This window comes from Flavobacterium sp. DW-iso2 (assembly GCF_058725285.1).
Genome location: NZ_JBZXDY010000003.1, coordinates 115,344 through 230,686 on the forward strand (window position 1 = coordinate 115,344; position 115,343 = coordinate 230,686).

Genomic DNA, 115,343 nt, shown 5'->3' on the forward strand with positions numbered 1-115,343 from the left:
GGATAGATTTCGATCGCCTTCGCCAATTCAAAAGTGTCAGTCCCGAGTGTTGAGGTATTGTTTTTGGAAATGATGTTTTTGTTTGGGTCAAACAGCACGCCAGTTACTGAAAATGGGACAGATACGATAAATTCCTGTCCATTGGTGGTGTTATCTAAAAGCGCGTCAAACGTTTGTCCATTTGAACCCATAAGTTGTACAGGAACTAGCATCTCAAAATAGCTGACCGAAGGGTCAGACTGTGTTTGATTGATTGTAATTTTTGCCTGTCCAGCACCCCAATTTTGAGCCATGACGGTGTAGGTAGGATAGCCCTGATTGTAAACCCAATCATTAAAGAATTCGGTAAAACTTAGGCCAGAGACTGCTTCGAGATGGGCTTGGAACTGAGGTGTTATTGCATATCCATATGCCAATGCAGGGTCATTCAAATAATTTTTTAAGGCTTGGAAGAAATTGGTGTCACCCATTTTTAAACGAATCATATTGGTAACCATAGCGCCTTTATTGTAGGTCAATCGGCTGCTGAAAATACGGTTTACATCAGTAGACTGAGCGTCAGTTAAATATAAGTTCCCGTTCGCTTGTGAAGTCACACTGTTGATTTTTGAGGATTTCCAAGAGGTGAAACTGGGATTGCCGTCAAATTTTTCTACTACCATTCCAGACATATACTCGGTAATCCCTTCATTAAGCCAGATGTCTTTCCAAGTACCACAAGTGATTTTATCACCAAACCATTGGTGTGCCATTTCGTGCGCAATTAAGCTTCTTCCAAAACCTACCATGAAAGAAACCGTTGTATGTTCCATTCCTCCACCCCAACCAAATTGGGCATGGCCGTATTTTTCATTTCTAAAAGGGTATGGTCCTACCAAAGTTTCGTACAGATTCAGTATCTGCGGTGTTTCTGCTAATTGCGTTTGTAATGTAGTATTATAATTTTCGGGATAAATATAATTTATAATGGGGTAGTACGGACTAGCTGCAGTGTTTAATCCTGCTTGCTGGTTATAGACCGTATAATCGGTTACTGCCATGCAAATAAGATAAGCTGGAATAGGGTAGCCATGGTGAAAGTGGGTCGTTTTATTGGCGCCATTAATTACCGGAGAGGCAGGTTCAATACCATTTGAAACACTTATGTATTGAGAAGGGGCGGTGATATAAACGTCAATACTGTTTACCTTGTCATTCAAATCTTGCTTGCAGGGCCACCAGTCTCTTGCGCCAAAAGGTTCCGAAAGAGTGTAAAGCGTCTTGCTACCATTGCCGCGGGTCTGTATTGTAAAGGCATTAAATCCATTTACGGGTGGTGCTCCTGAGTACATTATTTCAAGTGTATTTGATGTTCCTGTAGTTTGTGTGCTTGGTAGTGTAATTATTAATTCGTTATTTGTATTACGGATAGAGCTAAGAGAAACACCATTTTTTTTTACGGAGCTTACTAGTAATTCATTGGCTAAATCGAAGGTTATTGTATTTATATTTGCCAAAGCAGTATACGTTGTTGTTACTTTTCCGGTTATAAAATAGACCGCTGGATCTACGGTAAATTCTAATTTATGATAGGTGATATCGTAATTTAAAGTGTTTGGGTTTACAGCCAAGTTCATCAAAGCAGAGGCCGATTTCATTTCAGCATGAGCGATGTTTTTGGTTTCCATTTCTGAACTTTGAGCCAAAATTCCAGAGACATAAGACAATAAAAGCAGAACGTAGAAGTTTTTCATAGTATAAGTATAGTATTACGAAATTAATGAATTTTTGCTCAATAAAAACAATGAGATTAATTATTCTTGGACTTTGATTTACGATTTGTGTTGTCGTTAGTTATTGTTTTAATTTTACTTGCTTTAATAATTTTTCAGTAATTTTAAAACTTGTAATAAGTTGAAAAGGTCGATTGATGCTAAGATAGATTTCTCAATACTACAGTTTTCAAAGTATTTTTATTTCCCGTGACTATTATAAGCGGGCAAATGTTCCATTTAGTGACGGTACTTTTGGAGGAAGTTAAAATCTTGGACTATACAATCAGTAGGATTCACCTTTATCGAATGAGCGAACGGATGACTATCGCAGAAGTTTTGCCAACCGCATCTGCTTGATTTTTTTTACAGCAGAATTGGGAGTGGATGTTCAATTGTCAAAACAGTACAAACGAGCTAAAAGAAAATAAATGGATAAATTCATCACTTTGTTTTTTTTGAACCATTAAAGAATTTATGAAAACTGAGAATAATGTTTCTATGTGTTTAAGAAAACGAAATTGATTCAAACTTGACTTTATAAAGTATCAATAGATTTAAAAAAAAACTTAGATGACTTATATGTTTAAAAAATCTATATCTCAATAAAATAATAATTATGCAAAAAATAAAAACTGCCTTACTGTCCTACGGAATGTCCGGAAAAGTATTCCATGCACCATTTTTGGAATTTCACTCGGGATTTGAGCTGCTTGGCTCTTGGGAGCGAAGTAAAAAGTTGATTCAAAAGGATTACCCCAACGTAAAGAGTTATGCTACTTTGGAGGACGTTTTGGCATCTGATACTCAGTTAATCATCGTGAATACACCAGTGGAAACCCATTTCGAATATGCTAAAAAAGCACTTTTGGCGGGCAAACACGTGGTAGTTGAAAAAGCCTTTACCACTACAGCGGCCGAAGCGAAGGAATTGGATGTCTTAGCTACGGAAAAAGGAGTGAAATTGGCCGTTTTTCAAAATAGGAGATGGGACAGCGATTTAAGAACCGTAAAACAAGTTCTTTTGGATGGCTTGTTGGGCGACATCATCGAAGCCGAATTCCATTTTGATCGTTACAATCTGCTTTTGAGTCCGAAGCAACACAAAGAAACGGCTAATTCTGGCGCAGGAATTCTAAAAGATCTGGGGCCACACTTAGTAGATCAAGCCGTTTATTTGTTTGGATTTCCGCAAGCTGTTTATGCTGATATCCGCAAGACACGCGATGATTCTTTGGTTGATGATTGGTTTGATATTTTATTATATTATCCTGAATTCAGAGTACGTTTAAAAGCTAGTTTTTTTGTCCGAGAAGCTAATCCGGCTTATACCATTCACGGGAAAAAAGGTTCTTTCCTGAAACCGCGAGGCGATGTGCAAGAAGACGATTTGAAATTAGGAAAAAAACCAAATCTAGATACTTGGGGAACGGAACCTTTAGAAAAAGAAGGGCTCTTGCATACCGAAATTGACGGTAAAATGGTACGACGAAAAATCCCAACACTTCAAGGGAATTATTATGTTTTTTTTGATGAGGTATATCAGTCGATTACAAACGACAAAGAAGAACCCGTTAGTGGACAAGATGGACTGAGGGTCATGAAAATTATTGAAGCGGCGATTCAAAGCAGTGCTGAGAAAAAAGTGATTAATTTATAGTTTTAGTAGACTAAGTATTAAAGTCTTAATTAAAAAGTTGCATTTGTAGCTTGAATCTAGCTGGTTTAAAAGCCAGCTTTTTTCTGTTCTCCAGAAAAAGCCCCCCCCCCTTCTCTTTTTTTTACAGCTAATAATTGTCTATGGTAAAAAGAATTTATTTATTAGGAACTAAGTATTAAACGGAGTTTTGATGAAAAAATAATAAATAAATTAACATTTTAATGCATTATTTTATTAAAAATTAACAATGGTATTAAATTTTAATTACATTTATAACGTGAAAAAAAGAATATAACTATTCTCTCGGTTTCTAAATACCACTTTTAGAACCACTTTCAAATTAGTCCTTTTTGGTTTTAAACCAAATTTTCCAAAAAACACTTTTCTTTTATCGCCGATGCCCAAGCCTGTTTTGGATTTTCTTTGTGCTCGGAAATAAAGCCAATTCTATTTAAAATTAAAAGTTCCCAAATCGCTTGGCGGACCAATTGTAGTTATATGAAAAACAAAGGGATTTATGAAAAAAGCTTGGCTTACACTTTTCGTTATTTTACAAATGGGATTTACTTTCGCACAAAATAAAACGGGAATTTCGGGGATAGTATTGGATGCCAAAACTCAGCTACCTTTAGCCTATGTGGTCGTTTCGATTCAAAATACAAATGCAATGCAGCTTACCGCGGCCGACGGAAAGTTCGTTTTTGATGATTTAATTGTGGGAGATCAATTGGCACTTTTCCACAGCCAAGGCTACAAAGATGGGCTGTTTCCGGTAACAATCCATGCTGGGCAACTACTGGATTTAGGTACAATTCTGCTGGAGGAAGATGAAATTTCAGACCAGCAAAGGAGCTTAATCCGACTTTTCGAAAATGATTTAACCGATGACAATAGTGGTTCAGAGAGCACCTCGGGATTGCTGCAGTCTTCCAAAGATGCTTTTCAGCAAGCCGCCGCTTTCAATTGGGGGCAGGCACGTTTTCGGATTCGGGGATTGGACAGTGAAAATGCGACCACCATGATCAATGGCGTTTCCATGAATAAGTCGTATGACGGCAGGCCACAGTGGGGCGATTGGGGAGGACTCAATGATGCAACGCGAAATCAGGAATTCACCGTCGGCACCGCTCCGTCCGATTATACTTTTGGAGGGATTTTAGGAACTCAGGAAATCAATACTCGCGCTTCCATTTACAGAACAGGAACCAGAATCACCGTTTCAGGTACTAATACGAATTACAGGGGACGCATGATGGGAACCTTTGCTTCAGGAATGAGTAATAGCGGTTGGGCCTTCGTGGTTTCGGCAGGAAAACGTTATGCAGAGGAAGGCTATTTTGAAGGAACCACCTACGATGGAAATTCTCTTTTCTTGAGTGTCGAGAAGAAATTAAGCGACAGGCACTCCCTGAATTTCACCGGATTTTACACCCCGAACAGCCGAGGGAAGAATTCGCCAAATACCGCTGAAGTAACGGATTTAACCAGCGGAACCTACAATTCCTATTGGGGTTACCAAAATGGAAAGAAGAGAAATGCCAGGGTAAAAACTATCGAAGAACCCATCTTGATACTCAATCACTATTTTAAGATCAATGACCAGAGCAATCTTAACTCTAGCGTAATGGTTCAGTTTGGAAAAATAGCTAATAGCAATCTCGATTATCAAAATGCCAATAGCCCAGATCCTACTTATTTTAGAAAATTGCCTAGTTATTACAGTTCGCTGTATGGCAAAGACGAGGGAGAATATTCAGGTGCTTTTACACCTGATAATGAAAATGCCGAGAAGAGCCGAATCCAGTTTTTGGCAAACCCTCAAATTGATTGGAATGCGCTGTATCAGGCCAACCAAAACCCAATAATAGACTCTAATGGAAATACCATGGGCTATGAAGCAGGAAAAAGTCATTATGTTTTATATGAAGACCGCACGGATGATCAAACGGTAGTCGCTTCTTCTAATTTCAACACGCAACTAAATGAAAACTTGATTTTTAATGCAGGGGGGTCATTCCGGAAATTAGAATCGCATAATTACCAGCATCTTCTAGATCTGTTGGGCGGTGCCTTTTTTGAGGATATTGATGGCTTTTATAGCGGTAATCAAGCACAATCTGATTTGAATAACCCAAACAGGCAGGTCGTTGTAGGAGATGCTTATGGATATAATTATAAGTATGCGGCGACTATTTTTGATGCTTTTAGCCAATTTAAATTTTCTTATAACAATATCGATTTCTATTTGGCACAATCTTTCTCTTCTTCGAATTATCAGCGGGAAGGTTTGTATAAAAATGGGATTTATGAAACGATTTCCTTTGGTAAAAGCGAAAAAGTATCCTTTGAGAATTTTGGATTTAAAGGCGGTGCCGTATTTAAAATTTCAGGGAAGCAATCACTGAATTTCAACGGAGCCCATTTGTCTAAAGCACCCACAATCCGAAATACATTTCCTAACGCCCGCTTGAATAATTCCGTTGTGGACGGATTGCAAAGTGAAATCATAAACAGCCTCGATGCGACCTATGTTTTCCGTTCGCCAAAGCTGAAGACGCGATTGACCGCGTATTATTCGACAATAAAAAACGCGGCTAAAACTTCCTTCTTTTATGCGGAAGGTATTTTTGACAATGGCGCTGGGTATACGAACACGAATGCTTTTGTAAGTCAAACGTTAACCCATCTGGATCGAAAGAATATAGGTGGAGAATTTAGTTTTGAATACCAACTCACGAGTACTATAAAAGGAAGTTTTTCCGCAGGATACGGTCAGTTTACCTATGACAGTAATCCTAATGTGAGTATTAATAATGATGCAATGGCTACCGTAGAAAACACAAAGCCTTCATTTGATTTTGGAACGGCGCTTTTAAAAAATTATAGACAAGCTGGAATGCCGCAACAAGCATATGGTTTGGGGATTGAATACCGCGATCCCAAATACTGGTGGATAGGAACTAATATTAATTATTTGGCAGATAGCTATATTGATGTTTCGCCAATAGCAAGGACGGATGGTTTTTATACCAATCCCACCAGCGGTTTTCCTTTTCCAGAAGCGACAGAAGATAGAGCGAGGGAATTATTGAAGCAAGAAAAATTCGAGCCTATTTTGTTACTCAATTTTACAGGAGGGAAGTCGTGGCGCATCAAAGGAAAAAACTTGGGGCTTTTTGCGAGTGTCAATAATGTACTAGACACAAACTATAAAACGGGCGGTTATGAGCAAGCTAGGAATGCTAATTTTAGACAATTAAACCAAGATTTTTCCAGTGGAACTCCGTCTTTTGGCAATAAATATTTTTACGGTTACGGAAGAACGTATTTCGTTAATCTCTATTTCAATTTTTAAATTAAAAAAATCGCCTTATGAAATCTACTTTCTATAGTTTCCTTTTTTTGACGGTACTTGTCACTGTTTTTTCAGGTTGTGCAAACGATGCAGTGGAAATACCAAAACTGAGCTGTACCCAACCAGATTTGTCCACAAATAAAACGGTGGCTGAAGTTCACACTAATGCAGGTGCCATCGTTACGCAATATACCTATGATGACATCATTGAAGCCTACGTGGTTTCTAGTGATGAAAATGGTAATTTTTTCAAAGCCATTTCGTTGCAGACTTTAGCAACTACGACGTCTCCATCCGTAGGGTTTAGCGTTCCTGTCGATGCAAGCAATACCTATGTTGATTTTAGAGTGGGAAATAAAGTCTATATAAAATTAAAAAATCAGTACACCGATATTAATTATGGAAGCCTTCGAATCGGTGGGATTTATGTTAATAGTTATAATGAAGGTGCAGTGGGGCGACTGTCACAAAACGACTATAAAAACGTATTGCATGCTTCTTGTACTACCGTGGGAGAAGATCTATTGGTTCGACCCCTTGTGATTCCAGATTTAGTTTCTGGTGCTAATTTAAACACTTTGGTAGAGCTGTCAGAGGTTCAGTTCACCGAGGCAGCGCTTGGACGTCACTATTTTGAAGAGACAAATAATGTAGGTGGTGCAACCAATTGGAGTTTAATCGATAAATTTGGGAATCAAGTTCTTTTTAGGACAAGCAGTTATGCTGATTTTGCCCAAAAAATGGTTCCCAGCGGAAATGGAAAGGTGAGAGGAGTGCTAACTAAATTCGGTTCCGATTATCAATTGCTGGCTCGTTCCGAAAAAGATGTGACGATGACTGCGCCAAGAACCGCTCCTTTTTTCTCCCAAGATTTTCAAACAGTAGTGGATAAAACTAATTTGAGTCTTCCCGGTTGGGCAAATATCGTTCAGAGTGGCACTATCTTCTGGAAAGGCACTATGTATTCTGGCAATGGGTATGCCGAGTTTAATACCACAGGAGCCAAAGTGGTGTCTAATATCGCATGGTTGATTTCACCCAAAATTGATATGGACACACATACTAATGAAATACTGACTTTTAGAACTGCGCAACATCATCTTGATGTGGATTCTCCTTTGAATTCACTGCAAGTACTTGTGTCGACTAATTTTGACGGCGTGAATGTTACTAAGGCAACTTGGACTCCACTCAAGGTGATTATGCCCACTCAAGTCACGCCTTGGTATCAGTTTGTGGGTTCCGGCGGAGTGGATTTGTCGTCTTATTCAGGGAAAATTAATATCGCTTTCAAGTACACGGGTTCCGGAAAAAATCTGACTTTAGACGGAGCTTTTCAGGTAGATGATGTGCAGGTTTTTGGGAAGTAAGGGGTTTTGAAAAATAAGAATCCTTTTGTTATGCGATAGTTTTTTGCCGGAAATTTGTAAGTTTTAATGTAAAAAGAGGAAACAGTTATAATGATAAATTACGTTTTAGGAGTTGCAATACATAAATGAAAAAATAATTCCCATATCGGGAACTTTTTATTAACTTTCTCTAAATTTAAAACACTTAACAATAATTGCTAAAAAAACACTGCGGGAATTTTGGGAAGCTCATGCTGATTGTGAGCAGCAATTAAAATCGTGGTTTAAGGAATCAAGTAGGACGGAATGGAAAAATCCTAATGAAATAAAACAGGAATATCCAAGTGCAAGTATTATTATTTAAGCACTTCGTATTTTATAATTGCTCCGTTAACATTTTTAATTTTATTTGTAATAAGTGGCTTATATAATATCATTATAGCATGTTATAAAGTCTTTTAATTTCACATCGCTTGGACATGTAATTTTATATATTTGCAACTCTATAAATCAAATCAAATTATGAAATCTATTTTATTATCACTTGTTTCTTTATTATTTGTCTCTTGCTTATCGGAAACAGAAAAACCAACAACTGCGGTTGATTATACAGCTCAAAATGAAAAAGAAATTGTGGATTACATTGCCAAAAACAAATTAACTGCCACAAGAACCGATTCAGGTTTGTATTATGTGATTAATGAAGCGGGAACGGGTTCTAAACCAATAGCTTCTTCTAATGTTACCGTAGCGTACAAAGGATATTTTACAAATGGATCTGTATTTGATAAAAGTAGTGACGCTGGTATATCGTTTGGTTTACAACAAGTTATCAAAGGATGGACTGAAGGAATTCCCCATTTTAAAGTAGGAGGTAGCGGTATTCTTTTAATACCGGCTCGCTTAGGGTATGGTAGTCGTGATAGCAATGGTATTCCAGGTGGTTCCGTACTTGTTTTTGATGTTAAGTTAATTGCTGTAAAGTAAATTAAACGTTTCTATTTACAGTAACGCCTAATTAAAAAAGGCTGTCTAAAATTTTAGACAGCCTTCTCTATTTTTATAAAGTAATTATTATTTGATTTCAATAATACTAATGGCATAACCACCAGCGGGTACTGATAACTGAGACAATTTTGACTTGCTAGTTACATTCATTTTTCGAATAGCATATGCCTGCGGATTCGTTTTGTAATCGGCATCTTTTGCGTCAGCGTAAATAGTTGCGTTGTATTTTTTTCCTTTTTCTAAAAAGTCAAATGCAATGTTTGAAGTACGTGCAATATCTCCATTTACATTCCCTACAAACCAGTTGTTAGTTCCTTTAGCTTTACGAGCGACAGTAATGTATTGTCCTGGCTCTGCTTCAAGGTATTTGCTTTCTGTCCAATCGATAGCCACATCTTTGATAAATTGAAAGGCATCCAAAAAGCGATTGTAATTCTCTGGTAAATCGGCTGCCATTTGTAAAGGACTGTACATGGTAACATACAAAGCCAATTGGTTTGCAATCGTACTATTAACATGCGAATGATTGTCAGGGTTCAATTTGCTCAAATCCATTTCGAAAATCCCTGGCGTGTAATCCATTGGCCCACCTATTAAACGAGTAAATGGCAGTACCGTTACGTGGTTGGGTTTAGAACCGCCAAAAGATTGGTACTCCGTTCCTCTAGCTGATTCGTTTCCTATTAAATTTGGATACGTTCTACAAATTCCTGTTGGGCGAACTGCTTCGTGCGCATTAACCATAATTTTATATTCGGCTGCTTTTTCGATAGCATATTGGTAATGGTTTACGGACCATTGGTCATAATGGTTTTCTCCTTTGGGTAAAATATCGCCTACATAGCCACTTTTTACAGCGTCATATCCGTTGTCTTTCATAAACTGATACGCCTTGTCCATATGGCGCTCGTAGTTGCGTATTGATCCCGAAGTTTCATGATGCATGATCATTTTTATCCCTTTTTCTTTGGCGTAAGCGTGAATTCCTTTCACATCAAAATCTGGATAAGGGGTCACAAAGTCAAAAACATAATCTTTGGCATGACCAAACCAGTCTTCCCATCCTTGATTCCAACCTTCAACTAAAACGCCATCAAAACCATTTGCAGCGGCAAAATCAATGTAATTTTTTACTTTGGTAGTCGTTGCTCCGTGCGTTCCGTTAGGTTTTGCTTTTGAGTAATCAGTAATCCCTAATTGTATGGATGGAAAATCATTGGTAAACGACCAAGAACTTTTACCAGTAATCATTTCCCACCAAACACCGATATATTTAACGGGTTTGATCCAAGAAGTATCTTCAATTTTGCAAGGGTCATTTAGATTCAAAGTCATTTTTGAAGCTAAAATTTTACGAGCGTCATCGCTAACAATTATAGTACGCCATGGAGAATGGTTTGGCGCTTGCATGTTTCCTTTATCGCCATTTGCGCTAGGAGTCAACCAAGATTCAAAAATCATGTTTTTGTCATCTAGATTCAGGTGCATACACGAATAATTAATTAATGCTGCTTCGTGTAAGTTGATGTAGATTCCGTCATTTGTTTTCATCATCAAAGAAGTTTGTACTCCTGTTGGCGAAAATGAAGTTTGCGAGACGTTTTCTGTTTTTGCTTTTTCGGTTAAGCCTCTAATTTCAGATAATTTTGAGGTAGTATAATCATATTCTTGGGTGTCATAATCTCCTGGAATCCAAAAAGCAGTATGATCGCCTGCCATGGCAAACTGTGTTTTTTCTTCTTTAATTATAAAATAAGTAAGGTTTTTTTGAGAAGGAAATTCGTAACGAAATCCAAGACCATCATCAAACAAACGGAAACGAATTACAATTTGGCGATCGGTACTTTTTTGGTTTAAGGTAACTGCTAGTTCATTATAATGATTTCGAATTTGATCTTCTTCTCCCCAAACCGGTTTCCAAGTTTCATCAAAAGTGGTAGTTTTTGTATCTGCAACCATGAAGTCATTTAACAATGATTTGTCATCGTTTTTTAGCTCTAAACCTAATTTACTGGTTTTTATAACTTCTTTATTTTTGTATTTTAATGCGTATGTAGGAGTTCCGTCATTTTGTAACGAAAAATCCATTGTAAAGGCTTCATTCGGAGATTTTAATTGTTGCGCTTGGACACCACTAATTAAGGCAAGCCAGATTAAGGAAGTGAAAATTAAGTGTTTCATTTTTTAGAATAAATTAAGGATTACTATTTTTTGGGTCGTACTATATTTTTTGTTATTCATAAGGAACGATGATATAGTAAATATATGCCCTTTATGCCTTGAATGTTTTTGTGATTTTTAAAAAGTAGATTGTATGTTGTTTTTTGAAGTGTAAGTTACTGAAAATTAATAAGTTAATTCTATTTTTCAATTAAAAAAAGTAGAGTGTTCTTAATCTAAAAAAAAGTCAAATTGATTGTTCTTACGAGTGAATGTACTTATAAAGGGTACTAGTCATAGCTTCGTTTTTGTTCCTATTTGCATGACATTAGCCTCAAATTCTTCACGGGGGCCCGCTGCTTTGTTTTTGATTTGGGAGCGATAATTGTAAATTGTAGATACAGAATAGCGAAGGAAAACCGCTATTTTAGCACTGTCCTTAATACCCAAACGGATAAGCGCGACTATTCTTAATTCGGTGTTCAAAAGGTCGCCGTCTTTCAGTTGGGTTAATTCAGAGTCAACAAGCAACGCTTCAAATTCATTGATAAAGTCAGGAAAGAGCAGTAAAAAGGTTTTGTCAAAATTCGAGTAAAACTCTTTTAGTTCAGTTTCGATAAACTGTTTTGACTTGATGGCGCTGATGAGGTTGTTCATTTTGCCTGCGGTTGCCATCATATTCAATTTCCGGCGATAGGCTTCTAATTTTCCAATATAATCCGAGCATTGGTCCATGTATTTGCCTATGTAGATTTCTTTTACAAGATTGGCTTCCGTTAGCGTACTGTTCGTTTCCTTTAGTCGTAAATTAATGGCATGTAAGGCAACATTTAGTTCTGACAATTGAGTATTTGCCACATTCAAATCTTTTTGGGCAATCTTTAATTTTTTCATTTGCTTGAAAAGCAGAAGTAGCACAATCAATAAAATCACAGTCAATAAGCTGACACTTACCAGAAATAACCAGAGTTGTTGTTGGTTCTTTTGATTCTGATGTTCATACGCTTCGCTAATAATGGGCATCATTTTAGAGATCTCGTACGTTCTTAAACGGGCGTTACAAAAGAGCGCGTCTTCTAGTGAGCGTTGTATGTATTTGTAGGCTCGATCGATATCGCCTTCCTCGTATAGTAAAAAGGCCAGATTTCGAAGCGAAATATTTTCCTTTTTGGCCAACTTCAAATCAGAGATAGCGGAAATAGCCAACCATTTTTTCTCTGCTTCTCTGTCTTTTTTTTGATGGTAAGCATGAGAAATGATGTAGGCAAAAATAGCCCGATCAGGATCAGAAAGAGAAATAGTGGGAAAAACGGCAAGAAGCTGATGCAATGATTCGTCTTCTTGCCCATCTTTAATTAATTGCTCAGTTTGAATAATTAGGTGTTGTCGAGACTGTTTTGGGAAATGCTGCAGCGAGGAATCACGGTATTTTTGTGTTAATGTAGCGTATTTTTCTTTTTCATACACAGAGGTCGCATAATCGTACATATAGCCATAAAGCACCCGATTAACAACAAAATATGCTCCTTTCAATTCCGGCGAATGATTCCCAGGATTTTTTGCGAGAATGTCGGTAGCCTCTTTGTACATTCCTAAAGTGCCCATTATCGAGGCGAGATTAAGTGCGGCTTGATCACTTCTTTTTGGATCCTTCAGGCGAGTCGCGATTTGCACGCTTTTTCGAGCAAAAACCAAAGCAGAATCGGATTTATATACTCGGTATTCTTCGTATAATTGATCGTAAACTTCCTGTTTTTGAAGATCACTCAAAGCAGGTTTTAGAAGCAGTTTTAGGGAATCAATGGCATGCTCTTTTTGGTTCGAATACAACTGATGATTCTCGATTGTTTGATCCAATTCCCGCAGTAAAGAAGTTGAATTCTCTTGAGCCAAAAGCAATGTTGGAAAAAGGAAAACAAAGAAGAATGGCAAAAATCGATTCATTAAAAGGGAATTAAGGTCGGGTAAAAATAGCCAAAAATTCAAAGGAATTGGCGATTCCTGTTGGTAAATAAATAGAGGTATTCTTTTAAGAGCAGTTCACTTCGAATAGTACAAAAATTTAGATTTAATAGTTATAAGGATAGGGTTTTTGTTTGGTTTTTGTATTTTGCAGCCCAAATCTTTATTAAAACTACATGAAAACCTACTTTATGGCACTGCTTATGGCAGTTTTACCTTGCTGTATGCCAGCACAAGCACAAGAAAATTCCGTGAGATTGAAGCAAATTAACGTTGTTAAAACAAATTTTAGAAATTTAAAAGATGGCGAAACCGTAAACAAAACAATCACATTCAAAGAAGGAAAAATTCATTCGATTAAAACGTCTGATATCATCCAAGTTTATTTTTATAATCCAAACGGATTACTTGATATGACTGTAAAAGAGCGCGAAGGTAGCAACTGGAAAGAGGTGATAAATTACACGTATGACAAAGCGAATAATCTAATAAAATTTAGTAAAAAATACGATGAAAATGGCGAGAACGTTACTAAAACAGTTACTTTTAAATATGACGGTGCACGAGTAAGAGCCATCACTAAAAAAAGCACTACCCATCAAAATTTTATTGAAGATAATGAATACATCGTTCAAGAAGGTATAATAGTAAGACGTTCCTCTCGCGACCGAAACGAGCAAATTATCAGTAAAAAAGAGTATGGGTATTACAAAGATAATTTGTCAAGAGATAAAGGACTTGTAGGTGATAAAACAATAATTTATTATACCTATGATGATAAAAACTCGGTTAAATTACTAATGGCCAAAAGTACCTTTGGTGAAAATTATAAAGTAATTCTTCCGTTAATTTCTTTCTATGAGGATGAATTTGATTTTCAAGCAATATCTAGTAATAATGAGCTTGATTCTAAAGCCACATCAACAAATTATGTAGGCAAATCAGCTACGTTTAAATACAACAGCAGTAATTATCCCATTTCGCAAGACCTTGTGGAAGAAAACGGAATTGTAAAAACAAAAACGACTTACTTATACGAGTAATTATACTATGTTGAGGTTGCCCCTATTACTAAAAAGGCTAATGTTTCTTTATAATTATTTAAAAAGCATTTGGAATTACAGTTAATAGTGCACAAATCATTAAATTTGTAGCTTATACAAAGATATGTTAGAAAAAGAAGTATTAAATTTCGAAAAAACAGCCATTGTTGGGATTGTGACTCAAAATCAAAGTGAAGAGAAGCTTAGAGAATATCTTGACGAATTAGAGTTTCTAACCTTTACGGCAGGTGGGCAAGTGGTCAAACGTTTTTCACAAAAAATGGAACGACCAAATCCTAAAACATTTGTAGGAACGGGAAAAATAGAAGAAATTCATCAGTATGTAAAAGAGAACGAAATTTCAACATTGATCTTTGATGATGAATTGACTCCCTCCCAACAAAAAAATATTTCTAAAGTAATCGTGGAATGCAAAATTCTTGACAGGACTCACCTTATCCTGGATATATTTGCGCAAAGAGCAGAGACTTCCTATGCTAGAACCCAAGTAGAATTGGCACAATGCCAATATCTTTTACCTCGACTTTCTGGAATGTGGACTCACTTAGAACGCCAAAAAGGGGGAATTGGAATGCGCGGACCTGGAGAAACAGAAATTGAAACAGACAGACGTATTGTACGTGATAGAATTGCTTTATTGAAAGATAAAATCAAAGCGATTGACAAACAAATGGGCACACAGCGCGGTAATCGTGGAGCTATGGTTCGTGTCGCTTTAGTGGGTTACACCAATGTTGGAAAATCAACTTTGATGAATGCGATTGGAAAAAGTGATGTTTTTGTCGAAAACAAGCTTTTCGCCACTTTGGATACCACGGTTCGAAAAGTAGTGATTAAAAACTTGCCTTTCTTGCTCTCTGATACGGTAGGTTTCATTCGAAAATTACCTACACAACTAGTAGATTCTTTTAAAAGTACCTTAGACGAGGTTCGTGAGGCGGATTTACTGTTGCACGTAGTTGATATTTCACATCCTGAATTTGAAGACCATATTGCTTCAGTGAACCAAACGTTAATGGACATCAAAGCAAGTGACAAACCAGTAATTATGGTTTTTAATAAGATTGATGCCTACACCCATTTGACGATTGATGACGATGATTTGATGACGGAGAAAACGCCGAGACATAATACACTGGAAGAGTGGAAATCCACATGGATGAGTCGAGTAGGAGAGGAAAATGCCTTGTTCATTTCGGCAACAAACAAAGAAAATTTTGAAGAATTAAGAGAACGTCTTTATGAAACGGTAAGACAGATTCACATTACCCGTTTTCCTTACAATAAGTTTTTATATCCTGATTATAAGGACGCTGTTGAGAAAGAGGACAAAGACGAGGAAGAAATCGAATAATTTATCCATATAAAGTACACAGCCGTCAGTTCGAGCGCAGTCGAGAACAGAGTTAGTCGAGCAACAGAAACCCTTTTGATATTTTCAAGAGGGATTTTTTTTGGGCATGTCCCACCTTTCACTAGCGTTACAGCTGGGTCGGGCATTACGTTCTCAATCTCCCGAAAAACCGGGAGGATTTCCACTGCATTCCCTCATGCGAGATTTACGGGATATAATTGCTATTGCGATTCTTAGACTATTTGTAAGAAAAATTTAATATATTTGAAATACCAAGTACAAGCCAATAGCGACAACCTACTCATTTGTGGGTGTATACACGCTATTTTGTAGCGAGTATATACAAGTTACCACACATTTAAAAAAACAATTGGCTAAATGAAAAACATCATTTTTATATTTCTAGCACTCGTGACTTTTTTCAACGTTCAATGTCAAGAAAAGACCGAAGTTATGCTATTGGGAACTTACCATTTTGGAAATACCTCTGACAAACTTAAGGTAATAGACAACATTTTAAGAGAAGAAAAACAGAAAGAATTGAAAGTTTTAATTGGTAAATTAAAAAAATTCAAACCGGAAAAAATATATGTTGAGAACGAACCAAACCAGCAACATTTTTGGGATAGTATATACAAATCACATCAAGAAAATAAAGAAATTGTCATTAAAAGTGAATTGTACCAAATTGGAATTAAACTTGCATCCCTTTTAAAATTAAAATCTGGCGTAACTTGCGTAGATTGGCATATAAAACCAGCTAACACCTTCGCCGAAAAACAGTATGAAATACTTTTTGATTCGATGTTAAAGTATGATGATTCTATAGTTGCTAATGTATCGTCCGAACAGAAAATATCTGAATTTGAAAAGCAAACAATGGTAGAGATTCGAGAACTTTACGAAAAGACACCGGAAATGAAAATTATTAATGTCTACAAGATTTATAATTCTGAGAAGCATTTAGAACGAATGTTTTATGGAAACATAACATCATATATGGAGGTTGACGAATACCATACGAACATATTTTGGAGTCAGAATGATATGATTAGAAACGTAAATATTTATCAAAATATAATTCAAGATATATTAAAAGATAATCCAAAAAAAGTAATCATTCTTTATGGTGCTGGACACATAAAAGCATTGCGTAATTATTTGGAGGTTCATCCAAAAATTAAAATAGTAAATACGATAAAATATTTGGATTGAATTAAACAGCGGAATAAAAACGTGTGGTAACAATGTATATAAAAAATAGGCGAAACAGTAGTGAAAACAAGCCTTTTGACTAGTGTCAAACTTTCTGGTGCTTGTCTGTGACTAGTGCCTACTTAAATTGAAATACAAATCGTAGCGCTTTTAACGCGGATAATTAAAATGGGAATCAGAGATTATGTAAACAGTAGTTATAGGAACTATAAAAAAGACAATACTGTTTTTTCTAGTGTAAATGCTTAACCTTTGTGGTAATCTTTTTATATAAGCCGCGTTGTAAACGCTTTATTTAGTTCACATTTGTAAGTAGGTACTCGTCACAGACGAGCACCAGAGGAGGGAATCGATATGTGAAAATCAGAAGATTAAAAGTTGAATACATCACTACACGAAAATACAAACCTTACATAATAATTCAAAAAGGGAATGCAATCAAAACTTAACGTCACTGAATTCAAAGAAAAATTAAAAAACTCAATAAAAATTGGACATCCTCAACTTAAAATAAATACTCCATTTAACTTGTTTTTCTTCGATTCCTCAAAATCCTTTTACGGACGTTACGACGATTCAACATTTTATCTAACTTCAAATTTGAGATTTTCTCATAGTTATTACGTTATAAAAGGAAATTATAGTTTTATGAATAAAAAACTTCAAATTAGATATGAAATTTTTCCAAAGTTTAAATATCAAAAATATTTTTTGTTATTTTGGTTAGTTTGTGGAATTGGCATGATAACTTATATTAATCTTACATTCGGAAACAAAAATGATGTAATGATACCAACTATTTTTATATTACTAATGTTAATCTTTGGAAGCTTACATTACAAGCTTAGTAAAAGAATTATAGAAAAGAAATTCAGACAGGCATTTGAAATTTATGACTAAAAAACAACATTTCTCTGGTGCTCGTCTGTGACGAGTGCCTACTTAAATTTAAAGACAAATCGCAGCTTTTTTAACGCGGATAATTAAAACGGGAATCAGAGAGACGCTCTTTAAAACATGATATGAAAAGCATCAATACAATAATCTTCCTATGTTTAGTTCAAATAATTTTTGGACAGAATCGAAACATAATAAATAATCAAGCCATTCCATTTAGTCTAATACAAAAAAAGGATACGATTGATTTTATAGTAATTGACACAAAATTAGACAGAGTAAAACCTATTTTTTTATTTTGTCAAGGTTCTTTACCATTGCCATTATTTGTAAAAACAGCAAAAGAAAAAATATGGATGATTGGTGGTGGAATTACAAATTTTGATCTAGATGAAATCAAGAAAAACTATCATTTAATTGTAATTTCAATGCCAAAAACACCTGTAATTATCGATGAAAAAAATCTAAATGAATCGTATTGCTATATTCCAAACGCTGAAAAACCAGATGAATTTGATGCGGATTATGTCAAGTCTGATTATTTAGAAAATTATGGAAATAGAGCGAAAGCAGTCTTAAAATTCTTGCGAAAACAAAAATGGGTAGACAATTCCAAATTAATAGTTGCAGGGCATTCACAAGGTTCAAAAGTGGCCACTTTAATCGCTTTAAACAATAAAAAAGTAACTAATTTAGGTTTGTTTGGCGCCAATCCATTTGGTAGAATTGACCAAAATATCCGAAATTACAGAAAAAGTGCAGAAAGTAAACAAATGACTTGGGAGGAAGCGGATGAGCGTATTGAAAATACATATAAAATGTTGAAAGATTCTTACGATGAAAAAATATTAAAGGAGAATCCAGATTTATTAGCTTGGAAATCATTTTCAAGGCCATTGATAAATGATTGGTTGAAAATCAAAATCCCAACCTATTTAGCTTATGGAACGAATGATATTGCTTCGGATTTGTGTGATTTAGTACCTTTATTTTACATTCAAAATTCAAAAACAAATCTGACTTATAAACGATATTTAAATTTAGAACATAATTTTTTTGAAGTAAAAGAAAATGGAAGAGCAGATTATGAAAAAGAACATTGGCAAGAAGTAATGAACGAATTTATTAAATGGACTGTAAAATAACGACCTCTTCTTACACTTGTTTTTTATTAGAACTTCCATGCAGTGAACAACAAATCATAGCGTTTACAACGTTTACAACCACAAAAAAATCCCTTTTGAAACCATTTTCAAAACGGATTTCCTCTGTAAAAAATGGAACTTCGATTAAAACCCGTAATTAACCCCTAGTCCAAAAACTTCTCGTACTTGAACGGCTTGTATGGAATTGTCATCATAAATGGCCTGTACCGCTACATTTGCGGACAAGTAGTTGTTGATTTTTAGAAACAAATTCATTTGGTAGTCGACATCAACATTTTGTGGATTGTCTAAATAGTTGGAATATAAATTCAACCGATTCTCGATAGACACGTTAGCCATGATATTGAACTTGTAATAAGCAGTAATACTGGCTCCAAATTCAATTCGAGAGTTGTCTCCTTGTAAAACACCAAATGATGGGCCAAATTCTGTATAGTGATTGTGTACCAAGATCAGTTTTGAGGTAGCGGGAGAAAAATTCACACTCAGGTTATTACTTTTTTTCCAAAGCATACCGGGACCCAATTGAAAATAAGCGGGAGAGAAAAAATGAGAAATATTCACATCATTTTTATCGTAACCCGTGTCCATTTGCGTTTTAAAATTGAAAAACATGGAATAGTACCATTGTCCGTTGGCTTTCTTTCCATATAGTGAATTCAATTCCACTCGGTCATCGGTTTTAGCTATTTTTTCATCTCCTTTAATTTTGGTTAAACCGTAGGCCAGAATCAGTTTGTTATCCCAAACGACATCTTCTTTTTTGTAATTGAAGTCATAATTCAGTCCAAAATTTCCCGCGATATTCGAAGTTCCGCCACCCAGCCATTGCTTGTTGTAAGCAGATTGATTGAAAAGCAGTGAGATGTTTCCTTTTTTGGTCCAATACTTTATGGTATCTGTGGCTGTTTCTTGGGCGGTTACAGAAAGTATGGTGAAAACAAATACGAAAGAAATAGCTATTTTTTTCATGACTTTATATTTTTAATGCTACAATAAAAGTATAAAAAAATCACAATAAATTAACCTTTCTTTGAAGCTTTGTACAATGGCACAGCTGAGCATGCTTCGCCATACATAATACTTCGGGCAAAAGGTTGTAAATAATGTGCTGCGAGTACATAAGCCCGCATTGGAACCGGTTTTCTAGAGCATCCTTTTATAATAACCGGTTTGTTTTCATAAACCGAATAGTCAATTTTAGGTAATAATTCTTCGTAAAGGGAAGCGTCTAAATCTTCAATCGTTCCGTTGATTATTTTTTTTGCAAATGACGATAATTGTATAGCAACCAAAATAGATGCCCAAGCCGGGACAATCGCATCGGTGCTGCAATGAATCGCCACATATTGATCTTGATATTGGGACCAATCATGATTTTTCAATTCCGCTCTAAAGTCTTTTTCTCGCAGTAAAAAGCCTTCCAAAAGCCATTGCGAAATATCGATTTGCGCCCGAATTCCGCTTGGATAATAATCTTCGAGATCGAAAACTTCCAAAAGACTATTGGCTACTTTATTTATGATTTCATCTTCCATACTTTTATTTTATAAATAGCCTTCAGCCTGCAGTGTAAACAGTTGGGCGTATAATTGATTATTCTCCATTAATTCCTGATGCGTTCCTGACTCTAAGATCTTACCTTCTTGTAGGACAACAATGCGATCGGCCTGTCTCACGGTGCTAAATCGATGAGAGATGATGACACTAGTTTTGTCCTTAATTAATCCTATAAACCGTTCAAAAACTTCGCTTTCGGCTTTGGCATCTAGCGCCGATGTGGGCTCGTCTAGAATCATAACTTCAGCGTTTTTCATGTAAGCCCTTGCCAATGCAATTTTTTGCCACTGTCCGCCGGAAAGTTCTTGGCCTTTAGCAAATCGTTTCCCCAGTTGTTGCTCGTAACCATACTTTAATTCAGCAACAACTTCATCGGCTAGACTTAATTCAGCCGCTTTCAAAATGCGTTCATTATTGTTAATCTCATCAATTTTTCCGATAGCAATATTTTCTTTTACGGAAAATTCATATCTGAAAAAATCCTGGAAAAGGACTCCAAAATACTCCTGATAATTGGCCTTATTATATTGGTTGATATTGATGCCGTCTAGCAAAATTTCACCTGATGTAGGCTCGTAAAATCGAAGCAGTAATTTAGTAAGTGTCGTTTTTCCTGCACCATTTTGCCCAACAAATGCTATTTTTTCTCCCGCTTTAATGGTAAAACTTACATCGTTTAATATTTGATTATCACTTTCAGGATAAGCAAAGTAAACATTTTTGAATTCAAATCCGATTTTGATTTTTTCTGGCATCAGAACCTCGTTTTTGCTTTTATATTCTGTCGAAATGTCGATAAAATCAAAATAATCTTTGAGGTACAAAGCACTCTCTGATATTCGTGTAAATTTCGAAAAAAAATCGCGCAGACTACTCATTAATCGATTGAAACTCCCGGATAAAAAAGTTAATTCCCCCAATGAAATTCCGCCCGAAAGAACCCTGTAAATTATAAAAACATAAGCGGCATAATAACTGATCGATCCTAAAACATTAAATAAGAACCCATAACTGGAACGTTTTACAACAAGCGATTTATTTAATTTGAAATAGCGCGTTGCAAGGGTTTCAAATCTTTCCACCAGAAAACTAGTTAAACCAAAAAGCTTAATTTCCTTTGCCGTTTTGTCATTAGCACCAATAAATCTAAGGTAATCCAATTCTCTTCTTTCGGAAGTCCAGCTTCGGGCCAGCGAATATTGTTGTTGACTGAAACGGACTTCATTTATAAAAGAGGGAAAAATACTTAAAACTAATAAGATAATTAAATAAGGCTCAAAATAAACCAGTCCCACCACCAGTGAAAATATAGAAATAGTAGTTTGAGCCTGACCTAACACATTCGACATTAAATCGACACGGCCTGCCGTTTGCGTTCTTGCTCGGTCAAGCTTGTCGTAAAATTCAGAATTTTCAAGTAAACTTATATCAATTTCATTGGTCTTTTTAATGATTTTAATCGAACTATTGATATTGTACTGATCTCCAAGAATTCCATCCGTAAGTGAGATTGCACGACCTACCAAATCCGATAATACTACCAGAATGAATTCAATTACTACTGATTGCCAAAGTTCAGAATAATCCTTTTCTCCATGCGTTGTAATTTGGATGATAGCATCAAAAATAAGTTTTCCAACCCATAAAATCGCAACCGGTAACAAAGCCGCAACGATTCTGCACAAAGCAGATGTCAAGAATAACGATTTGTTAGTTCGCCAAATTTCTTTGAAAAACCGGGGAATTAAGAAAAGCGAATCAAGAGACGATTTTAATCCAATTTTTTGATCGTTTAACGATTTGGGTTGACTGCGTGCCATTTTAAAGCATTCCTAATTCTAATTTTGCTTCTTCGCTCATTAAATCTTTACTCCATGGTGGGTCAAAAGTAATTTCTACTTCAGCATCTTTTACGTGCTCAATTGATTTTACTTTTTCTTCTACTTCTCTAGGTAAACTTTCTGCAACAGGGCAGTTAGGCGAGGTTAGCGTCATCAGGATTTTTACTTCATAATCCGTGTTTACCATTACATCATAAATTAATCCTAATTCATAAATATCTACTGGAATTTCTGGATCGTAAATTGTTTTTAATTTTTTTACGATCGCTTCTCCTAATTCATTCGTGTCTATATCTTGTTCCATTTTTTTTCTATTTAATATTTTTTTGAACCATATAAGGAATATAAGGTCATTTAAGTTATTCGTTTAATCTTCTAAATATCTATATCTTTCATTGACATAGGTTTTTTGTCCCTCTTTAAAAACATGAGTCACATTAAAATTTAGTAATAACCCAATCGGGACTTGCAATAGTTTCATATAGGTTAAAATTTGAGCTTCGTGAATGGGTAGCACTTTTTCTACTGCTTTCAGTTCTACCACTAAACTTTTTTCAACCAATAAGTCACATCTTAAACCTGTTTCAAGTTCTAACCCTTTATAATTAACAGGTATTGTAAGTTCAGTTTGGAATTCAAAACCTCTAATTGTCAATTCTTTTTTCAAACAAGTATGATAAACACTTTCTAAAAGACCAGGGCCAAGATACTTATGTACTTCAATAGCACAACCATTAACCTGATAAATTAAATCTTTTAGATATGTTTTGGTCATAAATTTTCTGTTTTTAATCTGACTTATATGACCTTAAATGTCTTATATGGTTAAAAGAATTGATTTGTAAATTAGTTTTGTGAGTTGAATGCCAAAGCATACATTTTTATATTCTTAATCATTGACACTAAACCGTTAGCACGTGTAGGGGATAAATGTTCTTTCAGTCCTATTTCGTCAATAAAATCCATATCAGATTCGAGAATGTCTGCGGCAGTTTGATTTGAAAAAGTACGGATCAAAATGGCGATAATTCCTTTTGTCAAAATCGCATCGCTGTCTGCAGTGAAAACCACCTTGTCATCGTTTTGCTCTCCCTGCAACCACACTTTCGACTGGCATCCTTTTATCAAATTATTTTCGGTTTTGAATTCTTCTTTTATTAACGGAAGTTTTTTTCCTAATTCGATGATGTATTCGTATCGCTCCATCCAATCATCAAACATGGAAAATTCGTCTACTATCTCGTCTTGTATTTCTTTAATTTTCATCGTTTTGTTTTGCAATTGAATTTATTTTATCTACGAATTTTTTAATCTCTTTTGGCGGAAAACCATGATCAAAACTCGTTGTTTCATAGGTTTTGTCTTTAAACGTAATTTTAAAATTAGCAATTGGCGCACCGTCATAAAAACGTTTCTCTGTAGGTGCTTTCAGTTTTGGCAAGCTGCCCAATTCCATTTTATTGAAATAGTCTACTAATTCTTCCCAGTCCTTGGCTGCTATTTTTGTAGGAACGACTTTCTCTTGTCCGCTTCTATCTTTAGAAATGATGACCATTTGATTTTGAACTGTTATTTTTTGATAAAACCCTCTTGTATTTGCGGTGTATTCAATAACAGCAGATTCTAGATCTTGTTTGCTTTGGCCTTCACAGCTTTTTCCAAGAAAAATAGTCAGTAATAATAAAGATAGTATTCTCATTGTTTAAAAAGTTAAGATAACATTAGTGTTGCTTTTTTTACCGCTTCAACCATAACATCGATTTCTTCTTTCGTATTGTAAAAAGAGAATGAAGCTCGTATGGTGCCCGGAATATTGAAATAAGTCATAATCGGTTGCGCGCAATGATGCCCAGTTCTAACCGCTATTCCTAATTTGTCAATTATGGTGCCAATATCGTATGGATGAATGCCGTCAATATTAAACGAAATTACGGAAGTTTTTTCTTTTGAGGTACCAAAAATTTTCAAACCTTCAATTTCTAATAGACGTTTAGTTCCGTATTCCAACAATTCCAGTTCTTGTTTTTGAATGTTTTCAAAACCAACGGCATTCATATAATCGATAGCAGTTCCTAAAACGATTCCACCAGCAATATTTGGCGTTCCTGCTTCAAATTTATGAGGTAGTTCAGCGTAAGTCGTTTTTTCGAAAGATACTTCTTTGATCATTTCGCCACCACCTTGATAAGGAGGTAGTTTATTTAGCCAAGCTTCTTTACCGTACAATATCCCTATTCCGGTTGGTCCGCATATTTTATGTCCTGAAAAAACATAAAAATCACAATCTAGTTCTTGAACGTCTGGCTTTAAATGCGGTACCGCTTGCGCACCATCAATTAATATGGCAGCACCAACAGCATGTGCTTTATCAATCATATACTTGATTGGGTTGATCGTCCCCAGTGCATTTGATATATGATTAGTTGTAACAATCTTTGTTTTTTCGGATAGTAATTTATCGTATTCGGCCATGATCAATTCCCCTTTTTCATTCATAGGAATGACTTTTAGGACGGCACCTGTTTTCTCACACAACATTTGCCAAGGCACAATATTACTGTGGTGTTCTAATGCCGAAACTAACACTTCGTCACCCGGTTTTAAAATAGCGGCAAATCCGTTTGCAACTAAATTGATTCCAAAAGTAGTTCCAGAAGTAAATAGCACTTCATGGGAAAATTTGGCGTTGATGTGATTTTGAATTTTACCACGTGAAATTTCATAAGCATCAGTAGCCAATTGGCTCAAAGTATGTACGCCGCGATGAATATTGGCATTAATTTCCTGATAGTATTTTGAAATGGCATCAATCACAATTTGTGGTTTCTGCGATGTGGCTCCGTTGTCGAGATAAACTAAAGGTTTTCCGTTCACTTTTTGCGAAAGTATCGGAAAATCGGCTCTTATTTTTTGAATGTCTAGCATAATTATTTAGAAAAGTTCTAAATACAAAAGTACTAAAATCCAATTTGTTTTCGCTGCTAATTCACTGTTTTTTATGTTTGTTTCTTATGCTTTCATAGAAATATCCTATTGAATTAATGACGGGAAATTTTACTAAATTGCAGTAAAATAGGATCAAATGAAAAAATTCTTTAAACTTGTTGGTTTTGTCTCTTTTATTGGGATTCTTTATTATGGATTTATAACCTATCCCAAATTGGATTTGATTTCTGGCTTTTCAGCCAAAAGCATTGCTTCGGGACATTTTATAGACCAGCGTTCCATGGAAATGATTGAAAAGGGAGACAACGATATAAAGATGATTGATTTGGCTACAAACACAATTGATGAAAACGGACAATTTGCGACGGCATCTGTTTATGGATTGAAAGAACGAAAAGCAATTTACCGCGAAGGTTTGGGAGTTACTTTGGTAGATGCTGATTTTGATATCAACAAGCCGTATGATATTCCAAAACGAAATAAAACAACAAACAATCTAACTTTTCCTTACGGAGATATAGAGCAAAAGGATACGGTTTTTAGCAATGTGGATTATGCTAAATTGAATGCGGCTGTAGCCAATGCGTTCGACGAAAAAGGGATAGTGAATAAAAGAACCCGATCTTTATTAGTAATTTATAAAGACAAAATAATAGCAGAGAAATACGATACGGGTTTCAATAAAGACAGTAAAATTCTCGGCTGGTCGATGACTAAAAGTATAACGGCAACACTGTTTGGAATCCTTCAAAAACAAGGGAAGTACGATATTAATAAACCAGCTCCAATTGTAGAATGGAAAAATGATAATCGTAAAATAATTACGACGAACGATTTACTTCACATGAATTCTGGATTAGAATGGGAGGAGAATTACAGTACGATTTGTGACGCCACAACGATGTTATTTCAATCAGAAAATATGGGGAGGATACAATTAGAAAAACCATCTGCCTTCACACCCAATACCCATTGGAACTATTCCTCCGGAACAACTAATTTACTGTCTTATATTTTAAGAAACCAGTTCAAGACGCATCAGGAATATTTAGATTTTTGGTATTCGGCTTTGATTGATAAAATAGGAATGAAATCGATGGTTGTAGAAACGGATATGGCGGGTAATTATGTGGGTTCTTCGTATGGATGGGCAACAACGCGCGATTGGTCAAAATTTGGTTTGTTGTATTTGAACAAGGGAAATTGGAATGGGGAACAGATTCTGGACGAAAGTTGGGTAAAATATGTGGCAACTCCGACCGCTACTTCAAACGGTGGGTATGGAGCGCAATTTTGGTTAAATGCCGGCGGGAAATTCCCTGATGTACCGCGCGATATGTTTTATTGTAGCGGTTTTCAAGGGCAGATGGTAGCGATTATTCCATCTATGGATTTGGTTATCGTACGCATGGGCTTAAAAGAAGATCCAGAGTTTGATTTTAACGGGTTTTTGAAAGGAGTCATTGGGAGTTTGAAGAAGTAAAGGTTTTAATCGTGAAAGTCATGAGGTTTCGTTTGAAAGGAATGTACTATTTCTGAGCTTTACCAAAAAGTAGGTACAGCAAATACGCGAGCTTCGCTAAGAGGTTTGGTAAAGCTTTGCTATCCTTTTAGTAAAAGTTTTTGTCGGAAATGTTATTTTTACTATTTGAAAGATTTTTTTTAATAATTAATGTTAAATTTTAATATATTTGCTTAAAAAATAACTCTAATTATGAAAAAAAATTATTTCGTAGCAGTTTTGCTAATTGCTTTTTTGTCTTTTACGTCATGTTCTAGTGATGATTCTTCTTCCAATGGTACAGCAGAGGTTTCTAGTGAAAGTTACTGGCCATTGGCTGTAAACAATCAATGGGTGTATAATGAAAACGGTTCTCTAGCAGCACCCGTTAAAATCACTGGTACGGAAAAATTTGATGGAGTGGTTTATTATAAGACTTCGGAGAAAAATGAATATAATTTGCAATCCTGGGTAGCAAAAAAAGACCGCACTTATTATCTTAAAATTGGTGCTTTAGATATTACTGAAAGTGGCATTAATATTAAAATGAATAGTTATGAGTTGCCAGTTTTCAAGGACAATTTAGCTATTAATGAGCAATGGAGTGGAACTACTGCTGTAAAAGTAACTTATATAGTAAGTGGTCAAAGTGTTTCAGCAAATATGGAAATAAAATATGTGGGCACTATTTTAGATAAGAATGCAAGCCTTACAATTAATGATAAGGTGTATACAAATATTATTAAATCGAGATATAGACAAGATGTTATTATTCAAGGGCAAAGTACAGTTACAGAGACTCTTTATTGGTATGCCAAAGGTATCGGCCCGATAAAAGTTGTCCACACTGCTGATGGTCAAGTAACAGAACAAATTATAATTGATTACGTCATTAATTAAAAATTGTTTTTGTAGCTCCGTTAATAGCGGCATCTTTTTATAGTCTTGTTTTTTAGAGACTATATAAAACATAGCAAATGAATGGATTAGTTTCTGAGCATGAGATATATTATAAAGAATAAAGGGCGCAAAGTTTTACTAAACTTTGCGCCCTTTGCATATTCCTTATTTACCTTTGCGGTTAAAAACTATAAATCAAATCCAATTTTAACACCTAATTTGTTGGCGATAATTTTAGTAATTCTTTGTTTTAATTCCGGTATTTTGATGCTTTCGATAACGGCATTCGAGAACGCATACATCAATAAAGCTTTGGCTTCTTTTTGTGGAATTCCACGTTGTTGCATGTAGAACATAGCGGTTTCATCTAATTGTCCGATGGTACAACCGTGTGAACATTTTACATCATCAGCAAAAATCTCTAATTGTGGTTTAGCGTTTATAGTCGCTTTATCACTCAATAGGATGTTGTTGCTTTTTTGGAATGCGTTGGTTTTCTGCGCTTCTTTTTCTACGAAAATTTTACCATTGAAAACACCGGTGGAACGGTCAGAAAAGATTCCTTTGTAATCTTGGTGGCTTTCACAATTAGGAGTGGCATGTTGTACCAAAGTATAATGGTCTACGTGCTGTTTTTCTCCAATAATCGTAATTCCGTTTAAGTAACTTACGATTCTTTCTCCAAAATGGTAGAAGTTCAAGTTGTTTCTAGTTAGGTTTCCTCCAAAAGAAAAAGTATTAACTGCTACACTACTTTCTTGTTTTTGAGACACATAAGTGTTGTCAATCAAGTTAGCGGTTAGCTTGTCATTTTGAATTTTGTAGAAGTCCACTATGGCACGTTTTTGAGCAAAAATCTCAGTAACTGAATTGGTTAATACTGGGTTTTCAGTCAAACTTTGGTGACGCTCAATAATTTGAACATGTGAATTTTCACCTACAATCACTAAGTTTCTTGGTTGCACCATTAGCGCAGACTCATTTCCTGTTGAGAAATACATGATCTCAATAGGTTTGTCTGCGACTTTGCTTTTGGGAATGTTGATATAAGCTCCTTCAGTGGCAAAAGCCGTATTCAATGAAGTTAAACTTTCCTCTTTGTTGGCAATTTGATTATAGTAATTGTCAATAATCATCTTGTATTTTGGTTTATTCAATGCCGAAGACATTAAGCAAACATCGATTCCTTCGTGAGTTGTAGACGATAAGTACGAACTGAAAATACCATCAATAAATACTACTTTGTAAGTGTCTACCTCATGTAAAAAATATTTTTTTACATCAGAATATTGAATACTGTTTTCTTTTTTAGGGAAAACGGTAAAGTCGTTTTTTAAGAGAGCGTTTAGCGAAGTATATTTCCAAGCTTCATCTTTCTTAGTTGGGAACCCTTTATTTTCAAAGTTTTTTATAGCCGAAGTTCGTACATCATGAAGTTCAGAGTGAACATCAAGGCGCTCTTCAAAAGCCATAAAAGACGAGATTAATTTTTCTTTCAAATCCATTTTGTTTAGTTATGAGTTGTGAGTTATGAGTTATAAGTTTTGAAAACTGCTAACTGAAAACTGTTAACTAATTTATGCTTCTTGTTCTTGTTTAATCCAGTCGTATCCTTTTTCTTCTAGTTCTAAAGCCAAAGAAGCGTCTCCAGATTTTACAATTTTACCGTTAAGTAAAACATGGACAAAATCAGGAACGATATAGTCTAATAAACGTTGGTAATGCGTGATTACTACGATTGCGTTTTTGTCGCTTTTTAATTTATTAACTCCGTTAGCTACGATACGCAAGGCATCGATATCTAATCCAGAATCAGTTTCGTCAAGGATAGCTAATTTCGGCTCTAACATTGCCATTTGGAAAATCTCATTACGTTTTTTCTCTCCACCTGAAAATCCTTCGTTAAGAGAACGAGAAAGAAATTTACGGTCAATTTCTAATAATTCTGATTTTTCACGAATCACTTTTAGCATTTCGTTAGCAGGCATTTCTTCCTGTCCGTTTGCTTTACGAGTTTCGTTGATTGCTGTTCTGATGAAGTTCGTTACCGATACTCCAGGGATTTCAACAGGGTATTGAAAAGAAAGGAATACTCCTTTATGCGCTCTTTCTTCTGGAGCTAATTCACTTAGATCTTCTCCGTCTAAAGAAATTGCACCTTCGGTTACTTCGTAGTTTTCATTTCCTGCAATGATGGACGCAAGCGTACTTTTTCCGGCACCGTTTGGTCCCATTATCGCATGAATTTCTCCTGCTTTTACTTCAAGATTAATTCCTTTTAATATTTCTTTATCTCCAATGGAGGCGTGTAAATTTTTTATGCTTAACATTAGTTTTTTATTTTAAACCATTAAGGTATTAAGATTCATTTAGTTCTCTTTTTTCAACAGGAAAATTATCCTACAGATCCTTCTAGAGATATTTCCAATAATTTCTGTGCTTCCACGGCAAACTCCATTGGTAGCTTGTTCAGTACATCTTTACTGAAACCATTCACGATTAAAGCAATTGCCTTTTCAGTTGGAATTCCACGTTGGTTACAATAGAAAACTTGGTCTTCACCAATTTTACTAGTTGTTGCCTCATGTTCAATTTTTGCTGATGGATTTTTGCTTTCGATATAAGGGAAAGTATGCGCTCCACAGTTGTTACCCATTAATAACGAATCACATTGTGAAAAGTTTCTTGCGTTATCCGCATTTGGCGAAATACGTACTAAACCTCTATAACTGTTTTGTGATTGACCTGCTGAAATACCTTTAGAAATAATAGTCGATTTAGTATTTTTTCCTAAATGGATCATTTTTGTTCCAGTATCTGCTTGTTGAAAGTTGTTAGTAACAGCAATCGAGTAAAACTCTCCTACTGAATTGTCTCCTTTTAATATAACAGATGGATATTTCCAAGTTACGGCAGAACCAGTTTCTACCTGTGTCCAAGAGATTTTTGCATTTTTCTCGCAGATTCCTCTTTTAGTCACAAAATTGTAAACCCCACCTTTACCTTCTTTGTTTCCAGGATACCAGTTTTGTACCGTAGAATATTTAATTTCAGCATCGTCCATAGCAATTAATTCTACTACGGCAGCGTGCAATTGATTTTCATCGCGACTCGGTGCAGTACAACCTTCAAGGTAACTTACATAACTTCCTTCATCGGCAATTAGTAATGTTCTTTCAAATTGTCCTGTTCCGGCTTGATTTATTCTAAAGTAAGTCGAAAGTTCCATTGGGCAACGAACCCCTTTTGGAATATAACAGAAGGAACCGTCAGAGAAAACAGCTGAATTCAATGCGGCATAAAAATTATCTTTTTGTGGAACAACAGTTCCTAAATGTTTACGAACTAATTCTGGATGCTCTTTAATGGCTTCAGAAATACTCATAAATATGATTCCTTTTTCTCCTAATGTTTTCTTGAATGTTGTAGCAACTGAAACGGAATCAACTACGATATCCATGGCTACATTATTCATCATCTTTTGCTCATCGACAGAAATACCTAACTTTTTGTACATTTCTAAAAGTTCCGGATCTACATCGTCTAATGTTTTGTTAGGATCTACCGCTTTTGGCGCAGAATAATAGGAAATAGCCTGAAAGTCCGGTTTTGTATAATGAACATTAGCCCACTCTGGCTCGACCATTTCTTGCCAAGCACGAAAAGCGTCAATGCGCCAGTCTGTCATCCATTGTGGTTCTTCTTTTCTAAGCGAAATAGCGCGAACGATATCTTCGTTTAAGCCAATAGGAAATGTATCCGATTCTAATTCGGTGTAAAATCCGTACTCATATTCTTTAGTTTCGAGTTCGATTTTTAAATCGTCTTCTGTGTATTTTGACATTTTTTTTCTAATTAGAACCATTTAGGAATTAAGTTTCATTTGGGCGTTGTAAGCGCTTCATTTTCTTAATTTCTATATAGTGTGAAATTTATGTTTTTAATCGATGTGTAATTAAAGAGAGAAACTCTCTCCACATCCACATGTTCTATTTGCATTGGGATTGTTGAAAATGAATCCTTTTCCGTTTATTCCGCCTGAGAACTCTAATATTGTTCCGGCTAAATAAAGGAAAGATTTTTTCTCCACTGCAATTGTTATTTCGTTGTCTATGAATATTTTATCGTCTTCGCTTTTGGCTTTGTCAAATTTTAAATCATAAGACAAACCGGAGCATCCGCCACTTTTGACACCTACTCTAACGTAGTCTGTAGCAGCGTCAAAACCGTCCTCTTTCATCAAATCGATGATTTTCTTTTTGGCAGTATCTGAAACCTGTATCATTATTATATTGATTTTGTCTAAATTAACGACAAATATACTATATAAAAACCTTTTTCCATAACTGATAACATTTTTATAACTAATGACAAAATAGAAAAAGACTATGCAATTGCCTTTAATGCAGATCAATTTTCATAAATTGCAATCTCTTTATGAAAAATACGAAGATTCAAAGAGAGGTTCCTTTTTAGTTAAGGGTTGGGACTATCTAAGCGGAATCTTTTAATTTTTCAATTTTTTAATCTTTTAATTCAAAAAAATGAAACTATATTCTATAGAAACCGGCAATTTTAAATTAGATGGTGGTGCGATGTTTGGGGTTGTACCCAAAACCATTTGGAGCCGCACCAATCCAGCCGATGCTAATAATTTAATCGATATCGCAGCAAGATGCCTGCTTATTGAAGATGGAAACCGATTAATTTTAATCGACACCGGAATGGGGGACAAGCAATCGGAGAAGTTTTTTGGGTACTATTCGCTTTGGGGAACACACTCTATGGATAAATCATTGGCAAAATATGGTTTTAGCCGTGATGATATTACCGATGTTTTTATGACGCATTTGCATTTTGACCATTGTGGTGGAAGTGTGCAATGGAACAAGGAAAAAACAGGCTACGAACCCGCTTTTAAAAACGCTAAGTTTTGGTCTAACGAAAATCATTGGGAATGGGCCACAAAACCTAACCCGAGAGAAAAGGCTTCTTTCTTGTCGGAAAATATTTTACCAATGCAAGAAAGTGGGCAGTTGAATTTTATCAAAAGACCCGAAGGTGATTTTCTAGAGCAATCAGAACTAGGGTTTGGAATTTTCTTTGCCGATGGTCACACCGAGAAGCAAATGATTCCGCACATTCAATACAAAGACAAAACAATTGTTTTTTGTGCTGATTTATTGGCGACAGCCGGACACATTCCAGTTGCTTATGTAATGGGATACGATACCAGACCGTTGTTAACGATGCCGGAGAAAACAAAGTTCCTGAATGCCGCTGCTGACAATGATTATTATTTGTTCCTAGAACACGATGCACATAATGAGATTATTACCGTACAACATACCGAAAAAGGAGTGCGATTGAAGGAGATTTTTAAAGCGGACGAAATCTTAACATAGTGTTAATCGTTTTTATTATGTAACAAAATAAATTATTTTAGACCAATATTTCAAATTCAAATAAATAATTAGATAGATGAATAGTATTAAACCGATTTGCCTTTCTGCCTTTGCCGTGTTGGTTTTGGCTGGATGTGGAGCTCAAAAACAAGTTTCAAGTTTTAGTTCTTTAACGGCAATTACTGCCCCTTTAAATGTTAAAAAGAACGCCGCTTTAAAAGAAAATGAATTAAAACGTTGGAGTCATTTAGACATCGTAAATGATACGATTCCTGGAATGAGTGTTGACAGAGCATATGCAGAACTTCTGAAAGATAAAAAGGGAGTAAAAGTAATTGTAGGGATTGTAGATTCAGGTGTGGATATTGAACACGAAGATCTAAAATCAGTAATTTGGACCAACTCAAAAGAAATTGCGGGTAATGGTATCGATGATGACAATAACGGTTATGTTGATGATATTCATGGTTGGAATTTTCTTGGAGACATCACTAAAGAAAATTTAGAATACGAAAGAATCATCAAAGACAAAAACTTGGTAGATGAAGTAACGTATCAGGAAGCGAAGAAAATCAATGACGAAAAAATAGCCAAAGCGCAAGCAGGAAAAACTCGTTTAGAGGGGTTGTTAACTACTACAGCGAGTGCAGATGCAGTTATAGAAAAGGTTTTAGCAAAGCGTGTGTATACTATTGATGAAGTAAACGCAATTGATTCAAAAGACACCTCAATATTAGAAAGTAAAGTGACAATGCAAAGAATGCTTTCTTATGGAATGAGTATAGTTGACCTAGAAAAAGCGATTCAAGGAGATATTGATGAAATGTCTGCCCTTCTTAATGGAGATAATCTAAAACAAAATTACAGAGACGTTGTTGGTGATAACCCAAACGATTTATCGGACACAAAATACGGAAATAATAACGTAATGGGGCCAGACAAGGAAAAAATCCTTCACGGAACTCACGTTGCAGGAATCGTCGCTCAGGTTAGAAATAACACTATTGGGGGTGACGGAATTGCAAATAATGTTGAAATCTTGACAGTTCGTGCTGTGCCAGACGGAGACGAATACGATAAAGATATCGCACTTGGAATTCGTTATGCAGTTGATAACGGAGCGAAAGTAATCAACGGAAGTTTCGGAAAAAGTTTTTCTCCTCACAAACAATGGGTGTATGATGCTATTAAATACGCGGAGAAAAAAGACGTATTGATTGTACACGCTGCCGGAAACGATGCAAAAGACATTGATAGTTACGATAATTTCCCTAATGATTCTGATAATAAAAAAACAGAATTTTCGGATAATATGATTACCATCGGTGCTTTGAATTTTGAGTATGGTGATAAAGTTGTGGCGCGTTTCTCTAACATTGGGAAAGTGAATGTTGATGTTTTTGCACCAGGTGTGAAAATTTACGCGACAACGCCAAACGACACTTACAAATACTTACAAGGAACATCAATGGCATCGCCAAACGTTGCTGGGGTTGCTGCTATAATTCGTTCTTATTATCCAAGCTTAACGGCATCGCAAGTAAAACACATTTTGATGGATTCAGGTGTAGCGATTACTGAAGAGGTTGTTGTAGGAGGAAATCCAAAAGACAACCGTTCTTTTACTACTTTGTCAAAATCAGGAAAAATAGTAAATGCATACAACGCCGTGTTAATGGCGGATAAAATGTCAAAAAAATAATATAGAATAGTTACAAATCCAATGGAAGGACAATTGTCCTTCCATTTTTTATTTAAATACCATGAAAAAACTACTTTTAATTTCTTTTATTACTTTCAATTTAGGAGCCGTCTCTGCGCAAAGCACGGCTTATTGGCAACAACATGTTGACTACAAGATGGATGTTGTGATGGATGTGAAAAACTATCAATACAAAGGGAAGCAAGAATTAGTGTATACTAATAATTCGCCAGACACTTTGAGAAAAGTGTATTATCATTTATTCAATAATGCTTTTCAACCAGGAAGCGAAATGGATGCACGACTACATAGTATCAAAGATCCTGATGGGAGAATGGTAAACAAAGTAAAAGTAGATGGAAAAGAGGTTAAAGTAAGTCGCATCGAAGGGTTAAAGCCAGATGAAATTGGGTATTTAAAAATTTCTAATTTTAAGCAAGATGGTGTTACCGCTGAAACAAAAACAGTAAGTACAATTCTTGAAGTTACTTTGGCTAAGCCAATTCTACCGAATAGTAAAACTACTTTTACCTTAGATTTTGATGGACAAGTTCCTGTACAAATTCGTCGTTCTGGTAGAAATAATTCAGAAGGAGTTGAGTTATCAATGGCACAATGGTATCCAAAAATGGCCGAATTTGATTTTGAAGGTTGGCATGCTGATCCTTATATCGCTAGAGAATTTCACGGTGTTTGGGGAGATTTTGATGTTAATATTACAATTGACAAAGACTATACTTTGGGAGGTTCAGGGTATTTACAAAACCAAAACGAAATTGGACACGGATACGAAGACGCGGGTGTTAACGTAAACTATCCTAAGAAACTAAAAATGTTGACTTGGCATTTTGTAGCGCCTATGGTTCATGATTTTACTTGGGCTGCGGACAAAAACTACATTCACGATGTGGTAAAAGGCCCCAATGATGTTGCTTTACATTTTCTTTACAAAAACTATCCAAAGACCATTGAAAACTGGAAGAAAGTAGAGCCGATGATGGTTGATGTAATGGATTTTTACAATAAAAATATCGGAAATTATCCATATAAACAATATTCATTTATTCAAGGTGGCGATGGCGGAATGGAATATGCCATGTGTACTTTGATGCTAGGAAATGGAACTCTGGAAGGGATTTATGGAACAGCAACACATGAATTAGGACACTCTTGGTTTCAACACATTTTAGCTTCAAATGAATCAAAACACCCATGGATGGATGAAGGATTTACAACTTATGTTGAAGACTGGGCGGTAAATGAATTGGGCAATAAAAAAGTGGAAAACCCTTTTGAAGGAAATTACAAGGCTTATTATAGTTTAGTGAATTCAGGGAAAGAGCAACCACAAACGACTCATGGAGATCGTTATGATGAAAACAGACCCTATAGTATTTCTTCTTATGTAAAAGGAAGTATCTTTTTGTCACAATTAAATTATGTGATTGGAAAAGATAAATTAGCAGAAACCATCAAAAGGTATTTTCATGATTTTAAATTCAAACATCCTACACCTAATGATATCAAAAGAACTGCTGAACGTGTTTCAGGCGCTAATTTAGATTGGTATTTACTAGACTGGACACAAACGTTGAACACGATTGATTATGGTATCAAAGCGGTAACGGATAACGGCGACAAAACTACAGTTAGTTTAGAAAGAATTGGTAGAATGCCAATGCCAATCGACTTATTAGTAGAGTATACTGATGGAACTACTGAAAGTTTTTATGTTCCTTTACGTTTGATGAGTTTCGAAAAAGAAAATCCAAATCCTGCAGTAAAAAGAACGGTATTGAACGACTGGACTTGGGCAGCATCTAATTATGATTTTACTATTGATAAAGCAAAAAGTACGGTAAAGAAAATCACTATCGATCCGAGTGGATTAATGGCTGATGTGAAACAAGAAAATAACGTTTTCAAACAATAAATAGTAGTACTAAATTTAAGTAGTGGTTCATGAATATTAACTATAACGAATCTAATAAATCCATCGAGATTAAGGACGGACTTAAAAACTATGTCTTCTTACTGAACTTTCTGATGGTTTTAAACCTACTGAATGCGATTCTAAATTTATCAGATATAAAAGCAAGCTTTGGTTTCATGAAAATAATATGGTTGGTATTAGGAGTTGTTTCAATTGTGATACTTTATAATTCTATTTTTAAAAAATCAACAAGAGAAAAAATACCTATCGATCAAATAAAAGGATTGAATCAGCGAATTTTTTTAGGAAGAAAAAAATATTTTATAGAATTAAAGAACGGGAAAAGCCGTGATTTATTAGAAGTAAAATCAGAATCAGAATTTACCAAATTGCGTACGATGTTTACAAAAAATGGAATTCTACAATAAAAGCAAAAGGTCGCAAAATATATTTTTTGCGACTTTTTTTGTGTTTAGGAAAAAGAGAGTATTGTGTTCGACGAAAGGAAACACTAAATTTGTAACAAACGATTTTATAAATACGATATGAATCCAACTATAACAATTATTGGCGCAGGAATTTCAGGGCTTACAGCAGGATTACATTTGCATCGCCAGGGTTTTTCTGTAAAAATCATAGAGGCTAGTGATAGGGCAGGTGGGAGAATAAAGACAGATAGTATCGATGGATTTAGGCTTGATCGCGGTTTTCAGGTTTTGCTTACTTCCTATCCAGAAGCGAAAATGCTATTGGATTACGAGGCATTACAACTTAAAACTTTTTTACCAGGAGCAAATGTACTTTATGACGGTGGTCAATTTGAAATTGCTGATCCGTTTAGAAGACCTTCCGCTTTGCTAGCTACCGCGTTCGCACCGGTTGGATCCTTGAAAGACAAACTCAACACTTTTTTATTAAAGCAAAAATTAGTGAGTAAATCAATCGAAGGAATCTTTATGCAAGAGCAAAAGTCAAGCTTAGAGCAATTGAAAAATTACGGATTCAGTTCTAAAATGATTAACCGTTTTTTCAAACCGTTTTTCTCGGGTATTTTTCTCGAAAACAATCTAACAACGCCTAACAGGATGTTTGATTTCGTGATGAAAATGTTTTCTGAGGGTGACGCCGCCGTTCCCGCATTAGGTATGGAAGAAATTCCAAAGCAATTGGCAAATCAATTGCCTGCCGATTCTTTTTTGTACAATACGAAAGTCGTTGACATTCGCGAAAATACGATTGTCACCAGCTCGGGTGCTGAAATAAAATCGGATATTATTATAGTTGCGACCGAGGCGAATGATCTGATTTCGAAATTAAAAAAAAATGTTGAGACCCAACATCATTCTGTTACTAATGTGTACTTTCAAGCTACTATTGCACCTTCAAACAAAGCAGTTGTCATTCTAAATGCCTCTAAAAATAAAAAAGTGGTAAACAACTTGACGGTAATGACAAACGTCAGCAAAGCTTATGCACCCGCAGGGAAAGTTTTAATTTCGGTGTCTTGCAATGGTATTTTAGATTTGGACGAACAGGAATTAGCTGAAAAAATCAAAGAGGAACTAGAGCCTTGGTTTGGAAAACAAGTAGAAGATTGGTCACACTTGAAGACTTATAAAGTTAAATACGCATTACCAAATCTCAAAGTTCTTAAAGATGATTTGACAATTGATGATATGAAAATCAAAGACAATCTATATTGTTGTGGCGACCATTTGTTGAATGGCTCTATAAACGCAGCTATGAAATCGGGGCGCTTGGTAGCCGACTTGATAATTTCAGAGCACCAAAAAAATTAAATGCTCTAGCAGTAGGACAGTATTTAAAGCGCAAGAATTTCTTTTTTATTATAAGCTTATACTCGTTGCAAACAAGTAGCAGTTTGAGTTTTTCCAATTTCACAATTCGTATTATTTTCAAAGTAAAACCCCCCGAAGACAAAAGTATTCGAGGGGTTTTATTTTCAATTTCTGGATTTAACTATTCAAAATAATTCGCAATAAAAGTAACTAGGTTCTCATCACTCATTTTATTGGATGTACTGTCAGTTGATACAGTATTTTTATACTGAGGAGTTTCAGCTAGAAACTTAGTAAATTGTTCTTGAATCTGGCCAGTTCCTGTTAGATGAATTTCATCAACATTTGGCATCTTGCTGGCAATCTCCTTGAAAAACTTTTGCGTTAAGCCAATTTCTTGATTGTTAGCTGTTTTTTCACTTGAATTGTGCCCTGCATCTTCAGTCTCTACATGTCCCAAAACTACGAAATCCCCATTGTCAACATTTTCTCTTCCTACAATGGTTGCATGATTAGTATCCATCCATACACCAAACTGCTTTTTATTTTTTTCTGACATAATATTTTTCTTTAAAGATAGCCTTAATAGGCAGCTAATGTTATTTTTTGGGTTAAGATTATGATTTAGGATTAAAAGCAAATTTTAAAAATATGGGGCACAATAAAATCGAAGAGCAACTGAATTTTAAATGAATTCACAGAAAAACAATTGGTTGAAAAGAGATTAGTGCATAATTCCGCAACACATGACTTTACCATTATTAAAGCAAAAAGTACAATTAAGAAAATTACCATCGATCCGAGCGAATTCATGGCTGACGTAAAAGCGGCTAATAATACGTATGAAGGGAAGTAAATAATTTATAAACCCAAAAAAAGTCTAGTTCTTAAAACTAGACTTTTTTTAGGTTCTTATGTTTTCGGACTATTTTAAATGCTCCAGCATATCCACTGTCATGGATTCCAAGTCAAATTTATGTTTCCAATTCCAGTCCTTTCTGGCAAAATCATCATCAATACTCGCGGGCCAGCTATCAGCAATTTTTTGACGGAAGTCTGGTTCATAAGTAATCGTAAATTCAGGAATGTGTTTTTTGATCTCCGCTGCGATTTCTGTTGGTGTGAAGCTCATTGCAGCTAAGTTATACGAAGAACGAATTTTAATCTGTTCTGCCGGCGCTTGCATAATCTGGATTGTTGCAGCAATAGCATCATCCATATACATCATGGGCATTTTAGTTTCTGAAGATAAAAAGCACTCGTATTTTTTATCGGCCAATGCTTTGTGAAAAATATCTACGGCATAATCCGTCGTTCCACCTCCAGGAGGAGAAGAATAGCTTATTAATCCTGGGTAACGGATGCTTCTTACATCCACACCAAAGATATTATGGTAGTATTCACACCATCTTTCACCAGACTGCTTGCTGATTCCGTAAACCGTTGAGGGTTCCATGATGGTATATTGGGGCGTATTTTCTTTTGGCGTTGTTGGGCCAAAAACAGCAATGCTCGATGGCCAGAATATTTTTTTTATCTTTTTGGCTTTAGCCAAATTCAAAACGTGGAATAAAGAATTCATATTTAAATCCCAGGCAAAAGCAGGGTTTTTCTCAGCTGTTGCTGATAGTAATGCCGCCATCAAATAGATTTCATCGATTTTATGAACTTCCACAAGATGCTCAATCTGATTGAAATCTAAAGCATTGATTACTTCAAATGGCCCTGAATTAACAACATCGTTATTTAGTTTTCGAATATCGGAAGCGATTACATTATCAGTTCCATATATTTTTCTCAGAGAATGGGTTAATTCGGTACCGATTTGTCCACAAGCGCCTATAATTAATATTTTCGTACTCATTTTATCGAATTTTAAGCAGCTAAGATAACGTTTTCGTATTTATCTAAAACACTTCAAAAGGAGTTTGCTAATTGTACAAGCAAAAACTTAAAATCGTTATTTTTTGTCTGCTTTTTTGGCATTAATGATGTTAAAAATACAGTATTTTGAACTGATTTGTAATTCACATTTTGAAATCTGTATTTATAAATTTACTTTGTAACTTTGTGCTTTAATGAAAACACAATGAAATTCAAATTATCATACTTACTTTTCTTTTTTATTATCTTTTCTTCCTGTAAGGATGACAACAAAAAAAGGATCGCAGAAAACGAAAAAGACGCCAAAAAAAAGGAAGTTATTTTTTCGAATATAAATAAAGGCTGGGTTTTTTATGACTCACCTATAAATACTACTGCCGAAGAAAGTGTGGCTACGTGGAATGAGCTGCGTCTGTTTTTAGCTGAACTGGCGCAAAAACCGAAAAAGACAATTGGCGCTTTTCAACAAAAAGCCACTGCCATTTCTAAAAAAGCAATGGCATTGAATGAAAATCTGCCAATTCAATTTGATAAACCACAAATTAAAAGCAGAATATCAACCTTAATTACTAAAGTGAGACTACTGGATTTGTACATTCATTTGGATGCTATTCCAGATAAAAAGGTGATTCATTTGATTGCTGAAATCAACAACGAGTTAGCTTCGTTACAGCGACAAATGGATAAAATTGTTGAAAAAAGTAAAATTCCCGTTGAAGAAGGGGAGTCTGAATTAAAGAAAATGATGGATGCCTCCAGAGCAATTCCAAATAGTAGTCCGACAATGATTGATCCAAATACCCCTAAAGTTGAGTAAAACTGCCCTATATAACATCTATGATAGTTCTCCTAAAGTTCAACAAATTGTTGCCCGTTTGCAGGAAAATAATCAACCAAAATTGCATCTTGATGGCTTGCTGGGATCAGCTGCCTCTTTTATCATACGAGCGTTATTTAAAAAAGCAGATGCTCCGTTCCTGATTGTTTTAAACAATAAAGAGGAAGCGGCCTATTATTTGAATGATCTCGAACAAATGATTGGTGAGCAAGATGTACTGTTTTATCCGGGCTCTTATCGCCGTCCATATCAAATAGAAGATACGGATAATGCTAATGTTTTGCTTCGTGCCGAAGTACTGAACCGAATTAATTCCCGCAAGAAACCGGCTGTTATTGTTAGCTATCCCGAAGCACTATTTGAAAAAGTAGTAACTCGTAGAGATTTGGAAAAAAACACCTTAAAAGTGTCCGTAGGAGATAAGATTTCAATTGATTTTATCAATGAGGTTTTATTCGAATATGAATTTAAAAGAGTCGATTTTATTACAGAACCGGGAGAGTTTTCTGTTCGTGGAGGTATCGTCGATGTGTTTTCTTTTTCGAATGATAATCCGTACCGAGTCGAGTTTTTTGGTGACGAAGTCGAGAGCATCCGTAGTTTTGATGTGGCGACGCAATTGTCAATAGAAAAACAAAAGAAAATTACGATAATCCCAAATGTAGAGAACAAGGTTTTTCAGGAAAACAGAGAAAGCTTCTTGGATTATATTTCAGAGAAAACAGTGCTGTTTATTCAAAACACCGAAGACCTTTTTTCACAATTAGACAAGCAATTTGCAAGAGCAGAAGAAGCTTTTGAAAAATTGTCAAAAGACATCAAACATGCCGCACCGGAGCAATTGTTTTTAAACCAAAAGACTTTTATAAAAAGAGCCTTAGACTTTTCGATCGTGGAATTGAGTCCTAAACCGATTTTTAAAATCGCCAATAAATTCGAATTTCACATTCAGCCACAACCGTCATTCAATAAGCAATTTGATTTGTTGTTGAACAACCTGAGTGAAAACCAGTTTAACGGTTACAAGAATTATTTGTTTTGTTCGAATGAAGGACAAGCAAAACGATTTCATGATATTTTTGCAAGTTTAGACGAATCTAACGCCGAGAATATCCGAAAACAATACAATACGATTGTTTTGCCTTTGTACCAAGGTTTTATTGACGAGGAAAACCAAATTACCTGCTATACGGACCACCAGATTTTTGAACGCTATCATAAATTCAACATTAAGAGCAGCTATTCGAAAAAACAAAACATCACCTTAAAAGAATTGACAACGCTGTCCGTTGGAGATTATGTAACACATATCGATCACGGAATAGGACGTTTTGGAGGTTTACAAAAAATACAAGTCGAGAACAAAACACAGGAAGCTATAAAACTGGTTTATGCTGATAATGATATTGTGTATGTGAGTATTCATTCGCTGCACAAAATCTCAAAATATACGGGTAAAGACGGGACACCGCCCAAAATTTATAAGTTGGGATCGAATGCTTGGAAAGTTCTAAAACAAAAAACCAAGGCAAGAGTCAAACACATCGCATTTAATTTGATTCAGCTGTATGCCAAAAGACGATTGGACAAAGGATTCCAGTTTGCGCCAGACAGTTATTTGCAAAACGAATTAGAAAGTTCCTTTATTTATGAGGATACTCCGGATCAAACCAAATCTACTCAGGAAGTAAAAGCCGATATGGAAAGTGATCGCCCTATGGATCGATTGGTCTGCGGTGATGTAGGTTTTGGTAAAACTGAGGTGGCAATTCGCGCCGCTTTCAAGGCCGTAGACAACAGCAAGCAGGTCGCTATTCTGGTTCCAACGACTATTTTAGCGTATCAGCACTATAGAACTTTTACGGAACGATTAAAAGACATGCCAGTTACCATTGGGTATTTAAACCGATTTAGAACTGCTAAACAAAAAGCAGAAACTTTAAAAGATTTAGCGGAAGGAAAACTAGATATCGTTATAGGAACGCATCAATTAGTGAATAAAAATGTAGTTTTTAAAGATTTAGGATTGCTGATTGTTGATGAAGAACAAAAGTTTGGGGTAAACGTAAAAGACAAATTAAAAACTATTGCGGCTAACGTAGATACACTCACATTGACCGCCACGCCAATACCGAGAACGTTGCAGTTCTCCTTGATGGCGGCACGTGATTTATCAGTAATTACGACTCCGCCACCCAATCGATATCCTATTGAAACTAATGTTGTTGGTTTTAGCGAAGAGATGATTCGGGATGCGATTTCGTATGAAATTCAACGCAATGGACAAGTATTTTTTATCAATAATCGAATTGAAAATATAAAAGAAGTCGCCGGAATGATTCAGCGCTTAGTGCCCAATGCGAGAGTAGGAATTGGTCATGGGCAAATGGAAGGGAAAAAACTGGAAGAATTGATGTTGGCTTTCATGAACGGAGAATTTGATGTTTTGGTAGCCACAACAATTATCGAAAGTGGATTAGACGTTCCTAATGCCAATACAATTTTCATCAATAACGCCAATAATTTTGGTTTGTCTGATTTGCATCAGATGCGTGGACGTGTAGGGCGAAGCAATAAAAAAGCATTTTGTTATTTTATTTGTCCGCCGTATTCAGCCATGACAGATGACGCTAGAAAGAGAATTCAGGCCTTGGAACAATTCAGTGATCTGGGAAGCGGTTTTAATATCGCAATGAAAGATTTGGAGATTCGTGGTGCTGGAGATTTACTAGGAGGTGAACAATCTGGTTTTATAAACGAAATAGGTTTTGATACCTATCAGAAAATCATGAATGAAGCCATCGAGGAATTAAAGGAAAATGAGTTCAAGGATTTGTATCCTACAGAGAATAATTTAGAAACGAAGGAGTACGTAAAAGACCTGCAAATCGATACCGATTTTGAGTTGTTGTTCTCCGATGAATACATCAATAACATTAGCGAGCGGTTGAGTTTATATAGTGAATTAGCGGCTGTAAAAAACGAAGAGGAATTACAAATTTTCCAAACTAAATTGATTGACCGTTTTGGTCCAATGCCGCCACGAGCAATAGCTTTAATGAATAGCATTCGTATCAAGTGGATTGCGACTCAAGTAGGAATTGAGAAACTAGTGATGAAACAAGGCAAGATGATTTGTTATTTTGTATCAGATCAACAATCTGATTATTATCAATCACAACGTTTTAAGAATGTTATAAAGTTTGTTCAAAAGCACACTGACCTTTGTAAAATGAAAGAGAAACAAACGCCAAATGGCTTGCGCCTGCTAATCACTTTCGATAATGCAAAATCAACAAGAAAAGCTTTGGAGTTGATGGAGATGTTGGGAGGGAAAGAAGCATAAAAAAAGCTTCCTTCTTTTGAAAGAGGGAAGCTCAGCTATATAAATCGTATTTTTTTATTTTAATTCTTCAAATCCTTAATCACTTTAAAAGCAACATCTACTTGTTCTTCGCTAACTAAAATCGTGAACTCATTAGAAGTCGATATAACTTCATTAATGATGATTCCTTCCCAAGCTAAACGCTGAAAGATGAAATAATAAATACCGGGAACGACAATGTTCTCTTTTGGTAATTTAACGGTTATGGATGCCAGGTTATCTAGTTTTTGTATCAGTTTTTCATTGGTAAAATGTTTGTCAACCAAATAATTCACACTGTTGCTCACAACAAGATTGATTTCATTTACTCCTCTGGATGAGGTGTAAAACACATCGGGAAAAGCATTGATGTCTGATATTAAATCAGCTTGTTTGTTTAAAACTGTTTCAGAAACAGCGAATGTATAATCAGTCAAAGCGGAACGTACAGTTATTTCACCTATGTTTTTTATTACCTTATTGATTTTATGATTCAATCTAAAATCCAATTCTTCCGTTAGTCTCTTTAGCGACATTACAACTGCGCCTTGTTTTACTTCTTTGCCAAACTCACTTTCTAATTCTGACATTATATTTCTCGATAATGAAGTCAGATTAATAATTCCGAGAGATAATGCGTTTAAAAGAAAAGGCTTTGTTTTGATGTAATTTTCGACAATTGAAGAAACGGTTTTCATAATTTTAAATATTTTTCATTTTATGTGTTAAAACACGGTGCAAATATAAATAAAAAACATTTTGTTATAAATACAACATCAATAAAATTTACTTAAAAATGATAAAATGCATCGATAAGGTGTTCAATAACACAAGATTTGCCTTCTTTGTGTATCGCAATGATGTCAAAACGGACATCAATATCCAGATCTTTTTCAATAACATAGGCATCAACTGCTTTTACAAGAAGTTGAATTTTTTTGGGTTTCACAAAATCTTGGGGCAAACCAAATTCTAGAGAAGAGCGGGTTTTTACTTCAATAATAGCGAGGATGTTGTTTTTTTTGGCAATGATATCAATTTCTGCCTTTTGAAAAGTCCAATTGGTAGTTAAAATAGTATAGCCGTCTTTCCTAAGAAACTCGACTGCCATTTCTTCTCCCAACTTCCCTAATTCATTGTGTTCAGCCATTTCTTTAGTTTACAGTATTCAGTGTTCAGTTTCCAGACTTCTGCAATCATTTTAGCATTTCGTGATTAAGCTTCAGAAAATAGATATAGTTTATCCACAATCTACTTCCGTACAATATCCGCCTCCTTCGGAGGCGGCCGGCGGGAGGATCATTCTACTCAAATTGTAAAATACTCTTTTCGGCACTAACTTCAAGATGAACAATGCTTCCCAAAACCAAAGCTCTATTGTCGCGGATATGTCCCGCTGGGAAATTATAGACCACCGGAATGCGGTATTGTTTAGTGATATCTTCAATGATTTCAATGGCGTTTTTTCCCCAGGGAATGTCGTTGTCTTTCATTTTAGACATGGAGCCTACGATAATACCTTTTATACTTTCCAGACAACCATTGCGTTTTAAATTCATCATCATGCGATCGATATGATAAAGGTATTCATCTAAATCTTCAATAAATAAGATTTTGTCTTTACAGTCAATAGCGGAATTAGAACCTAATAAACTATAGAGAATTGATAAATTTCCACCTACGATTTCACCTGAAGCGGTTCCGAAGCGATTCATAGGGTCGGGAGTAATCTCGTAGCGGATAGGATTGCCAAATAATGCCAGTTTCAAACTTTCAACGGCCTCGGTAGTTGCTCTCGGATAAGTAATGGGCATAATTCCATGAATGGTTTTATATCCCATTGTATTTAAATGATTGTGTAAAACGGTAATGTCGCTAAAACCAACAATCCATTTTGGGCTTTGTTTAAATTTGGTGAAGTCCAACATATCGATAATTCGGACTGTGCCATAACCGCCTTTTACACACCAAATCGCTTTGATATTTGGGTTATCTAATTGTTTCTGAAAATCGGATGCTCTTTGTGCATCAGTACCTGCTAATTGATTATTGTCTAATCCAATGGTGTTTCCAATAACAACTTCTAGTCCCCAGCTGTGTAATAAATCGATGGCAGGTTGTAGGTTATCGTCAATATTTTTTCTGGCTGTCGCCAAAATTGCGATGGTATCTCCTTTTTGTAAAATGGGTGGTGTTGTCATTGTTGTATGGGCTTGACTGTTGAAAGAATTTAAAACAAAAAATAAAACCAAGGCTTTATAAAAACCAAAACTACTATTTATAAACCAAAATCGAGTGTGGTGCATATTTTTGTTTTTCGAGGACATTTAAAATATTGGATAGCAATGAAATTAACTAAAAACCAAAGATAATGAATTTCAAAAATAATTAGCTCTTTGTTGTAAAAATGAGGTATTTTTACTCAAGGAGTTGCTGCTATTGCCGATTACAATTAATTTTTTACAGTTCAAATATGAGAATTTCACGAGTGATTTTAATGTTGGTTTGTATTCTACCAGTAGTAAATGGATTTGGTCAGCAAAAAAAATATGCGATCCATACCGTTGCATTCTACAATTTTGAAAATCTTTTTGACACCATAAATGATCCCGCTACAAATGACGATGAATGGACGCCAAAAGGAGACCAACACTGGACGTCAAAAAAATACCATCAAAAGCTGCAGAATCTTTCCCGGGTTTTACTTGAAATAGGTTCCTCTGAAAACACAAATTCACCAACATTCATTGGCTGTTCTGAAATAGAGAATAGAGGGGTTCTTGAAGACTTGATCAAAGAGTCAAAAATAGCGGATAAAGAATATGGAATCATCCATTTTGATTCGCCAGATAAGAGAGGAATCGACGTGGCTTTATTGTATCAAAAAAAATATTTCCGACCTACAACTTATACCAACATTCCGTTAATCGTCTATCGAAAAGAAGCAGTAAAAATAGTGAAGTCTAAAGTAGAAGCCGATGAAAAATTGGATGATACCCTACAAACAAGCGCTCAAAATAATCGTGTCTTTACCCGAGATCAGCTTTTAGTAACTGGTTTTTTGGATGGGGAGGAAATTAACATTATTGTCAATCACTGGCCCTCACGCTCGGGCGGCGAGAAAAAATCAAGTCCTTTTAGAGAAGCAGCGGGGGAATTAAATAGAAATATAATTGACTCTTTGCAGCGGATAAACCCAAATGCAAAAGTGTTGACGATGGGAGATTTAAATGACGGGCCTTACAATAGAAGTGTGAAAATTGCCCTTGGCGCTAAAGCCAATAAAGCGGATGTACTCCCGTTGGGAATATACAATCCTTTTGAGGATATGGCCAAAAAAGGTTTGGGTACTATAGCTTTCAGAGACTCCTGGGACATTTTTGATCAAATTATGGTTTCTCAATCGCTGATTCAAAACAATTTTATCTCTTTTAATTATTGGAAAGCAGGGATATACAACAAGTCTTTTTTGATACAAACTTCTGGTCAATATAAAGGATATCCTAAACGACATTCGGAGAATGAAGTTGGTTTCAGTGATCATTTTCCGGTTTATATTTATCTGATCAAAGAGGTAAAATAGAAGCTTTATTTAATGGTCGTAGTACAGATTTGACTCAAATGAAAGAAATACATTTTTGTTCCGCCTCCCAATAGCTAATGCATAACTAACCCTTAGTAATAGTTTATGATTTTATAAACTTTACCGCTTGAGACTTTTTAGTAACTTAGCGCAACATTAATTTAACAACTCAAATAAAATGGCAATTTCAAAACCTTTCAACCTTACTAAATGGATTGATGAAAACCGTCAATTGTTGAAACCACCTGTTGGAAATAAAAATTTATATAGGGATTCTGGTGATTATATTGTCATGATTGTTGCGGGGCCTAATGCTCGGAAAGATTTTCATTATAATGAAACTGAAGAGCTGTTTTATCAATTGGAGGGTTCTATAAAAGTTATTACCCAGGAGGATGGCGAGCGCAATGTGTTAGAGCTTCATGCCGGTGACATGTACCTGCATCCTGCAAAAGTTCCACATTCTCCAGTTCGCTCTCCCGATTCAATTGGACTTGTTATTGAGCGCAAACGAGAAGGGCAAGGCTATACAGATGGCTTGTTGTGGTTTTGTGAAAGCTGCAATCATAAGTTACACGAAGTATATTTTGAGCTAAACGATATCGAAAAAGATTTCCTACCTCATTTTGAAGATTTTTACAAGTCACTAACATTGAGAACCTGTGAAAAATGTGGAACAGTTATGGAATCTGACCCTCGATTTATGACTAAAGAGTAAAATTTATAAAGGTTGCTGTATTAGTTAGGAGCGATTTCCCGTCATCCGCTATATCTTTTATGGCCTCGTTTTTTAACGAGGCCATAAAAGGATGCCGCTACTACCGGGGCTAGGAAATTGCACACGCAAATCTGTATTTTTTTCAATCTAGAAAAAAAGCAATAAGAAAAAAGGGCTTTGGTAAGAAGCAGTCTATTTGTAAGGATATTTTATAAGATGATTTTTGTATAATACGTCTTTAAACAATATCTTTACAAAAAAATAATATAACAATTTCAACCAAAAAAGTTACAATGATAACAATAGCAAATCAATTCGGAATGAAAGAGGCTTTGGCACAATTGGGCATAAAAGACATAAATGAAGGAACTTCAACAGGATTAAATCATTTTTCAAATGGAGAGATCCTTGAAAGTTATTCGCCTGTAGATGGTCAATTGATAGCGAAAGTTAAAACTTCTACAGCGGCAGATTACGAAAAAGTAATGCAATCTGCTACTGAAGCTTTTAAAACATTCAGATTGATGCCAGCACCGCAACGTGGTGAAATCGTGCGTCAGTTTGGAGAAAAATTACGTAAAAATAAAGACGCTTTAGGTAAATTGGTTTCTTACGAAATGGGGAAATCATTACAAGAAGGATATGGAGAAGTTCAGGAAATGATTGATATCTGTGATTTTGCAGTAGGTCTTTCTCGTCAATTGCATGGATTAACAATGCACTCTGAACGTCCGCAACATAGAATGTATGAGCAGTATCACCCATTAGGAGTGGTAGGGATTATCTCAGCGTTTAACTTTCCAGTAGCAGTTTGGGCTTGGAATACCGCTTTGGCTTGGATCGCTGGTGATGTTTGCGTTTGGAAACCATCTGAGAAAACACCTCTTTGTGGAATTGCTTGTCAAAACATAATTGCTGAGGTAATAAAAGAAAATAATCTTCCAGAAGGAATTTCTTGTTTAATCAACGGAGATTACAAAGTAGGAGAAATGATGACTAATGACAAACGTGTACCGTTAATTTCGGCAACAGGTTCTACTCGTATGGGGAAAATCGTTGCGCAAACTGTAGCAGGTCGTTTAGGAAGATCATTATTGGAATTAGGTGGAAACAATGCAATCATCGTTACCCCAGATGCTGATATAAAAATGACTGTTATCGGGGCTGTTTTTGGAGCTGTAGGAACTGCAGGACAAAGATGTACTTCAACACGTCGTTTAATTATTCATGAAAGTATTTACGATACAGTAAAAGATGCTGTTGTGGCTGCTTATAAGCAACTAAGCATAGGAAATCCATTAGACGAAAACAATCACGTTGGACCGCTAATCGATACGCATGCTGTCGAAATGTACAATAGAGCGTTGACTAAAGTAGTAGAACAAGGTGGTAAAATCCTCGTAGAAGGTGGTGTTCTTTCAGGAGAAGGGTATGAAAGTGGATGTTATGTGAAACCTGCAATTGCAGAAGCAGATAATTCATTCGAAATCGTACAACACGAAACTTTTGCTCCAGTATTGTATTTATTGAAATATTCTGGAACTGTAGAAAATGCGCTTGACGTTCAAAACGGAGTAGCTCAAGGATTATCATCTGCGATTATGACAAACAACTTAAGAGAAGCAGAACACTTCTTATCTGTTGCTGGATCAGATTGTGGTATTGCCAATGTAAATATCGGAACTTCAGGTGCTGAAATCGGTGGTGCTTTTGGAGGAGAAAAAGAAACAGGTGGTGGACGTGAGTCAGGTTCAGATGCATGGAAAGTGTATATGCGTCGTCAAACTAATACAATCAATTACGGAACCTCTTTGCCTTTGGCACAAGGAATAAAATTTGATTTGTAAAAAAATTAAAAATAGATGGTTATATCAAACGCTTTTTCTACTTTAGATTAAGCGTTTTTTATTAAAATAAATTCATCAAATGAACCAATTTGAAGCAACATTTACAGATATTTCCGATTGGCATAAAAATGTTCATTATAGCACAGGTGGAACAAGAAGTAAGTATATTGCTTTGGAACCAGAGACAAATGACGAATATTTTTTTAAAGGATCTAAAGAAACTCCAAAGGGAGAAATTAGATATCCAACTGAATTTTGGTCTGAAATTATATCCTCAAAAATTGGTCAATTTTTGGGTTTTCCAATGTTGGACTACGACATAGCATATGACAGTAAGCATAAACAAGAGATTGGTTGTCTTTCAAAATCGATGGTTTTGGGGTTTAAAAATAAATTAACAGAAGGGAAGACTTATTTAACGGGATTTAATGCTCGGTACAATCCTGATATAGATAAAAAGGACTATACATTTCAGTTTATTTGTAATGCTTTAACAAGTTTTTCATTAGATTGCTATATCAAAAATATTGTCGAAATTATTATCTTCGATAGTATTATTGGGAATTCCGATAGGCATCAAGAGAATTGGGGTATAATAACAAAGCATGAAATAATACATGAAAAAAAACTTGAAAAAGATATTGTTTCTAAAGTAGAGGAACGAAGTATTTATAGGAAAATAAGAAGATTAAGCAGAAGGTTTTTTACAGATGATAGTATCAAATCTGAACAAATATTAGAAAACCCTAGTCTTGTCGTAAAATTCGAAGTTAAGCATAAATTAGCTCCAATTTACGATAGTGGTTGTTGTCTAGGGAGAGAGCATTTAGATGAAAAAGTTCTTAAAATGCTCAATGACTCTCAGATGATAGAGGCATATATAAAAAAAGGAGAATCCGAAATTCATTGGGAAGGGAATGAAAAAAAAAGAAAACATTTTGAACTAGTAAAGTTGTTGTTAGTGCATTATCCAACTGAGACACAAAAATTTATAGCTAGAGTGGAAGAGAAATATAACGCAGAAACAATAAAAAATATAATTGACAATATTGATGTTAATCTTCCGAAAGATTTAATTAAATTTAAATTGTCGGAATCGAGAAAGCAGTTGATGTTTAAATTGGTAACTTTGCGCATAGAAAAATTAATTAAACTTTTATGAAAGCATTAGGAAACATACACCTTATCTGGCGACCAGGCAAAGGCAGTAGTAGAATATCTGTTGGCACAATTAAAAAAAGTGCTTCGGAGGGAATCCGCTTTCAATATAATCAAGACGAAGTTGTTAAGGCGAAAAAATTAGGGTTTATACATTATGAAGGTTTTCCAGACACGACTAAAGTTTATACCGAAAATGTAATTGAAATTTTTGGTCAACGACTAATGCGAAGTGAGAGACCTGACTTAAAAGAGTTTTATGATTTTTGGGGTGTTGATTTAAAGAAGAAGGAAGATAAATATTACATGTTAGCTTTTACACAAGGAATGTTGCCGACTGATAGCTTTGAGTTTTTGGCCGATTTTAACCCAGAAGATAATTTGTCATTTGTGACTGAAATAACTGGTTTATCTGAAGCTGAAATAGCTTCAGATAAAGTTTCAATAGGAGATATTTTAAATTATGAATTAGAACCTCAAAACTCTTTTGATAAAAAAGCTGTTAAGGTATTTAAAGATGATTTTTATTTAGGTCATATTAAATTGATTCATTGTAAAGTTTTTCATAAAACTCAAAAAAAATTTAAATTAGTTGTTCAAGGAATTGAAAAGAATGGAGTGTTAAAAAGAATATTCGTTAATGCGAGTCTTTAGATCAGTGCGTTTATTAATCGAGCAGATAAATAAAATAAAAATTTGCCTTTGGCACAAGGAATAAAATTTGATTTGTAGTACCTAAAATACATAAACTAAAAAAGGCAATTTGAAATTTTCAAATTGCCTTTTTTTATTGTAAAAATAGAGTAATTTTTTTCTCGTTACAAATTAAATGAAGCTCCAATATTGAATGTAAATTGGTTGTTCAAATGGTCAAATTCAGTTATATTTTTGTCGTATTTAGCAATTGGAAATCCCGCCTCACTAAATAATCCAAAACCATCGGTAAAGAAATAACGGAAACCAAGATGCGCTCCAAAGTTTCTTAATCCTAAATCTAAACCAGGATAAACATCCATTTTTGGATCTAATTGCATAACGTTGCCTAAATTAGCATTAAATCGTGCTTTTAAATCAATTCGATCACCAAATTCAGGCGTGTTCCCAAATTCATCAGAAGCAACAGATAGTAAGTAATTAGCAGTCAGTCCTAAGGACATGTTTTCGCCAATACCAAAATCAGAAGAAATAAAAACTCCTGAACCTCCATCTTGTAGATTTAGACCTACTTGACCCTTAACATCTCCATTTCCTTTAAAAGCTTGCGCATTTGTCAACCATACAGTTGATAATAATAATAATGTGAATACTTTTTTCATACTTTTTAATATTTAATACAATTCATACAAAATTAGTTTATTAATTTTAATTTCTGCCCTTTTCGTCAAAATACAAAGTGTTCAAGGGCTCACTTTGCCAGAATTCTTTTGTGTTAACATCCATTATGGTTAATGGTCCTTTAAAAGCGGCTCCTGTATCCATATTCCAGACACAAGCCATTTGTACGGGTTCTGTTTTTCCTATGCGGGTAACAGGAGTGTGACCTATGTAGATTTCGTCATACAAAGTCAATCGTTTTGGATAGAGCAAATCATTGGGTTTGATGCTTCGGTCTAATGAAAGTGCCGTTTCCCACAAAGTTCTGTCCCAATAAAATAATTTAGGAAAGAATTCATATGTGACGCCATTCATGTTCGTAAAGCCGGCATGAACAAAAAGCCGATTCTTATTGTCAAGATAATAGTCCTGCAACGACTGTAAGAATTCAATATGTATGCCTTTTGTTGTTGCATCCACTTTTTCATAAGCCATAACGGTTGCTTCTCCTCCGTGTTTGTACCACATAAGATTGTCTTTGCTGTCTTTTAACCAGTGTAATAATAACTCATCGTGATTGCCCCTGATAAAGACGCAGGTGTTCGTAGTATTCAATTCAATTAAGTAATCGAGAATTTGTGGAGATTGGCTCCAGCCATCAACGTAATCCCCCAGAAAAATCAGGGTGTCTTTTTTGGTGACTTTGGCTCTTTCCATAATTTGATGCAGTGCGCGTAAACCGCCGTGTATGTCGCCTATAACTAATGTTCTCATTTTGTGTATGGTCAATCGGGATTATAAAAAACAACAAAAATGTTTTTTTTCTAATCCATAAAATTAAGGAAAAGAGTTGGGAAGTGAGGATTTTTATCTAGTTATCTTAAAAATAAATTAGGAGGCAAAACCAAACAAAAGGGAATTGATTTTGTTTAAAGTATTTTAGTAAACTATAATAACACACTATTAGTATGGCCGCCTCAGTCGCGGTCAAGAGCAAATGGATACAATTAGGCTGCAAGAAAAGTGAGAGAGGAGAAAGCAGGATCTTTAGAAAATTAGTTGAATTAGATTGAAGGCACAATAAAATATATATTCATTTATTTATTTAAGTTGTTGATTTTTAAATAAAAAGCTTATTTTTGGACTACATAAATATCACTAAATTTAGTGATTGTTTACTGTGGTATTTTGAAGTAATTTTACATAAAAACTTTTTGCAATGAATACACTTATCGTTTTATCGCTACTAATTATTCGAATTGTTGCCAATTTTATCAATGAACTTTTTTTTGCAGTCTGTCATTTTTAAGATAAAGCAGTGAAAGGCATTTTTTAAGAAAAAATTGATCTATTGATGGTTTCCTAGCAAACGCAACTTGACTTTTTTTCAAATTTTGATGGGGTACAAGAAGTACTTGTAAATTACGGATGCAAGTTGGTAAAGGAAGCTTTTATACATTAGTTTTTCCATTACTTCCTTAATTTTTCACTTCACATCATATTTCATCTTCCTCAAAATTCGCAGTGCTTCCTTAAAGGACACGTAAATTTGTGGATAAGGTTTTAAAAGGGACTTTGCATTTATCAGTTTTTCTTTGGCGTCTTCAAAGCCGTTGAGGTAACAAATCATGAATGTCGAGGGAACGTTTTCTAGGTCCTTGTGTTCACTCGCGACTAATGTCAGCCCTTTTTTTATTTTTTCTAACAAAGCAAGATTGGAATTGTAAATGTGATAAAGCATTTTTCGACTGAATTCCGGTGGTTGGAAAAGCATCTCGTTTTCTATTTTGTAATAACCGTTTTCATAAAAATAAATAGTCTGTTTCTCTAGAGGATAATAACTCGTTTTATCATTTAGTCCCAAAGAAAGATATTCAGTAATGGTAAAAGTATCTTCATCATAAGTAATGGTAACCACATCTTGATCGGAATAGAACAATTTAATTTGCTCATTGATCAGTTCGATGTCAACACGGGACAAAAATGTTTTATCTCTTACTTTTTTTGGAGTTCCGGCCCAGCAAATCACAAATAATTCTTTGAAAACCTTGTACTTGGGCGCCATGTCTTTGTGGCGAAAATTCATAAAATCAAATACGCCGTCCAAGGTGTATTTGATGTTGTTTCGAGCATTATTCTCTATCCCAATTACGGTTTCCGAGTTTTGAAAATTCTTTTTAATTTTTTCTACCGTTGGCATTGTGTTACTACCATGTCTAATAAAGACACTTTTGGCTAGAATAGTATAAATTCCTTTTTTAAAATAGGAGGTGTTGTTTTTTGGTTTAATGGTCACTAATCCAACCACTTTGTCTTTTGGTAAATTTGGGAAAGGGACATTTTCATATTGAATTTTGGGTGGATGTTCTAAATAGGCATTCACTAAATTTTGAATGTGGCTATCATCAAAAAAATCGACACCCACGATTTCATTGTCTTGATCTTCGACTCCTACCACAATGTAAGAATTATTGGCAGGGTTTGAATTGGATAAAGCGCAAATATGTTTTAAAAACTTGGCTTTTCCTTCCCGAGTATGCAAGTTCAACTGACGCTTTTTGTCATAAAAGCTACTCTCATCATTTTGCGCGAGCAGGTTTTTAATTAAAAGGCGTTTGTTAATCATCTAGAATACTTGTTGTTGCTTATTAAACCGTTGGGTGAAATATTTAAAAATTAAAACACATAGAAACAGATAAATAAGAAGGACTGCGCAGTTTGCAGGAGCTTTGGGCTCTATTCACAAAGCTGTTTTTTACTTCAAAAAAAGTGAAACGTCTACAAAAGCTAAAATATAAACTATGTTTCTATGTGTTTAAAAAACTAATTACCTTAAATGCGTCGCTTTAATCTTTTTTTATAATAGTAGAAGAAGCCTGAGCGGTACTCATTACGACTAAATCGGCAATATTGACATGGTAGGGTCTGGACACCACAAAGTGAATAATGTCGGCAATATCTTCTGGCTGCAAAGGCGTGAAGCCTTGGTACACTTTTTCGGCTCTATCCGTATCTCCTTTAAAACGCACTTCGCTAAATTCAGTTTGAACCATTCCGGGGTGAATAGCACCCACTCGTATTCCAAAAGGATTTAAATCCATGCGCATGCCTTGATTTAAGGCGTCAACCGCATGTTTTGTGGCACAATATACATTCCCATTTGGATATACTTCCTTTGCGGCAGTGGAACCAATATTAATGATATGACCTGATTTTCTTTCAATCATTTGGGGGATGATGGCTTTAGAAACATACAATAAACCCTTTACGTTGATGTCGATCATAGCGTCCCAATCGTCTAAATCTCCATTTTGAATAGGGTCTAAGCCATGGGCGTTACCCGCATTGTTAATAAGAATATCGATGGTAGAAAAGGCTTCAGGTAAGGAAGCGATGCTTTCTGATACGGCTTTTTTATCGCGTACATCAAAAAGTAAAGTATGTACCGCTGTGAGTTTAGAAAGTTCTTTTTCAAGCTCCGCCATTCGGTCTTCGCGTCTTCCGCAAAGGATAATTTTATAATTGTTTTTTGCTAAAATTTGTGCAGTTGCTTTTCCGATTCCGCTGGTTGCACCGGTTATTAAGGCTGTTTTACTCATGGTTTATTATTTCTGTCGAAATCAGTACTATTGGATTTCATTTTTAATTTTTTAAAAAGACAATCTTTATTCAACTTAAGGAACGTCTTGCCCCATACTTTCTGCCCAGATTGAAAACCAATCTTCTTTTTCAAGATCTAGTTCGACGGCTTTCATCAATGATTGTATTCTGGCAACATTTACTGTTCCTGCAATTGGAATCACTTTGGCTGGATGTTTTAAAACCCAAGAAAGTAAAACCGTATCAGCGCCTAAATGGTATTTTGAAACCATTGTTGCCAATATTTTTTTCAGTCGATGGGTTTGCGGAATGTCATTTCTGAAAATAAATCCTAATGGATTCCAAGACATCGGACGAATATTATGTAGCTGCATATAGTCAAAACTTCCGTCAATCATAGGCTCAAAATTTGTTGCCGAAAACTGGACCTGATTGTAACTTATTTCTGTTTTTTGACGAATCAATTCGGTTTGAGAACTGGTAAAATTAGAAAGTCCAAAGTCGACTATTTTCCCCTCTGATTTTAGTTTTTCTACCGCTTCGGCAATTTCATCTGCTTGCATCAACGGACTAGGTCTATGCAACAAAAATACATCTAAATAATCAGTTTGTAAATTCTTTAACGATTGTTCAACTGACCAGATAATGTGCGACTTAGAGTAATCGTAATGTTTGATTTTAGTATCACGATTTTCAGCTAGCATTTGGATCCCACATTTGGAAATTAGCTGCATTTTTTCTCTGGCTATTTTACTCGAAGCAAATGCTTTTCCAAAATCAGCTTCAGTGGTGTAACCACCATAAATATCGGCATGGTCAAAGGTGGTAATTTTGTTTTCTAAACAGACATGGATCATACTTTCCATTTCCTTTGAAGTTAGGTTTTTATCCCAAACTCCCCAATTCATAGTACCTGCAATAATAGGTGATAATGTCGTTTTACTCATGGTTTTTATTTTTTACTGAAACGCGTAATTTTCTTAATTGAAAGTATATTTTTCAAAGTTCTTAAAAATATAAAAATTGTATCACAATTCGTCCTTAAAATTAGGTCTTTATTCGAAGTTTTAACCATTTTTTAACATCTTACCTCTAAAAAATAATTCAATTTGCACTCTCAAACAGAAGGCATTAAATTCAAGGTTTTAAATATAACGATATGGAAGAAAATACATCGACTTTAGACATTAGAGCAATCAATGAAAAAATCGAAAGAGAGAGCGCATTTATCGACCTCTTGACAATGGAAATGAATAAAGTGATCGTGGGTCAAAAGCACATGATTGAGAGATTATTGATTGGACTTCTTGGACAAGGGCATATTTTATTGGAAGGTGTTCCGGGCCTAGCAAAAACGCTAGCTATAAATACACTTTCCCAAGCGGTACACGGATCGTTCAGCAGAATACAATTTACACCAGATTTATTGCCAGCAGATGTTGTGGGAACAATGATTTACAACATTAAACAAAATGAGTTCTCTATCAAAAAAGGGCCTATTTTTGCCAATTTCGTTTTGGCAGATGAGATAAACCGTGCGCCGGCTAAGGTGCAATCGGCATTGTTAGAAGCCATGCAGGAAAAGCAAGTGACCATTGGTGACACTACTTTTAAACTAGACAGACCTTTCTTGGTTTTGGCAACTCAAAACCCAATTGAACAAGAAGGAACGTACCAACTTCCGGAAGCACAAGTCGATCGTTTTATGTTGAAAACGGTTATTGATTACCCTAAAATGGATGAAGAGCGCATGGTCGTTCGTCAAAACTTAAAAGGTAGTTATGAGAAAGTAAACCAAGTTGTTTCGGTAGAACAAATTCTACGTGCACAGGAAGCGGTTCGCGAAGTGTATATGGATGAAAAAATCGAGAAATATATTCTTGATATTGTTTTCGCTACGCGCTATCCAGAGAAATATAAATTGGCCGACTTGAAGCCGTTAATCAGTTTTGGAGCTTCTCCGCGTGGAAGTATCAATTTAGCCAATGCGGCCAAATGTTATGCTTTTATAAAACGTCGTGGTTATGTAATTCCAGAAGATGTTCGTGCTGTTGTTCATGATGTATTGCGTCATAGAATTGGGGTTACCTATGAAGCTGAAGCTGAAAACATTACCTCTGTTGATATTATCAATAAAATTATAAATGAAGTTGAAGTACCTTAAACCAGTATACAGTGAGCAGTTTTTAGTGAGCAGTTTCTCTCGCAGCAGATAACTGAACACTCAATAACTGATACTGAACACTATAAAACATGGATACAAAAGAGCTTTTAAAAAAAGTACGAAAAATAGAGATTAAAACCCGAAGATTGAGCGATCATATCTTTTCAGGGGAATACCACACCTCATTCAAGGGACGCGGAATGACTTTTAGCGAAGTACGTCAATATCAATATGGAGATGATATTCGTAATATTGATTGGAATGTTACGGCGCGTTACAATGAAGCTCATGTAAAAGTCTTTGAAGAAGAGCGTGAGTTGACGATGATGTTGATGGTGGATATCTCAGGTTCGGAAAGTTTTGGTTCTAAAAATCAATTCAAAAAAGATATTGTTACGGAGATTGCCGCAACTATGGCTTTTTCGGCAACACAGAATAATGATAAAATTGGATTGATTTTGTTTTCAGACCAAATTGAATTATATATTCCACCAAAGAAAGGCAGGTCGCACGTTTTGCGTATCATTCGTGAATTGATCGAGTTTGAACCTAAAAGCCGTAAAACGGATATAGCTCAAGCCTTAAAGTTTTTATCCAGCACTCAGAAAAAGAAAGCCATCGTATTTGTTATCTCTGATTTCATGTCTGAAAATTATGAGCATACATTAAAAATTGCAGCTAAAAAACATGACATCACAGGAATTCGAGTGTATGATATTCGAGAACAAAAAATGCCGAATATTGGAATGGTACCAATGATTGATGCTGAAACAGGAGAAACACAATTAGTTGACACGAGTTCGAAAACGGTTCGATTCAACTACGAGAAATATTATAGTAATCAATTAGTTTATTTCAAGGAAACATTCAGTAAATCAGGTGCAGGAGTCGTAAACACTAGAGTCGACGAAAGTTATGTGACTAAATTATTAGGCTATTTTAAATCGAGGTAATGATTAACGATTGAATAATTTTAATTCTAAGTGTAAAACATCATAAATCGTTAATCTGAAATCAAAAATCATTCGCCTCAAACTGAAAATAAAAAATGAATAAAGTTTACCTACTATTATTGCTTTTTTCAACCGCTATTTTTGCCCAGCAAAAACGAGTGGTAACTAGTATAGATACAACTAAGAACAAAATTGGCGCGGAGTTTAAATTAACGGTAAAAACCTCAGTGGATACGTTGTCTAAAGTTGATTTTCCAATACTTAAAAATATTGGTGCTCTCGAAGTAATTCGTTCTTACCCTATAGACACGATCAAAAATAACGATCGGTATGAATTAATTAAGAAATATGGGTTAACACAGTTTGATTCTGGAAAATATACGATTCCTAGTATAAAGATTCTCATCAACAGCAAACCGTACATGACCGATTCAATTGCGGTTGAGGTGGCTAATGTTCAGGTGGATACCTTAAAACAAAAGATGTATGACATCAAAGACATTGTTCCCGTAAAGAGTTCGATGGGCGATTGGTGGAAATACCTTTTGATACTAGCGTTCATATTAGGTATTGGTGCATTAGTGTATTGGTTTGTAAAAAAGCAACAAAAGAAAAAGATTGAAGCAGAGGTGTACAAAACACCGATAGAAAAAGCAACCAGCTTACTGAATACCTTAGAACAAAAAGAACTTTGGCAAAAAGGAGAAGTGAAAGCTTACTATAGTGAATTGACCGATATTGCCCGTAATTATATTGAAGAAGCAATCGATATTCCAGCGATGGAAAGCACAACTTCTGAGTTGATTATTGGTCTTAGAGCAGCTTCTTTAAAAAAGAAAATGACGCTTTCACAAGAGACTATAGAGAATTTGGAGCGTGTTTTAAAACAAGCCGATTTAGTGAAATTTGCCAAATCTAAGCCACTAGAGTACGAAATTACCGAGGATAGAAATAAAATACAAAAAGCAATCCTTACACTAGACAGTGCTATTCCTGTAGAAATCGAAATAGAAGAGGATACTTTATTGAATGAAGCACAAAAACAAAAACAGATCCAAACTCAATTAAGGAAACAAAGAAGTAAGCGTATTCTTATTGCAGTGGCTTCTATTGCTTTCTTATTGCTAGCAACGACAACTTATTTCATCGTTACTAAGGGATTCGACTATGTAAAAGACACTATTATTGGACATCCTACAAAAGAATTACTTGAAGCCGAATGGATAAGAAGTACCTATGGAAATCCCGGAGTTACTATCGAAACTCCAAAAGTGCTTAGAAGAATTGATTTAACAAAATCACTCCCAAAAAATGGTCTGCAGCTCGTTAAAGAAATGCAATCTTTTGCCTACGGTAGTTTTGTTGATAATTTTTACTTGATGGTTTCGACCATTAAATACAAGCAAGAAGCAGAAATTGATTTGAAAAAATCGATGGAAGTTACCTTACAGACATTGGAGTCTCAAGGTGCGCAAAATATGATTGTAAAACAAGAAGATTTTGACACTAAAGAAGGTGTAACGGGTTTAAAATCATACGGAACATTTTCAAGATTCAATGTCAATTCTAAAAGCAGCGAAAGACTGTATTATGAAATACTGTTGTTTAGTCAAGAAGGGGGATTGCAACAAATCATGATTTTCCATGAAGAAGGGGATGCGTATGCAAACGAAATATCAGACCGAGTTTTGAACTCTGTCGAATTAATACAACTAAGTAAATAATGGGAAATATCACATTTTTAAATCCTGAGTTTTTCTGGTTGTTTCTTTTGATTCCAATAGCCATAGTTTGGCTATTTGTGAAAAGAAACCGTCAATCAGCCACTTTAAAAATAAGTTCAATTAAGGGGTTTAAATCTTCAGAATCTTTATTAGCAAAGCTAAAGCCTTATTTGAGCGTATTAAGATTAGTTGCATTGAGTTCTTTGATTGTCGCTATGGCAAGACCTAGAACTGTTGATGTAAGTAATAAAACGAAAACAACAAAGGGAATAGATATCGTTATGGCAATCGATGTATCAGGGAGTATGCTTGCCAAAGATTTGAAGCCGAACAGAATGGAAGCGTTAAAAAGAGTAGCCGCTGATTTCGCAGATGAAAGACCCAATGATAGAATAGGACTTGTGGTTTATGCTTCTGAAGCGTATACAAAAACTCCGGTTACCAGTGACAAAGCAGTTGTTCTGGAGGCTATCAAGAGTATAAAATACGATAATGTTTTGCAGGATGGTACTGGAATAGGAATGGGATTAGCTACAGCGGTAAACCGTTTAAAAGACAGTAAAGCCAAGAGTAAAGTGATTATCCTTTTAACGGACGGTGTCAATAATGCAGGTTTTATTGAGCCAGAAACGGCTGCCGATATTGCGAAACAATATGGTATAAAAGTATATACAATAGGCATTGGAACAAACGGTATGGCTGAATTTCCATACGCGGTGGGACCAAACGGTCAATTTTTATTCAAAATGATGAAAGTCGAAATTGATGAAAAATTGATGAAAAGTATCGCCAATAAAACGGATGGACGTTATTTTAGAGCAACAAGTAACAACAAGTTGGCTGAAATTTATGGCGAAATCAATAAACTGGAAACGACCGAAATTGAAGAATTAAAATTCTATGATTATGATGAGAAATACAGGCCTTTTGTTTGGCTTGCGGGTTTTTTATTATTAGCTGAGATCGGATTAAGAAATACAGTTTACAAGAGCTTTATATAGGATCCTCCCACAGCCCCCTCCGAAGGAAGGGGTGACTGGATGTGAAAACTAGAATTTAATTAAAGAGTAACTATTGCCGTTTTGCGTAGAAGATAAAGGTGAATGATGACCATTGTTTGGCAACTGCAAACTGAATACTGAACACTGAATACTAAATATGGAATTAGACGAAATAAAATATTTATACTTACTTTTTATACTGCCGTTAGTGGTGGTACTTTTCCTTTTCAATTTATATTGGAAAAGAAAAAAGCAACGTGAATTTGGGGATTTAGAAATTATAAAAAAACTAAGTCCAGAATCTTCAGTTTTCAAACCTGTTTTTAAACTAGTTGTGATTCTTTTGGCTTTGGCGGGATTGATTTTTGGATTAGTAAATCCAAAAATTGGTACTAAAATGGAAACAGTAAAGCGAGAAGGTATTGATATTGTTTTTGCAATGGATGTATCCAAAAGTATGCTTGCTGAAGATGTTGCTCCGAGCCGATTAGAAAAAAGCAAGCAGCTTGTTTCGCAAATTATCAATCAATTGGGGAATGACAGAATTGGGATTGTGGCTTACGCAGGTAGCGCTTTTCCGGTATTGCCTATCACTACAGATTATAGTGTGGCAAAAATGTTTCTGCAAAGCATGAATACCGAAATGGTTTCGTCTCAAGGAACTTCCTTAGATGAAGCGATAAAATTGTCTTCAACCTATTTTGATGACAAGAGCAAAACCTCGAAGTTATTGATTTTAGTTTCTGATGGAGAAGACCATTCTGAAGGCGCTCAAGCGGCGGCAGAAGAAGCGAATAAACAAGGAATGCGAATCATAACGATAGGGTTAGGAACTGAAAAAGGAAGCACTATTCCGCTGAAGAAAAATGGCATCGTAGAAAGTTATCAAAGAGACAACAATGGCGAGGTTGTTATTACAAAATTAAATCGTGCCAGTTTGGAAACGATTGCTAAATCAACCAAAGGCGGTTATATCAATGGTAATAATACCAAAGAAGTGGTCGCGTACATTAAGAGCACCTTAGATAAAATTCAAAAAACCGAATTTGAATCCACACAAATGGCCGATTTCCAGTCCCAGTTTCAATGGTTTCTTGGATCCGCATTTGTGTTGTTGTTTTTGGATCTCTTTTTGTTAGAAAAGAAAACAAGTTGGGTGAAGAAGTTGAATTTATTTAACGAAGAAAAATAAATGTCTTTTCCTTCAGGGATTGAACTTGTATGGAATTGCATAATTTAATAAAAATGAAGAATTTTAAAAAATACATATTTACCACTTTCTCACTTCTCTTTTTAGGGCTTAGCGGAGTATTCGCACAAGAGAAAGACAAAAGTTTAGCTAAGGCAAATGCGGAATATGCGGAGAATAAATTCGTGGATGCTGAAGCGGATTATAGAATTTCAAATTCAAAATTTCCAAACAGGTCTACTGCACCTTATAATTTAGGAAACTCAATTTATAAGCAAAGTCAAGCATCTGAAGCTAAATTTGCTTACGCCAAAGCAATAAAAAGTACTAAATCAAGAGTAGATAAACACAAAGCCTTTCACAACTTAGGAAATGTGTTTATGAAAGAAAAGAATTATACGGAAGCAGTTGAAGCCTATAAAAACGCACTGCGTAACGATCCTTCTGATGATGAAACAAGATACAATTACGCATTGGCAAAAAAGATGTTGAAAGAAAATCCGCCTAAGGATAACAAGGACAAAAAAGACAAGGACAAGAAGGACAAAGATAAAAAGGATCAGGACAAGAAAGACAAAGATAAAAAAGACGGAGATAAAGATAAGAAGGACGATAAAGGAGACGGAGATAAAGATAAAAAGGACGGGAAAAATAAGGATGATAAACCCGAAGATCAGGGCAAACCAAAACCACAACCTGGCGGAATTTCTAAACAACGATTAGAAAATCTTTTGGATGCAGTAAACAATGAAGAAAAGAAAATTCAAGATAAAGTAAATGCTCAAAAAGTAAAAGGAAAACCAACAAAAACGGAAAAAGATTGGTAATTGAGGTTTGTTTTTGGGAGGATTAAGGGATGGTTATAAAATAGAGAATAAAATAAATCCGAAAGGGAAGATAAGGGTTGAATAAAAGATGAAAAGATATTTAATTTTAATACTGTTCAGTTTTCAAGGACTTTTGGCTCAAGTGCAATTTGAGACTAAAGTGAGTAAAACCACGCTCGGGCTAAACGAAAGACTGCGTGTTGATTTTGCTATGAACATCGATGGGGATAATTTTAATGAACCTTCTTTTGACGGATTCAGGGTTATTGCAGGGCCGAGTCAACAAGTGAGTCAATCTTGGATTAACGGAAGAAGTACTTTTGAAAAGGTATACTCTTATTATCTTCAACCCAATCAAAAAGGAAATCTTACCATCAAGCAGGCTACTATTGAATACAATGGGCAGGCGTATAAAACTAGTCCGGTAAAAATAACGGTTACCGCTGCGGTTGAACAGCCAAGAGATCCTAATGACAGCAGTATTTCTGCAGATAACAATTTGTATTTAATCGCTGATATTTCTAAGATAAACCCTTATGTAAATGAGCCTATAACGGTCGTTTATAAATTGTATTTCAGCAATAATATTGGGATAAGCAATTTTAGAGAACTCAATAAGCCAAAATACAATGATTTTTGGAGTCAAAATATTGAGATTAAACAGCCTGTTGTCGAAGAAGGAATGTTCAAAGGAGAACGTTATCGATATATCGTCCTTAAAAAAGCAGTTTTATACCCACAAAAATCAGGTAAGTTGACCATCGAGCCACTATCATTAGATATCGATGTGCAGCTGCCCACGAATCGTAGAGACGTTTTTGGCCGTGTTGTCATAGCTGAGGATAGTAAAAGAGTATCTGCAGGTGCTAAAACAATTAATGTAAAAGCACTTCCTGAAGCAGGAAAGCCAATTGATTTTTCAGGTGCTGTTGGGAATTTTGATTTCAAAGTGACGCCTACAAAAACGAGTCTAAAAAATGGGGAAAGCCTTGACTTGATTGTAAGTGTTACTGGAAAAGGGAACATGAAATTATTCAGTTTACCAAAGCCGGTCGTCCCAAATGCTTTAGAAATGTATGATGCGGTTCACAGTGAAAACGTAAGCACTACACTGGCAGGAACGTCTGGAAAAATCTCTGATAGTTATACGATTATACCACAGTATAAAGGAAACTACCCTGTAAAATCAATGCAGTTTTCTTATTTTGATCTTGGATCAGGAAAATACAAAACTATAAGCTCTCCGGAGATTATGATTACTATTTTAGATGGGCCTACTGCGACTGACGCGACTGTTTCGAATTCTGGAAATGGAAAAAACAAAATTTCACATACAGAGCAGTTCAAATTTATCAAATTAAAGACAAATCTGGTGGCGGTTGCTAAAGATGATTTCTTTGGTTCTAAATTGTTCTATGGATTATTGTTTTTTCCTTTTCTAATGCTTCCGATAATTATAGTGCTTAAGAAGAAAAAAGAAGCTATTGACGGTGATGTAGTAGGAAATAGGATAAGAAGAAATAATAAACTGGCAAAGAAATATCTATCTGAAGCTAAAAAACAAATTAAGAATAAAGAGCCGTTTTATGTTGCTCTTGAAAAAGCAATGCACAACTTCTTGAAAGCCAAATTACATATTGAAACTTCAGAGATGAGTAAGGATAATATCAAAGAGCTTTTGTTGACAAAAAATGCAAATCCTGCGGCAGTAGATGACTTTATTGCGCTGACTGAGAACTGTGAAATCGCGAGATATGCCCCTTCATCTACTGCGACGATCCAAAAAGATTATGATAAAGCAGTGTCGATAATTTCTGATTTGGAAAAGCAGATATAAAAATTGACAACAAATAATTTGTAATTGACCAATCGAAAAATGAAAAATATTTTTTTTATATTATTACTAACAACCCAAGTTTTCTTTGCTCAAAATGGCTTTGAAGCGGGGAATAATCTGTACAAAGCAGGAAAATACGAGCAAGCTATTGATGCTTATGGGAGTGTGTTGAAAACAAAACAGCATTCTTCAGAATTGTATTTTAACCTCGGGAATTGCTATTATAAATTGAATAAAGTCGCTCCGGCTATTTATAGCTACGAGAAAGCCTTAGTGTTGAATGCAAATAATCGTGAGGCAGCAAACAACCTTAGATTTGCTCAAAAACGAACTATTGATGAAGTAAAGGTGGTTCCTAAAGTAGGGTTTGCCAAGTTGCTTCGTGATTTTACTGGAATTTATCATTACAATACTTGGGCCTGGATTGCGGTAGGATTAGCAATTGCATTTTTACTGGCTTTTTTAGGGTATTATTTTTCAGAAACTACGATCGTCAAAAGGATTTCATTTTTTGTCATGTTTGTGCTTATTGTATTGATGTTCATTGTCATTGCAGCTGCTGTTTTCGAAAAAAGTCATTATGATAATGAAAGACCAGCAATTGTTTTTGCCGAAAGTGCAGAGGTAAGAAGCGAGCCACAAAAAGGAAGTTCAGTTATTTTTGTGCTTCATGAAGGGACGAAAGTCTATGTTGAAGAAAAAGTAGACAGTTGGAAAAAAGTCCAGTTAACTGACGGTACTGAAGGTTGGATTCAAAATGCTGCAATAAAGGAAGTGAAGTAGATTTTATTTTATTCCGATACTTTAAGTGTTTAATACTCTAAAAATCGAACACTATGCTGATTTCTTCGTTTCTTTAAAATCAGTATAACACTTTTCTAATGAAGGATAAATGTATTTTGAAACTTCTTGAATGGGATTGTAAAACAGTGATTTATTGAGCGTCTCTTCTTTTGCAATCATATTGTTTAGATTGACTTTCTGAAAAAGATTAATTACAACGCTTAAAAGTAAAATGGTTTTTAGAACACTAAAGGCACCTCCAGCTAGTTTATTGAATATGCCCAAGAACGCAAAGTCCATAATTCCAGTGAGGACTTTTGCCAAGGTATGAACGGTAACAACCACAGCGATAAAAGTGAGGCCAAAAGCGATGATCTCAATATATTTTGGACACCAAGAAACATGATTGGCAAGCATCGCTCTTACCATGTAAGAGCATTTTATTGCGACGTAGATTCCTAAAATAAGTGAAATCAAGGAAGCCAGTTCAATAAAAAGACCATTTTTCATGCCTTTGAATAAAGCATAAAGAAGTAATGCACCCAAAACAATATCTAAAAAACTCATACTATTTTTTTTAAGTAACTATAGATGAACAAATATAATGGAATAGTTGAGGATACTATAAGACAAAACTGAAATTTGTAATTAAATGAAAGCAAATCTATAATGGAGACGGTTTTTATACAATGTCAATTTTCAAGTTGCTATCTTTGCAAAAATAATTTTATGAGTACTGATTTTAAAGTCTAGTACTCATAATTCATAAGTCAAAAAAATGTCAAGAGACAACCAACTTAAAGAACGCTGGGAACAGCTGGTAGATATACTTTCCAATCAATTTTCACAAGGCGAAGACCTAGATTTAGATGCTATCATTTATTTGATTGGGGTTCAGGAACTCGGAAAAGTACACCGTGAATATAAAAAAGATGAAAAATTAAACCTAATGCATATCGCGATTTGCCGATTATTAGAACCTTATGGATTCTATGAATTCGAATTTTTTGATGAAGATGGTTGGCCACATTATCGTGTTAAAGAGGAATTACCAACACTGAAAGCAGGAGAACAATCGGTGTTAATGAAAGAAGCTATTGTGAATTATTTTATCGAAAGAGAGTTGATTGAATAATCCCTTCTGGATAAACAAGCATGAATAAGTAGGCTATTGGCCAAACTTTGAAATTTAAACTTTAAACCTGAAGCAAATTTTTGTAAATTTGCACTCTCAATTATTGGATGAAAATGATAGACAAGATAAAAGAATATATTGGGGAAGCGCAAGCATTCTCAACACAAGATAAAGCAGAATTAGAGATATTTAGAATTAAATTTCTAGGAAGCAAAGGACTTTTGAAAGAACTTTTTGCCGAGTTCAAGAATGTTCCTAATGACCAAAAGAAGGAATTTGGGCAGGTAATCAATTTACTTAAAACTTCAGCAGAAGAAAAAGTAAAAAGCATTCAGGAAGCATTCGAAAACAAAGAAGAAACTAAGGGTTTTTACGGTGATTTAACACGTTCGTCTGAACCGATAACAATTGGTTCTCGTCATCCTATTTCATTGGTAAAAAACCAGATTATAGATATTTTTTCTAATATTGGTTTCAATGTTTCTGAAGGACCGGAAATTGAAGATGACTGGCATAATTTCACCGCATTAAACCTTCCGGAATACCATCCAGCACGGGACATGCAAGACACTTTTTTCATTCAGACAGATCCGGACATTTTGTTGCGTACGCATACTTCATCGGTACAAGTGCGTTACATGGAGGAGAATAAACCACCTATTAGAACGATTTCTCCGGGAAGAGTTTTTCGTAACGAGGCCGTTTCATCGCGCTCTCACTGTATATTTCATCAAGTAGAAGGCTTGTACATTGATAAAGATGTTTCTTTTGCCGACTTGAAGCAAACTTTATTGCATTTCACCAAAGAGATGTTTGGGAAATCAAAAATACGCTTGCGTCCGTCGTATTTTCCGTTCACGGAACCAAGTGCCGAAATTGATATTTACTGGGGTTTAAAAACGGAAACTGATTATAGAATTACCAAAGGAACCGGTTGGTTGGAAATTGGTGGTTGTGGTATGGTAGATCCTAATGTCCTTAAAAATTGTGGTATCGATCCAGAAGAATACACTGGTTTCGCCTTCGGAATGGGAATTGAAAGAATCGCTATGTTGAACTATCAAATTGGTGATATTCGTATGTTTTATGAAAATGACGTTCGTTTCTTAGCGCAATTTAAAGCTAGTATTTAAAAAATAATTTGAAGCTATTTCCAGCTATTCGTTACAATCTTTTCTTGTTTTAAAGAAAAACAAGAAAAGGATTTTCACTTCTATCTGGGCTAGGAATACTAAATCATAGAATATAAGTGCTTCGAGAGATCGATGCAAAAAATTAGCGATGAAAAAAGACATTATTATCCCCGAAGTAGAGAACGTTTTCGTAGCCGCAGTCCAAGAATGGAGTGACGACTTTATGGAAAAGGTATGGTATGCTTATTTAGTAAACGACAGTGACTTTCTTATCGAAAGTGTAATGGTTGTTTCTAAGGCATTTGGAACTATCGATGGCGAAATGAAAAAAACATCATTGTTGCGTCATGCTTTCGTTGAAGTTCCTCCGGTGTCGGTGGTGAAAATCGAAATGTTAGAAAAAAGCGTTTTAGTGCTCAACAATGAGTTCATGGTGACCTTTTTTATTGGAAATAAATTACACGATAAAAAATTCATTTTTAAAGCCGATTCTATTAGTGAAAAGGATGTGGAAGAAGTTCCTCTTTTGTTCGTGGATGGTATTATCGTGAGATAATGACTTTCTAACGTTCTTATACTTATAAAAGAAACCGCAGATTCACAGATTTAATAAAACTTAATCTGTGAATCTGCGGTTATTTTTTTGGTCTCATTTGAACTGTAAACCTATTTTTAATCCAATTGATCGGTCAATTTCTTGAAAACGGTTCTAGCGTCTTTTCCTTCATATAAGATCTCATAAACGGCATCTATAATAGGCGTTTTTGCACCATAGCCTTGATTGAGTTTGTAAGCGCTTTTAGTAGCGTAATAACCTTCAGAAACCATACTCATTTCCATCATGGCACTTTTTACGGTGTATCCTTTTCCAATCATATTTCCAAACATCCTATTTCTTGAAAAAATAGAATATCCAGTTACTAATAAGTCACCTAAATAAGCCGAATCATTAATGTTGCGTTTCATTTTATGGACCTTCTTGATGAATTTTTTCATCTCTCGTATTCCATTACTCATTAATACCGATTGGAAATTATCTCCATAACCCAAACCGTGTGCGATTCCTGCTGCTATCGCATAGATATTTTTAAGCATCGCAGCATATTCAGTTCCTATGATATCATCGGTAATCTTTGTTTTGATATAATTTCCTGATAGATTTTGGGCTACTACCTTTGCTTTTTCGGCATCACCGCAAGCAATGGTTAAATAGGATAAACGCTCTAATGCGACCTCTTCTGCATGGCATGGCCCAGTAATTACACCAATGTTATGGTAAGGGATGTCATATTTAAAGTGAAAATGTTCTCCAACAATCATACTTGTTTCAGGAACGATTCCTTTAATCGCAGAGAAAATCACTTTGTTCTCAAGGGAAACAGTTAACTTTTCCAGTTCGCCATTTAAAAAGGCAGAGGGTATAGCGAAGATAATATAGTCGGCATAGGTAACTGCTTCATTAATATCGCTGGTTAGCTTTAATTTTTTTGTATCAAATTCAACGGAACTTAAATAATTTGGATTGTGTTTGTATGTTTTTATATGTTCAATCGCCGATTCATTTCGCATATACCATGAAACCTCAGAAAGATTAACACATAACATTTTTGTTATTGCTGTTGCCCAACTCCCACCACCAATTACTGCAAATTTTATTTTCCCGCTCATCTGTTTATTAAATTTAACCAAAAGTACTTAAAAATGGATTAATTAAACAAAAAATAAGGATTCATACTTGAAGTTTTATTAAGGTAGAAAAGCAAAAATTATAAAAAAATTAAAATATTTATGATTTCATACAATATAGCTGTTTTTTTAACGTTAGAACTTACTATTTATTAAGTTATTTAGAAATGTATGAAATTCGAATTAGTTAGTTTTGTTTTAGTTTTATCAAAAAGGCGTCCTAGAATTTAATTCAAGAACGCCTTTTTATTTTAAGCAGGATTTTCATCCTTTTCAACTAGTAACTCATTTCAACAATAGATTTTACTTTTTCTAATGTGATATTTTGCTTTTCTCCTAAACCTTTCCAACCTCTTTCGTCAAAACGATTCACAATAAAATCAGCGGTTTTAGCATAGTCTTTTGTATAATCAGATAATTTTGTATCCATTCCCATAGTATGGAAAAATTCAACTGTTTTATTGATTGCCTCCTTTGCTATTTCATCGTCAGTTCCTGTTAAATTGAAAATACGTTTTCCGTATTGTGCCAATTTCCCTTTTTTGGTTTCAAACATAACCTTGTATAAGCTAGGTGCGATTACAGCCAAGGTACGTGCATGGTCGATTCCGTACATAGCAGTCAATTCATGACCAATCATGTGGGTTGCCCAGTCGCTAGGAACTCCTTTTTGGATTAATCCGTTTAACGCCATGGTACAACTCCACATAAAGTTAGAGGCTAAAGCATAATCTTCTGGATTTTCTACCACCTTTGGGCCAACTTCGATTAAAGTTTGTAGAATTCCTTCTGCAATTCGGTCTTGTAAATAACCTTCATGAGGGTACGTTAAGTATTGTTCCATCACGTGAGTGTAGGCATCAACAACACCGTTTTGTAATTGTCTTTTTGGTAAAGATTGAATTACTGTTGGGTCAGTTATAGAAAATTTTGGAAACAAAGCAGAACCACCAAAAGCTAATTTCTCTTTAGTAGCCTCGATTGTAACAACCGCTCCAGAGTTCATTTCGCTTCCTGTAGCTGGCAAAGTTAATACTGTTCCAAAAGGAACTGCATTTTCTTTAATTAAGATACGCTTTTGTAAAATCTCGATCGGATCTCCATCATAATTAACGGCTCCAGAAATAAATTTCACACCATCAATAACAGATCCACCACCTACGGCAAGTAAGAAATCGATTTTTTGTTCTTTAACAATAGCAACTGCTTTCATTAAAGTTTCAAAATGTGGATTAGCTTCAATTCCGCTAAACTCTACAATTTCGTGTCCTTTAAGGTTGTTGATTACTTGTTCGTGGATTCCGTTTTTAAAGATGCTTCCACCTCCGTAAGCCAATAATATTTTAGCTCCTTTAGGTACAAGATCTCCTAATTTTTCTATTTGTCCTTTTCCAAAAACTAAATTGGTAGGATTATATAATTCAAAGTTTAACATCTTATTTATTTTAAGTAATCAAAAGGCCCTAAAACCAGCGTTCTAAATTAGAACCATGGTCAATTAGAGCCTTATAATTTAATTGTTAATTATTTTTTTGCGTTCAATTGTTGCAATAATTTCTCAGCAACTAATTTAGAGGATGCTGGATTTTGTCCAGTTATTAACAAACCGTCTTCAACAGCATAAGGATTCCAATCTGCTACTTTTGAATACGTAGCTCCGTTTGCTTGTAAAGCATCTTCTAATAAAAATGGAACAACATCTGTTAAGCCTACTGCCGCTTCTTCAGTATTTGAAAAACCAGTTAATTTTTTACCTTTTACTAAGAATTCACCGTTCACTTTTACATTTTTAAGTGCTGCAGGTGAATGACAAACAAATGCTACCGGTTTTTTATTAGTATAAAAAGCTTCGATTAAAGCAATTGAATTTTTGTCAGTTGCTAAATCCCATAATGGTCCGTGACCTCCAGGGTAAAATACAGCGTCATAATCAGCTTGATTTACATCAGCTAATTTGTGTGTTTTGCTTAATTTTGCTTGTAATTCCGTGTCTTTGTCAAATCTTTTTGTGTCTTCTGTAGCAGAAGATTCGTCAGCACTTTTTGGATCTATTGGTGGTTGACCTCCTAGTGGCGTTGCAATATCTATTACAACTCCTTTATCTGCTAACTCATAATATGGTGCTGCAAATTCTTCAACCCAAAATCCTGTTTTTTCTCCAGTGTTCCCTAATTCTGAGTGACTAGTTAGAACGAATAATACTTTTTTCATCTTTGTTTTTTTTGTTTTTTGTGCAGTTCCCGAAAAGCAACCTACTGTTAATACTATTAATGCCAATAATGCGACTTTTTTCATTTTGTTATTATGTTTGTACAAATTTACGGCGAATATGTTATTAGTAAAAATAATTTAAATTATGTTTGTGATAAATATATTTATATCATGGTTAATTTAGAATGGTACCGAACGTTTAAATCCGTTTATAAAAACGGTAATTTTTCACTTGCCGCCAAAGAGCTTTTTATAAGTCAACCGGCTGTAAGTCAGCAGATGTCGATGCTGGAGGCGCATGTTGGTTATAAACTGTTTAACAGAAAATCCAAAGGGGTGGAGCCAACAGAATACGCTAAGTTACTAAATAATTTAATCATTGAAGCGTTAGACCGATTGGAAAATGTTGAGAATGGTTTTCGATCCAAAGCGGTGAACACGAACCAGTTAATATCTGTAGGAATTTCTAAGCATCTGTTCAGTAGTATAGGCAGTTCTTTAATTTCTAAATTCGATTATATCGATTTTAGTTTTCATGAAAATGAAATGCTTTTTGAATTGGTTGACACCAAAAAACTAAATTTTGCGGTTATCACTAAAAAGTATGATACTTTTGATACCATCCAGAAGAAGGTGGGCGACATAAAACAAATTATCGTTGGGTCTTCGAATATTGATGCTTCAGAAGTAAAATCCAAAATCAAAGCCAAAGAGCTCTTGGAAGTGGAGCATTGGTTAAACAAGCAAAAATGGTACAATCATGATTCGGGTATTCCGCATGTGAAATTATTTTGGCTGCACGTTTTTAATAAAAAGAGGCCGTCCATGATTTCTAATTTTATTATACCGTCTGAATATGAAATGCTGGACTCACTTTCAAAAAACACAGGGGTTGCGGTAGTCTGGAATTGTAATGCCAAGCAATTTATTCAGGATAAAAAATTACAAATAATATGGGATAGCAAGCAAATGCCTACTACAGAAGTTTTTTTGCTGTCGGGTAAAAATGACAATCTTATTAACCCTTTTCAAGAGATTGAGGCAGAATTGAAAAAGACACTGGAGTGATTATTTCTTATAAAAATTATTATGATCAATATATTCCCAAACCTTAGCGGGTAAAAGAGGTTGAATATTTTTGCCTTCTTTAATGTTGTTTCGAATAAAAGTAGAAGAAATCTCAACTATGGGAGCATCAATTAAATGTACTTTTGGGTGATTTTTCAGTTCTAGGTTTTCAGGTTCAGTTGAAATTCGAGGATAGACATAGATGTCATGATTTTTCAATATGACCTCGTAGTTTTTCCACTTATACAAGGACTTTAAGTTGTCCTCTCCCATGATCAATGAAAATTCATGATAGGGAAATTTCTCTTCTAGGTGAACTAACGTGTTTACCGTATAATTAGGCTGCGACAATTTGAATTCAATATCTGAGGGTTTCAATTTAGGAAAATCCTCAGTAGCAAGATGCACCATTTGCAATCTATGGTAGTCATCAAGCAAGGTGCTTTTTTTCTTCAAAGGGTTATGTGGGGTTACCACCATCCAAACTTGATCCAAGTTAGAATTTTCAGCCATATGATTGGCGATGATTAGATGCCCAACATGGATGGGGTTGAATGTTCCGAAATACAATCCTATTTTCATAAATGTTTTGTTTCGCAGAGAATCGCAAAGTATTTGCAAAGACACACAAAGTAATTGATGCTATTTAGCGTATCTCTTTTTTTTCTTTGTGAGCCTCTGCGGAATAGTTTTTATTTTACAAAATCCTTCACCAATTGATGCGCTTCCTCAAGAGCAATAGCCAAATCATAGTTTTTTATAATAGTGTCAAATTGCGGGGCAGTGGCTAACTCAACCGAAGCCTTAGCAATTCGCATATTGATTTTATCTTCACTTTCAGTGGAGCGTTCTTTTAGTCTTCTTTTTAATTCATCTACGCTAGGTGGTTTGACAAATACCGCTAGTGTTTCCTCTGGAAATTTATGTTTAATACGAAGTCCGCCAACGACATCAATATCAAAAATCACATTTTTTCCTTTGGCCCAGATGCGATCTACTTCACTTTTTAAAGTTCCGTAGAAATTGTCTCTGTATACTTCTTCCCATTCCAGAAAGTCGTCATTCTTGATGTGTTGTTTGAACTCTTTAGTAGACATGAAGTAGTAATCTTTTCCACTTACTTCCTCGCCTCTAGGATCACGAGAAGCTGCCGAAATTGAGAATTCTAAATTCAGATCTTCTTGGTTTAATAAATGTCTGACGATGGTCGTTTTTCCGGACCCTGAAGGTGCCGAAAACACTATTAATTTTCCTCCTTTGTTCATTTTTTATCTTTTTTTATTCCCCTTCTGGGGTTAGGGGGATTACAACACGTTCAAAACCTGTTCCTTGATTTTTTCTAATTCGTCTTTCATTTGAACGACTAATTTCTGCATTTGTGCATGATTGGATTTAGATCCCATCGTATTAATTTCACGCCCCATTTCTTGGGTAATAAAACCTAGTTTTCTACCGTTAGCTTCCGTTCCGTTTATAGTCTCCAAGAAATAATCCAGGTGATTTGTCAAACGTACTTTTTCTTCGGTTATGTCTAGTTTCTCTAAATAATAGATTAATTCTTGTTCAAAACGATTTTCATCTACATTTACTTTCAACTCATCAATCGCAGTTTGCAAACGGTCTTTTATAGCTTGAACGCGTTCTGGATCTAATGCTAAAGCTTCAGTCATGTACTGACGAATATTCCCGATGCGCAATTGAAATTCTTTTTCTAGTGAAAGCCCTTCGTCTCTTCTAAAAGTCTTAATATTATTTAAACTTTCTTCGATTACGATTTTAATTTGTGCCCAGTCATTTTCATCAATTTCATCACGCTCAATTTTTAAAGCATCTGGCATTCTCACTGCCATTTTCATCAATTCCGTTTCATCTGCGTCTGCATAAACGGCTTTCAATTGATTGATATATGCTTTTACGATTGGCACATTCACTTTGGTAGTTGTTTGTTCAGCGGTACTTTCGATAAAAATAGAAAAATCTACTTTTCCTCTTTCAAGCGTAGAAGCAATTTGAGTACGTAAACCCAATTCCATTTCGCGGTAAAGAGAAGGCATTCTCACGTTTAGATCTAAACCTTTACTGTTTAAAGATTTTACTTCTACTGTTATTTTTTTGGTTGGTAATTGAATAGTTGCTTTACCAAAACCGGTCATTGATTGTATCATATAGTTGTATAAAAGAGTTCAAAGGTAATAAAAAAGTGGTCAGTGGTCCGTTTTTTAGCATTCAGTCTTGGTCTCACTCACTGTTTTCACGTTTCAATTTTCACAAGCGGGTTTCCGATTCCAATTTTCGGTTCTAATTTTCGAGTTTAGTCTCCCCCTTCTTCTGAGGGGACTGGGGGGAGGATGTCACCATATACACGCCCACAAATATCAATAGCGCCGAAATTATTTTTACCAGACTCAATTCGTCTTTGCCTAAACCAATGGCAAATATTGTAGCAAAAAGTGGTTGGAGATAAATAAAAACAGCAACGGTTGTTGGTTTTAATTCTTTCATGGTAATCAGGTTTAACAAATAGGTAATAAAGGTGGAGATCACCACTACAAATACTATTTTCCAATACACCAAATTTGGTACTACTGTCCAGTCTGTTGCTTCAAATTGGCTCCAGCCAAAAGGTAAGACCATCAAAAAGCCAAATAAATAAATCCATTTCACAAAGGTGAAGGCATTGTATTTATCCATTAATTTCTTTACGATTATCAAGTAAAAACCATAAGAAACGGCATTTACAAAAACCAGTATATTACCAAGGCTTGCATTTGTAGCGCTACCAATGGAACGGCCGTATAATATAAGAGATCCCGTTCCTATCAATCCTAAAATAATCCCCATCACCATACGTTTTCGCATACGCTCTTTCATGATAATGGCCGAAAGAACTAATACAATCATTGGGGTGGTCACCATAATCACAGATGCCGAGATAGGAGAAGTTAGGCTTAATCCTTTAAAAAAAGTAAGCATGTTAAAAGCGACACCAAAGAATGCTGCAGCAATAATACGCGGGAAATCGTTAAAGGCTATTTTTTCCTTTGGCATAAAAAGCCAGGACAGCCAGAATAGAAGCATAGCGCCACTTACCCGTAACAAAATAAAGCCATAAGCATCGATGTACTGTGGCATTACGTCCTTTGCAATGGTAAAGGTGACCCCGTAAATTACGGAAACAATCGTAGCGCCAAACAGCGCAATATTCCTTTTAGACATTAGCCAACGCTTTCATTACCTGAAGCATGTTTTGTTGGGTTCCACCCACGTAAACTGCATTATTAATAACAAAAACGGGTCTACTCAAAAAAGTATAATGCTCTAAGATGTATTTTTTATAATCCTCTTCAGTCAAGGATTTGTCTTTCAAATTCATCGACTTATACAACTGGGCTTTTTTGCTAAACAACGCTTCGTAACTTCCTGAAAGTTGGTACATTTCCTCTAGTTCGGCTGTTGTTAATGGGTCTTGTTTGATGTCACGAAACACAAGGTCATTTCCTTTTGGTAACGATTTTATAATTTTTCTACAAGTATCGCAGGAAGCGATGTAATATATTTTATTCATAATAAGATGCATTTTCTTTGTGCAAAGAAAATTCATTTGAGACGGAAAATGATTATTTTTATCAAAAATTTAGAAAAATGCAACAAACACTAGACGTTACCAGAACAAGTAGAAACATACTATCTCAAATGTTGGCGGGGTATACATTGGAACAATTGAATAAGATACCAGAAGGATACAACAATAACTTGATTTGGAATATTGCCCATGTCGTTGTCGTTCAACAGATGTTGGTTTACAAACTATCTGGAATACCTATGATGATTTCAGACGAAATGGTCGAGAAATATAAAAAAGGAAGCAAACCAGAACATATTGCAACTCAAGCCGAGGTCGATGAAATCAAAACATTACTTACGGAAACCATCAATCAAACGGAAACCGATTTAGAAAGTAAAATCTTTATTAATTATCAGGAATACCCAACATCTGCCGGGAATGTGCTAAAAAGCGCTTCAGATGCAATGGTTTTCAATAATTTTCACGAAGGGCTGCACATTGGAATTATAATGAGTATCCGTAAATTTATTTAAGAGGATTAGGGTCAGGAGCTAATCCCGCTTTCCATTACAACCTCTCATGCTCCACCCTTTTTTCTACGCTATAAAAGGAGCTTCCGCTGGTCGCTCTTTTCTACCAGAAAAAAACAGGGTGGAGTGCAAGAGGGTTTCCACTTCAATCGGGGCTAAAATTCACTACAAATCTAATAACTATTTAATCAACAAATAGTCATTGACTTCCTTATACGTCAACAATAATTCTTTTGTTCCATCAGCATAAGAGGCCACTTCATAGGGATTGTAAAATAAAAGCAATCCTTTATCGGTATAAAACAGGTTTTGAGGCAATTGAAAAGTATCGTCTTCAAATAGTAATCCCGTTTGATTAATAGATCCTTTTTCGGGGATTTTATATTTGTTTCTGAATTCCTTTTCGGCGAAAGCCCTAAAGATATTTCTATCCTTAAATAATTGATGTTGCAAAATTGTTTTCCCGGTATTAGGGTCAAACAGTAAAGAACGAATTCCCTGATAGCCATGAGCTCCGCCGGTATAGGTGTAGTGTTTAATTTCGATATTAATGATGTTCTCCGACACATATTTTACTTCGCCATCAATCTTCGCCTCCCAACCAAAGGAGTCTTTTGGGAAATCCTTTTGCAGTTGCTCGTACGAATCGATAAACGAACTGACTAATCCTTTGTAGTCTGTCGATGTATAGGGCTTTTCTCCAAAGTACACGATCTGTTTTAAAACAGAGAATACTTTTTTATTGATGCTGTCGGCGACTATTGGGACGTCTTTGGCAATAGGAATTCGCACACTGATATGAGGGCAATTATCTTTGCAGGCTAAACGCGTCTTTTTCTCAAAAGTCTGATCTTCAAAAACCAGTTCTTTTTCACAACGGGCAAAAAGAAAGAATACGGATGCAAAAAGGATGTAGTTTTTCATTTCAAAAAATTGTTAATTAAATACAAAGGTAGGAACTAGTGCCTTGTTCCAAATAATTTAATGGGTAAGTTTGTAAAACCTTTAAAATTGAAAATTAAAAGACATGAAATTCAATACTAAAACAATACACGGTGGGCAACATCATGATTCAAGTACAGGTGCAGTAATGCCACCGGTATATCAAACGACGACGTTTGCACAAACAAGCCCGGGGCAACCTATTGGGGATTATGAATACAGTAGAACTGCAAATCCTACTAGGTCGGCTTTAGAAAATGCTTTGGCGAGTTTAGAAAATGGCGCAAGAGGATTGGCTTTTTCATCTGGCTTAGCGGCAACAGATTGTTTGATGCGAGGATTGAAAGCAGGTGACGAGGTGATTGCTATGGATGATTTGTATGGAGGAACATATAGATTGTTTACAAAAATATATAAAGATTCAGGAATAGTATTCCACTTTGTAGATATGAATGATATGGAAAAATTCAAGTCATTGATTAATGAAAACACCAAATTAGTTTGGGTCGAAACACCAACGAATCCTATGATGAAACTGGTAGATATCGAAGCAATTGCTAAAATTACAAAAGAAAATAAAGTGATTTTTGCTGTTGATAATACTTTTGCAACACCGTATTTGCAAAATCCATTGGATTTAGGTGCAGATATCGTGATGCATTCGGCCACAAAATACCTTGCAGGACATTCTGATGTTATGGCAGGTGCTTTGATTATGAAAGAGGAACAACTAGGCAAACAAATGCATTTTCAACAATTTGCTACTGGAGCGATATTGGGGCCAATGGATAGTTTTTTAGTGCTGAGAGGAATAAAAACATTGCATTTAAGAATGCAAAGACACTGTGAAAATGGAGAAAAAATAGCTGAATTTTTGAACAATCATCCAAAAGTTAAAACCGTTTATTATCCAGGATTAAAAACTAATCCATTTCATGAGCTTGCCAAAAAGCAAATGCGTGGTTTTGGCGGAATGGTGTCTTTCAATTTCGTATCCGGTAAAAAAGAAGATGCAATTGATTTTCTTGAAAAAATAAAAATATTCACCTTAGCGGAATCTTTAGGAGGAGTAGAATCGCTGGCAAATTACTCAGTAATGATGGCCCACGCATCGATTCCGGAAGATAAAAGAAAGGAAATTGGGATTACTGATGATTTAGTTCGATTAAGCGTAGGTATTGAAGATGCAGATGATTTAATCGAAGACTTAAAACAAGCATTAGCATAATTAGGAATAGACTTCTTTATTTAGCGGTTTTATAGAGCATAAAAAAGTCCCAATTTGTTTGGGACTTTTTTTTTATTTTCAATCAGAAATTAGTCAGAAAGGTAGTAGATATAACCTACGTTAAGCCAGAGCAACCAATCATTTGTTTTATTTTCAGTATATATTTTTCTGTTAGGGTTAAGACCGTCAATCCAATCGGAATCAAAATATTGAAGTCGTAAATCAATCATTAAATCTTGTAGCGGACTTAGTTTGTATCTTGTTCCAATACTGCTTACTACAGAGAGTGTAGTTCCTTTTTCGCTAGAAAATCCGTAAGGCCGGCCAGCAGATGGGGTTAAGTATTTAGGAAATGTCGCTGCTGTTGTACCTAATATTCCAAGTGTTGAATTTGCTTTGGTGGTATAGCCACTAATTTGACCTCCAAAGCTAACAAATGGAGAAAAGCTACTGTAGCTTCTTTCAAAAGCATGGATGTTTTTTAAGTTATATTCTAATTGCATTCCAAAGTTTAAAAGTTGGGTAGAACCATACATGCCTTTTAGTTGTTGAACAGCAAGTGAGTTTGGGTCACCTTCAACATATTTTCCTTTATTTTCTAAATTGGACTTGCTGTAAGATATTTCTGTTCGCACTTTGAAATGCTCTTTGAAATAAGTGTCTTCACTAAAGGCTCTTTGGTTGTATGAGAAGTTTAAAAAGTGGACAATTCCAATTCCGAAACCAGAATTATTAAAGTTATTTGTAGAACTATTTCTTGCCCCATAGTCAGATCGTAACTCAACTGGACCAGCTATAATACCAATTTCATGCGCAAGACCATATTGTGATTGTGCATTTGCATTAAATGACAAGCCAAATAAAACAAATAAAAAGATAGCGAGGTGTTTGAGCATTTTTTTGTTGAAATTTCAAGTACTGACAAATATATAAAAAACATCATTCATCCATTTAAAATAAATTTTAAAATAAATAATTAAAAGCTGAAATGCTTAAGAAAAGCACAACGTTTTTCAATAAAGCACAACGTCAAATCCTAATTTTTTAAGGAATGATTGGTAAAAAGATAATTCGCCAAGATATAGTTAAATATTATTAAGAAATATTCTCAGAACTCGTATCTTTGTACGCACTAACGAAAACGTTTTCTTAAACGTTAATAATCTAAGAATCATGTCACAAAGTATTACTACTTTTATTGAAGAGGTTACTAAAAAAAACCCAAACGAGCCAGAATTTTTGCAGGCAGTTTTAGAAGTTGCTGAAACAGTAATTCCTTTCATTGAAGAAAATAAAAAATACCAAAACAAAATGCTTTTGGAAAGAATGGTTGAGTCTGACCGAATTATTATGTTTCGTGTAGCTTGGATTGATGATAAAGGAGCTACTCAAGTAAACAGAGGATATCGTATTCAAATGAACTCTGCTATCGGACCATATAAGGGAGGTCTTCGTTTTCACCCTTCTGTGAATTTAAGTATCTTGAAGTTCTTGGCTTTCGAACAAACTTTTAAAAACAGCTTAACTACATTGCCAATGGGTGGTGGAAAAGGTGGTGCTGATTTTGATCCAAAAGGAAAATCAGATAATGAAGTAATGCGTTTTTGCCAAAGTTTCATGACTGAATTGTCTAAACATATTGGAGCAAACACAGATGTACCTGCTGGGGATATCGGTGTTGGAGGAAGAGAAGTTGGATTTATGTTTGGTCAATATAAAAGACTAAGAAATGAATTTACAGGGGTTTTAACTGGTAAAGGAATTTCTTTCGGAGGTTCATTAATCAGACCTGAAGCTACAGGATACGGAGCAGTTTATTTTGCACAAAGTATGTTAGAAACTAAAGGAAATAGTTTTGCAGGTAAAACAGTTGTTGTTTCTGGTTCTGGAAACGTTGCGCAATATGCTACTGAAAAAGCAACTCAATTAGGTGGTAAAGTAGTAACTATGTCGGATTCGGCTGGATACATCTACGATGTTGACGGTATCGATGGAGAGAAACTAGCACACGTAATGGAGATTAAAAATGAATTGAGAGGAAGAATTAGTGATTATGTTACTAAATATCCAAACGCTAAGTATTTCGCAGGGAAACGTCCTTGGGAAGTAAAATGTGATATTGCATTACCTTGTGCGACTCAAAACGAATTGAACGAAGAGGAAGCTAAATCTTTAGTAGCTAACGGATGTATTTGTGTGGCTGAAGGAGCTAATATGCCTACAACACCAGAGGCTGTTTTAGTGTTTCAGAAGGCTAAATTGTTATTTGCTCCAGGAAAAGCATCTAATGCAGGAGGAGTTGCTACTTCAGGTTTAGAAATGTCTCAAAACTCGTTAAGATTGAGTTGGACTTCTGAGGAAGTAGATGAAAAATTAAAAGGAATTATGCTTGCTATTCACGCTTCATGTGTGAAATATGGTTCTGATAAAAATGGATATGTTGACTACGTAAAAGGAGCTAACATTGCTGGATTTGTAAAAGTAGCTGACGCTATGCTTGCTCAAGGAGTGGTATAAATCTTTTTTTAAATAAATTAAATGCCTTCTACCATCTCGATACTTCGGGATTGGGTAGAAGGCATTTTTTTTGATTCAAACAAAAACCGAATACTTTCGTTTGTGTTATATTTGTGAAGTATAAGTATCCTCTATAATGAAAAAAATATTTTTTAGCTTTCTGATTTTTCTACTGACACAAATAGGTTTTTCCCAAAACAATTTGTTGTGGCAAGGCTATTTTTCATACAATGAGATTAAGGATATTTCTGTCTCTCCCACCACAATTTATGCTGCCTCAGAAAACGCTTTGTTTTCTAAAAACACAATTGATAACCAAATCAAAACAACGAATACAGTCGATGGGCTTTCGGGCCAAACGATAAGTTCCATCTATTACAGTACTGTTTTTAACAAAACACTTGTTGGTTATGAAAACGGACTAATGATCGTGATTAATGAAGCTGATGGTACAATGCTGAATGTAGTTGATATTATTAGCAAACAGCTTCCTGCAAACATGAAAAAAGTGAATCATTTCATGGAGTTTGAGGGGATAGTCTATATTTCTTGTGATTTTGGTATTGTGCAATTTAATTTAAACAGTATGCTTTTTGGCGACACCTACTTCATTGGTGATGCTGGTGCAGAAATAAGTGTGAAGCAAACTGCCGTTAATAACGGGTTTATTTATGCTGCAACAAACAATGGCGTTCGTCGTGCTTCAATTTCAAGTAAAAACTTAAATGACTATAAGCAATGGGAATTAGTTACAGCCGGAAGTTGGTCTGGTATAGAAGCCTTTGGAACGGAACTAATTGCGGTTAGCAATTCAGGAGCGGTAAATAAATATGACGCAAGTACAAATTCTTTTATTGGATTAATGGTATTACCACAGCCTGCGGTGGACACTAGGGCTAATGATACGGATTTAATTATAACTACTGCTACTTCGATCTATGTATTTAACAAACAATTGAGTTTAACACGGCAGATAAACAACAATCAAATACCAGATTACAATCCTGTCTTTAGTTGTGCCACAAGTATTGAAGATGTGATTTACATTGGAACAAAAGAAAATGGTTTGCTAACCACAACAATCTCCACGGTTGCTTCTTTTGAAAATACAACACCTATGGGGCCTTCCAGAAATAATATATTTGCCTTTCAAACTACCTCAAGTTCCTTGTGGGCAGTCTATGGAGATTATGACGTCTCTTATAATCCATATGATTTAGATAGTTATGGAATCAGTAAGCTTAGCCAGGCAGGATGGCTAAATATCCCGTATAAAACTGTTTTAGGAGCTAAATCAATATGTAGAATAATTGTTAATCCCAATAAAGAGGATGAAGTATATGCCAGTTCGTTCTTCTCTGGATTATTAAAAATAGAAGCGGACGAACCTACTGTTTTATATGATCAAACTAATAGCGGACTAGAATCATTAACGTTTGCTGGGCTAAATTATTTTGATGTTAGAATAAATGGGGCAGCCTTTGATAAATCTGGAGATCTTTGGGTGACGAATAGCCGCGTGAAAAACGGATTAAAAGTTTTGAAAACTAATGGGCAATGGCAGAGTTTTTCGATGGACAATATATTAGATTCTAGTGAAGATAATAGTTTTGGTAGAATGGTCATTGATAAAAACGGTACAAAATGGATGACAACAAATAGAGATGGTGTCGTCGGTTTTAATGAAAGTGCGAACACATTCAAAAAAATCACAATCGGTACTGATACAGGAAATTTACCAGCTTCAGATGTTAGAGCTGTCGCTGTAGATAACAGAAACCAACTATGGATAGGGACTATAAAAGGGCTGCGAGTATTGTCAAATGTGGGGAATTTCCAAACAGCGGATCAACTAACGGCAAATCCTATAATTATTTTAGATGACAACCTTGCTCAGGAATTACTTTATGAGCAATTTATAACTGCTATTGCAGTGGATGGTGCAAATAATAAATGGATAGGTACTGCAGATTCCGGTTTGTTTATGGTGTCATCAAACGGTCAGGAAACGAAATATCATTTTACGATAAATAATTCTCCTTTGCCTAGTAATATTATTAATGATATTGATATAAACAGTGCAACAGGAGAAGTTTTTATAGCGACAGCCAAAGGGTTAATTTCTTTCAAAGGCATTGCAACAAAAGCTAGTGAAGATTTAAATAATGCTTATGTATATCCAAATCCAGTGCGGCCTGAATATGATGGAACGGTGAAAATTGCTGGGTTAATCAATAAAGCGAATATAAAAATCACAGATATTGCCGGTAATTTAGTGTATGAAGCTATTTCAGAAGGTGGTACAATGGAATGGGATACTACTGCTTTTGGGAAATACAAGGTGGCTTCTGGGGTGTACATGATTTTTATATCGGCGCAAGACGGCGTGGAAACCAAAGTTAAAAAAGTAATGATTATTCGTTAAATTTCAAATTTCAATGCAGGTTAAAACAAAAGCAATAGTTCTTTCGTCGATAAAATTCCAGGAAAAAAGCTTGATTGTAAAATGCTTTACTCAATCGCATGGATTAAAGTCCTACTTCGTTCGGGATGCTTTTTCGGGGCGAAAATCGAACCAGAAGATCGCCTATTTCCAACCTTTAACTATCCTCGAAATAGAAGCGGTACATAAGAATAAGGGAACTCTGGAGACCTTTAAAGAAATAAAAATTAGCACGCCCTTTCAAACCATACACTCTGATATTTATAAAAGTACCATTGTGATGTTTATTTCTGAAGTTTTGCACCATTCGATCCATGAAGAAGAAAAAAACGAGTCGCTTTTTGATTTTTTAGAAGCGGCCTTGCTTTGGCTAGATAACCACGATGAAATGGCCAATTTTCATTTGATTTTAATGCTAGAAGCTACAAAATATTTGGGTTTTTATCCTGATGTCTCTGATATTGACATGCCTTTTTTCGAAATGACTGAAGGTGTTTTTAGTCCATTTCACGCCATTAGTTCTTTGACTGAGCACGAAACAAATTTGTTTAAAAAACTCATCGCTTTACGATTTGATACCGAGCAAAAAATCTTCCACGTCATTGAAAGACAGTTAGTGTTGAAAATCCTGATTAATTATTATATGCATCATCTTGATGGCTTCAAGAAACCAAAATCTCTGGAGGTTTTAAAAGAGGTTTTTTCTTAATAATAATATAAATTTTATATATATATTTGGGCGATCCTATTTCTTAAAAAAATAATTGTTTTCTCAATGATTAAAAAAGTAGAAATAGTACACTTATTCTAACTCCATATTACAAAAAAAATTATTTATGAAGAAAATTACACTTTCAATCCTTTTGGTCTTATTAGTTAGTTTTTCTGGTTTTTCCCAGAGAAACTATGATGAAATAATCACCACAGAATCTAATGTACAAGATTTAGTTCAAAACGAAATAACGGGTGTTATTGTTTTTAAAGAAGGAGGTACTATTAAAGGAGTAGACCCTGAGACAAAAAAAATAATCTGGACCTTGGGTAAAGATGATTTTGGAAAAACTACAGCGGCAGATATTTTGTCAGATCCAGATTTCGGAAGTTTATTCAAAGAAAAAAGTGATTTAACAAGTGTGGCTGGAAGTCCTTATGTTGAGGCTTATATTAATTCAAAGTTTTTGATCATTAATACAGATACAGGTAAAGTTGCTTACAATTCTTCAAAAGAATCTTTTTGGGTAACACAATCTGATTTTCTTCCTGAAACAGACGAATATTTACTTACGCTTAAAAGTGGAGGAGACATGGCTATTGCTTTAGTTGATTTGAAAACTGGAAAATTAAAGTGGAATACGGTTGTTGATAAGGCAAAATCGTTATTTAGTTTTTCTCTTTCTTTTAAGACCGCAAATAACACTAATATAGCTAGAGTGAATGGAGCTACAATTTACTATCTTTTATTTGGTAAGTTATATTCTTTTAATAGAGAAACTGGAAGTTTAAACTGGAAAGCAGAAGAGGAGTATACTAAGTTTTTTCCAACTCAAAATGATAAAAACATTGTGGTTGTAAACAGCAAAGGAATGTTGTCTTCAAAAGAATATTTAAATGTGTTAAGCACTGAAAATGGTAAAAGTATTTGGGAAGAATCTATAAAAACAAAAAAAGTTGTTTATTTAGAAGATTGGGGAACAAAGTTATTGATTGCACATTACGGTGGTTTTAACTTTTTTGATTTAAAGACAGGAGATAAAATTTGGAAAAAAGATGCAAGAGGGGATGGTTTAAAAAGAGTAATTGCTATTGAGCAAGACTTTTTATATGTTGCTGAAAATGAAATGATGCTTATTGACAAAGATGGTCAAAAGCTATGGAAAAAATTCATTGAGATTGCTGATGATAAAGAAGATCCTATTTTTTATCTAGGTAGAGTAGGTGAAAAAGTAATGTACCTAACAGGGACTTATGGTAACATGGTAGATTATAAAACAGGAGTAAAGTTATGGAAACGTAATATTAAATTTAACGACAAAAGACCTGTTTTACCTACATATGATGAAGCTACTAATTCTTACTTAGTATACAACGATGAAGAGCTTTATAAATTTGACCCAAGTATTGATGACAAACCGGAGCCTTTTGCAAAGGTAAATGTCAAAAATGAACAAGATTTAAACAGTATCGAAAATTTTCCTTGGGGAGTTGCAATTTCAGGACCTGTTGAAGTTATGGGAGTGGCTTTGGACGGAACTGTAAAATACCATAACCTTTACAAGCAGCCAGGAGAAACTGGAAGAAGACTTTTAAAAGGGGTTTCTATTGCAGGAAGTCAAATTGCCGCAGCAGCTTCGGCCATTTCGGCAGCTCAAGGTGGTGAAATTACCATGACTTATAGAGATTCAAATGGGAAGATGTCAACAGGAGTTTTGAGAGAAGAAAATAAAAGTAAGATGGCAACATCTGCAGGTCTTGCTGGAGCAGCAAATGCTATGAGTCTGGTAACTCAAAAGTTTAATTCTCGTTTTAATGCAATGAAACAAAATAGGGATTACGCTTATATTTTTGCTAAGGCAGAAACGGGTGAAAAAGTTCTGGTAAAAATCAGAAAATCAGATGGTGTTGAGGTAGATAAAATTATTTTTAAAAATAATAAACCGATCTACGAAATAGATCCTGCTACACAAAACATCTTTTATGTATTAGATAACTCTATCCAGATATTCAATAAAAAATAATTAATAATAACCCACAAAGCCATCAGAGTTCATTTTTTGATGGCTTTTTTTTATATTATGAAGAAAACTTTACTATTCTTACTTTTCTTTGGGCTTTCAATTACTCATGCACAAGAAAAAGTTAACTTTAAGAAAAAAAAATTTTACGTACCAGCAATTGCGTATTCACAATATCCATGTTTAGATAATGTGTTGACACAAACTACCATTTATCAAGTGGATAAGGAATTAAAAGGGGAAGAAATAAAATTCAAAAAGAAATTTTTTAATATTGACGGTTATCTAAAACAACCTGAAGGAAGGTTAAAAATATATGTAACTATTCCGCTTCCACAGTACAGCCGCACCCAAGCGGATAGTACTTATGATAAAGAAAATAAGCAATGGAAATACAGTGTTTATTCGAATTATCGGGTTAATATTAATGTACAAGTTAAATGCATTGATCAAATTATTTTTTCGCAGGATTTTGATAATTCTGAAATTGACAGGGTAAGCGGTAATTTTCAAAAATCGCAACTTACAAAAGCAATTGAAGATACGGATAGAACAATTAGGGAAAGCAATGTAGATGAAAATTTGGGCTTAGAGAGAGTTTTAGAAGCTTCTATGTATCGTATTCAATATCTTTTGAACTATAAATTGAGTTATAGTACAACAGAGTCGAAGGAGAAATTTGAATTTATGACCTCAAAAGAACATTCAGAATATGCAAAAATGCTTAGTTTTCAAAATGAAATCACCACTCAGTTAGAACAGATAACAGTTGAAAAAGGATTTGACGCAAAGTTACTAGCGCCTCATTTAGCGTATCTTGAAAGCTTAGTTGTTAAGTATCCGCAGTCTGAAGCAAATTCAAATATTAGATTTATTTTAACCAATAATTTGGCGTACGCTTATTTGCTTATAGAAAATAAAGAGAAGGCGATCTATTATGCTAATTTATTAATTCAAAATGATCAACAAACATCGAGAGGTACAGATATTATAGATCGTGTAAATAAAGCTAATTTTGTTGATAATATAGTAAGAACTCATACCAATCGTTTTGCTGAATTGAAGAAATTAGGATTTAAAATTCAAGAAGATAAAGAAGATGCAAGATTAGCTTTCTTTGAAAAAATAGAAAGACAAGATGTCGATTGGGAACAAGAAAAAATTACTAGGACTAAATATTTAGGGTTGATTAACGATCGAAGAAACAACATTCTTGATTCAATCGCTTTTCAGAATAATCCAGAGCTATTAGCTAAAATAATTATAGGTTTGGGAGGAAATGAAGCTATAAAAAACATTCGGAAAGTTCATTTACTTTCTAAATTAAATTTTGAAGAAAGCAATGTTCCTCAAACGGAAGAAAAATGGGCAACACCAACAAATTATCTTCTTCGAAAGAAAATGCCTGATAATTATTACGAAATAATAAACGGCCCAGAGGCTTGGAGCTATCAAGATAGAAGTGTGGGAGAAAAATGGGTAAAATTAAATAATTCCGATTACTGGGAAATTAGTAATAATCTAGATCCAATTAATTTGTTAACCTCTTTCCGATTTGATTTATGGAATAAGTTAGAATTACTGCCAGATGAAACTTCCGACGGAAGACTCTGTTATCATTTGAGCTATACGGAAAAAACGGTTAACGCCAAAAACAGAGTAATTCCAAAAACCGAATATCATTTTTTTATAGATAAAGAGAAATTCAACATTGTTTCATCAGAAAAAACAGAATTTGAAAACGGAAACAGAAATTCATTTGAAAGAAAAGTATATCAAGATTATCGAGAAATAACAGCTTTAAATAATGGTAAAATTCCGCATAGAATTCTCTATGAATTTGAAGATTATTATGGAGATACCTTTTATCAAGAAGATCGAGATAAAGTAGAAGTAAATCCTGTTTTTTCAAATAGAATATTTATGAAAGAAGTTTATGCAGGAGGTTTTAAATAAGTAAATGAGAAAGTCTTAATTGTAAAAATGCAATTAGGACTTTTTTATTTAAGGTTATTTTCATTGATGGGGTAAATTTTTTTTCAAAGGATATGCTTTTGTACATAAAGTAAAGTATATTTGTCTTTTAATCAAGTTTACTGTTCTTTAGGGAAAGCAAACTTTAACTAATTAACTTAATGGAATTCAAATCACAAGCACAAGAAGATATGGAAAAGATTGATAAAACTACTAACTATCTATTACCTAATAAATTTAAAATTGTTGGTTTGGTATTGTTTATCATTTCATTAATTTTAAACGGAATTATAGATTTCTCTTTTGAAACAATAGGTTTTAAAGATTTGCTTTTAAAAATAGCGAAAACAGGAGTGATTTTTGGCTTGCTTTTAATTTCAATTTCCAAAGAAAAAATTGAAGATGAGTTAATTATTAAACTGCGTATGCAATCCTATATTTATGCGTTTATAGTAGGAGTTTTATTTGCTATGATAATGCCCTTTATTAATTACAGCATTGTTTTTATTTTTTCGTCAGCACCAAAAATGGAAATGACTAGTGATTTTACGATTCTAGGTGTTTTATTATCGATTCAGATTCTTATTTTTAGGAAATTAAAAAAAGCCTACAATGAAGAATAGACTAAAAGTAGAACGCGCCATTTTAAATATTACTCAAGAGGAACTTGCGCAGAAAATAGGAGTGTCTAGGCAAACAATCAATTCAATTGAAACCAATCGTTTTGTACCATCGACAGTATTAGCGCTTAAACTATCAAAGTTATTTGGAAAATCGGTCAATGATTTCTTCGAATTAGAAGTAGAAGAAAAATAGAGATTCAAGCTTTAAATTTGTAGATAATTACTGAGATTACTCGTAATTTAAAAACTAAGATTTGTGAAAATTAGTGAAATTAGTGTACAATAATTCAAAATTCCTTACTTTCGCACGACGATTAAAGAAAAGGATAAAATGAGCACAAAATTTACTGAATACAAAGGACTTGACTTACCAACTGTAGCATCAGAAGTACTAGATTTTTGGAAGAAAGAAAACATATTTGAGAAAAGTGTAACTACACGTGAGGGGAATCCTCCTTTCGTATTTTTTGAAGGTCCGCCTTCGGCAAATGGATTACCGGGAATTCACCACGTAATGGCACGTGCGATCAAAGATATTTTTTGTAGATATAAAACACAAAAAGGATTCCAAGTAAAGCGTAAAGCCGGCTGGGATACTCACGGATTACCAGTGGAATTAGGTACCGAGAAAGAATTAGGGATTACAAAAGAAGATATTGGAAAGTCTATTTCTATCGAAGAATATAACGAGGCTTGTAAAAAAACCGTCATGCGTTATACTGATGTATGGAATGATTTGACTGAAAAGATGGGGTATTGGGTTGATATGGAAGATCCATATGTAACTTATAAGCCTAAGTACATGGAAACGGTTTGGTGGTTGCTTAAACAAATCTATAATAAAGATTTGATGTACAAAGGCTACACCATTCAGCCTTATTCTCCAAAAGCAGGAACAGGATTAAGTTCTCACGAAGTAAATCAGCCAGGTTCTTACCGTGATGTAACTGACACAACGGTTGTGGCGCAGTTCAAAGTTTTGGAATCTTCAAGAGAATTATTATGTTCGAAGTTTTATGATTACATCAGTTCAAAAAATTTACAACATTATAAATTATCAGTTTTAGATCTTGATGAGGTTTATTTCTTGGCTTGGACAACAACACCATGGACTTTACCATCAAATACAGCTTTGACTGTAGGTCCAAAAATTGAGTACGTTTTAGTAAAAACCTTCAATCAATATACGTTTTCATTAACCAATGTTGTTTTGGCTAAGAATTTAGTTGGAAAACAATTCGGGAAAGGATTTTATGAAAGTCAAGACCTTGCTGATTTTGAAAATTTCAAAGAAGGAGATAAAAAAATTCCATACCAAATCCTTGCAGAATGTAGAGGGGCTGATTTAGTTGGAATTCGTTACGAGCAATTGTTGCCATTCGCATTGCCATATCAAAACCCAGAAAATGCTTTTAGAGTGATTTCAGGAGATTTTGTTACCATCGAGGACGGAACAGGAATTGTACATACCGCACCAACCTTTGGTGCAGATGATGCAAAAGTAGCGAAAGAAGCAACGCCAGAAATTCCGCCATTGTTGGTTTTGGACGAAAGTGGAACTCCGGTGCCATTAGTAGATTTACAAGGAAAATTCACTTCACACATGGGCGAATATGCTGGTAAATATGTGAAAAACGAATATTATGAAGATGGTGAAGCGCCAGATCGTTCTATTGATGTCGAGCTTGCAATTCGTTTAAAAGAAGAAAATAAAGCATTTAAAGTAGAGAAATATGTCCACAGTTATCCGCATTGTTGGAGAACGGACAAACCAATTTTATACTATCCGCTTGACTCTTGGTTTATAAAAATCACTGAGGTAAGAGACAGAATGTTTGACTTGAACGAAACGATTAACTGGAAGCCTAAATCGACAGGAGAAGGACGTTTTGGAAACTGGATAAAAAATGCCAATGACTGGAATTTATCCCGTTCTAGGTTCTGGGGAATCCCATTGCCAATCTGGAGAACAGAAGACAAACAGGAAGAAATTCTAATAGGTTCAGTAGGAGAACTATATAACGAAATAGAAAAGTCAATCCAGGCCGGATTCCAAAAAGAGAACCCTTTCAAAGGATTCGAAATTGGAAACATGGATGAGAGCAATTATGATTTAATTGATTTGCATAAAAATGTAGTCGATGAAATCACCTTAGTTTCTGCTTCGGGAAAACCAATGACGCGCGAAGCGGATTTGATTGACGTTTGGTTTGATAGTGGATCTATGCCTTATGCACAATGGCATTATCCTTTTGAAAATAAAGATAAAATTGACGAGAATAAAGATTTCCCGGCTGATTTCATTGCTGAAGGTGTGGATCAAACCCGTGGATGGTTTTATACTTTACATGCAATCGCGACCTTGGTTTTTGATAAAGTAGCCTATAAAAATGTAGTTTCAAATGGATTAGTCTTAGATAAAAACGGACAGAAAATGTCTAAACGTTTAGGAAATGCAGCAGATCCTTTTGATACGTTAGCGGAGTATGGTCCGGATGCCACAAGATGGTACATGATATCGAATGCAAATCCTTGGGACAATTTAAAATTTGATCTTGAGGGAATCGCTGAGGTTCGCAGAAAATTCTTTGGAACCTTATACAATACGTATTCGTTCTTTAGTTTGTATGCTAACATCGACGGATTTAAATATGAGGAAGCTGAAATTCCGTTAAAGGAACGACCTGAAATTGATCAATGGATTATTTCAGAATTGAATACATTGATAAAAGATGTAGATAGTTTTTATGCCGATTATGAGCCTACAAAAGCAGCTCGTGCCATTTCTGATTTCGTTCAGGAAAATTTAAGTAACTGGTACGTTCGTTTGTGTAGAAGACGTTTCTGGAAAGGGGAATATGCACAGGATAAAATTGCAGCTTACCAAACGTTATATACCTGTTTATTGACAATAAGTAAATTAGGAGCGCCTATTGCGCCTTTCTTTATGGATAAGCTTTACAGAGACTTAACTTTAGCAACACAGTCAGAAAAATTTGACAGTGTACATTTGGCAGAGTTTCCAAAACACGTTGAAAACTTTGTTAATAAATTGTTAGAGAGTAAAATGCAGAAAGCACAGACGATCTCGTCATTGGTTTTATCACTTCGAAAAAAGGAAATGATTAAAGTACGTCAACCTTTGCAAAAGATAATGATTCCAGTGCTTGACGAGACGCAAAGGCTTGAAATTGAAGCAGTTTCCGACCTTATAAAAGCGGAGGTAAATGTGAAAGAAATCTTATTTTTAGATGATGCCTCTGGAGTTTTAGTGAAGCAAATTAAGCCAAATTTCAAGACACTAGGACCTCGTTTTGGAAAAGACATGGGTCTGATTGCTAAAGAGATACAAGGTTTTTCTGCTGAAAAAATCAATCAATTGGAGAGTAATGGAGCCTTAGAGCTTGTTATTGGAGGAAAAAGCATAACTTTAACAATAGAAGAGGTAGAGATTTCATCCCAAGATATTGAAGGATGGTTGGTTGCTAACTCTAACGGAATAACGGTCGCACTTGATATTGTTATTTCTCCGGAATTGAAGAAAGAAGGAATTGCAAGAGAGTTAGTCAACAGAATTCAAAATATCAGGAAGGATTCAGGATTTGAAGTGACGGATAAAATCAAAGTACATTTGCAAAAAAATGATACTCTGGAAGAGGCAGTAAAAGGGAATGTGGACTATATTAAATCAGAAACACTAACAGAAGAATTAGTTTTTGTAGATAATATGAATCATGGGATTGAAATAGAATTTGACGAGATAAAAACAAAAATAGTAATTACAAATAAATAGATTATGGTAGAGGCACCAACAAGATATTCTGACGCTGATTTGGCAGAGTTCAAAGAGATAATTCTAAATAAAATTCAAAAAGCACAGTTTGATTTAGATTTGATAAAGAGTGCTTACATGAATGATTTGAATAATGGAACTGATGACACATCGCCTACATTTAAAGCATTTGAAGAAGGTAGCGAATCTATGTCTAAAGAGGCAAACTCACAATTAGCGATCCGTCAGGAGAAGTTTATTCGGGATTTAAAAAACGCATTGTTCCGTGTAGAGAATAAAACATATGGAATATGTAGAGTTACTGGTAAGCTAATTAGTAAAGAGCGACTAAAAATTGTTCCTCATGCAACTATGAGTATAGAAGCCAAAAACTCGCAACGATAAGAAATTCCAAATTTTAATAGTAAAATTCCAAATTCCAATAATAACTTATAAAATTATTGGGATTTGGAATTTAATTTTTAGAATTTAACTACTTTTGCGCCACTTAAAATTTATAAAATGTCATTACGAAAAGCGTATCTACTTATCTTCATTATATTAATCGTTGATCAAGTTTCGAAAATATATGTCAAAACTAATTTTGTATTAGGGGAAGAAGTGGAAGTTTTTAGATGGTTCAAAATTCTATTCATTGAAAATGAAGGAATGGCATGGGGTACTGAAATCCCTGGGGCTTACGGGAAATTAATTTTAACATTATTTAGACTAGTTGCTGTTGGTGGAATAGGGTATTGGTTGTGGGATTCAATTGAAAAGAAACACAGTTCAAACTACTTGGTTGTAGCTATCGCACTAATACTTGCAGGAGCTTTTGGGAACATAATTGACTCCGTTTTTTATGGTGTAATTTTTGACGATAGTCATTCTCAATTGGCTACGTTGTTTTCAGAACAGCCTTATGGTACTTATTTTCACGGTAAAGTAGTCGATATGTTTTATTTTCCATTTTGGCATGGAACCTTGCCTAATTGGTTACCTCTGTGGGGCGGGAAAGATTTTACTTTCTTCAATGCCATCTTCAATGTGGCTGATATGGCTATTTCGACAGGTGTGGGGATCTTAATATTTTTCAATAAAAAAGCTTTTCATAAGAGTTAGATTTAAAAGCTCAGATAAAAAAAAACCAATTCAAATGCTGAATTGGTTTTTTTTTATCTTTTATTGTGCCCCGGTGCATAATATTTTGCGCTTTTATCACCATGGATTTTTTTGGCATGTCCTGGTGGAATCCTTTTTGCTTTGTAATTAGAGCGGTGTGTTGTTGTTCTAAAACTGCAACTTGATAATGATACAGTGAAGAGAATAACCAGAAGGGTCACGGCAAATTTTGAAGCTTTAATAACTTTCATAGATTTAAAATATTTTTTAGGCTGCGAAATTAGGTATTATAATTTAAACTTATAGCTGTTTTTTGGATTGATACAATAGTCCATCCGGATGTCGTCTTCATGAGTGTCCTTAATCGACTCTTCAGCCTCAAAAAACGAAAGTCCAATCTTAATAGTTTCTGGACTGCACTCCCCTAAAAACCGATCATAAAAACCTTTTCCATAACCCACGCGATGCCCTTGTTTGTCGTATGCCAATAACGGTATAAAAACAACTTCAATTTTATTCGAAGGAACTTCGATTCCGGCAATAGGCTCCGGAATATGATACTCGTTTTTCTTAATTTTTGTATTGTCTGTTAAAAGGAAATGAGTCATCTTTCTAGTTTTAAAATCAGCTTTAGAGATGATGATTTCTTTGTCTTTTCCAGAAAGCAAGTGCAGGATTAATTCTGTATCTACTTCTTTTTGTTCTGTAATGGGTAGAAAAACATGAAAGTAGGTCTTGTCCCAAATAGGCAGTGCAAGCAACTGATTAGCAATAAGCAAACTCATGGTTTCTATCGCATTGTCAGAAAGTTGGCCTCTTAAGGCTTTATACTTCGAGCGTAATTCCTTTTTTTGCATGGATGGTCTCTTTTAAATCTGCTATAAAAGTACTCAAATGATCTACTTCAACATGATCCATAATCACAATTTTATACCATTGATTATTATCGCCATGTTTTTGAGGAACTAAATCATATTTTTCTTCTAGTGCTTTTGTGATGTATTGAGCAGGGATGGTTACGATATTCATATACGGTTCTCTAAAATAAGAAACTTGTAATTCATCCAGTTTTTCGCATAACCATTCCGTTCGCATTTGCAAGATTCTAATTTTTTCGCACCATCCAAAATGGCCATAGGTGAATAATATCATCCAAACTGCTACGGCATTGGCTCCCGATCTGCTTCCGCAAAGAGTTAGATCCATTCCTTCAACATATTCGGCTTCTTTGGTCAGCACATTTTCAATCAATCCTTTTTTGCAAATAAAAACTCCTGTACCATAAGGCGCCTGAAGCATTTTATGGGCATCAATAGTAATGGAGCTGATTTTTGGATTATCAAAATTGATAACGCTGTTTTTATTGCTGAATGGATATACGAATCCGCCGTAAGCAGCATCAATATGCAGTTTGTACTTTAGCTGATGTTTTTCTAGAATTTGGGTATAGTCGTCTGGGTTGTCAACTGCGCCAAACATGGTGGTTCCCATATTTGAAACTATAATAAAATATTTCTTCCCTCTTCCTTTCGCATTGATAATGATGGTTTCTAATGCAAAAACATCAATAAGTCGTGTTTTAAAATCGACTGGAATTTTCAACCAATCTAACACTAGTAGATTGGCCGCTTTAGGAATCGAATAATGCGTATCTTCTGAAGCTATGATGGCAATTTCAGAAAGTTTTGCGTTTTGTTTGTGCATAAAAAAATTGCGATAGATCCAGATGGCTTGAATGTTTGCTTCCGTTCCGCCAGGTGCAATGTAACCGTCAAAAGAATTGGGTTGCGCTTTGAAAATATCTACGGCAAGAACATTTAGGACTTCCCGTTCCATTTCTTGAGTTCCTTTGAAGGCTTTCTCTGAAGTGCCAAGCGTATGACAGCCGATATGATTTGGGTTAGCCACATAAGTCTGTAATGTAGGAGCGTCCTTCAAGAAAGGCGCATCGCTATAGAATACTTTTCCGTCTAATTTAGAGGCAGGATATCCCAAGGAAGTATCCTTTGCAAAATTCACATTTTCATCTAACGCTTTTTGAATGCGTTCTTGTCTTTCTATTTGCGATAATTTTTTCCAGAATTGCATGCTTGTAATTTTTTCCCAAAACTACTGAGGCAACATGAATAAAAATATGATAATTGTTAGGTTTTCAAAGTCTTGCTGATGTGGTAAACAGCGTCACCCTGATAAACAATAGGAGAAAGGTTTGCATTGATTATGTAGCCATCATTAGGGGCGTTCACTTTTCGTTCAAACTCTCCAAAAGGATCCGTAATGATAGCGAGAAGAGTCCCTTTTTGGACATAACGACCAATACAGCCATTGTCGTGCAACAAGCCAGAACATTGTGCTCGTATCCAAGACGATTTTTCAATATAAATAGTTGGCGATTCGGGTTCCTCAATACTATGTTTTGGATCTAACATATCAAGATGAGTCAAAAGCCGTTTTACACCTTGTACGCCTGCATCTGAGACGGATTCGTCAATGTCAAGGGATTTTCCGCCTTCAAAAAGCAGCATTTGTACATTTAATTTATGTCCTGCGTTTCTGAAAGAACCAGCAATATTTTTAGAATATAAAGTAAACGGGGCGTTGAAGACATCGGCCAGAGTTTTTAATTCAGGATTGTTTGGGGCGATTCTAATTTGAGGGGCATTGAATCTGCTGGCACCTCCTGCATGAAAATCTACCGCGTAATCAACTAATGGCATAATTTCAGTGAGCATGTGATACGCGAAACGGCTGGCAAGAGAACCGCTTTTGCTTCCTGGAAAAACGCGATTTAAGTCCCTGCCATCAGGAAATTTTCTGCTTTTGTTAAGAAAGCCAAACATGTTAATTATGGGAATACAAATAATAGTCCCTATTTTTGGTTTGTTAATCTTCTTAGTGATCAGTTGACGTACAATTTCAACACCATTAATTTCATCACCGTGAATTCCCGCTGAAAAAAGGACAACAGGGCCGTCGATTTTAGAACGTCTAACTATTATTGGTATTTTAAGTTCTCCGGTGTTGTGCAGTTTAGCAATTTCCATGTCAATTGTTTTGCTTTCGCCTGGCAAAATAGATTCTCCTAAAATGATTATGGGTTTGCTGTTTTTCATGATGTTTTAAAAAATCAAAATTAGAGATTATTATTTGTAATTCGTAAATTTGGACTTAAATAGATAAATAACTCCAAAGTAATAAGAATGAGATCCATCTCGCCGAATCAAGATGTATCTTTGTGAAATAAAATTATAATGCAAAACCCAACTCTAGCACTTCAAATACAAACCTTACCTGATGGTCCCGGCGTATATCAATATTATGATAAGGATGGAAAAATCTTGTATGTTGGGAAAGCCAAGAATCTAAAAAAAAGAGTTTCTTCCTATTTCAATAAAATTCATGATACTGCCAAAACGAATGTATTGGTAAAAAAGATTGTAACCATAAAACACATCGTGGTTCCTACAGAAACAGATGCGCTACTGTTAGAAAATAATCTTATAAAAACGTTGCAACCGCGATATAATGTATTGCTTCGGGATGATAAAAGCTATCCGTGGTTGTGTATAAAAAAAGAACCTTTTGCTCGAATTTTTGCCACCAGAAGAATGGTAAAGGATGGTTCGGAATATTTTGGGCCTTACACGAGTTTTAAGACGGTGAATACAATCCTGGAGTTAATAAAAGAACTGTATCCACTACGGACGTGTAACTATGATCTAAGCAAATCAAATATTGAAAGCGGCAAATTTAAGGTTTGCCTCGAATACCATATTGGTAATTGTAAAGGGCCTTGCGAGGGATATGAATCTTTAGAAAATTATCAAAAGCAGGTGGATGCCATTCGAGAAATACTGAAAGGAAATTTTAAAGAAAGCATGAAAGACTTCAAAAGAGTCATGATGGAATTAGCCCAAGATATGCATTTTGAAGAAGCGCAGAAGATAAAGGAGAAAATTGAAGTGCTTGAGAATTATCAGTCTCGCTCCACTATCGTAAATCCAAAGATTACTAATATTGATGTCTTTTCAATCGTTTCTGACGAAAGTGCCGCTTATGTGAATTTTTTACAAATTTCACACGGTTCGATCATTCGCTCGCATACTATGGAAATCAAGAAAAAACTAGAGGAAACGGATGCGGAATTATTAGAATTGGCTATAATAGAACTCCGAGAGCGTTTCCAATTATTATCTCGGGAAGTTATTGTCCCGTTTCCGGTAGATTTGGGGGAAAATTTAAAAGTAACAGTTCCGCAATTAGGAGATAAAAAACAAATTTTGGATCTTTCTGTTCGAAATGCGAAGTTTTACAGAATCGAACAATTGAAACAATTGCAAATTGTAGATCCAGATAGGCATACCAATAGAATTATGGCGCAGATGAAAAAAGATTTGCGACTGTCATTTGAACCAAGACACATTGAATGTTTTGATAACTCCAATATTCAAGGGACTAATCCAGTTGCTGCTTGCGTAGTTTTTAAGGATGGTAAACCAAGTAAGAAAGACTATCGTCATTTTAATATAAAAACTGTTGTAGGGCCTGATGATTTTGCGTCAATGACCGAAGTAGTATATCGTAGGTATAAAAGGCTATTGGATGAAAACCAGTCTTTGCCACAGTTGATAATTATTGATGGGGGAAAAGGACAACTATCTGCGGCGCTAAAAAGCATTGATGATTTAGGGTTGAGAGGAAAAATAGCAATAATTGGTATAGCCAAGAGGTTGGAGGAATTATTTTATCCAGGAGATTCAGTTCCTTTATATTTAGATAAAAAATCAGAAACCTTGAAAGTAATTCAGCAATTGCGAAATGAAGCGCATCGATTTGGAATTACCCATCATAGAGATCAAAGGAGTAAAGCGGCACTAAATTCTTCGATAGAATCCATTCCTGGAATTGGCGAAAAAACCATGTTGTCTTTAATACAGCATTTTAAAAGTGTTAAAAGATTGAAATTAGCAACCGAAAAAGAAATTTCTGACGTTATAGGTGTTTCAAAAGCCAAAAAAATTGTCGACTTTTACAAGATGGTAACGGAATGACGTTAAGCTAAATATTAATTAAATAAACAGGAATACCATTAAAAAACCCATGCTTTTTATGAAAAAACAACTCCTTTTACTTTTTGTTTTATTTAGTTGTTTGAGCTTGTTTTCACAAGAGCAGAACAGACCAAAAGTAGGCTTGGTTTTAAGTGGCGGTGGGGCCAAAGGGTTTGCGCATATAGGGGTTTTGAAAGTGCTGGAAGAAGCAGGGTTAAAAATCGATTATATTGGCGGTACCAGTATGGGTTCGGTTGTTGGCGGTCTCTATGCTTCAGGATATACCGCAGCTCAAATTGACTCAATATTTCAAGCAACCAATTTTGATGAATTGATAAATGATTTCATTCCAAGATCTTCTAAAAACTTTTACGAGAAAAAAAACGATGAATTGTACGCACTTGTGCTACCATTTAATAAATTTAAAATAGGAATACCAGAGGCACTTTCGAAAGGAATGTATAATTTTAATTTATTAAGTAGGATAACAAGGCACGTAAGGCATGTAAGGGACTTTAATAATTTGCCAATTCCGTTTTTATGCATCGCTACTGATATTGAAACAGGGAAAGAAGTTTTGTTAAATAAAGGGAATCTGGCGCAGGCAATGATCGCCAGCTCCGCATTTCCGTCCTTATTTTCTCCAGTAGAAATAGATGGGAAGCTCCTCGTAGATGGAGGAGTGACTAATAATTACCCTATTGATGAAGTAAGGAAATTGGGTGCAGATATAATCATCGGTGTGGACGTGCAAGATGATTTAAGAGACCGAAATTCGCTCAAAGACGCTACTAAAATTTTGGTTCAAATTACAAATCTTCATTCGATAGAAAAAATGAAGGAAAGTATAACTAAAACGGATATTTATATTAAACCCGACATTACGGATTATGGAGTTATATCATTTGATAAAGGGAAAGAGATTATTATAAAAGGAGAGGAAGCCACATTTGCAGTGTATGAAAAAATAGAAGCATTAGTAGGGGATTTAAATAAGTATCAAAAACCCAAATTAAGAATTTCAACAGATAGTTTGCAAATAGCAAATATAAATTGTGATGAATTAGATAATTATACCAATGACTATGTGATTGGGAAATTAAGATTTAAACCCAGAACTAAAATTTCATACAAGCAGTTAGAAGCAGGGATGAATAATATTAATGCGACAGAAAATTTCAGGGCCATTAATTATACGCTGGAGCCAAACCGTCAAGACGACGATTTGAATCTTATGTTGAAAGAAAATAAAACAAAATCCTATTTAAAATTCGGCTTGCATTATGACGGTTTGTTTAAGAGTGCTATCTTGGTTAACTTAACCCGTAAAAAAACATTGTTTAAAAATGATGTTGCATCGCTAGATATTGCACTTGGGGACAACTTCAGATATAATTTTGGCTATTATATCGAAAACGGGTACAATCTTAGTTTTGGATTTAAATCTTATTTCAATCAATTCAATAAAAATATAAACAGGGCAATAAGTAATTTAGACTTTGAAACTTTGGGTGTCAATTCAATTAATGTGGATTTTTCCGATGTGACAAATCAGGTTTATTTTCAATCTTTATTTGTTCAAAAATTTCTTATTGGAGGAGGTTTAGAATATAAATTTCTAAAAATTAATTCTGGGACATTGGCCAATAGCAATCCTATAATCGATAAAAGTAGTTATGTAAGTCTTTTTGGTTATTTGAATTACGATTCTTTTGATAACAAGTTTTTTCCTAAAAAAGGATGGTATTTTTCTGGAGATATACAATCTTTTTTAGTTTCATCTGACTATACAAATACGTTTAACCAGTTTTCAATTGCAAAAACTGATTTTGGATTTGCTACAAAAATCTTTAGAAATGCTACAGTTAAAATTCAAACAGAAGCCGGTTTTTCATTTGGAAATGAAAGTGTTACCTTTTTCAATTTTGTTTTGGGAGGGTACGGCTACAATCAAGTCAATAATTTCAGGCATTTTTATGGTTATGATTTTTTAAGTTTAGCAGCGAATAGCTATATCAAGTCGACAGCGACCATCGACTATGAGTTTTATAAAAAAAATCATTTGAATTTTTCTGCAAATTTCGCGAACTTGGGAGATAGAATGTTTGAATCTGTTGGATGGGTTTCGCTACCTAAATATTCAGGTTATGCTTTCGGATATGGTTTGGAAACCATCATCGGTCCTGTAGAAATTAAACACAGCTGGTCTCCAGAAACCAAAAAAGGATACACGTGGTTTAGTATTGGATTTTTATTTTAAATTTAATGTATATCAATAAAAATTCCGATATTTGTTACAATGAAAACAAAATGGCTAGGTTTATTAGATTATCTGCAATTCCTCATCAAGAGAAATCCTGAGTAAGAAGTACTTTAGATAATGAGGTCAATTAGGAATTAGATAATGTATTTAAATTGTCTCGTTGGATTTTATTAATTGAGAAAATGGTCTTAATGTGTCATTATCTAAATCTGTACTATCGTTATAGTTAGGAAAGAGGTTTCGTTTTCTAATTATTTCATTTTCTAATCTTCTAATTTTAATTAATCATGCCATTATATCATAAATTGGGGACTTTCCCTCAAAAAAGACACACGCAATTTGAAAAACCTGAAGGCGGTTTTTATTACGAACAACTATTTGGAACAGAGGGTTTTCATGGAAATTCTGCCTTGTTGTATCACGTTCACCGACCTACACAAGTAAAAGAAATTATTAAGTCCTATTCTGTCGAGCCTAAAATTGCCATTGGTAAAAACATTAAATCTTTATTGTTAAAAGGATTTGATCTAAAAGCCGAAGATGATTTTTTAGATAGTCGTAAAGCGTTGCTTGTCAATAAAGATTGCACGATAGGGTTAGCAGCACCCAAGAAATCATTGCGGGAGTATTTTTATAAAAATGCCGATGCTGATGAAATGATTTTCATTCACAAAGGGAAAGGGAAATTGCGCACCATGATGGGAAATATACCATTTGAGTACGGAGATTACCTGATCATTCCCAGAGGGATTATCTATCAAATTGATTTTGAAACATCAATAAATCGTTTGTTGTATGTCGAATCTTTTGCCCCAATTTATACGCCAAAACGTTATAAGAACGAATCAGGTCAGCATCTAGAACACTCTCCATTTTGTGAACGCGATTTTATTTTGCCAAATGAACTGGAAACTCACGATGAAAAAGGAGACTTTCTTATCAAAATAAAAAAAGAAGGAACGATGCATGAAGTTGTTTATGCCACGCATCCTTTTGACGTAGTGGGTTGGGATGGCTACAATTTTCCGTACGGATTCAGCATTCATAATTTCGAACCAATAACAGGACGCGTTCATCAACCGCCACCGGTACACCAAACATTTGAAACATCCACTTTTGTGATCTGTTCATTTGTACCAAGGTTGTACGATTACCATCCAAAAGCAATTCCTGCTCCTTATAATCACAGTAATGTGGATAGCGATGAGGTATTGTATTACGTCGATGGTGATTTTATGAGTAGAAATAATATCGAGCAAGGACATATTACATTACACCCAAAAGGAATTCCACACGGCCCGGCACCTGGAGCAATGGAAAGAAGCATTGGTCATAAGGAAACACATGAGTTGGCTGTAATGGTGGATACTTTTAGAACGCTTATGGTAACAGAAGAAGCAATGGGAATCGATGATGGTGAGTATTACAAGTCGTGGGTAGAATAGTCATTGCGAGGAACGACGCAATCTCACTTGCTATATTTTAAATTTAATTAGAAGCAATTTCCTGCTGTGCGCTATATCTTTATTTTTTTAAAGAAAAAACATAAAGGATGTCGCTTCCATCAGGGCTAGGCTTAAGAACAATAAACACCATTTTCGGTCATAAAAAAACCGAAAGACAAAAAATAAACATCATGGCAAAAGAAGTAAAATCAGTAGAATACGGATTAGAGAAAATATTTGAAGGAGCACAAGATTTCCTTCCTTTATTAGGGACCGATTATGTAGAATTCTATGTAGGAAACGCAAAACAATCAGCACATTATTATAAAACGGCTTTTGGATACCAGTCATTAGCTTATGCAGGCTTAGAGACAGGAGTGAGAGACAGAACCTCTTATGTGTTGAAACAAGATAAGATACGTATTGTTCTTACGACACCCTTAACTCAGGATTCTCCTATACATGAACATTTGAGAAAACATGGCGATGGAGTGAAAGTAGCAGCTCTTTGGGTAGAAGACGCAACTAGTGCTTACGAAGAAACAATGAAGCGTGGTGCTCGTTCTTTTATGGAGCCTACAGTTGAAAAAGATGAGCATGGAGAAGTGGTGCGTTCTGGGATTTATACCTACGGAGAAACCGTGCATATTTTTGTGGAACGTAAAAATTACAAAGGTGTTTTCTTACCTGGATATAAAGAATGGAAATCAGATTATAATCCGGAACCAACCGGGTTAAAATACATTGACCATATGGTAGGGAATGTTGGTTGGAATGAAATGAATACCTGGGTCAAGTTCTACGAAGAGGTAATGGGATTTGTAAATTTCCTTTCTTTTGATGACAAACAAATTAATACAGAATACTCAGCCTTGATGAGTAAGGTAATGTCTAATGGAAATGGACGTATTAAGTTTCCAATTAACGAACCTGCAGAAGGAAAGAAAAAATCACAAATCGAGGAATACCTTGATTTTTATGGTGGACCAGGAATACAGCACATAGCTATCGCAACTGATGATATCATTAAAACGGTGAGTGAGTTAAAGGCTAGAGGTGTAGAATTTTTATCTGCCCCTCCTCATACGTATTATCAGGCCATCCCAGAACGATTGGGAGACCACATGAAAATGATGAAAGAGGATTTAAATGAAATAGAGAAGCTAGCCATTATGGTAGATGCAGATGAAGAAGGGTATTTATTGCAAATCTTTACAAAACCAGTACAAGATAGACCGACTTTATTTTTCGAAATTATTCAAAGAATGGGTGCTAAAGGTTTTGGAGCGGGTAACTTTAAAGCTTTATTTGAGTCTATAGAGCGAGAGCAAGCATTGCGAGGAACACTGTAAAAACACGTTTTTTTTGCATTATGTTAAAAAATAACTATCAAATTAGATAAGATTTTGCGAATGATATGTTAAACTTTGTTTTTTGATAAAAAATGTAGTTTTGTTGCGTACCTTTGCACTCGCAAAATGGAAGGGGTGGTTTCCTTCCTTATTGATATAAATTTCATAATTTATAGTTTTTTGGTTAGTTAATAGCATAAAAACTCAGTCATTATTTGACTGAGTTTTTTTGTTTTAATATATTTGGAACAGAATTTGCAACTGGAGTCAATAAACAGACAAAGTACGTTATGAAAAAATTTATACTATTCTTATTATTGATATTAACAGTAAGTTTCGATTCTCCTCAAGAAGATGCTTACGATGTGGGTGAATGGTTTAAATTCCGAATCCATTATGGTTTTGTAAATGCAGGATATGCAACGCTAGAAGTCAAGGACGCAGTGATAAACAATAAGAAAACGTTCCATGTTATTGGTAAAGGTTATACAACAGGGATGTCCCGCTTTTTTTTTAAAGTGGACGACTTGTATGAAAGCTATATCGATAAGGAATCCGGTAATCCGCTTCAGTATGTAAGGAAGATTAATGAAGGAGGATACATTAAAAGTCAAGAAGGGTTTTTTAATCAATCAGCTAATAATGTTTTGGTAAAAGATTATAAAAATAGGAACGAAAAAACTTTTGTTACTCCAAAAAATACTCAAGACATTTTATCGGCGTTCTACTATTTAAGAAATTACCCTAATATTGATAAAATCAACCCTGGGGAGTCGGTTATCATCAATATGTTTATTGATGATGAAACCACAAAATTTAAGTTAAAATTTGCAGGTCGTGAAGATATTACAACTAAATTTGGCGTGGTGTCATCCATGGTCTTTAAACCTATGGTGCAATCAGGTCGTGTTTTTAAAGAACAAGAGAGCCTAACGGTCTGGATTTCAGACGATAATAATAGATTGCCTATTCGAATAAAAGCAGACTTAGCCGTGGGATCCATAAAAGCAGACTTAGACGCATTTAAAGGACTAAACAATCCATTTAAAATAAAAAGATAATGAACATTAGTGAGAATGCAGAAGCTATTTTAAACAAAATTGAGCAAAAATATGCATCCATCGACCAAAAAACAGAAACGCACTTAGAAGGATTGCTTTGGTCTAAACCCATTACCTATTGGGACTATATCCAGACCGATGCCTTATTAAATATACAAACGCAAAGGACAACGCTTCCAGATGAAATGGTTTTTATCATGTATCATCAAGTGAATGAATTGATCTTTAAGATGATTCTTTGGGAGATGAATCAAATTTCCTATTGTCAAAATATTAAAACTGAATTTTTCGCAGAAAGATTAATGAGAATCAGTCGTTATTTTGATATGCTTACTACTTCTTTCAGTATTATGGAAAATGGTATGGAAGTAGAACAATATATGAAGTTTAGAAATACTTTAACTCCAGCGAGTGGTTTTCAAAGCGCTCAGTATCGATTAATTGAATTTTCTTCTACAGATTTGATTAATCTTATCGACAATAGGTACAGAGGTTCTATCGATCGAAATACGCCTTATGAACATGCTTTTGAACATTTATATTGGCAAGCAGCGGGTAAAGACTATGCGACCGGTAAGAAGTCCTACCTGTTAGAAGAATTTGAAAAAAAATATAAAAAAACATTCTTGGACCACATGGAGGAGTATAACTCCATTAATATCTGGCAGAAGTTCAAACAACTTCCAGATAGTGACCAGAAAAATCCTGAGTTGATACAAGCAATGCGTCATTTTGACCATACTGTCAATATTACTTGGGTTATGCAGCATTTGAATGTGGCCATTAAATACATTGACCAAAGTGGGAAAGGTACTGGAGAGGCAACGGGAGGAAGTGATTGGAAAAAATACATGCACCCCAAATACCAGCGGAGGATATTTTTTCCAGAGTTATGGAGCGCTGATGAATTGGCGAACTGGGGTGTAGAAATTTAAGTTGAATTAAAAAAGAAAATACGGTTTGAAGCAAGTAGTAATAATTTTTATAGTATTAGTATCAATACTATCCTGCAATAAATCCAATAATAAACTAGAAGTAAAGACTAAAGTTAAAACCGTTAAACCGCTAGCAGAGAATTCTGATTTTGGATTTAATTATTCTGAATTTAATGTCGTTCAGGATACTATTAAAAGTGGAGATAATTTTGGTACAATAATAAGTAAACAAAACATCGGTGACCGTAAAGTATTTGATATTGTAAACAGTGTGAGAGATACTTTTAATGTTCGCTATATTAGACCTAACCGGGCTTACACGATGCTTAGGTCAAAAGATAAAACAAATAAACTACAGGTTTTTGTATATCAACCGGATGCTTTGAGTTATTATGTGTTTGATTTTAGGGATACTACGGTGGTGGCTTACAAGAAAACGAGACCCATCACAATCAGAAGACGAACTATAGGAGGAGTATTAAAAGGGTCATTGTCTGAAACTTTAGGAAATTCTGGAGTAGAGGCTGCTCTAGCAAATAGAATCACAAAAATATATTCATGGTCTATTGACTTTTTTAAATTGAAGAAAGGGGACCGGTTCGCGCTTACTTTTACAGAAAGGTTTATAAATGATTCTGTTTACAATGGTGTAGAAAATCTAGAAGCTTCTTTTTTCGAATACAAAGGCAAAATTATTTATGCGTTCCCTTACGCTCAAAATGGCGCCTCTGGGAAAGTAGGATATTATGATGAGGAAGGAAAAACCTTAAAGAATTTCTTTCTTAAAACCCCCATTAAATTCAGCAGATTGACGTCACGGTTTTCAATGAATAGATATCATCCGGTACAACACAGATGGAAAGCACATAAAGGAACCGATTATGCTGCCCCAACAGGAACGCCAATTACGACTACTGCCTCAGGGACAGTTGAAAGAACAGGGTATACTGCAGGAAATGGTAACTATGTAAAGGTGAAACACAATGGTACATATTCTACTCAATACTTACATATGTCAAAAATTTTGGTTCGACGTGGCCAACATGTAAATCAAGGAGATGTCATTGGTCGAGTAGGAAGTACAGGTTTAGCGACAGGGCCACATGTTTGTTATCGTTTTTGGAAAAATGGAAAGCAAGTTGATGCTCTAAAGTTAAAGCTGCCAGGAGGAGAACCGATGAATAGTGCAAATAAAGCTCGTTATTTAAAGATAATTGCACCATTGAAATTTGAGTTAGACAGTATTGGGAATTTATAGGTCAAAAGGTTTTTTTTTGATTTAGTTTATAGAAGGTTAATTTATTAGGGAGCACAATTATTTACTGTAAATAATTGTGCTCCCTTCTTGTTAGCGTAATGATATCTTTCTGATTTTTGTTAAATTGTGATATAAATTAAAAGCACTAATCAATTAAAACTAATTTCAGTATTTTTGTCAAAACAGCATTAATACTTGAACTAAAAAAAATGGCTTTAGACACAATAAACCCTACACAGACAGAATCTTGGAAAAAACTGCAAAGTCACTTTGGCGAAATGCAAAACGCTACCATGCAGGAGATGTTTCAAATGGACGATACTCGAACAGCAAAGTTTAACTTGAAATGGAATGATTTTCTACTTGATTACTCGAAAAACATTATAAATCAAGATACTATGGACCTCTTATTGGAATTGGCTAATGAAGTAGGTTTAAAAAAGGCAATTTTAGATTATTTTGAAGGAGAGATCATTAATCAAACCGAAAACAGAGCAGTACTACATACTGCCTTAAGAGCAAAAGAATCTGCGGTTATAAATGTAAATGGACAAAATGTAGTTCCCGAAATTTATGATGTAAAAAGAAAGATTAAAGCTTTTTCGAATGAAATAATAGCAGGAGAAAGAACGGGATATACAGGAAAACCTTTTACTGATATTGTAAATATTGGTATTGGAGGTTCTGATTTAGGCCCAGCAATGGTAGTTGAGGCATTGCAGTTTTATAAAAATCAGTTGAATGTTCATTTTGTTTCTAATATAGATGGAGATCATGTAAATGAAATTATAAAAAAGCTAAATCCAGAAACAATTCTTTTTGTTGTTGTATCTAAAACATTTACTACACAAGAGACATTAACAAATTCTGAAACGATAAAAAGATGGTTTTTATCTCAAGAGTTTGGAACAACGCAAGAGGATATAGCCAAACATTTTGTGGCTGTTTCCACCAATATTCAAAAAGTGACTGACTTTGGAATAAATCCAGACCATGTTTTCCCTATGTGGGATTGGGTTGGTGGGCGTTTTTCATTATGGAGCGCCGTGGGATTAACCATCAGTTTGGCGGTAGGTTTTGATAATTTTGATGAGTTGTTAAGTGGTGCAAATGAAATGGACGACCATTTTGAAAGTGCCGACTTTGATCAAAATATGCCAGTTGTTCTTGCTTTATTGAGCATCTGGTATAATAATTTCTTTGGAGCTGAAAGCGAAGCTTTGATTCCTTATACACAATACCTTCAAAAATTAGCTCCTTATTTACAACAGGGTACCATGGAAAGTAATGGTAAAAGTGTGGGTAGAGATGGGAATCCCGTTAATTATGAGACAGGAACTATTATTTGGGGAGAACCAGGAACTAATGCACAACATGCTTTTTTTCAACTAATTCATCAGGGAACGAAGTTAATCCCTTCTGATTTTATTGGTTTTGTAAAGCCGTTGTATGGCGATCAAGATCATCATGATAAACTGATGTCTAACTATTTTGCACAAACGGAAGCGTTAATGCATGGAAAAACAGTAGAAAAGGTACAGTCTGAATTTGATGCCCAAGGACTTGATGCTGAGAGAGCAAAGTTTTTATTGCCTTTTAAAGTTTTTGCAGGTAATAAGCCTACGAATACGATTTTAATAGAAAAATTAACTCCTAAATCATTAGGGTCGTTGATTGCACTATACGAACATAAAATCTTTGTGCAAGGAGTAATTTGGAATATTTTTAGTTTTGACCAATGGGGAGTGGAGCTAGGAAAACAATTAGCTAATTCCATTCTGGACGAACTTAATTCGAAAGAAATAAAAAAGCATGACTGTTCAACTGCGTTCCTATTGGATTATTACTTGAAGAATAAATAGAATTGAGAGATTAAAGAAACGATTCTGAGGGTTGTTTCTGTGAGTTTTTCATTGAAACCGATATTATTTAAAGCCCTTGTTTTTTTTAAAATAAGGGCTTTTTATTTGTAACGTCCTAGTTAGAAGCTGTTAATTAGATGGTGTTCTTGCAGTTTTGTTTGACTATAATCGTAAAGCATTAAAAACATGACTTTTTTATGCAGATGGATAGCGACGCTCAATGGTAAATGAATTGGTAAATCCATCGTTATTAATTTTTACTGTAGAAGAACATGGAAATTTGATTTGAAATACAGTTCTTAAGAATAGGTTATTTAAAATAGTACAATGATGTTTATTTTGCACCTTTTTTTGAGAAATAAGCCCTTTTTTAGTACAGTAAGAAGATGTGATTTTAGTTAAAAATTCGGCCTTTAGCATTTTTCAAGCATTTGTATTTTTTTTGCATTAAATAATAGATATTAACAATTAATCATGTTAAAGTGTATTAATTTGTTTTTTTTTAAGGAAAAAATATTAATTTAATAAATTCGCTTAATTCGAATAAATTACTTTCTTAACATTGTCTTAACTCTTTTAGTTAAAATTGTTATAATTTTGCTCAAAATAATAAATAACAAAAAATGAAGACAATGAAAAATTGGTTATTCTCTGGAGTACTGTTTTTAATGGTTACTAGTGCATTTTCTCAAGGGAAAGTTACGGGAACGATTACTGATGGACAAGGCTCATTACCTGGTGCAAATGTTGCTATCAAAGGAAGTAAAGTCGGCGTTTCTGCAGATTTTGATGGTAAATTCTCAATTAATACAACGGTTGATGCTGGAGAATTGGTTATTTCTTTTATCGGTTTCGAACCTAAAACAGTCAAATTTTCAGTGGCAACTGGTGTTACTAAAGATTTAGGAACTATCGTTTTAACTTCAAATTCTAATGAATTGGAAGAAATTGTAGTAACAACTAGCATTATGGATTTCGCTAAAGATAGAAAAACACCTGTTGCTGTTTCTACGATTAAAGCGTCTGAAATTCAGGAAAAATTAGGTTCTCAGGAATTTCCTGAAATATTAGCGAACACTCCTTCAGTGTATGTAACAAAACAAGGTGGTGGTTTTGGGGATGCAAGAATTAATATTCGTGGTTTTGATCAAAGAAATGTTGCTGTAATGATTAACGGTGTGCCTGTTAATGATATGGAGACAGGATCGGTATATTGGAGTAATTGGGCAGGTCTTTCTGATGTAACTTCTGCAATGCAAGTACAAAGAGGTTTAGGGTCTTCTAAACTAGCTATTTCATCAGTTGGGGGTACAATAAATGTAATTACTAGAACTTCTGAAATGAAAGAAGGTGGTAATGTTTCTACAACAACTGGTAATGATGATTATTTGAAGGTTCAAGGATCGTATTCTACGGGATTAATGAAAAACGGTTTTTCTGCTTCGGTATTGTTAAGTTCGACTACTGGAAGTGGTTATGTAGACGGAACAAAATTTGAGGGGAAAAATTATTTTATTGCATTTGGTTACAAGCCAAATGAGAAACATGATTTCCAGTTTACTTTTACAGGTGCGCCGCAATGGCATCACCAAAGAAGCTTCGCTAACCCATTGTCGGAATATCTTAAATATGGTTCAAATGGAGAGCCAAATACTAAGTATAATTCTGGGTGGGGATATAAAAATGGTGAAGAGTACTCATTCGCAAGAAACTTTTACCATAAACCGGTAGCTTCAATTAATTGGGATTTTAAAATTAGTGATAAAACAACTTTGACATCAGTAGTTTATGGTTCTTGGGGACGTGGTGGAGGAACTGGAAATATCGGTAAAAGCCCATATTCTTCAGCTTACAAAACGGCCGATGGATTACTTCCTATTGATGAATTTGTTAAATACAATACAGGTCAGCCAAATACTATAGGTGCTCCATTAAGTCCAAATACTGATGGTGATTATATTGCAAACAGTAGAAATGGTTTCATCAGAAGGTCTTCTATTAATTCTCATAACTGGTATGGTGCGGTTATTAATTTAAATAACAAGCTAACGGAAGAATTGACACTTGATTTTGGTGCCGATGTTAGAACTTATACTGGGTTTCACTTTAGAAATCTTAATGATTTGTTAGGTGCTGATGGGTATCTTGATACTTCGGATAAAAATAATCCAAGTAGAACTTTATCTCAAACGTATTCTCCAAGTGCTAGTTTAAACCCTTTTACAAATGTAAAAAATCAAGAAAAAATTGCATATAATAATACTGGATATGTAAACTGGATTGGTGCTTTTACACAATTGGAGTATTCTAAAGATAACGTTTCTGCTTTTTTACAGGGAGCAGTTTCTCAACAAGGGTATAAAAGAGAAGACCCTTTTACTTATTTAGCGTCAGACCCATTGTATAAAACTGGATTCGAAAACAGATTAGGTGGAAACATCAAAGGTGGTGTAAACTATAACTTTGATGAGCAAAGTAATGTCTTTGTTAATTCAGGGTTTTATTCAAAACAACCCTTCTTTAACGCAGTATACCCAAACAACGCATCAATTGTTGCTGAGAACTTAGTTAATGAAAAAGTATTAGGTCTTGAAGCGGGTTACGGTTTCCGTTCATCTAAATTCACTGCTAACTTAAATGTGTATTATACTTCTTGGAAGGATCAAAATTTAAGAAGATCTGATCGTTCTGCTGATAACGTGGGGGGATATTTTGATTTCGTAGGTATTACTGAAATTCACTCTGGAGTAGAGCTTGAAATGACTGCTAAGCCATTACCAAAATTAAGCTTAAATGCGATGGTCTCTATTGGAGATTGGAAATATAAAGGAAATGCAGTAAGCAATAAATATGATCAAGATAATAATGCTGTTGCAGGTGGTTCTGATCAAGTATTATATTTAGACAAAGTAAATGTTGGTGATGCTGCTCAAACTACTGCGAGTTTAGGGGCTAAATATGAAATTTTTAAAAGATTTAATGTAGATGCTAATTACAGAGTAGCGAATAGATTATTTGCTGCAATTTCGCCAGATGCTTTTGGATCAGCTGATAATAATGGAGCTTTAGAATTGCCTTCTTACGGATTAATGGACGCAGGTATTTCGTATAAACTTTTATTAGGAGGTTCTCAAAAAAGTGCATTAAGCTTCAGGTTCAATATGAACAACGTTTTAGACGAGACTTATATATCTGATTCAACGACGAATAAATTCATTACTGATAATATTGATTCTAGAGACGCATCAAAAGGTACTTATGCATCTAATAACATGGTTTATGATGGTATAGCAACTGGGAATCAAGTTTATTTTGGTTTTGGAAGAACTTGGAATTTTAGCGTTCGTTATAACTTCTAGTATTTCGTAAAGTTGGAATTGAATTAAGGATTAGTCTAATTTTTTTCTACTGAGTTTGAAACTCAGTATAGGTTAATACAATTTATTTACACGACTAATTCATTAGAAAAATGTAAAAAAGCAGATGATCAGTCATCTGCTTTTTTTGTTTCATTAAGTATGATCAATATAAGGGATAAATCCTTTGTAGGAAAGTATAGCGTTAAGAGCCTTGATTTAAATTTAAATCAAGGCTCTTATTGTTTTATAAGCATTCTTAATTTGTGCTATTTTTCACTTGATCTATAAAAACTCTTTTTTTTAACATAATACTTGAAAAATATTCAAAACATATTTAAAAACAGCCCAAAAAGCACCTAAAGTGGAAAACTATGTTAAATCGAACTGTTTCTTGTGTTTTTATTAACAAATAATTAACATTGATTTGCTAAAAATGTTAGATTTTTGCCAAAAATTAATAAACTAAACTAAAGACAGAAATGAAAAGAATTATTTTTATTTTGATTACGTTTTTATCCGTTGTAGGTCATGCGCAGGTTACTAGTTCTGCAATGTCTGGAAAGGTTAAATCGACGACAGGTGAGTTGTTACCTGGAGCGACGGTAGAAGTTGTTCACAAACCTACTGGAACAAAATATTTTTCAACGACAGATTTTGACGGAAGTTATGCTGTTCAAGGACTTAGACCAGGTGGGCCTTACACTGTGAAAGTGACTTATATTGGTTACCAAACAACTGAAATTACAGAAATTAACGCTCCTTTG

General features: G+C 34.9%; 99 protein-coding genes (2 of these 99 cut by a window edge). 59 read left to right on the forward strand and 40 right to left on the reverse strand.

What is annotated here, in order from left to right; all coding sequences use genetic code 11:
- Positions 1 to 1,733: the 5' portion of a M1 family metallopeptidase gene (locus tag AC4PRO_RS03230; RefSeq protein WP_492116298.1), read on the reverse strand. It extends 202 nt beyond the left edge of the window; only the first 1,733 of its 1,935 coding nucleotides appear in the window; the start codon lies at positions 1,731 to 1,733; its stop codon lies off the left edge, out of view.
- 637 nt (positions 1,734 to 2,370) lie between these two features.
- Here AC4PRO_RS03230 and AC4PRO_RS03235 point away from each other — a divergent pair.
- The 5 genes from AC4PRO_RS03235 (at position 2,371) to AC4PRO_RS03255 (ending at position 9,102) form a co-directional block, all read left to right on the forward strand.
- Positions 2,371 to 3,411, forward strand: coding sequence for a Gfo/Idh/MocA family oxidoreductase (locus AC4PRO_RS03235; RefSeq protein WP_492116299.1), 1,041 nt, complete (start codon positions 2,371 to 2,373; stop codon positions 3,409 to 3,411).
- 517 nt (positions 3,412 to 3,928) lie between these two features.
- Positions 3,929 to 6,766: a TonB-dependent receptor gene (locus AC4PRO_RS03240; RefSeq protein ID WP_492116300.1), complete on the forward strand. Its 2,838-nt coding sequence runs from the start codon at positions 3,929 to 3,931 to the stop codon at positions 6,764 to 6,766.
- 17 nt (positions 6,767 to 6,783) lie between these two features.
- Positions 6,784 to 8,136, forward strand: a complete 1,353-nt coding sequence (locus AC4PRO_RS03245; protein WP_492116301.1) for a DUF5689 domain-containing protein — start codon at positions 6,784 to 6,786, stop codon at positions 8,134 to 8,136.
- Positions 8,137 to 8,344: 208 nt separating this feature from the next.
- A complete protein-coding gene (locus AC4PRO_RS03250) occupies positions 8,345 to 8,479 on the forward strand; it encodes a type II toxin-antitoxin system HigB family toxin (protein WP_492116392.1) in 135 nt (44 codons plus the stop codon).
- A gap of 158 nt (positions 8,480 to 8,637) precedes the next feature.
- Positions 8,638 to 9,102 (forward strand): FKBP-type peptidyl-prolyl cis-trans isomerase, encoded by a 465-nt coding sequence (locus AC4PRO_RS03255; RefSeq protein ID WP_492116302.1) that lies wholly within the window; start codon positions 8,638 to 8,640, stop codon positions 9,100 to 9,102.
- 87 nt (positions 9,103 to 9,189) lie between these two features.
- Here AC4PRO_RS03255 and AC4PRO_RS03260 read toward each other — a convergent pair whose 3' ends face one another.
- Together AC4PRO_RS03260 and susR are read right to left on the reverse strand one after the other, a co-directional pair.
- On the reverse strand, positions 9,190 to 11,304 hold the full coding sequence (locus AC4PRO_RS03260) for a glycoside hydrolase family 97 protein (RefSeq protein ID WP_492116303.1): 2,115 nt from the start codon (positions 11,302 to 11,304) through the stop codon (positions 9,190 to 9,192).
- A gap of 273 nt (positions 11,305 to 11,577) precedes the next feature.
- Positions 11,578 to 13,227: a SusR family glycan utilization regulator gene (susR, locus tag AC4PRO_RS03265; RefSeq protein ID WP_492116304.1), complete on the reverse strand. Its 1,650-nt coding sequence runs from the start codon at positions 13,225 to 13,227 to the stop codon at positions 11,578 to 11,580.
- A 194-nt stretch (positions 13,228 to 13,421) separates the two neighbouring features.
- On the opposite strand from susR, the gene AC4PRO_RS03270 reads away from it, so the two are divergent.
- The 5 genes from AC4PRO_RS03270 to AC4PRO_RS03290 all read left to right on the forward strand — a co-directional run bounded on the left by AC4PRO_RS03270 (position 13,422) and on the right by AC4PRO_RS03290 (position 18,920).
- Complete coding sequence (locus AC4PRO_RS03270; protein ID WP_492116305.1) at positions 13,422 to 14,288, forward strand: hypothetical protein; 867 nt, start codon at positions 13,422 to 13,424, stop codon at positions 14,286 to 14,288.
- Between the two features lie 124 nt (positions 14,289 to 14,412).
- Positions 14,413 to 15,663 carry a GTPase HflX gene (hflX, locus tag AC4PRO_RS03275; protein ID WP_492116306.1) on the forward strand — a complete coding sequence of 417 codons (1,251 nt, stop codon included), beginning with the start codon at positions 14,413 to 14,415 and terminating at the stop codon, positions 15,661 to 15,663.
- Positions 15,664 to 16,041: 378 nt separating this feature from the next.
- On the forward strand, positions 16,042 to 16,878 hold the full coding sequence (locus tag AC4PRO_RS03280) for a DUF5694 domain-containing protein (RefSeq protein ID WP_492116307.1): 837 nt from the start codon (positions 16,042 to 16,044) through the stop codon (positions 16,876 to 16,878).
- A gap of 432 nt (positions 16,879 to 17,310) precedes the next feature.
- Positions 17,311 to 17,778 (forward strand): hypothetical protein, encoded by a 468-nt coding sequence (locus AC4PRO_RS03285; RefSeq protein WP_492116308.1) that lies wholly within the window; start codon positions 17,311 to 17,313, stop codon positions 17,776 to 17,778.
- Between the two features lie 122 nt (positions 17,779 to 17,900).
- Positions 17,901 to 18,920, forward strand: coding sequence for a hypothetical protein (locus AC4PRO_RS03290; RefSeq protein WP_492116309.1), 1,020 nt, complete (start codon positions 17,901 to 17,903; stop codon positions 18,918 to 18,920).
- A gap of 144 nt (positions 18,921 to 19,064) precedes the next feature.
- Here AC4PRO_RS03290 and AC4PRO_RS03295 read toward each other — a convergent pair whose 3' ends face one another.
- From AC4PRO_RS03295 to AC4PRO_RS03330, 8 genes are all read right to left on the reverse strand, one after another.
- Positions 19,065 to 19,913, reverse strand: a complete 849-nt coding sequence (locus tag AC4PRO_RS03295; RefSeq protein ID WP_492116310.1) for a DUF3078 domain-containing protein — start codon at positions 19,911 to 19,913, stop codon at positions 19,065 to 19,067.
- A gap of 50 nt (positions 19,914 to 19,963) precedes the next feature.
- Positions 19,964 to 20,479, reverse strand: a complete 516-nt coding sequence (locus AC4PRO_RS03300) for a DUF2480 family protein (RefSeq protein WP_492116311.1) — start codon at positions 20,477 to 20,479, stop codon at positions 19,964 to 19,966.
- A gap of 9 nt (positions 20,480 to 20,488) precedes the next feature.
- Positions 20,489 to 22,321: an ABC transporter ATP-binding protein gene (locus AC4PRO_RS03305; RefSeq protein WP_492116312.1), complete on the reverse strand. Its 1,833-nt coding sequence runs from the start codon at positions 22,319 to 22,321 to the stop codon at positions 20,489 to 20,491.
- A 1-nt stretch (position 22,322) separates the two neighbouring features.
- Positions 22,323 to 22,646 (reverse strand): SUF system Fe-S cluster assembly protein, encoded by a 324-nt coding sequence (locus AC4PRO_RS03310; RefSeq protein WP_339919201.1) that lies wholly within the window; start codon positions 22,644 to 22,646, stop codon positions 22,323 to 22,325.
- Between the two features lie 63 nt (positions 22,647 to 22,709).
- Positions 22,710 to 23,117 (reverse strand): GxxExxY protein, encoded by a 408-nt coding sequence (locus tag AC4PRO_RS03315; RefSeq protein WP_492116313.1) that lies wholly within the window; start codon positions 23,115 to 23,117, stop codon positions 22,710 to 22,712.
- Positions 23,118 to 23,188: 71 nt separating this feature from the next.
- Entirely contained in the window at positions 23,189 to 23,608 is a 420-nt protein-coding gene (locus AC4PRO_RS03320; RefSeq protein WP_492116314.1) for a SufE family protein, read from the reverse strand.
- Positions 23,598 to 24,041: a hypothetical protein gene (locus AC4PRO_RS03325; protein WP_492116315.1), complete on the reverse strand. Its 444-nt coding sequence runs from the start codon at positions 24,039 to 24,041 to the stop codon at positions 23,598 to 23,600. The genes AC4PRO_RS03320 and AC4PRO_RS03325 overlap by 11 nt, the downstream gene beginning before the upstream one ends.
- 11 nt (positions 24,042 to 24,052) lie before the next feature.
- Positions 24,053 to 25,267, reverse strand: coding sequence for an aminotransferase class V-fold PLP-dependent enzyme (locus AC4PRO_RS03330; protein ID WP_074720483.1), 1,215 nt, complete (start codon positions 25,265 to 25,267; stop codon positions 24,053 to 24,055).
- A gap of 157 nt (positions 25,268 to 25,424) precedes the next feature.
- Between AC4PRO_RS03330 and AC4PRO_RS03335 the strand changes: the two genes are divergently transcribed.
- Positions 25,425 to 26,771 carry a serine hydrolase domain-containing protein gene (locus AC4PRO_RS03335; RefSeq protein ID WP_492116316.1) on the forward strand — a complete coding sequence of 449 codons (1,347 nt, stop codon included), beginning with the start codon at positions 25,425 to 25,427 and terminating at the stop codon, positions 26,769 to 26,771.
- Between the two features lie 231 nt (positions 26,772 to 27,002).
- Positions 27,003 to 27,689 carry a hypothetical protein gene (locus AC4PRO_RS03340; RefSeq protein ID WP_074720487.1) on the forward strand — a complete coding sequence of 229 codons (687 nt, stop codon included), beginning with the start codon at positions 27,003 to 27,005 and terminating at the stop codon, positions 27,687 to 27,689.
- A gap of 188 nt (positions 27,690 to 27,877) precedes the next feature.
- Here AC4PRO_RS03340 and sufD read toward each other — a convergent pair whose 3' ends face one another.
- From sufD to AC4PRO_RS03360, 4 genes are all read right to left on the reverse strand, one after another.
- Positions 27,878 to 29,194, reverse strand: a complete 1,317-nt coding sequence (gene sufD / locus AC4PRO_RS03345; protein WP_091093778.1) for a Fe-S cluster assembly protein SufD — start codon at positions 29,192 to 29,194, stop codon at positions 27,878 to 27,880.
- A gap of 72 nt (positions 29,195 to 29,266) precedes the next feature.
- Positions 29,267 to 30,019, reverse strand: coding sequence for a Fe-S cluster assembly ATPase SufC (sufC, locus tag AC4PRO_RS03350; protein ID WP_492116317.1), 753 nt, complete (start codon positions 30,017 to 30,019; stop codon positions 29,267 to 29,269).
- A gap of 65 nt (positions 30,020 to 30,084) precedes the next feature.
- On the reverse strand, positions 30,085 to 31,533 hold the full coding sequence (sufB, locus tag AC4PRO_RS03355; protein WP_492116318.1) for a Fe-S cluster assembly protein SufB: 1,449 nt from the start codon (positions 31,531 to 31,533) through the stop codon (positions 30,085 to 30,087).
- 111 nt (positions 31,534 to 31,644) lie between these two features.
- Positions 31,645 to 31,974, reverse strand: a complete 330-nt coding sequence (locus AC4PRO_RS03360; RefSeq protein ID WP_074720493.1) for a HesB/IscA family protein — start codon at positions 31,972 to 31,974, stop codon at positions 31,645 to 31,647.
- A gap of 259 nt (positions 31,975 to 32,233) precedes the next feature.
- Between AC4PRO_RS03360 and AC4PRO_RS03365 the strand changes: the two genes are divergently transcribed.
- From AC4PRO_RS03365 to AC4PRO_RS03385, 5 genes are all read left to right on the forward strand, one after another.
- Complete coding sequence (locus tag AC4PRO_RS03365) at positions 32,234 to 33,094, forward strand: MBL fold metallo-hydrolase (protein ID WP_492116319.1); 861 nt, start codon at positions 32,234 to 32,236, stop codon at positions 33,092 to 33,094.
- A 76-nt stretch (positions 33,095 to 33,170) separates the two neighbouring features.
- A complete protein-coding gene (locus tag AC4PRO_RS03370) occupies positions 33,171 to 34,796 on the forward strand; it encodes a S8 family peptidase (RefSeq protein ID WP_492116320.1) in 1,626 nt (541 codons plus the stop codon).
- A gap of 61 nt (positions 34,797 to 34,857) precedes the next feature.
- Positions 34,858 to 36,729, forward strand: coding sequence for a M1 family metallopeptidase (locus AC4PRO_RS03375; protein ID WP_492116321.1), 1,872 nt, complete (start codon positions 34,858 to 34,860; stop codon positions 36,727 to 36,729).
- A gap of 29 nt (positions 36,730 to 36,758) precedes the next feature.
- On the forward strand, positions 36,759 to 37,157 hold the full coding sequence (locus AC4PRO_RS03380) for a hypothetical protein (protein ID WP_492116322.1): 399 nt from the start codon (positions 36,759 to 36,761) through the stop codon (positions 37,155 to 37,157).
- A gap of 117 nt (positions 37,158 to 37,274) precedes the next feature.
- Positions 37,275 to 38,528, forward strand: coding sequence for a protoporphyrinogen/coproporphyrinogen oxidase (locus tag AC4PRO_RS03385; RefSeq protein ID WP_492116323.1), 1,254 nt, complete (start codon positions 37,275 to 37,277; stop codon positions 38,526 to 38,528).
- Positions 38,529 to 38,709: 181 nt separating this feature from the next.
- Here the strand turns inward: AC4PRO_RS03385 and AC4PRO_RS03390 are convergent, their stop codons facing one another.
- Positions 38,710 to 39,087 carry a hypothetical protein gene (locus tag AC4PRO_RS03390; protein WP_492116324.1) on the reverse strand — a complete coding sequence of 126 codons (378 nt, stop codon included), beginning with the start codon at positions 39,085 to 39,087 and terminating at the stop codon, positions 38,710 to 38,712.
- Between the two features lie 168 nt (positions 39,088 to 39,255).
- Between AC4PRO_RS03390 and AC4PRO_RS03395 the strand changes: the two genes are divergently transcribed.
- Positions 39,256 to 39,384 (forward strand): hypothetical protein, encoded by a 129-nt coding sequence (locus AC4PRO_RS03395; protein WP_262488705.1) that lies wholly within the window; start codon positions 39,256 to 39,258, stop codon positions 39,382 to 39,384.
- 69 nt (positions 39,385 to 39,453) lie between these two features.
- Here the strand turns inward: AC4PRO_RS03395 and AC4PRO_RS03400 are convergent, their stop codons facing one another.
- Positions 39,454 to 40,392, reverse strand: coding sequence for an L-threonine 3-dehydrogenase (locus tag AC4PRO_RS03400; RefSeq protein ID WP_492116325.1), 939 nt, complete (start codon positions 40,390 to 40,392; stop codon positions 39,454 to 39,456).
- 225 nt (positions 40,393 to 40,617) lie between these two features.
- On the opposite strand from AC4PRO_RS03400, the gene AC4PRO_RS03405 reads away from it, so the two are divergent.
- Together AC4PRO_RS03405 and mfd are read left to right on the forward strand one after the other, a co-directional pair.
- Positions 40,618 to 41,229 (forward strand): DUF3450 domain-containing protein, encoded by a 612-nt coding sequence (locus tag AC4PRO_RS03405; RefSeq protein WP_074720512.1) that lies wholly within the window; start codon positions 40,618 to 40,620, stop codon positions 41,227 to 41,229.
- Positions 41,222 to 44,596, forward strand: a complete 3,375-nt coding sequence (mfd, locus tag AC4PRO_RS03410; protein WP_074720513.1) for a transcription-repair coupling factor — start codon at positions 41,222 to 41,224, stop codon at positions 44,594 to 44,596. The genes AC4PRO_RS03405 and mfd overlap by 8 nt, the downstream gene beginning before the upstream one ends.
- 59 nt (positions 44,597 to 44,655) lie before the next feature.
- Here mfd and AC4PRO_RS03415 read toward each other — a convergent pair whose 3' ends face one another.
- The 3 genes from AC4PRO_RS03415 to AC4PRO_RS03425 all read right to left on the reverse strand — a co-directional run bounded on the left by AC4PRO_RS03415 (position 44,656) and on the right by AC4PRO_RS03425 (position 46,815).
- Entirely contained in the window at positions 44,656 to 45,312 is a 657-nt protein-coding gene (locus AC4PRO_RS03415) for an aspartate kinase (protein WP_074720515.1), read from the reverse strand.
- A gap of 92 nt (positions 45,313 to 45,404) precedes the next feature.
- Positions 45,405 to 45,764: a YraN family protein gene (locus tag AC4PRO_RS03420; protein ID WP_492116326.1), complete on the reverse strand. Its 360-nt coding sequence runs from the start codon at positions 45,762 to 45,764 to the stop codon at positions 45,405 to 45,407.
- A 154-nt stretch (positions 45,765 to 45,918) separates the two neighbouring features.
- Positions 45,919 to 46,815, reverse strand: coding sequence for a S66 peptidase family protein (locus tag AC4PRO_RS03425; protein ID WP_492116393.1), 897 nt, complete (start codon positions 46,813 to 46,815; stop codon positions 45,919 to 45,921).
- A gap of 272 nt (positions 46,816 to 47,087) precedes the next feature.
- Between AC4PRO_RS03425 and AC4PRO_RS03430 the strand changes: the two genes are divergently transcribed.
- The 5 genes from AC4PRO_RS03430 (at position 47,088) to AC4PRO_RS03450 (ending at position 52,574) form a co-directional block, all read left to right on the forward strand.
- Positions 47,088 to 48,197 (forward strand): endonuclease/exonuclease/phosphatase family protein, encoded by a 1,110-nt coding sequence (locus AC4PRO_RS03430; RefSeq protein ID WP_492116327.1) that lies wholly within the window; start codon positions 47,088 to 47,090, stop codon positions 48,195 to 48,197.
- Between the two features lie 178 nt (positions 48,198 to 48,375).
- Positions 48,376 to 48,915 carry a 3-hydroxyanthranilate 3,4-dioxygenase gene (locus tag AC4PRO_RS03435; RefSeq protein WP_074720523.1) on the forward strand — a complete coding sequence of 180 codons (540 nt, stop codon included), beginning with the start codon at positions 48,376 to 48,378 and terminating at the stop codon, positions 48,913 to 48,915.
- Positions 48,916 to 49,208: 293 nt separating this feature from the next.
- Positions 49,209 to 50,762, forward strand: coding sequence for an L-piperidine-6-carboxylate dehydrogenase (gene amaB / locus AC4PRO_RS03440; protein WP_492116328.1), 1,554 nt, complete (start codon positions 49,209 to 49,211; stop codon positions 50,760 to 50,762).
- A gap of 79 nt (positions 50,763 to 50,841) precedes the next feature.
- A complete protein-coding gene (locus tag AC4PRO_RS03445; RefSeq protein WP_492116329.1) occupies positions 50,842 to 51,924 on the forward strand; it encodes a HipA domain-containing protein in 1,083 nt (360 codons plus the stop codon).
- A complete protein-coding gene (locus AC4PRO_RS03450) occupies positions 51,921 to 52,574 on the forward strand; it encodes an HIRAN domain-containing protein (RefSeq protein ID WP_074720529.1) in 654 nt (217 codons plus the stop codon). Before AC4PRO_RS03445 ends, AC4PRO_RS03450 begins: the two co-directional genes overlap by 4 nt.
- Before the next feature lie 164 nt (positions 52,575 to 52,738).
- Here the strand turns inward: AC4PRO_RS03450 and AC4PRO_RS03455 are convergent, their stop codons facing one another.
- The 5 genes from AC4PRO_RS03455 to AC4PRO_RS03475 all read right to left on the reverse strand — a co-directional run bounded on the left by AC4PRO_RS03455 (position 52,739) and on the right by AC4PRO_RS03475 (position 57,781).
- Positions 52,739 to 53,236, reverse strand: a complete 498-nt coding sequence (locus AC4PRO_RS03455) for a DUF6646 family protein (RefSeq protein ID WP_492116330.1) — start codon at positions 53,234 to 53,236, stop codon at positions 52,739 to 52,741.
- A 46-nt stretch (positions 53,237 to 53,282) separates the two neighbouring features.
- Positions 53,283 to 54,008, reverse strand: coding sequence for a metallophosphoesterase (locus AC4PRO_RS03460; protein ID WP_492116331.1), 726 nt, complete (start codon positions 54,006 to 54,008; stop codon positions 53,283 to 53,285).
- Positions 54,009 to 54,720: 712 nt separating this feature from the next.
- Positions 54,721 to 55,860 (reverse strand): ATP-binding protein, encoded by a 1,140-nt coding sequence (locus tag AC4PRO_RS03465; protein ID WP_492116332.1) that lies wholly within the window; start codon positions 55,858 to 55,860, stop codon positions 54,721 to 54,723.
- A 220-nt stretch (positions 55,861 to 56,080) separates the two neighbouring features.
- A complete protein-coding gene (locus AC4PRO_RS03470; RefSeq protein WP_492116333.1) occupies positions 56,081 to 56,833 on the reverse strand; it encodes an SDR family NAD(P)-dependent oxidoreductase in 753 nt (250 codons plus the stop codon).
- Between the two features lie 75 nt (positions 56,834 to 56,908).
- Complete coding sequence (locus AC4PRO_RS03475) at positions 56,909 to 57,781, reverse strand: aldo/keto reductase (protein ID WP_492116334.1); 873 nt, start codon at positions 57,779 to 57,781, stop codon at positions 56,909 to 56,911.
- Between the two features lie 212 nt (positions 57,782 to 57,993).
- Here AC4PRO_RS03475 and AC4PRO_RS03480 point away from each other — a divergent pair, with 212 nt between their 5' ends.
- From AC4PRO_RS03480 to AC4PRO_RS03515, 8 genes are all read left to right on the forward strand, one after another.
- Positions 57,994 to 58,998 (forward strand): AAA family ATPase, encoded by a 1,005-nt coding sequence (locus AC4PRO_RS03480; protein ID WP_074720541.1) that lies wholly within the window; start codon positions 57,994 to 57,996, stop codon positions 58,996 to 58,998.
- Between the two features lie 89 nt (positions 58,999 to 59,087).
- Positions 59,088 to 59,951 (forward strand): DUF58 domain-containing protein, encoded by an 864-nt coding sequence (locus AC4PRO_RS03485; RefSeq protein WP_492116335.1) that lies wholly within the window; start codon positions 59,088 to 59,090, stop codon positions 59,949 to 59,951.
- A 95-nt stretch (positions 59,952 to 60,046) separates the two neighbouring features.
- Complete coding sequence (locus tag AC4PRO_RS03490) at positions 60,047 to 61,675, forward strand: hypothetical protein (RefSeq protein WP_492116336.1); 1,629 nt, start codon at positions 60,047 to 60,049, stop codon at positions 61,673 to 61,675.
- Positions 61,675 to 62,676 carry a vWA domain-containing protein gene (locus AC4PRO_RS03495; RefSeq protein ID WP_492116337.1) on the forward strand — a complete coding sequence of 334 codons (1,002 nt, stop codon included), beginning with the start codon at positions 61,675 to 61,677 and terminating at the stop codon, positions 62,674 to 62,676. The genes AC4PRO_RS03490 and AC4PRO_RS03495 overlap by 1 nt, the downstream gene beginning before the upstream one ends.
- Before the next feature lie 157 nt (positions 62,677 to 62,833).
- Positions 62,834 to 63,868: a vWA domain-containing protein gene (locus tag AC4PRO_RS03500; RefSeq protein ID WP_492116338.1), complete on the forward strand. Its 1,035-nt coding sequence runs from the start codon at positions 62,834 to 62,836 to the stop codon at positions 63,866 to 63,868.
- Between the two features lie 53 nt (positions 63,869 to 63,921).
- Positions 63,922 to 64,692, forward strand: a complete 771-nt coding sequence (locus AC4PRO_RS03505) for a tetratricopeptide repeat protein (RefSeq protein ID WP_492116339.1) — start codon at positions 63,922 to 63,924, stop codon at positions 64,690 to 64,692.
- Positions 64,693 to 64,780: 88 nt separating this feature from the next.
- A complete protein-coding gene (locus AC4PRO_RS03510) occupies positions 64,781 to 66,529 on the forward strand; it encodes a BatD family protein (RefSeq protein WP_492116340.1) in 1,749 nt (582 codons plus the stop codon).
- Between the two features lie 39 nt (positions 66,530 to 66,568).
- The gene (locus AC4PRO_RS03515; RefSeq protein WP_492116341.1) at positions 66,569 to 67,312 is read left to right on the forward strand and encodes a tetratricopeptide repeat protein; all 744 of its coding nucleotides are present in this window, start codon (positions 66,569 to 66,571) and stop codon (positions 67,310 to 67,312) included.
- 51 nt (positions 67,313 to 67,363) lie between these two features.
- Here the strand turns inward: AC4PRO_RS03515 and AC4PRO_RS03520 are convergent, their stop codons facing one another.
- Complete coding sequence (locus AC4PRO_RS03520; protein ID WP_492116342.1) at positions 67,364 to 67,879, reverse strand: CvpA family protein; 516 nt, start codon at positions 67,877 to 67,879, stop codon at positions 67,364 to 67,366.
- 211 nt (positions 67,880 to 68,090) lie between these two features.
- Here AC4PRO_RS03520 and AC4PRO_RS03525 point away from each other — a divergent pair, with 211 nt between their 5' ends.
- The 3 genes from AC4PRO_RS03525 (at position 68,091) to AC4PRO_RS03535 (ending at position 70,136) form a co-directional block, all read left to right on the forward strand.
- Positions 68,091 to 68,447: a hypothetical protein gene (locus tag AC4PRO_RS03525; protein WP_074720559.1), complete on the forward strand. Its 357-nt coding sequence runs from the start codon at positions 68,091 to 68,093 to the stop codon at positions 68,445 to 68,447.
- Positions 68,448 to 68,560: 113 nt separating this feature from the next.
- Positions 68,561 to 69,580: a phenylalanine--tRNA ligase subunit alpha gene (gene pheS / locus AC4PRO_RS03530; RefSeq protein ID WP_074721130.1), complete on the forward strand. Its 1,020-nt coding sequence runs from the start codon at positions 68,561 to 68,563 to the stop codon at positions 69,578 to 69,580.
- A 148-nt stretch (positions 69,581 to 69,728) separates the two neighbouring features.
- On the forward strand, positions 69,729 to 70,136 hold the full coding sequence (locus AC4PRO_RS03535; RefSeq protein ID WP_492116343.1) for a hypothetical protein: 408 nt from the start codon (positions 69,729 to 69,731) through the stop codon (positions 70,134 to 70,136).
- A gap of 116 nt (positions 70,137 to 70,252) precedes the next feature.
- On the opposite strand, the gene AC4PRO_RS03540 is transcribed toward AC4PRO_RS03535, so the two are convergent.
- The 3 genes from AC4PRO_RS03540 to AC4PRO_RS03550 all read right to left on the reverse strand — a co-directional run bounded on the left by AC4PRO_RS03540 (position 70,253) and on the right by AC4PRO_RS03550 (position 73,561).
- Entirely contained in the window at positions 70,253 to 71,248 is a 996-nt protein-coding gene (locus AC4PRO_RS03540) for an NAD(P)H-dependent glycerol-3-phosphate dehydrogenase (RefSeq protein WP_074720563.1), read from the reverse strand.
- A gap of 295 nt (positions 71,249 to 71,543) precedes the next feature.
- A complete protein-coding gene (locus AC4PRO_RS03545; RefSeq protein ID WP_492116344.1) occupies positions 71,544 to 72,701 on the reverse strand; it encodes an iron-containing alcohol dehydrogenase in 1,158 nt (385 codons plus the stop codon).
- An 89-nt stretch (positions 72,702 to 72,790) separates the two neighbouring features.
- A complete protein-coding gene (locus AC4PRO_RS03550; RefSeq protein WP_492116345.1) occupies positions 72,791 to 73,561 on the reverse strand; it encodes a type 1 glutamine amidotransferase domain-containing protein in 771 nt (256 codons plus the stop codon).
- A gap of 87 nt (positions 73,562 to 73,648) precedes the next feature.
- On the opposite strand from AC4PRO_RS03550, the gene AC4PRO_RS03555 reads away from it, so the two are divergent.
- On the forward strand, positions 73,649 to 74,545 hold the full coding sequence (locus AC4PRO_RS03555; RefSeq protein ID WP_074721132.1) for a LysR family transcriptional regulator: 897 nt from the start codon (positions 73,649 to 73,651) through the stop codon (positions 74,543 to 74,545).
- On the opposite strand, the gene nadD is transcribed toward AC4PRO_RS03555, so the two are convergent.
- From nadD to AC4PRO_RS03580, 5 genes are all read right to left on the reverse strand, one after another.
- Positions 74,546 to 75,127, reverse strand: coding sequence for a nicotinate (nicotinamide) nucleotide adenylyltransferase (gene nadD, locus AC4PRO_RS03560; protein ID WP_492116346.1), 582 nt, complete (start codon positions 75,125 to 75,127; stop codon positions 74,546 to 74,548).
- A 110-nt stretch (positions 75,128 to 75,237) separates the two neighbouring features.
- On the reverse strand, positions 75,238 to 75,810 hold the full coding sequence (gene gmk, locus AC4PRO_RS03565) for a guanylate kinase (RefSeq protein WP_074720571.1): 573 nt from the start codon (positions 75,808 to 75,810) through the stop codon (positions 75,238 to 75,240).
- Between the two features lie 39 nt (positions 75,811 to 75,849).
- Positions 75,850 to 76,710 (reverse strand): YicC/YloC family endoribonuclease, encoded by an 861-nt coding sequence (locus tag AC4PRO_RS03570; RefSeq protein ID WP_074720573.1) that lies wholly within the window; start codon positions 76,708 to 76,710, stop codon positions 75,850 to 75,852.
- 133 nt (positions 76,711 to 76,843) lie between these two features.
- Positions 76,844 to 77,761 carry a DMT family transporter gene (locus tag AC4PRO_RS03575; protein WP_492116347.1) on the reverse strand — a complete coding sequence of 306 codons (918 nt, stop codon included), beginning with the start codon at positions 77,759 to 77,761 and terminating at the stop codon, positions 76,844 to 76,846.
- Positions 77,754 to 78,110, reverse strand: coding sequence for an arsenate reductase family protein (locus AC4PRO_RS03580; RefSeq protein WP_074720577.1), 357 nt, complete (start codon positions 78,108 to 78,110; stop codon positions 77,754 to 77,756). Before AC4PRO_RS03580 ends, AC4PRO_RS03575 begins: the two co-directional genes overlap by 8 nt.
- Positions 78,111 to 78,187: 77 nt before the next feature.
- On the opposite strand from AC4PRO_RS03580, the gene AC4PRO_RS03585 reads away from it, so the two are divergent.
- A complete protein-coding gene (locus AC4PRO_RS03585) occupies positions 78,188 to 78,643 on the forward strand; it encodes a DinB family protein (RefSeq protein ID WP_074721134.1) in 456 nt (151 codons plus the stop codon).
- Positions 78,644 to 78,820: 177 nt separating this feature from the next.
- On the opposite strand, the gene AC4PRO_RS03590 is transcribed toward AC4PRO_RS03585, so the two are convergent.
- Positions 78,821 to 79,564 carry a DUF3298 and DUF4163 domain-containing protein gene (locus tag AC4PRO_RS03590; protein ID WP_492116348.1) on the reverse strand — a complete coding sequence of 248 codons (744 nt, stop codon included), beginning with the start codon at positions 79,562 to 79,564 and terminating at the stop codon, positions 78,821 to 78,823.
- A gap of 103 nt (positions 79,565 to 79,667) precedes the next feature.
- Between AC4PRO_RS03590 and AC4PRO_RS03595 the strand changes: the two genes are divergently transcribed.
- On the forward strand, positions 79,668 to 80,810 hold the full coding sequence (locus tag AC4PRO_RS03595; RefSeq protein ID WP_074720581.1) for a cystathionine gamma-synthase: 1,143 nt from the start codon (positions 79,668 to 79,670) through the stop codon (positions 80,808 to 80,810).
- An 89-nt stretch (positions 80,811 to 80,899) separates the two neighbouring features.
- Here the strand turns inward: AC4PRO_RS03595 and AC4PRO_RS03600 are convergent, their stop codons facing one another.
- Positions 80,900 to 81,706, reverse strand: coding sequence for a THC0290_0291 family protein (locus AC4PRO_RS03600; protein WP_074720583.1), 807 nt, complete (start codon positions 81,704 to 81,706; stop codon positions 80,900 to 80,902).
- Positions 81,707 to 81,983: 277 nt separating this feature from the next.
- Here AC4PRO_RS03600 and gdhA point away from each other — a divergent pair, with 277 nt between their 5' ends.
- The 10 genes from gdhA to AC4PRO_RS03650 all read left to right on the forward strand — a co-directional run bounded on the left by gdhA (position 81,984) and on the right by AC4PRO_RS03650 (position 95,993).
- A complete protein-coding gene (gene gdhA, locus AC4PRO_RS03605) occupies positions 81,984 to 83,327 on the forward strand; it encodes an NADP-specific glutamate dehydrogenase (protein ID WP_492116349.1) in 1,344 nt (447 codons plus the stop codon).
- 136 nt (positions 83,328 to 83,463) lie between these two features.
- On the forward strand, positions 83,464 to 85,752 hold the full coding sequence (gene porZ / locus AC4PRO_RS03610) for a type IX secretion system anionic LPS delivery protein PorZ (RefSeq protein WP_492116350.1): 2,289 nt from the start codon (positions 83,464 to 83,466) through the stop codon (positions 85,750 to 85,752).
- Between the two features lie 13 nt (positions 85,753 to 85,765).
- Entirely contained in the window at positions 85,766 to 86,479 is a 714-nt protein-coding gene (recO, locus tag AC4PRO_RS03615) for a DNA repair protein RecO (RefSeq protein WP_074720590.1), read from the forward strand.
- A 127-nt stretch (positions 86,480 to 86,606) separates the two neighbouring features.
- Positions 86,607 to 88,505 (forward strand): outer membrane protein assembly factor BamB family protein, encoded by a 1,899-nt coding sequence (locus AC4PRO_RS03620; protein WP_492116351.1) that lies wholly within the window; start codon positions 86,607 to 86,609, stop codon positions 88,503 to 88,505.
- Positions 88,506 to 88,562: 57 nt separating this feature from the next.
- A complete protein-coding gene (locus AC4PRO_RS03625; RefSeq protein ID WP_492116352.1) occupies positions 88,563 to 90,458 on the forward strand; it encodes a hypothetical protein in 1,896 nt (631 codons plus the stop codon).
- 179 nt (positions 90,459 to 90,637) lie between these two features.
- Positions 90,638 to 91,099, forward strand: coding sequence for a hypothetical protein (locus AC4PRO_RS03630; protein WP_492116353.1), 462 nt, complete (start codon positions 90,638 to 90,640; stop codon positions 91,097 to 91,099).
- A complete protein-coding gene (locus AC4PRO_RS03635; RefSeq protein ID WP_074720595.1) occupies positions 91,089 to 91,292 on the forward strand; it encodes a helix-turn-helix transcriptional regulator in 204 nt (67 codons plus the stop codon). The genes AC4PRO_RS03630 and AC4PRO_RS03635 overlap by 11 nt, the downstream gene beginning before the upstream one ends.
- Before the next feature lie 138 nt (positions 91,293 to 91,430).
- Positions 91,431 to 94,892 carry an isoleucine--tRNA ligase gene (gene ileS, locus AC4PRO_RS03640; RefSeq protein ID WP_492116354.1) on the forward strand — a complete coding sequence of 1,154 codons (3,462 nt, stop codon included), beginning with the start codon at positions 91,431 to 91,433 and terminating at the stop codon, positions 94,890 to 94,892.
- Positions 94,893 to 94,895: 3 nt separating this feature from the next.
- Entirely contained in the window at positions 94,896 to 95,276 is a 381-nt protein-coding gene (locus AC4PRO_RS03645) for a TraR/DksA family transcriptional regulator (protein WP_371537596.1), read from the forward strand.
- 117 nt (positions 95,277 to 95,393) lie between these two features.
- Positions 95,394 to 95,993, forward strand: coding sequence for a lipoprotein signal peptidase (locus AC4PRO_RS03650; protein ID WP_074720601.1), 600 nt, complete (start codon positions 95,394 to 95,396; stop codon positions 95,991 to 95,993).
- Positions 95,994 to 96,046: 53 nt separating this feature from the next.
- Here AC4PRO_RS03650 and AC4PRO_RS03655 read toward each other — a convergent pair whose 3' ends face one another.
- Genes AC4PRO_RS03655 through AC4PRO_RS03670 form a run of 4 tightly spaced genes read right to left on the reverse strand, consistent with a single transcriptional unit; the run spans position 96,047 to position 99,106 of the window.
- Complete coding sequence (locus tag AC4PRO_RS03655) at positions 96,047 to 96,244, reverse strand: hypothetical protein (RefSeq protein WP_074720603.1); 198 nt, start codon at positions 96,242 to 96,244, stop codon at positions 96,047 to 96,049.
- Positions 96,245 to 96,280: 36 nt separating this feature from the next.
- Positions 96,281 to 96,850 carry a 5-formyltetrahydrofolate cyclo-ligase gene (locus AC4PRO_RS03660; RefSeq protein ID WP_492116355.1) on the reverse strand — a complete coding sequence of 190 codons (570 nt, stop codon included), beginning with the start codon at positions 96,848 to 96,850 and terminating at the stop codon, positions 96,281 to 96,283.
- Positions 96,819 to 98,081 (reverse strand): pyridoxal phosphate-dependent decarboxylase family protein, encoded by a 1,263-nt coding sequence (locus tag AC4PRO_RS03665; RefSeq protein ID WP_492116356.1) that lies wholly within the window; start codon positions 98,079 to 98,081, stop codon positions 96,819 to 96,821. Before AC4PRO_RS03665 ends, AC4PRO_RS03660 begins: the two co-directional genes overlap by 32 nt.
- 56 nt (positions 98,082 to 98,137) lie before the next feature.
- Entirely contained in the window at positions 98,138 to 99,106 is a 969-nt protein-coding gene (locus AC4PRO_RS03670; RefSeq protein WP_492116357.1) for a succinylglutamate desuccinylase/aspartoacylase family protein, read from the reverse strand.
- 138 nt (positions 99,107 to 99,244) lie between these two features.
- Here AC4PRO_RS03670 and uvrC point away from each other — a divergent pair, with 138 nt between their 5' ends.
- The 10 genes from uvrC to AC4PRO_RS03720 form a co-directional block, all read left to right on the forward strand.
- Positions 99,245 to 101,044, forward strand: coding sequence for an excinuclease ABC subunit UvrC (gene uvrC, locus AC4PRO_RS03675; RefSeq protein WP_492116358.1), 1,800 nt, complete (start codon positions 99,245 to 99,247; stop codon positions 101,042 to 101,044).
- Positions 101,045 to 101,102: 58 nt separating this feature from the next.
- Positions 101,103 to 103,304, forward strand: coding sequence for a patatin-like phospholipase family protein (locus AC4PRO_RS03680; RefSeq protein WP_492116359.1), 2,202 nt, complete (start codon positions 101,103 to 101,105; stop codon positions 103,302 to 103,304).
- A gap of 290 nt (positions 103,305 to 103,594) precedes the next feature.
- Positions 103,595 to 104,752, forward strand: coding sequence for a homogentisate 1,2-dioxygenase (locus tag AC4PRO_RS03685; protein ID WP_492116360.1), 1,158 nt, complete (start codon positions 103,595 to 103,597; stop codon positions 104,750 to 104,752).
- A gap of 191 nt (positions 104,753 to 104,943) precedes the next feature.
- Positions 104,944 to 106,104, forward strand: a complete 1,161-nt coding sequence (hppD, locus tag AC4PRO_RS03690) for a 4-hydroxyphenylpyruvate dioxygenase (protein WP_074721138.1) — start codon at positions 104,944 to 104,946, stop codon at positions 106,102 to 106,104.
- A 290-nt stretch (positions 106,105 to 106,394) separates the two neighbouring features.
- A complete protein-coding gene (locus tag AC4PRO_RS03695) occupies positions 106,395 to 107,165 on the forward strand; it encodes a DUF3108 domain-containing protein (protein ID WP_074720617.1) in 771 nt (256 codons plus the stop codon).
- Positions 107,165 to 108,100, forward strand: a complete 936-nt coding sequence (locus tag AC4PRO_RS03700) for a tryptophan 2,3-dioxygenase family protein (RefSeq protein WP_492116361.1) — start codon at positions 107,165 to 107,167, stop codon at positions 108,098 to 108,100. The genes AC4PRO_RS03695 and AC4PRO_RS03700 overlap by 1 nt, the downstream gene beginning before the upstream one ends.
- 25 nt (positions 108,101 to 108,125) lie before the next feature.
- Complete coding sequence (locus AC4PRO_RS03705) at positions 108,126 to 109,358, forward strand: peptidoglycan DD-metalloendopeptidase family protein (protein WP_492116362.1); 1,233 nt, start codon at positions 108,126 to 108,128, stop codon at positions 109,356 to 109,358.
- 209 nt (positions 109,359 to 109,567) lie between these two features.
- The gene (gene pgi, locus AC4PRO_RS03710; RefSeq protein WP_492116363.1) at positions 109,568 to 111,220 is read left to right on the forward strand and encodes a glucose-6-phosphate isomerase; all 1,653 of its coding nucleotides are present in this window, start codon (positions 109,568 to 109,570) and stop codon (positions 111,218 to 111,220) included.
- 632 nt (positions 111,221 to 111,852) lie between these two features.
- On the forward strand, positions 111,853 to 114,579 hold the full coding sequence (locus AC4PRO_RS03715) for a TonB-dependent receptor (protein ID WP_492116364.1): 2,727 nt from the start codon (positions 111,853 to 111,855) through the stop codon (positions 114,577 to 114,579).
- Between the two features lie 479 nt (positions 114,580 to 115,058).
- A protein-coding gene (locus tag AC4PRO_RS03720) for a TonB-dependent receptor (protein WP_492116365.1) crosses the window boundary here: on the forward strand, positions 115,059 to 115,343 show its start. It continues 3,063 nt past the right edge of the window; the window shows 285 of its 3,348 coding nt (coding positions 1-285); its start codon is at positions 115,059 to 115,061; its stop codon lies off the right edge, out of view.

What these genes read in the sequence shown, in the direction of transcription:
- AC4PRO_RS03370 (WP_492116320.1), top strand. Translation starts at nt 33,171, where the DNA reads ATGAATAGTATTAAACCGATTTGCCTTTCTGCCTTTGCCGTGTTGGTT.
- AC4PRO_RS03285 (WP_492116308.1), top strand. Translation starts at nt 17,311, where the DNA reads ATGCAATCAAAACTTAACGTCACTGAATTCAAAGAAAAATTAAAAAAC.
- AC4PRO_RS03590 (WP_492116348.1), bottom strand. Translation starts at nt 79,564, where the DNA reads ATGAAAAACTACATCCTTTTTGCATCCGTATTCTTTCTTTTTGCCCGT.
- AC4PRO_RS03340 (WP_074720487.1), top strand. Translation starts at nt 27,003, where the DNA reads ATGAAAAAAAATTATTTCGTAGCAGTTTTGCTAATTGCTTTTTTGTCT.
- AC4PRO_RS03670 (WP_492116357.1), bottom strand. Translation starts at nt 99,106, where the DNA reads ATGAAAAACAGCAAACCCATAATCATTTTAGGAGAATCTATTTTGCCA.
- sufC (WP_492116317.1), bottom strand. Translation starts at nt 30,019, where the DNA reads ATGTTAAGCATAAAAAATTTACACGCCTCCATTGGAGATAAAGAAATA.
- AC4PRO_RS03585 (WP_074721134.1), top strand. Translation starts at nt 78,188, where the DNA reads ATGCAACAAACACTAGACGTTACCAGAACAAGTAGAAACATACTATCT.
- AC4PRO_RS03535 (WP_492116343.1), top strand. Translation starts at nt 69,729, where the DNA reads ATGAAAAAAGACATTATTATCCCCGAAGTAGAGAACGTTTTCGTAGCC.
- AC4PRO_RS03255 (WP_492116302.1), top strand. Translation starts at nt 8,638, where the DNA reads ATGAAATCTATTTTATTATCACTTGTTTCTTTATTATTTGTCTCTTGC.
- AC4PRO_RS03400 (WP_492116325.1), bottom strand. Translation starts at nt 40,392, where the DNA reads ATGAGTACGAAAATATTAATTATAGGCGCTTGTGGACAAATCGGTACC.
- AC4PRO_RS03420 (WP_492116326.1), bottom strand. Translation starts at nt 45,764, where the DNA reads ATGGCTGAACACAATGAATTAGGGAAGTTGGGAGAAGAAATGGCAGTC.
- AC4PRO_RS03595 (WP_074720581.1), top strand. Translation starts at nt 79,668, where the DNA reads ATGAAATTCAATACTAAAACAATACACGGTGGGCAACATCATGATTCA.
- AC4PRO_RS03685 (WP_492116360.1), top strand. Translation starts at nt 103,595, where the DNA reads ATGCCATTATATCATAAATTGGGGACTTTCCCTCAAAAAAGACACACG.
- AC4PRO_RS03475 (WP_492116334.1), bottom strand. Translation starts at nt 57,781, where the DNA reads ATGAGTAAAACGACATTATCACCTATTATTGCAGGTACTATGAATTGG.
- hppD (WP_074721138.1), top strand. Translation starts at nt 104,944, where the DNA reads ATGGCAAAAGAAGTAAAATCAGTAGAATACGGATTAGAGAAAATATTT.
- AC4PRO_RS03445 (WP_492116329.1), top strand. Translation starts at nt 50,842, where the DNA reads ATGAACCAATTTGAAGCAACATTTACAGATATTTCCGATTGGCATAAA.
- AC4PRO_RS03470 (WP_492116333.1), bottom strand. Translation starts at nt 56,833, where the DNA reads ATGAGTAAAACAGCCTTAATAACCGGTGCAACCAGCGGAATCGGAAAA.
- AC4PRO_RS03380 (WP_492116322.1), top strand. Translation starts at nt 36,759, where the DNA reads ATGAATATTAACTATAACGAATCTAATAAATCCATCGAGATTAAGGAC.
- AC4PRO_RS03315 (WP_492116313.1), bottom strand. Translation starts at nt 23,117, where the DNA reads ATGACCAAAACATATCTAAAAGATTTAATTTATCAGGTTAATGGTTGT.
- AC4PRO_RS03405 (WP_074720512.1), top strand. Translation starts at nt 40,618, where the DNA reads ATGAAATTCAAATTATCATACTTACTTTTCTTTTTTATTATCTTTTCT.
- susR (WP_492116304.1), bottom strand. Translation starts at nt 13,227, where the DNA reads ATGAATCGATTTTTGCCATTCTTCTTTGTTTTCCTTTTTCCAACATTG.
- AC4PRO_RS03335 (WP_492116316.1), top strand. Translation starts at nt 25,425, where the DNA reads ATGAAAAAATTCTTTAAACTTGTTGGTTTTGTCTCTTTTATTGGGATT.
- AC4PRO_RS03390 (WP_492116324.1), bottom strand. Translation starts at nt 39,087, where the DNA reads ATGTCAGAAAAAAATAAAAAGCAGTTTGGTGTATGGATGGATACTAAT.
- AC4PRO_RS03645 (WP_371537596.1), top strand. Translation starts at nt 94,896, where the DNA reads ATGGTAGAGGCACCAACAAGATATTCTGACGCTGATTTGGCAGAGTTC.
- AC4PRO_RS03500 (WP_492116338.1), top strand. Translation starts at nt 62,834, where the DNA reads ATGGAATTAGACGAAATAAAATATTTATACTTACTTTTTATACTGCCG.
- AC4PRO_RS03430 (WP_492116327.1), top strand. Translation starts at nt 47,088, where the DNA reads ATGAGAATTTCACGAGTGATTTTAATGTTGGTTTGTATTCTACCAGTA.
- AC4PRO_RS03715 (WP_492116364.1), top strand. Translation starts at nt 111,853, where the DNA reads ATGAAAAATTGGTTATTCTCTGGAGTACTGTTTTTAATGGTTACTAGT.
- AC4PRO_RS03555 (WP_074721132.1), top strand. Translation starts at nt 73,649, where the DNA reads ATGGTTAATTTAGAATGGTACCGAACGTTTAAATCCGTTTATAAAAAC.
- AC4PRO_RS03600 (WP_074720583.1), bottom strand. Translation starts at nt 81,706, where the DNA reads ATGCTCAAACACCTCGCTATCTTTTTATTTGTTTTATTTGGCTTGTCA.
- AC4PRO_RS03375 (WP_492116321.1), top strand. Translation starts at nt 34,858, where the DNA reads ATGAAAAAACTACTTTTAATTTCTTTTATTACTTTCAATTTAGGAGCC.
- AC4PRO_RS03385 (WP_492116323.1), top strand. Translation starts at nt 37,275, where the DNA reads ATGAATCCAACTATAACAATTATTGGCGCAGGAATTTCAGGGCTTACA.
- AC4PRO_RS03510 (WP_492116340.1), top strand. Translation starts at nt 64,781, where the DNA reads ATGAAAAGATATTTAATTTTAATACTGTTCAGTTTTCAAGGACTTTTG.
- AC4PRO_RS03330 (WP_074720483.1), bottom strand. Translation starts at nt 25,267, where the DNA reads ATGCTAGACATTCAAAAAATAAGAGCCGATTTTCCGATACTTTCGCAA.
- AC4PRO_RS03485 (WP_492116335.1), top strand. Translation starts at nt 59,088, where the DNA reads ATGGATACAAAAGAGCTTTTAAAAAAAGTACGAAAAATAGAGATTAAA.
- AC4PRO_RS03650 (WP_074720601.1), top strand. Translation starts at nt 95,394, where the DNA reads ATGTCATTACGAAAAGCGTATCTACTTATCTTCATTATATTAATCGTT.
- AC4PRO_RS03525 (WP_074720559.1), top strand. Translation starts at nt 68,091, where the DNA reads ATGTCAAGAGACAACCAACTTAAAGAACGCTGGGAACAGCTGGTAGAT.
- AC4PRO_RS03280 (WP_492116307.1), top strand. Translation starts at nt 16,042, where the DNA reads ATGAAAAACATCATTTTTATATTTCTAGCACTCGTGACTTTTTTCAAC.
- sufD (WP_091093778.1), bottom strand. Translation starts at nt 29,194, where the DNA reads ATGGATTTGAAAGAAAAATTAATCTCGTCTTTTATGGCTTTTGAAGAG.
- AC4PRO_RS03695 (WP_074720617.1), top strand. Translation starts at nt 106,395, where the DNA reads ATGAAAAAATTTATACTATTCTTATTATTGATATTAACAGTAAGTTTC.
- AC4PRO_RS03460 (WP_492116331.1), bottom strand. Translation starts at nt 54,008, where the DNA reads ATGAGAACATTAGTTATAGGCGACATACACGGCGGTTTACGCGCACTG.
- gdhA (WP_492116349.1), top strand. Translation starts at nt 81,984, where the DNA reads ATGTCACAAAGTATTACTACTTTTATTGAAGAGGTTACTAAAAAAAAC.
- AC4PRO_RS03660 (WP_492116355.1), bottom strand. Translation starts at nt 96,850, where the DNA reads ATGCAAAAAAAGGAATTACGCTCGAAGTATAAAGCCTTAAGAGGCCAA.
- AC4PRO_RS03570 (WP_074720573.1), bottom strand. Translation starts at nt 76,710, where the DNA reads ATGATACAATCAATGACCGGTTTTGGTAAAGCAACTATTCAATTACCA.
- AC4PRO_RS03580 (WP_074720577.1), bottom strand. Translation starts at nt 78,110, where the DNA reads ATGAATAAAATATATTACATCGCTTCCTGCGATACTTGTAGAAAAATT.
- pheS (WP_074721130.1), top strand. Translation starts at nt 68,561, where the DNA reads ATGATAGACAAGATAAAAGAATATATTGGGGAAGCGCAAGCATTCTCA.
- AC4PRO_RS03515 (WP_492116341.1), top strand. Translation starts at nt 66,569, where the DNA reads ATGAAAAATATTTTTTTTATATTATTACTAACAACCCAAGTTTTCTTT.
- AC4PRO_RS03635 (WP_074720595.1), top strand. Translation starts at nt 91,089, where the DNA reads ATGAAGAATAGACTAAAAGTAGAACGCGCCATTTTAAATATTACTCAA.
- AC4PRO_RS03490 (WP_492116336.1), top strand. Translation starts at nt 60,047, where the DNA reads ATGAATAAAGTTTACCTACTATTATTGCTTTTTTCAACCGCTATTTTT.
- AC4PRO_RS03550 (WP_492116345.1), bottom strand. Translation starts at nt 73,561, where the DNA reads ATGAAAAAAGTCGCATTATTGGCATTAATAGTATTAACAGTAGGTTGC.
- AC4PRO_RS03450 (WP_074720529.1), top strand. Translation starts at nt 51,921, where the DNA reads ATGAAAGCATTAGGAAACATACACCTTATCTGGCGACCAGGCAAAGGC.
- AC4PRO_RS03495 (WP_492116337.1), top strand. Translation starts at nt 61,675, where the DNA reads ATGGGAAATATCACATTTTTAAATCCTGAGTTTTTCTGGTTGTTTCTT.
- gmk (WP_074720571.1), bottom strand. Translation starts at nt 75,810, where the DNA reads ATGAACAAAGGAGGAAAATTAATAGTGTTTTCGGCACCTTCAGGGTCC.
- AC4PRO_RS03655 (WP_074720603.1), bottom strand. Translation starts at nt 96,244, where the DNA reads ATGAAAGTTATTAAAGCTTCAAAATTTGCCGTGACCCTTCTGGTTATT.
- amaB (WP_492116328.1), top strand. Translation starts at nt 49,209, where the DNA reads ATGATAACAATAGCAAATCAATTCGGAATGAAAGAGGCTTTGGCACAA.
- AC4PRO_RS03520 (WP_492116342.1), bottom strand. Translation starts at nt 67,879, where the DNA reads ATGAGTTTTTTAGATATTGTTTTGGGTGCATTACTTCTTTATGCTTTA.
- AC4PRO_RS03295 (WP_492116310.1), bottom strand. Translation starts at nt 19,913, where the DNA reads ATGAAAAAAATAGCTATTTCTTTCGTATTTGTTTTCACCATACTTTCT.
- pgi (WP_492116363.1), top strand. Translation starts at nt 109,568, where the DNA reads ATGGCTTTAGACACAATAAACCCTACACAGACAGAATCTTGGAAAAAA.
- AC4PRO_RS03680 (WP_492116359.1), top strand. Translation starts at nt 101,103, where the DNA reads ATGAAAAAACAACTCCTTTTACTTTTTGTTTTATTTAGTTGTTTGAGC.
- AC4PRO_RS03415 (WP_074720515.1), bottom strand. Translation starts at nt 45,312, where the DNA reads ATGAAAACCGTTTCTTCAATTGTCGAAAATTACATCAAAACAAAGCCT.
- recO (WP_074720590.1), top strand. Translation starts at nt 85,766, where the DNA reads ATGCAGGTTAAAACAAAAGCAATAGTTCTTTCGTCGATAAAATTCCAG.
- AC4PRO_RS03505 (WP_492116339.1), top strand. Translation starts at nt 63,922, where the DNA reads ATGAAGAATTTTAAAAAATACATATTTACCACTTTCTCACTTCTCTTT.
- AC4PRO_RS03625 (WP_492116352.1), top strand. Translation starts at nt 88,563, where the DNA reads ATGAAGAAAACTTTACTATTCTTACTTTTCTTTGGGCTTTCAATTACT.
- AC4PRO_RS03290 (WP_492116309.1), top strand. Translation starts at nt 17,901, where the DNA reads ATGAAAAGCATCAATACAATAATCTTCCTATGTTTAGTTCAAATAATT.
- AC4PRO_RS03325 (WP_492116315.1), bottom strand. Translation starts at nt 24,041, where the DNA reads ATGAGAATACTATCTTTATTATTACTGACTATTTTTCTTGGAAAAAGC.
- ileS (WP_492116354.1), top strand. Translation starts at nt 91,431, where the DNA reads ATGAGCACAAAATTTACTGAATACAAAGGACTTGACTTACCAACTGTA.
- AC4PRO_RS03260 (WP_492116303.1), bottom strand. Translation starts at nt 11,304, where the DNA reads ATGAAACACTTAATTTTCACTTCCTTAATCTGGCTTGCCTTAATTAGT.
- AC4PRO_RS03240 (WP_492116300.1), top strand. Translation starts at nt 3,929, where the DNA reads ATGAAAAAAGCTTGGCTTACACTTTTCGTTATTTTACAAATGGGATTT.
- AC4PRO_RS03435 (WP_074720523.1), top strand. Translation starts at nt 48,376, where the DNA reads ATGGCAATTTCAAAACCTTTCAACCTTACTAAATGGATTGATGAAAAC.
- sufB (WP_492116318.1), bottom strand. Translation starts at nt 31,533, where the DNA reads ATGTCAAAATACACAGAAGACGATTTAAAAATCGAACTCGAAACTAAA.
- AC4PRO_RS03620 (WP_492116351.1), top strand. Translation starts at nt 86,607, where the DNA reads ATGAAGAAAATTACACTTTCAATCCTTTTGGTCTTATTAGTTAGTTTT.
- AC4PRO_RS03425 (WP_492116393.1), bottom strand. Translation starts at nt 46,815, where the DNA reads ATGACAACACCACCCATTTTACAAAAAGGAGATACCATCGCAATTTTG.
- AC4PRO_RS03665 (WP_492116356.1), bottom strand. Translation starts at nt 98,081, where the DNA reads ATGCAATTCTGGAAAAAATTATCGCAAATAGAAAGACAAGAACGCATT.
- hflX (WP_492116306.1), top strand. Translation starts at nt 14,413, where the DNA reads ATGTTAGAAAAAGAAGTATTAAATTTCGAAAAAACAGCCATTGTTGGG.
- AC4PRO_RS03700 (WP_492116361.1), top strand. Translation starts at nt 107,165, where the DNA reads ATGAACATTAGTGAGAATGCAGAAGCTATTTTAAACAAAATTGAGCAA.
- AC4PRO_RS03360 (WP_074720493.1), bottom strand. Translation starts at nt 31,974, where the DNA reads ATGATACAGGTTTCAGATACTGCCAAAAAGAAAATCATCGATTTGATG.
- nadD (WP_492116346.1), bottom strand. Translation starts at nt 75,127, where the DNA reads ATGAAAATAGGATTGTATTTCGGAACATTCAACCCCATCCATGTTGGG.
- AC4PRO_RS03480 (WP_074720541.1), top strand. Translation starts at nt 57,994, where the DNA reads ATGGAAGAAAATACATCGACTTTAGACATTAGAGCAATCAATGAAAAA.
- porZ (WP_492116350.1), top strand. Translation starts at nt 83,464, where the DNA reads ATGAAAAAAATATTTTTTAGCTTTCTGATTTTTCTACTGACACAAATA.
- AC4PRO_RS03540 (WP_074720563.1), bottom strand. Translation starts at nt 71,248, where the DNA reads ATGAGCGGGAAAATAAAATTTGCAGTAATTGGTGGTGGGAGTTGGGCA.
- AC4PRO_RS03575 (WP_492116347.1), bottom strand. Translation starts at nt 77,761, where the DNA reads ATGTCTAAAAGGAATATTGCGCTGTTTGGCGCTACGATTGTTTCCGTA.
- AC4PRO_RS03545 (WP_492116344.1), bottom strand. Translation starts at nt 72,701, where the DNA reads ATGTTAAACTTTGAATTATATAATCCTACCAATTTAGTTTTTGGAAAA.
- AC4PRO_RS03310 (WP_339919201.1), bottom strand. Translation starts at nt 22,646, where the DNA reads ATGGAACAAGATATAGACACGAATGAATTAGGAGAAGCGATCGTAAAA.
- AC4PRO_RS03320 (WP_492116314.1), bottom strand. Translation starts at nt 23,608, where the DNA reads ATGAAAATTAAAGAAATACAAGACGAGATAGTAGACGAATTTTCCATG.
- AC4PRO_RS03305 (WP_492116312.1), bottom strand. Translation starts at nt 22,321, where the DNA reads ATGGCACGCAGTCAACCCAAATCGTTAAACGATCAAAAAATTGGATTA.
- AC4PRO_RS03455 (WP_492116330.1), bottom strand. Translation starts at nt 53,236, where the DNA reads ATGAAAAAAGTATTCACATTATTATTATTATCAACTGTATGGTTGACA.
- AC4PRO_RS03300 (WP_492116311.1), bottom strand. Translation starts at nt 20,479, where the DNA reads ATGGAAGATGAAATCATAAATAAAGTAGCCAATAGTCTTTTGGAAGTT.
- AC4PRO_RS03270 (WP_492116305.1), top strand. Translation starts at nt 13,422, where the DNA reads ATGAAAACCTACTTTATGGCACTGCTTATGGCAGTTTTACCTTGCTGT.
- AC4PRO_RS03465 (WP_492116332.1), bottom strand. Translation starts at nt 55,860, where the DNA reads ATGATTAACAAACGCCTTTTAATTAAAAACCTGCTCGCGCAAAATGAT.
- uvrC (WP_492116358.1), top strand. Translation starts at nt 99,245, where the DNA reads ATGCAAAACCCAACTCTAGCACTTCAAATACAAACCTTACCTGATGGT.
- AC4PRO_RS03245 (WP_492116301.1), top strand. Translation starts at nt 6,784, where the DNA reads ATGAAATCTACTTTCTATAGTTTCCTTTTTTTGACGGTACTTGTCACT.
- AC4PRO_RS03630 (WP_492116353.1), top strand. Translation starts at nt 90,638, where the DNA reads ATGGAATTCAAATCACAAGCACAAGAAGATATGGAAAAGATTGATAAA.
- AC4PRO_RS03365 (WP_492116319.1), top strand. Translation starts at nt 32,234, where the DNA reads ATGAAACTATATTCTATAGAAACCGGCAATTTTAAATTAGATGGTGGT.
- AC4PRO_RS03235 (WP_492116299.1), top strand. Translation starts at nt 2,371, where the DNA reads ATGCAAAAAATAAAAACTGCCTTACTGTCCTACGGAATGTCCGGAAAA.